The sequence below is a fragment of the Acinetobacter sp. 'aerobic (ED)' genome, assembly GCF_904886855.1.
Taxonomy (GTDB): Bacteria; Pseudomonadota; Gammaproteobacteria; order Pseudomonadales; family Moraxellaceae; genus Acinetobacter; species Acinetobacter courvalinii.
Map to the genome: position 1 here is coordinate 519,045 of NZ_CAJHGI010000001.1, position 114,492 is coordinate 633,536.

A 114,492-nucleotide genomic window follows, 5' to 3' on the forward strand; every position below is an offset into this window, starting at 1 on the left:
ACTCAACAAGTAAAAATGTTTTTATTAATCCAAACTCAGAAGCGATTTATCAAAGAGCGCTTATTCGTTCGGGTTACCTTCCAAGTGATACAAAAATTGATCCAACAGGGATTAGCAGCTTACACCTTAAACTGGCTTCCAATGATGTGAATACCGCTTTATTAAGTGCTTTTAATAGTATTGATCTACCTAATTTAAGTCCTGCCTATTCACTCAGTAGTTTTACAACCCAAGATGTCGCTGATTTCCCCGCACTTTATACAAGTATTTTTTTCAGTTTTGGTTATATTCAACAATGGGCTAACACCTTCCCAAACGACTTCTTTAACGAATTTACCAAAAATTTGGCAGTCGATTTAAGAGATGGGCAACTTGATGCAAAAAAAGTTCGGGGTGATAAAACAACTTTAAGAACACTGATTACCACTGCACCAGAAAATGTCGATCCCGCTCAAAATACGCTGTTAAAAATCGCTGCGAACCAGAAAACAATTCGGGATCAATATGGTGCCTCTCTAAAAGAAGCGACCTTAGAACTGGCAAAGAGCTATCAGCAAGATTCAATCAACCTACCAGGCTATAATTTATTACAACAAAAAGTTTATGCTTTCGATCCTCAAATAGAATCTAACGATTCATTTCGCGTTTCTGGCGCTGGAGATTATCGTCGCGCAGTTGGCTTTGTAGATACCACTGCCACCTGCAATGGCTCTGCTTATCCATGTAAGCAAGGCTTAACTGGCATTAATCTGGTGAATGTGAATTTGCCTTCTATTGAGTATTTAATTGGTCATTATGACGATGGTAATGGCTGTCAACTTAATGTGCGGGCAAATGGTGTACTTGAACTGATTAAAGGTTCTCAAAACTATCGCTCAACTCTTGATGCCGACAGTACTGATAATCTATTACAAGTCGATAAAACCACTCATGAATATCTCCTTAATAGCAGCTCATCTCAGCCGACTAACCCGACCTTCCAATATAATTTTATTCAGATCAGAATCAAAGCCAATCAGGTGATCAGTGCAAGTGCTGGCCTTGATAATCGCAAAGCCCCCGATCAACTACAAAGCACTCAATTACAATGTAGTTTTTAAATCACTTAGCGTATAAAACCAGGCACTGGAATTTTAGTTCTGGTGCCTTTTTTAAATAATATAAAGAAAATCAAAATATAATTTTAACCAAACCTTAACATTTTATTATTACTATCCATTTCAACTAATATTTAGGTTGAAATTAAATGAAACTTAAACCATTACTTTTACCCGCCCTTATTTCATTGCTTGTTGGTTGCGGAAGCGACAATGATTCCGCTAATAATAACCAGCCCACCCCACAACCCAAACCACCAACAACAGAACCTCCTATTTCCTCTCCCAACCCACAGCCCGGAGAATTATTAGAACCGGGTGCAAACGGTGATATTCGTCAGTTCGGTGGTGCAACCCGCTTAAAACAAGAACGTACCCAAGCTTTAAAAAATTCTTTAAGTGACAAGACCGTAAAAAATATTATTCTGTTTATTGGCGATGGCACCAGTGATTCCGAGATTACCTCAGCCAGAAACTATGCCGAAGGCGCTGCGGGTTATTTTAAAGGTTTAGATGTTCTCCCTTTTACCGGAAGTTATACCACCTATGCACTGGATAAGAATGGTGCGATTGATTATGTAACAGACTCGGCAGCTTCAGCGACAGCATGGGCTTCAGGAGTGAAGACCTATAACAATGCACTGGGTGTAGACATCTATCAAAAACAGCATGCAACTATTCTGGAACTCGCCAAGAAAGCTGGTTTTGCAACGGGGAATGTCACCACCACAGAGTTACAAGATGCAACGCCTGCTGCCTTGGTTTCCCATATCAGCTCACGTAAATGTTATGGACCAAATGAAACCAGCAAACGTTGTCCCGAAAGTGCACTTGAGAAAGGTGGATTAGGTTCAATTACCGAACAGCTTTTAACAACTCGAGCAGACGTGACTTTAGGCGGCGGTAAGAAAACATTCTATGAAGTAGCAAAAGCAGGTCCTTTCCAAGGCAAGACATTATTTGAACGCGCGAAATTAGAAAACTACCGTATCGTCGAAGACCTCAACGCGTTAAAAGCAGTTGATCGTGCCAATCAAAACCAACCTTTACTCGGTTTATTTGCAGATGGAAATCTTCCTGTGATCTGGACAGGTCCAGCAACTCAATTGGATGGACATAAAAAGGAAGCGGAAAGTTGTAGAGATAATGCTGAATTTAGTGCTTCTACCCCCCGCTTGGCTCAAATGACTGAAAAAGCCATTGAACTGCTTCAACCAAACCCTAAAGGTTTCTTCTTACAGGTTGAAAGCGGTTCAATTGACAAAAGAAATCACGCAGCAGATCCATGTGGTCAAATTGGTGAAACCGTACAACTGGATCAAGCCATTCAAGTAGCTTTACAGTTTGCAAAACAACATGGCGACACTCTGATTATTGTCACAGGTGACCATGCGCATACCAGCCAGATCATTCCTGTGGATGGTGACAGCCCTGGTCAAACAGCAGCACTCAAAACCAAAGATGGCGTCGCTATGGCAATCAATTATGGGACTGCACCTGAAGGTAAAAGCCAGCATCATACCGGCGCCCAAGTTCGTACAGCTGCTTATGGTCCGCGTGCTGCCAATGTATCAGGCTTACTCGATCAAACTGATTTATTCTTCATTATGAGAGATGCTTTAGGCATTAAATAGTTTTAAGGACAGTAGTCTTTCGAGGCTGCTGTCATTTACATGAAAGCGATCATGTTAAAACTGTTTCATTTACCCAAATGCTATACTCAAAATAATCATGTTATTTCACTTTATTCATGTCTTTAAAATATCAAATTCCGACCTTACTGATTTATTCCAGAATCATACTCGGTTTTCTCATCGTCGCAGTGACGTTATTCCAACCGGAATTTTATCCGATCTATACCGTCATTTTTCTCACAATGGGTCTGCTTAGCGATATCTTCGATGGCATGCTTGCCCGACATCTCGAGGTTTCAACTGAACGCTTACGCCGACTTGATTCCAATGTTGATCAAATCTTTTTTATTTGTGCAATCGTTTCAATTTACCTGCAACAGCCGGCTTTTTTCCAACAACAACTCTATCCAATCATTATTTTAGTTGCATCTGAAATGGCGATTTATGTGGTGAGTTTCATTAAGTTTCGCAAGGAAGTTGCCACCCATAGTCTGGGCGCCAAAGTCTGGACTTTATTTTTATTTGCACTGTTGGTACAAGTGATCCTAACAGGACATTCTCATATTCTGTTCCTGATCGTATTCTGGTTAGGAATTCTGACCCGTGCAGAAATCATTGCCATTATCCTTGTACTAAAACACTGGCAGAATGATGTTCCTAACCTTAAACAGGCCTGGCGTATCCGAAAAGGCTTAGCTGTACAACATAACCGCTTTTTTAACGGTTAGTCCTTTTTATAGTACCAACTCGGTAATTGAATTTGCTTCAACTGCTGACGATGCACAAGATAATTTGGATCATATTTGGCAACTTCATTCCAGAACGCCGCGCTATGGTCAAAATGTCTGGTATGTGCCAATTCGTGTACGCACACCGCCCTGACATTATGTTCAGGCATCAGCGCCAATGCGGCACTGAGCATAATATCATGTTTGGAGCTACAACTACCCCAGCGGGTTTTGGGATTTCGAATAGTACAAGCTTGATAAGCCAAGCCGATTTCCTGACTGATCTGATCCAGATAATCAGGTAAAAATTGCTTGGCATAGGCCATGACAGCCGCCTGTAACGCTTTCTCCGATGCCGTATCTCGTATAAAGATGGTTTGCTGTTCCCAATCAAACTTAAAAATATGTCGTTGTGTTTGTCGAATGATCTGAAACGGTTGAGAATGAAAAAATAATGAAAGTTGCTCTGGAAAATCTAGGTTGTGATTAAATTGTTTTTGTTGTCTGACCCAGGTTTCAACCAGCCATTGCTCAGAATGAGTTAAAAACTGCTGGATCTGTTTTTTACTGCAAAATAGTGGAACCGTTAAACGAATACCTGTAGGTTCCACACGCAAGCGCAGATTTCTCGCCCTTGCATGTCGAACCACTTTAATTTCAGGTAATAAGGTTTCTAAAGAAACTACCTGCATTATTGTGCAGTACGCTCTTCGATACCATTATTGGTTGCAACAATCGCAATACTCGCTGCATTGAGTGCAAAGATACCGTTCGTAACCACGCCTGGAATATCGTTAATGGTTTTTTCCAGCTCAAGTGCATTCAGAATGTTTAAGTTAAATACATCCAGAATCACGTTACCGTTATCCGTAACCACACCTTCGCGATAAACCGGATCACCACCTAAAGCGACGATTTTACGTGCAACAGCAGAACGTGCCATCGGAATCACTTCAACAGGAAGTGGAAAATCACGGCCCAACTGGTCAACCCATTTCGAATCATCAACGATACATACAAATTTCTTTGCGATTGACGCAACGATTTTTTCGCGGGTTAAGGCAGCACCACCACCTTTGATCATATGCATATGACGATCAATTTCATCAGCACCATCTACGTAGGCATCCAGACCACCCACAGAGTTCATATCAACCACTTCGATGCCGAGCTTCTGCAAACGCTCAGCTGTTGCATTCGAACTGGCAACTGCCGCCTCTAATTGCAATTCAGGCAATAAATCAATTAAAAAATTAACGGTACTTCCTGTTCCTACGCCCAAAATGCCGCCTTTAGGCAAATGTTTCAAAGCTGCTTTTGCCGCAGCTTGTTTTTTTTCATCTTGGGTTGCATATAGACTCATGACTTCACTCAACTATTTTGACATTTGCTGCAAGAAAACAGCGCAAATGCACGGGGGTTTGCTACAATGATCGTCTATTTTAAACTGTTATAGGGAAGAAGAACATGCTGTCTCGTGTGGTACGACAAATTTTACAAGCAACGGTTTATGATGTTGCAATTGAAACACCGCTTGAAGCAGCTCCACGAATTAGTCAGAAAATTAATAATAACATTCGATTTAAGCGTGAAGATTTACAACCTGTGTTCTCTTTCAAACTTCGCGGTGCTTATAACCGCATTAGCCAGTTACCTAAAGATCAGCTTGAGCGTGGTGTGATTTGTGCATCCGCAGGTAACCATGCGCAAGGCGTAGCGTTATCTGGGAAAAAATTAGGTATTCATGCCATTATTGTGATGCCAAGCACCACACCGGATATTAAAGTTCAAGCCGTCAAAAGTCTGGGTGGCCAAGTGGTGCTACATGGCGATAGCTTCGACGTTGCCAATAAATATGCAAAACAACGTGCAGAAGATGAAGGACTGGTTTTCATCCCACCTTATGACGATGAGCTGGTGATTGCCGGTCAAGGCACCATTGCCAATGAATTACTGCGTCAATGGCGTGATGTTGAATATGTATTTGTAGCTGTGGGCGGCGGTGGATTGATTGCAGGTGTTGCAGCCTACCTCGGTGAAGTCGCGCCACACGTTAAAGTCATCGGTGTCGAGTATGAAGAATCGGCATGTTTAAAAGCAGCACTGGAAACCGACGAACGTGTGGTGTTACCACATGTGGGCCTCTTTGCCGATGGTACAGCGGTTGCGCAGATTGGCGAGTTGCCCTTTGATATTATCCGACTGCGTAAATCAGATAATTCAGGTCCAATCGTTGATCCAGTTATCGTAACTGTAAATACCGATGAGATCTGTGCCGCGATTAAAGATACTTTTGATGAAAACCGTAGCATTGTTGAGCCATCAGGCGCCATGGCTTTGGCTGGCATCAAGAAATATGTTGCAGAGCATCAATTGACCGGTAAAAACATGGTCTCGATTGTGTGCGGCGCCAACATGAACTTTGACCGTTTACGTTATATTGCAGAACGTACCGAGTTAGGTGAACGCCGTGAAGCCATTTATGCCGTCACCATTCCTGAACAAAAAGGTGCGTTCCTGCATTTCTGTCGTGCGTTGCAAGGTCGTAATATTACTGAATTCAACTATCGTGCCAGCTCAAGCAATCTGGCTCAAGTCTTTGTCGGCATCAGCCTCAAAGGTGGCGAAACCGAACGCCATGAAATTCATGAGATGTTGAAACAGCAATATGAAGTCGATGATCTGTCTGATGATGAAGTGGCAAAACTGCATATCCGTTATCTGATTGGCGGTCATGCCAATATTGAAAATGAGCGTTTGTTCCGTGTTGAGTTCCCGGAACGTCCAGGTGCACTACTCACCTTCCTTGAGCGCTTGGGACCAACCCATAACATTACCCTGTTCCATTACCGGAATCACGGTGCAGCGGAAGGTCGTGTACTGGTCGGTCTGGAAGCCACGGATGCCAAACAGAATCCCGATGGTCTGATTGAAACACTGGAACAGATCACTTATCCATATGCCGAAATCAGTAACAATATTGGTTATCAACGCTTCCTTAAATAAGCAGTTTAATGACTTAAAGCCGGCTTGATGTCGGCTTTATTTTTTCGTCTCTGTTGATGGGTTGCGCGACAACAACACAAAATCATTACAAACGGAAAACCATTCCATTTTAAAATGAACAAAAAGACATTTTTATCATTTAGTTAAGGACAGTTATGGCACAGTTTGCAGTCATTGGTTTAGGCAGTTTTGGGGCAACTGTTGCGTTAGAACTCACCCAATTGAAACATGATGTCATCGGAATTGATACCATCAAGCGCAATGTGGAAAATCTGGCGGATCGTATTACACATGCAGTGATTGCCGATGCTACAGATGAACATGTTCTGGAAGAACTGAATATACAAAATTGCGATGCCGTGGTCGTTGCCATTGGCGAAGATATTGAAGCCAGTATTTTGTGCGTACTCAACCTGAAAAATTTAGGTGTCGAGAAAATTCTGGTTAAGGCTAAAACCAAGGCCCATCATACGATTCTTTCCCATTTAAATGTCAGTAAGATTATTCATCCAGAAGAAGACATGGGGGTTCGTGTTGCTCAGGCATTAAACTATCCAATGGTGAGCCGCTATATGGCACTGGATGACGATCATTATATTGTCAAAGTTCCAGTCAATGAAAAGCTCAATAATGTCAATTTATCAGGGATTTTGAAGCAAGAGCCCAATATCAAACTGTTATTACTTAAACGCGACCAGCAGATTTTTTATGACACTGATCCAAATTTCACCTTAAAAACAGATGATGTACTGATTTTGGAAGGTTCGCTTAGCCATCTCAGAAAACTTTCAGGGTGTTTCGCATAACATGGCATTGAAAATAAACTCTCAAAAAATTTTTAACCTGAGCCCGCCTTCTTTACTGGCCATTGGTTTTTTAAGTTTTATTGTCATCGGCACATTATTACTCAAACTCCCAATTGCCAACAAAGGCAACGTGAGCTGGATGGATGCCTTATTTACTGCGACATCAGCGGTGACCATTACCGGTTTGTCTGTAGTAAATCTAAATGACTCATTCAATCATTTTGGGCAGTTTATTATTCTGTTATTGATCCAATCCGGTGGCTTGGGTTTTATGACCTTTGCCATACTGGCAGCGTTAAGCCTAGCACCCAAGTTAGGTCTTAAACAGCAAATGATGGCACAGGACAGCCTTGGCCAAACCAGCCTGTCTAAAGTCACTTTTGTCGCCAAAGGCGTAGTGTTATATACCCTGCTGTTTGAGTTGATTGGTGTTGTGATCTTAACCGCCTCGTTTGCACCGATGTACGGATTTGCCCGCGGGCTTTATTACGCTATCTTTTACAGCGTGTCTGCCTTTAATAATGCTGGCTTTTCCCTATTCGATAACAGTCTGATTAATTTCCAAAGCCATTACCTGATCTGTTTAACCATTAGCCTGCTGTATACCTTAGGCGGGATTGGTTTTCTGGTCTTAATTGATGTTAAACAGAATAAGCGCTGGAGCAAACTGACACCAAACAGCAAACTGATCCTGAGTACCATCGCGATTTTGAATCTGGTCGCTTTTATCCTGATCTGGTTATTAGAGTCCAATAATCCGCTGACACTCGGCTCGATGAGCTTGGGTGAACAAGCCATGAATGCCTGGTTTCAGGCCACCGTTCCCCGATCTTCTGGGTTTAATACCATCGATACCGGCGCAATGGAACATAGTACAGCCTTACTGACCATGTTATTGATGTTTATTGGTGGTGGCTCTCTGAGTACTGCAGGTGGCATTAAAGTCGGTACGTTTGTGATCCTGTTGCTGTGCGTGCTTTCTTTTTTACGGCGTAACGAAGAAATCCGGATCTTTAATCATTCCGTTTCAGCAGAAACAACCTATAAAGCACTTGCTGTGACGGCAATTACAGGCATGCTGGTGTTTGTAGGTTGCTTTATCATTTTCTTGCTTGAACCAAAACTGGATGTACTGGACCTGATGTTTGAAGTAGTTTCTGCCGCCTGTACTGTCGGTTTATCACGTGGCGCCACAAGCCAGTTACATGACGGCAGTTTGTTTGTACTGAGTCTATTGATGTTTACAGGTCGACTGGGGCCTTTAACCCTTGCCTATTTGATTGCAACACCGAAAAAGAGTCGTTTAAAACACGCCAATGCCAATATTCAGATTGGATAGGCATGAGTAGGCTGCTCAATTACGATCACCTGCTGACAGATGCCATCAGCCTGGCGTTGTTGTTCGAATACGGCTTTAGACATCACATCAAAATGATCACAGAAACTGACTTCCTGTTCATCAATTGAATACAGCAAGGACTGGTTGCCCACTCCTTGCAAGGTGTCGTAAAATACAATCACAAAATGACCATGTTCAAAAGCATGCTGAATTTCAGCATAGGTTAAGGCAGCCTCAACAGGAATACCGAGACGCTGTGCCTCTGCATAATACTGCTTTTCATTTTTATCGATATGGGGATCAGGCGCCGTATAAAATGAAACGCTATAACCTAATTTCTTCATGGCTACAGCCAGCGCAATCGTGAATGTGCCATCTATACGATCATGACCACACAGCTGGATCAGGTCAGCAATATCAATATGAGTTTGATATTGCTTTAAGATCAGCCATAGGGCAAACACCCCACAATTTGCTTCAAGCTCTAATAAGGGTTCCGGAATATGTAAACTCATTTAATACCAGTTCATCAATGAAACACCCAAGCCCGCATAGGTTGCACGATGGTTGTAATCAATCAGACTTTCACCATAACCGTCAAATAGTTGCAAATGACCACGCAACTTCCCTGTGATCGGGAATGCCCAGTCAAACTGCACCGCACCGTGTGAACGATCACCACCTTTTAAGGAGTGACGCAACATCAGAGAAAAGTCGTTATCGCCCTTCCGGTAAAATGCGGTTAAATCGCCACGTCCGATATAATCTTTAATATCTGGGTTGTTGTCATCTTTAGCATCTTCTTCAACGCGGTACCAAGGACGCAACATCAGTGCAAAGTTATCTTTTTCAAAACCAAGATTAAAAATCACACGGTTCCAGCTCCGCGATAACGGATCAGAACGGCCATTGGACTGGTGATTCAAGGTCACCCCAAGCAAGCGCGCATTCAGACCCAAAATTTCATAATTGGTTCTAAACATCAAGCTGGCTTCAGGCTCGTAATTGGTCTCACGGAAAGGTCGCGACTCATCCGAATTATAGACTTGCCAGCGTGAAGACTGGGTATAGCCTAACCAGAGGTCACCGTTATCGCCAAAGATGTTTTCCCAGGCCTTGGTCTTGAATGAGATCTGAAACTTGGCTTCGCTCGAAGTGAGTTCTTGCTTATCTTTGACCGTATTTTCAGGATTTGGGCTACTCGGAAATTCATTTTTGTCGCTGGTCCAGAATACAGGCAACAAATACACAGGTTGATAGGCACGGATATTCCATGTACCCAACTTGCTGTCTTCTGAGAGTTCCCAACGGCGATCCAGCAAAGAGACATTTGGATCAAACTTTGGCGCAGCGCCCAGAATATGCAGATCACTCACCTTCTGAACCACTTTTTCTTTTAACGATTCAGGTTGAGCTCTCACCGTACTGGCTGCAGCTGGTGCGGCCGCCACAGCGACCGCGGGTTCTGGCGCCTGCAGTTGTGACTGGATCACCACCGGTGCCTTAAAAAGTGCATCATAACATGCCAGACGCTCAGCATTTGAAGCCAAGGCCACACACGCATCCGCGGTTGCAGGACTGGCAGGTGCAGTCGCTTCCGCGTGTGCCAGCGATGTAGTCAAGCCAAGTATCGTCAGGACACTCAGCTCCAGATAACTACGCTCAAAAGATTTGAACGCCATAGATTTCTCCAATTTTTCTTTTAATTGACTTGCTTGATGCTAAACCCAAGTTTCTGCAATTCTTCACGTTTCGCAAATGGCGCCACCACAGCTTTCACAGGTTTTTGAGCCAATAAGTACTGTTTGGCAACACGTTGCAAATCTTCCAGAGTCACGTTTAACAAGCGTTCACGCAAAATCTTGCGGAATTTTGGTGTACGTGCATGCAGCAATGCATAACATGCTGTAATCGCTTCACCCGCTGGAGAACCTGGTTTATCCATACTTGCGACTAAGCCTAGAATCGCTTCTTCAAGTTGGTGCGGCTGTTGCTTGGTATTGATTAACCATTGCACACTGGCTTCAAAATCATTAAACGTTTCAGCTAAGCGTGGATCACGGTAGCTATAGAAACGGAACGAACATGCGTTACCATCATAGCTTGCACCACCGCCATAGGCACCGCCTTTTTCACGAATGGCGCTATGCAGGAAACCATTGCGTAAATAGGCAGCCAACACCATCAACGGTGCTGCATCCGGATGCGCCACATCTACCGCCTGATAGGCTGACGCGCAGAATTGAACATTGGCTTGAATCAACCAGGCTTCATCTTCTGAAGTATTGACCTGTTCAACTGCCGTTAAACTTACAGGTGCCTGATCAACAGCCAGTTTGTCCCAGACATTTTGCACTTCTTCCACCAAATGGTCTGATTGATGCTCTTCACAGACCAGTAAGAATTGTTTAGGCGCTTGTAGCAACTTGCGGTGAATGGCCTGTAACTCGCCAATCAATGCCTGATAAGCTGCATCATCCTGATCAATTTTGGTCACCAAGTCACTGAGCCAGTTTAATGCGCCCAAGCCGGTGTTGTGATAGTCACGGCGCGCCAAGGCACTCATTTGACGAGATGCAGCCTGCATCGCATAGCTATGACCAGAACCAGACAAACGTGACTGCCAACGGGTTTTACGTTGTTGCAATAATTCAACAATGCGATCTTTTTCATCGAAACGGAGCTGCTCAAAAGCAAGTTTCAATAATTGAATGGCATCCAGCTTTTGGGTCAGCGATTTTGTGGTTAAAGTCAGCCATGCACTGATCCGGTCTTTGTCGTCGACCTTACTGCGCAAAGAAGCGCCCATGCCTAAACCGCCACTTACGGCTGTCTGAATCTGCTGGAATTCAAGATAATCATATTTACCAGCACCGACCTCACCCATCAGGATAGACAGCAAGTTGAAGTAAGGTGACTGAACAATCTCATCTGGGATCTGAATCAATACCTGTTGATAGTAAATCCCATTGGTGCCCGCATGATATAGGTTTAATGGGGTATCCAGACCATTACAGATAATTTCACGCAACTGGCCTTGAACGATCTGCAACTCGGCTGGGACATCTTCCAGACCGACTTTTGGTAGTAGCTCAAGATTATCTGGGGTGTCCTGACGCTGTTTTAATGCTGCGGTTTTTGCTTCAATCTCGATTTTCTGTGCATCGGTTAAAGTTGCAGCAATTTCAGCCAAACGCGCCTGTTCTGCCTGTTGCTCTTTCAGCGATTTGGTTGCATCCGGAACCAAGGTCATTTGTACACGGTGCGGGTTATCCAGCAAGTGAGTTTGAATCAGGTTTGATAACCACATCGGGTCTTTCAGCTCTTCTTTGACTTGTTCAATCGCAGAATCCACATCCCAGACATGCACCGGATCACTATGGTGAATGGCACTGCCCAATCCATTTAAGATCAGGCTGAGTCCATACGGCGTACCATCACCATTAATTTCACGTTGATGTAATTCAATTTGATGCAAGATGGCATCGACAAAATCAGTATCAACTGGCTTGGAAGCCACCTCTTTCAGAATATCTAGAATGCCATTTTTAAAGGTTTCTGCATGTTCAGCATTTGAACCTTGCACCCCGCAATAGAAGGTCATTTCAAAATTGCTGTCATCAACGCCCATTAAAGGACCTGTTGATTGTGCATAACCACAGGTTTCCAAATAATGACGTAATGGCGAAGCCGAATTCTCTAATAGAATCCCTTCAACCAGACGCATCCCTAGACGTAGTTTGGTATCGCTGGTTTCTGGCAACAACCATGACATCACATGATAGGTTTTATCTTTTAAATCTTCACTATCAACCGCATAGCTTTCAGTCACTTCGACCGGAGCCGTTAAACGCTTCTCAGGTTTTGAGTATAAGGTCGTGCCTTGAGAGAATTTGTGTAATGCTAGCGTCTCAAACTGTTCTTGCAGGTCATAGGCACTTTGGTTACCAAAGGTCATGAATACGGCATTACTTGGGTGATAATGGGTCTTATAGAAATCGACCAGTTGCTCATAGCTTAAATCTGGAATGTCTTTCGGATCACCACCAGAGTTATAGTGATAGGTTGTTTCCGGGAACAAATGGTGCGCAAGTTGATGATAGAGCTGATCGGTTGGAGAGCTCATCGCGCCTTTCATTTCATTAAAGACCACACCTTTGTAAACGGCCTGATCATTTTCAAGCTCAATGCGGATCCCTTCCTGAGCAAAGTCTAAAGGGTTCAAATTGGCAGCAAAAGCGGCATCTAAATAAACAGACAGTAAGTTTTGAAAATCTTTTTTGTTTTGGGTTGCAAAAGGATAAGCGGTCCAGTCTGCCGCAGTAAAAGCATTCATGAAAGTATTCAGCGAACGACGGATCATCAGGAAAAACGGATCGCGTACCGGAAACTTCTCGGAACCACATAATGCGGTATGCTCTAAAATATGTGCCGTTCCTTTTGAATCCATAGGCTGGGTTCTAAATGCCACCAGGAATACATTTTCATCATGATTGGTGGCCAAATGATAGTGAACTGCACCAGTTACTTTATGCTTATATTCTGAAACTTGAATATCGAGTGCTTCTACATGGTGTTGACGTAATAGCTGAAACGCGGGATGAATAGTTTGGGTAATGCTTTCAGTAACATCTACAGTCATGTGATCTCCAATTTATCTCTATTAAATCATTACGATTGATTATAGAGAGTCTACCGAAGAATACGTATCGATATCCATGTAAATTACTCTATTTTTGTAGAAAAATGCAGCGCCTAAGCGAAAACAACATTTCCTCAAATCTTTTAGAAATTACACTGCCCTATTCCAACAGATTGATCACCCTGAATTTACAGGAATCAGCGGCTGGTGCAGTATCTGTGAAAAGATTAAGTCACTCAAAATAAGCCTTTATTTATGATTCACTCTACTCCTAGAAAAATAGATCGGTTCTCTTGAAGCCAGTCTTGCTCATCTGGTCATCTTGATTTGACTGTAATGCCACGATTTGCTGAATTTTCTTCAACAAACTATTGTAATCCTGAGCATTGGTGTAAACTTTGCTTTTTGATTTTTACTGTGATGACAAACATGGCAACTGTTGATCTTTTTGCAATTGGTAATGCACTCATTGACCAGGAATTTAAGGTTTCAAATGAGTTTCTAACGCAACAAGGATTGCCAAAAGGCACAATGCATTTGGCCGATGGCGAAACACAGGCAAATTTATATCAAAAATTACAAGCGACCCAAAGCTATAAAGGCCAAGCCAGTGGTGGTTCAGCAGCGAACACCAGCGTTGCTTTTAGTGCTTTAGGCGGTACTGCATTTTATGGTTGCCGTGTCGGTAACGATGACCTTGGTTCAATCTATTTAAGCGGTTTAAACGAAGCAGGTATCCAAACAGCTACCCAATCTATCAGTGAAGGCGTAACAGGCACCTGTATGGTACTGATTAGCCCGGATTCTGAACGTACCATGCAAACTTATCTCGGTATTACTGCTGAACTGACCGCTGAACAAATTGACTTTGAACCGTTAAAAACAGCGAAATGGTTATATATCGAAGGTTATTTATCGACCAGTGATTCGGCACGTGTCGCAGTAAAGCAGGCACGCGCGCTGGCCAAAGCACACGGTGTTAAAATTGCCCTGTCGCTTTCCGATCCTGCAATGGTGCAATATGCACGATCAGGTCTGGAAGAACTTCTGGATGAGGGTGTGGACCTGCTGTTCTGTAACGAACAGGAAGCACTGATGTTCACCGAGACAGAAAATCTTGAAGCTGCAATCGAAATGCTGAAATTAAAAAACCAGCAGCTTGTGATCACGCAAGGTGCCAAAGGTGCAGTGATTGTAGATGCAGCCCATCAGTTCCATGTCAATGGCCGTGCAGTGGAAGCCGTCGATACTAACGGCGCGGGCGATGCATTCTCAGGTGCGTTCCTGTATGCAATTAATGCAGGTTTAAGCTTGGAAGCTGCCGCTCAACTTGCTATTTTAATCTCTAGCGAAGTTGTAGCACAATTTGGTCCACGTCTAAGTGTCGAAAACTACGCAGAACTTTTAGAACAATTTAAAAAAGCTCAACAGGAATGTGCTTAACATGGAAAAGATTTGCATGACTGAAGAAGTCCCGGAGCGTGAGTCTCGTGCATACGATACGATGAAAGGGACCACCATTTTCATTACTCAAAAAGATGGCAGTTTTTATGCCTATCAGAATGTTTGCCCGCATTTGCAAACAGAACTTGAGTTTTTGGAAAACCAGTTTCTGGATCAGGATCGCGAATATATCCAGTGTTCTACTCACGGTGCATTATTTTCTGTCGAGACAGGTGAATGTATTTCAGGCCCCTGTCTGGGTGAATTTCTTGAAAAAGTAAATCTGGAAGTGCACTCGGATGGTGGTATCTATATTGATTGATGCTTAAATCATGAATTCTGCAATGACTGAGTTTTTTCTCAACTACTACCTGATGCCATTTCATATGAGCGTCGTGGCTTTGATTGTGCTTAGCATTGCAGAAACCATTGGTATCTTTATCGGTTTACGTCCGAGTCATCTGGTGAAGAAACTGACACCGGAATGGTTACTGCACTCACCTTTGCTGGATGTAAAGTTTTCTAAATACCTGATTTTTGTTTTCTTACTGATTAACTTTAGTTTTGCAGGCTATTTTCTGGAACTGTCGTTCTTCGCCTTACAGCATTACTTTATTTCACCCTATTATTTATTTGTTCCTGCGCTGGTCATCGACATCTTCTTTACCGTGTTTATGATTCACTGTCTGGATCAGGTCATTAAACCCAAAGTCATCCATACCCATACCAATCTGGTGGGCCGGCTCGCAACGATCTCAACAGGCAATGCCCGTCCAGGTTTTTCAGCTCAGGCGCGTGTTCGTGATGAATTCGGACAACTGTATTATGTACAGGTTGAACCCGAATACGGCGAACTTGAATTGCAGTCACAAGTGTTGCTGATCAGTCAAAAATCAAATTCGCACTATCTTGCCAAGAAGATTTCGCTTTCCAATAACCTTTTTACCCCAGACTAAAACTCCTCCGATAACGTTTAAAACGAACTTTAAGCGCAAACCAAACACATTGTTACAAAAGTACACAATAAAAAGTTTAGATTTGTACCTTCCTTTTTTAAATGATTCGTGATCTAGAAATCCCAAAAAAACAAAAGTGATGTTGATCACATTTTTGCAAATAAATCCGAGCTAAATACTAGGTTTTATGAAAACGAGATCGTAAAAATATTTTAAATCGATGACTAAAATGATAAGCCTATGTATATATTATATATTTTATATTCATACTGTTTTAGTAGGTTTAATTTTTATTTAATTTATTTTAAATCATAGCTTTTTAATCAGGTTTAATATTATAAATACAACTGTTTTAATCAGATTTAAAAGTTAATTCCAATTATTTTAGTTGGTTAAATCAAATATTTTAATTTTTAATCAAAAATAAATATAAGTTATTGTTTTTAGTATCTTATTTAAAATAAATTATTTTAAAATCCTTAAAGGTTTATTTTTAATACTTTTTATTTAATAATGTTTTACATCTTTTAAAAATGTGTATGAGGCTAAGTTCTATGAACACGAGTTCTCAAGATCCAAATCGGCGGCTCATCCGAGAAATCACGATTATTCTTATTATTAAAGTTGCACTTCTCTTGGTGATTAAACACATCTGGTTTGACGCCCCTACGATTCCAAAAGATTTTAACAATGAAGTTGCCGAGCGTATTGCTGGTGACATGTCTAAAACTCAGGAGACACGTTGATGATTTCTGAAAGCGTGGTCGATCTTTCGCGGTTCCAATTTGCAATGACCGCAATGTATCACTTTCTTTTCGTCCCTCTTACTTTAGGTCTGGCTTTTATCCTTGCCATTATGGAAACCACCTATGTGATTTCTGGCAAGGAAATCTATAAGGACATGACCAAATTCTGGGGGAAACTCTTCGGGATTAACTTTGCCTTAGGTGTAACCACTGGTCTGACCATGGAATTCCAGTTTGGGACCAACTGGGCCTATTATTCTCACTATGTCGGCGATATTTTCGGTGCCCCGCTTGCCATTGAAGGTTTGATGGCCTTCTTCCTTGAATCCACCTTTATCGGTTTGTTCTTCTTTGGCTGGGATCGCCTGTCTAAAGTCCAGCATTTAGGTGTGACTTGGCTGGTTGCAATTGGCTCGAATATGTCTGCCTTGTGGATTCTGATTGCAAACGGTTGGATGCAAAACCCGGTCGGTGCTGCATTTAACTACGAAACCATGCGTATGGAACTGGTGGACTTCGGTGCGTTGATCTTCAACCCAGTTGCTCAGGTGAAGTTTGTGCATACCGTTTCAGCAGGTTATGTCACAGGTGCGATCTTCGTCCTTGCGATCTCTAGCTACTACCTATTAAAGAAACGTGACTTACCGTTTGCACGTCGTTCATTCGCGATTGCTGCCATCTTCGGTTTAGCGTCAACACTTTCTGTGATTTTGCTTGGTGATGAATCAGGCTATGAACTCGGTGATGTTCAAAAAACTAAACTTGCTGCAATCGAAGCTGAATGGCATACCGAACCGGCACCTGCTGCATTTACCTTATTTGGTCTCCCAAATCAGCAGGAAATGCGTACCGATTATGCGATTAAAATTCCTTATGTGATGGGGATTATTGCTACGCGTTCTACAGACAAAGAAGTGACCGGTTTACGTGACTTGATGAAAGAACATGAAGTGCGTATCCGTAACGGTATGGTGGCTTATAGCGAGTTAGAAAAACTTCGTGCGGGTGACCGTTCTCCAGACTTATTGGCTTCATTTGAGAAAAATCAGAAAGACTTAGGTTATGGCCTACTCTTGAAAAAATATTCTCCAAATGTGGTTGATGCAACTGAAGAACATATCCAAGCCGCGACCAAAGATACTATTCCAAATGTCGCTGCTCTGTTCTTCTCATTCCGTGCGATGGTGGCTTCTGGCTTCCTGATGTTATTGCTCTTCCTTTTAGCAACCTGGTCCGTGGCAAAACGTAATGCCGAAGATAAACCTTGGTTACTCAAATTTGCTTTGTTTGCTCTCCCACTCCCATGGATTGCAGCTCAAACAGGTTGGTATGTAGCTGAAGGCGGTCGTCAACCGTGGTCAATTGGTGAAATCTTACCAACACACCTGTCTGCTTCAAGTATCAGTACAGGCGATGTATGGGGTTCAATTATTGCGCTGGCTGCGTTCTATACCGTACTGCTGATTATCGAAATGTACTTAATGATCAAATTTGCGCGTCTAGGTCCAAGCTCGTTACATACAGGTAAATATCACTTCGAAAAACTCGAAGCAAAAGCTGGGGAGGCTCAGTCATGATCGAATATGAACTCCTAAAAATTATCTGGTGGGTACTGGTTGGTGTTCTACTGATCGGCTTTGCTCTCACCGACGGTTTCGATATGGGCTCAATGGCACTCATGCCATTTGTAGGTAAAACCGATTCTGAACGCCGTGCTGCAATCAATACGATTGCACCGCACTGGGATGGTAACCAGGTCTGGTTCATTACCGCTGGTGGTGCATTATTTGCAGCCTGGCCAATGGTTTATGCCGTTGCCTTCTCAGGCATGTACTGGGCCTTGCTTCTGGTTCTATTTGCCCTGTTCCTGCGACCTGTCGGCTTCGACTATCGCTCTAAATTAGAGAATACCCAATGGCGTACTTCTTGGGATTGGGGCTTGTGTATCGGTGGTGCAGTGCCTGCACTGGTGTTTGGTGTGGCATTCGGCAACCTGTTCCTCGGCGTACCCTTCAGTCTGGATGACACCTTACGTTCACAATATACCGGTAGCTTCTTTGCCCTATTAAATCCCTTTGCACTGATTTGCGGTATTGTCAGCTTATCGATGCTATGTGCACACGGTGGCGCCTGGTTGATGCTACGTACCGATGGCGATTTACATAACCGTTCTGCCAAAGCAACGCAAATCATGGCAATTGCTTTCCTGGTATGCTTCTTGGCTGCGGGTGCCTGGTTATTCTTCGGCAATATCTCTGGTTATAGTTATGCGACTGCGGTGAATACCAATGCTGCGCTGAATCCGCTTGCCAAAGAAGTAGTGACCAATGCCAATCATGGTTGGTTCAATAACTATGCCACTTATCCGATTACCATGGCTGCACCTATTGTTGCAATTTTAGGTGCACTATTGGTCATCATTAGTGCAGGCAAACATAAAGCGGCTGCAAGTTTTACAGGCACAAGCTTGATGATTGTCGGTGCAATCCTGACTGCCGGCTTTGCCCTGTTCCCATTCTTGTTACCATCAAGCATTGATCCAACATCAAGCTTGACCATGTGGGATGCTGTTTCCAGTCATAAAACCCTCGGGGTAATGACGGTTGCTGCATGTATCTTCGTACCTCTCATTTTGATCTATACCTCTTGGTCGTATTACAAAATGTGGGGCATCATCACCAACAAGCACATTGAAGAAAATTCACATAGTTTGTACTAATCAGGAGATGTGACATGTGGTATTTTGCATGGATTCTAGGCATTTTGATGGCATGTTTTGCAGGTGTACTCAGTGCACTGTATATCGAACACCATCAAAATTTAGATGAAGAATAATAAAATGGCTGAAGCAATGACAACACCGAAGAATCGTAAAGCGCAAGTGCTTGCAATGACCATTTCGTTTTTGTTGGCATTGCCCCTTGCTACTATTTTATTGGTCCATCCATCGCTGATGCTGGATGCTAACGGACACTATAATCATAGCCTGCTGATGCTGGTGATGATTGGAATCTCCGGTGGCTTCGTGCATGGGGTTGGATTTGTGCCAAGATTCTGGTTATGGAAATGGTTATTTAGCCCTTATATCGCCTGGCCTTTGATGGTTCTCGGATACTTTATCTGGCTAGGCCAGTAAGTTATTTTCCATTACTGTATCTTTTAAAAAAAGGCTGCCAGATCTGGTGGCCTTTTTTAATTTAGACCGTCAATAAAATTCTTATGAAGTAGCCTGATAAATTGCTCTTTGTTAGTACGATCTTAATAAATTTCTATATAAGCTCTAATTCTGCTAAAATTTAAATAATAATTATTATCATTCTTATTTGCAGATTTTACCTATGTCTTTAAAACTACTCGGAATCATTATTTCGCTTCTATCCTGTCTGGGTCTTTATCTCAGCCATCCCAATCAGATTTTCTTAAAAACCCAACTGGGTCGTTATTCTTTTTATATAGCCCTCATCGGTTTATTGCTCGGTTTAAGCATGTTGCTTTATGCGTTGCCTTTACTCGTGGCAATCTTGATCTGGCTTGCAATTGCAACACTGGTCTGGTCGTTCGCACCTCTGCTGATGTTCATAAAAAGGCCAAATTAAAATGAATCTACTCAAACAAAAACTCCAACCGGACTGGTGGACAAAAACGCTTACGGGTTGTTTTCTTGGCTTGAGCTTTGCGATGGCGATCGGTGCAATCATTGTTCTACTCAGTAAATCTCATACAGATTCTTCCCTAGCCCCTCAGTTAGGCATGTGGTCGATCCCGTGGTTCTGGCTATTTAGTTTCTTTATGGCCTATTTCATCCCGAAAGGTTGGCAAAGTATTGTGATTTTCAGCATTGCAAATGTGCTTGCTTATGCCCTGTTGTTCTGGTTGAGAGGTTAAAAATGAAAGTTCGCGCAGATATCATTAAAACAGGTAAAAATCTTCATACATGGGTCGGAGTCAGCGCCGGTATTCTTCTCTTCATCTGCTTTTTTGCTGGTGGACTAACCATGTTCCAGCACCAGCTGAGCCAATGGGCAACGCCTCCTCAACAAAAACTAGCGGCCATTCAACCTAACCAATATAACCAGCTCGTTGCACAGGTACAGGCACAATACCCAGAGACAAAGCAAGCCTTTACCCTAAGTTTTAGCTCACCAGAAGGACATAATGCACCGATTCAATGGCAAGCAGCACATGAGCCAGCAGAAGATCATCATGGAGTTGATATCGCTCAAACCAGCATGTTGGCAACACTCGATGCCAATGGTCAGTTGATTGCACAACAAGAGAATGTATCTAAATTAGGTTGGCTGATTGAACAACTTCATGAAACCGCAGGTATTCCCGGCATGATGGGACATCATACTGCGGGTGTCATGGTGATGGGTGTAGTTGCTATTCTCTACTTTCTTGCAATCATGTCCGGTCTGATCCTGTTATTGCCGACATTGATCAAAGATTATTTTGCGATCCGCCTAGGTAAAAATAAGAAACGTTTTTGGTTAGATACCCATAATGTCATTGGCATCACCAGCTTACCTTTTCATATCATTATCAGTGTTACCGTCGTTGTTTTTGCCTTTCATGATATTTTCTATAGTGCACTTAGCCAGCTGGTCTCAAAAGACAAACCACTTTTTGAAAAACCGCCTGCGGTAAAAATTGTTGATCCAGCTCCACAGCTCGATGTAGAAAAGATTTTGCAGAATATACAGAAAGTTGCCCCTGAGTATCGCATTGATGGTATCCGTTTCAACCAGCTGGATCATCCTGAACGGGCCTCAGCATTCGTTGCACTGTATCATCCAGATCGGATGCTACGGGGTGATACGTTTGATTATATGAATTTTAATCCTTATCAAAATTCACCATATCCAACCAAAACCCTATCAACAGAAGAAAGCACGGCTGCGTCACTGATCCGTTCTATGTTCGCATTGCATTTTGGCAATTATGGTGGCGAACCCATTCGCTGGATTTATTTAATCTTTGGTTTAGGTGGGGCTTATTTATTTTATTCTGGCAATATCCTGTGGATTGAAACCCGCTTAAGGAAACAGAAAAATCCTAATCTGCCCGCTCCACAACAACGTAAGGATGTGATGTTTATTACTAATCTTACGATCGGTGCGTGTCTAGGCTGTATACTGGCAATATGTGTGAGCATGCTGGCTGGACGATGGGCCTACGTCACTCCAATGCAATTACAAAGTCATAACCATGTATTTATGTATAGCTACTATTTTGTATTTATTGCTTGTATTTTATACAGTTTTCTTATTGGCGCAGCCAAAGCATTAGCTCAACTCTTCTTAGCCATTGCGGTAATTTTATTGCTGATTCCATCCACCTCTATTCTCGCTTATCTATTTCCTATTCAAGGGTTATGGTATTCAACAGGATATTTAATCTGGATAGATATTGTTGCGATATGCTTCTCTTTACTGTTTTTACGCTTTTACCAACATGCAAGAGATCGAGCACAAAGTGCACCAAATGGTTCGATCTGGTCTACTCAAAAACCGCATCGTACAGTTCAGACAGAAAATCAGGTTTAACGTACTGCTAGATATTTAAGTAAGAAACACTCTAATTATTTTTTAGAGACATAAAAAAGCCGATGAGATCATCGGCCTTTTTATTGATATGAAATTTAGTTGCTTTGACCAGCTAACCATGCCATGAATTTTTGACGTTCAGCCTTAGATGCCTTTTGCCATAAATCTGCCATTTGCTGATCGGTCGTCTTTGCTGTTCCCGTTGGGGCTGTCGTTGTGACCGCAACTGGCGCAGATGCGGCAACCGCTGCTTGTGAGGTAGCTCCTGAATAAACAGGTGCTGGCTGGTTTACAGCATTGTTTTTATTCTTTTGCGTTAAATCCAGGGTCCGGCTTAGGAAATTATTTCCTGTAAACCAGGGTTGCGCTTCATTGTTCGCACCGGTTTGTTGTACTACAAGTTTTTTGTTTTGGTCATATAAAGCAACTGTGGGTTGATCAGCATATTTTTTGGCAGCATCAAAGTCTTTTGGTGCATTTACAAGCGCCAGACTATAAGACTGATTATCCTGCAAATTAGCTGCCTGAAGCGTGACCACACCGGATTTAACGATGTCATGTTCACCGTTCAAATGCTCGAAATATTCACGATAACGCACATTGACCAGCAAATTGCCAGGATCGACCTGATAATTATTTTTCTTCGAAGGAATTAATCCATTGTTTACTTCCTGACCATTTACAGCAAGAATCACGATTTCTTCAGGTGCAGTGATTGTGACTGCTGAAAAAACTAAACTACTTGATAATAACCCTAAAGCAGCAACACCAACTCTTAAAGACATTAGACTCTTCTCGTTATAAACAATTTATGAAACCGTATGCACTATGCAATGCGATTATGACGATTTTATGACAAAAATTAAAACTGTCTATTGCAACAATTTAGCTTTTTTTCAGATATCTACAGCACAAAATCAACATAAGCCAATAAATTGATTTAAGCTATTATTTATAAAGAGAAATATTACATGATTTTAAAATGCCTACAAAATCTTTCTGCAATTTTTCACATAAGTTACCTAGCCTTTGATTTCGCTAAATTTCAAACAAGTATCACGGCGATTAAAGGTTTATTCCAATAAGCTTTATTCTATTGTTATGAACGTGATCGAAAAAACATTTCAAGCCTTTTACATCATCATATCTCAGCAACAGGATCAACCTTGCAATGTGGACGTCTAAAAACGCCAGACATCACTTTTGCCAGATTAACCCTCATCTCAGTTCGGGCTTACAATATAAAATAAACATATCAGTACTGCGAGGATAATGCTTGCAAGCACCAAATAGAAATCTACCGTATTAAAGCTTTTTAAAAACTTAAAAATATTCATAATTATCAACCTCTTTTTATTAAAATTTTTTATATCAGATAAGATGTAACACTTTACAATAAGTTTGCAATTAGAATGTTTCAATTGTTACCAATAGGTAAATAAAACTGTGTAATTATATCTAAATCAAAAAATATCCAGCATAAAAAACCACCCACAGGTGGCTAAACACAGACTTTGATATTTAATTGGGGTTAATAAAATAAAAATATACAATCAACATCAGCAACACAATACTTGCCACTGTTAGATAAAACCCCATTGTATTAAAGCTTTTTAAAAATTTGATAATATTCATACTTTTCAACCCCTTGAAAAGTAAATTAAAGTAGCACAAAAAGTGAGGTTTTTAACCTATTTTTTTACCAAACAGTAAAAAATAATTGATTCAACCTTCAGCTCACCTGTACTGCTTTTATAAAATAATTTCACCTATGCAAACTTGATTCTCAACGAGATCAGCCACGCATGAGAATTGATCTTTTCATCAGCTTATTTATCAATAGTACATTAATCCGCCTATAAAAATAGCGATATTCTACGACATGAGAGTTCGCTTCTTAGATAGCAAAGATGTGGGTAGTTAAATAAACTGTCTACCCCATCTTTTAAGACACGGGGAACTTTTTAATCTCCGATCGGAATCGTTAATTTAAGCTGGTCGCTTCGATGCGCTATAGGCGAAGGATTGTATTTTACAATTTTCTGTTGATAGTCCCGATTTGAAATTACTCCTCTATTACGGGCTTTTTCTAATGAACTGAGTTGCTGACCATTTCCATGCGCATCTAAAGCCCCATAATGTCTATGCTCCAGATAATACTGGGCTCTATCATGCGGACTCATGTTAGCGGTATTTGCTTGAATTTCGTGTAAATTCTCTAAATCTTGAGTGCGCTGATTGATCTGATCCTGTTCTTGCTGTTTCAATGACTCAAAAAAATCGACCTGCTGATCGTTTTTGAGCTCCAATTGGGTGTCCTCCTTCTGCAACACCAATATAGACTGAGGCTTGGCCAATACATCATCAGCACTAAACACCGAACCAGAAGCAACCGTACTTATAGAAAGAATTAGTATTTTTTTCAAAAAAGCCATCCATTAAAAAAACAAATAAAGACAAGTGTATATTTTACACTTTTCACATAATTATTTCAAATTTAGCATTATAAAACAAAAACTTATAATTAAATCCAAAAATCATAACCAGTTATAAAAATGAGCAGGACTCAACAATTCCAGCTTCCCAATCTCATACTTTTCAAGGGAGTTAATTCACGCGTTGATGTTTGTGCCCAAGCTCAGCTCTCATGGGCTTAATTATCTTTTGACACGTTTTAAGCCATTTTTTTAAAAGATATTGAGATCATTCGATTTAAATATTTTTTAATAATTTCATTAACAGGAAAACAGCATTTCTAGCTGGATAAAACAAATAGCGCACAAACCGAAACCCTTAACACTTTTATTTTCAGTGATATTGGAAAAACAAACTTTAGGAGAATTTCGTCATGAACAACCTGAATAGTGAATATCAAGAATTAAATCAGCTACTTAAAGGTATTAAATTTGCCATGATCACGTTTATTTCTGAAAAAGGTCATTTGCATTCAGCACCAATGACCACACAGGATACTGATTTTGATGGAGTGGTCTGGTTTTTAGGCTCTAAAAGTTCTGAGCTTGTAAAAAGTATTCCTCAAAACAATCAAGTCAATTTAGGCTATAGCAATATATCAAATAATGACTATGTCTCAATTAATGGTGTGGCTGAGTGTGTAAATGACCCTGCAAAGCTGGATGAAATATGGTCTTCGGCTTATGAGGCATTCTTTGAACAGGGTAAAACCGATCCTGACATTCAACTGCTTCGTGTGAACTGTAATGGAGCCCAATACTGGAAAGGTTCAGGTAAGATAGCGACCCTTTTTAAGCTGGCTAAAGCTTCGGTCACAGGTGAATCGGAACAATTGGGCACAACCAAAAGCATTTCCCTGTAAATTGATTGTGTTTATTCAAGACAAGCTTCATTTAGTCATGCATTCAGCAGGTAACGTCCTGTCCTTCATTTTAACTGTTAGACCTCTTACTTCACGTAAAAATGATGTCTAGGCTATCCATTGGGATATACAGGATAAATGCAATCTGCATATTTTATGCAAACAAAAAAAGAGCACTCAAGGTGCTCTTTTTACTGCGCAGTCTTTACCTAGTTAAAAGTTTTGAAACGTGCTGCATCATCCATATATGTTTTTTCACCCGCAGCAGCTTCGATAGAACCGAATACCAACTGAGCGCGTAATTTCCAGTTCGCAGGAATATCAAATGTTTCTGCAACTTCAGCATCAATAATTGGATTGTAATGTTGTAATGACGCACCAACACCAATTTCAGATAAAGCAGTCCAAGTGGCAAACTGTGCAATCGCACTTGAATGTTCTGACCATACCGGGAAGTTATCTGCATATAACGCAAATTGTTCTTGTAAACCTTTCACAACATCTTGGTCTTCATAGAATAACGCTGTACCAAAGCCTGCTGCAAAGCTATCAATTTTCGCACTTGTATTGGCGAAAGCTTCTGCTGGAACCATTTTACGTAATGTTTCACGTACGATTTCCCAGAACTTAGTATGAGATTCACCATATAAATTCACAACACGAGAAGTTTGTGAGTTAAATGATGATGGGCTTTGTTTTACAGCTTCACGGATCGTTTCTTCAATTGTGGCTTGGTCTACAGTCAGGTTTTTACCAATTGCATAAATTGTACGACGTGATTTAATACTATTTAAGAAGTTGCTCATGTTGTTATTCCTACCTTGTGCCCTGGGGCGTTATCTTGGATTGAATGTAGTGTATAACGACATATTTTTTAGGAATAGTCTAAAAAACATGACAGATCGTTTTATTTTTGAAACAATTAAAATCCTCTTGCATTAATCCGCTTCTGCGCTCGCTTCTTCTGCCTCAACCACAGGAATCACCCAGTCTTTTGAAATCATTTTGTATTTCTTCTGTCCTGCTTGATCGAGTTGCTTAAGTAAATAAGACATCCTTAAATAATGCTGTGCATCCAGATCTCCCTGTTCGGCTGCCTTAAAATACCATTGATGGGCTTTATTATTATCCTTCTGCACACCTCGCCCATGCGCATACATCACCCCCAGATTATATTGCGCATTACTATCTCCTTGATAGGCTGCACGTTGATACCACTCAAAAGCCTTTTTATGATCCTGTGCGATCCCTTTGCCATTTTCATACATCCAGGCTAAATTATTCTGAGCGTTTACATTTCCTTGATCTGCAGCCATAAGATACCAATGTACTGCTTTAGCATTATCTTGTTCCACTCCATCGCCATTCGCATACATCATCGCTAAAGAATATTGTGCCTCACTATCACCTTGTTCAGCATATTGGGTGAGTGTGTTTATGGCATCAGTATCGCCTAAGGCCAATACCGGACTTGTGCCTAAGAGACTGGTTAACATAATAAAGGCTAAAGGTTTTAACAAAAAATTCATGTTAAAGGCTCTTTTTTAAATTATTCATATATTTTTTTAAAAGCTTATTTTTAAACAAAATAAAAGCCGAAAACTCGGCTTCTATTACATATAAAAAAACGATTTATTTATCTGTTTCAAATAAAGCAGCAACGAATGATTTTGCTGAGAATGGACGTAAATCGTCAATCTTCTCACCTACACCAATATAGCGAATCGGCACATGAGTACGACTTGCAATATTGAACAAGACGCCACCTTTTGCTGTGCCATCCAGTTTGGTAATGGTGATACCGGTTAAGCCAACAGCCTCGTCAAACAGCTGTACCTGATTAATCGCATTTTGACCGGTGCCCGCATCTACAATCAGCATGATTTCATGCGGTGCAGTTGCATCGATCTTTTGCATGACACGTTTTACTTTTTTCAACTCTTCCATCAGGTTGGCTTTGTTTTGCAGACGTCCAGCGGTATCTGCAATCAAGACATCAATGCCTTTGGCGCGTGCACTTTCAAATGCATCAAAGATCACCGACGCACTGTCAGCCCCATGGCCCTGTGCAACGACTGGAATGTCATTACGCTCACCCCAGATTTGCAATTGTTCTGTTGCGGCTGCACGGAAGGTATCACCCGCAGCCAGCATGACTTTCTTGCCTTCACCTTGTAAACGCTTGGCCAGTTTACCGATGGTTGTGGTTTTGCCTACGCCATTTACACCCACCATCAAAATCACATACGGTGATTTATTCGGATCAATATGTAGCGGTTTAACACGTGGCGCCAATAAAGCAACCAATTCTTCCTGCAGCGCCTTATATAAAGCATGTGAATAGATTAAATCTCCACGCGCAGTACGTTCAGTCAGATTCGCAATAATGGTTTTGGTTGCATCCACACCAATATCTGCCACTAAAAGCTGCTCTTCAACTTCTTCCAAGAGCTCATCATCAATTTCTTTACCGCCAATCAGAATGTTGACCATACCATCCGTAAAACTACGGCGGGTTTTGGTCAACCCATCTTTCATACGACCAAAGAAACCTGTTGATTTGGCTTCTTCTTCAACCACTGGCGCAACAGGTTCTACCACAGCAGTAACAGCTGGCTCTACTGGCTTTCGTACTGCAGGCTCTATAATGGGAACATCGACAGCAGGTAAACTTGGTAAGGTGACATCATCATCGCCGATATCAGCATTTATCAAGAATTTATTTTGCATATTCGATTGCTGTTGCATGTCGATTCCTTGAAAGTAAAGCAGCTTTTAAAATGGGGCCAGTCTAGCATAAATTGCTATCCTTTTCCCGAATAAGGCAATGCATTCATTTATAATGGAAATGAGTCGATTAAAACTCACTCATCTTCTTTTGCCATCGCTGGATATTGTTTAATCCGGTTCGATTCAAATTGATAAGCATTTAATAATTTTAAATAATTAATACGGCGAATGGGAGTCTGCTCTAACACCTCAATGGCCATATGCTGGGTCCGCGGATGGCTGGCCTGATGAGCAAACTGCACCACTTGCTGATATTGCAATGAACCGACTGGACGTAATAATGCGTTATACGCAAGTATAAAAATGGACAAAATAATAATAGCGACCAAAATATTATAAAATTGGTCGAGTTTGAATCCTACTCTGGATTGCATCAATTTATGTTTAGAAAGTATAGACAACATAACCTACCTCGAATTAGAGGTAGTGTATGTCTCTGATTCGCTTAGGACAAGTACCACGTTCAATAAGTCACAATTCCACAACCTATTGAACGTGCAAATAACTTTAGCGGTGATTAACTGACCAGCGAACGTACAAAAGCAAAGTACAGGATAAATGCTATCATCACCAAGACAATGAAAATCGCAAACATGCCCACTCCACTTTCTGCATCAGCGGGATGTAAATCGTCATCGTCAGCAATATTCCTCAGCTCTCCATCATAAATTTTATAAAAACGGTCTTTCTGCTCAGGGCTTAAATGGCTGGCAAAGTCATACACACGTTTACGTTGTGCCAGACAGTAGTCACCTAAATGAATTTCCTGATGAAAGATCGCTTCATCCAGTAATTTACGGTGATGATGTGCTAGCGCAATGATCTGACTTTCTAATGGTGGAACATCAACATTCACACCATCAATGACATTTGACATGTTATTCTCCTTTTCTCTTATTCTCACTTTGATTCTACTTAAAATTATTTGTGGTAAATGTTTAATCGTGTAAGCTTTTATTTACGCAAAATTGCTGAATATATTTGACAATTCCATCAATTTGTCATATTACTTTAATAATTCTAAGTTAAAGTAGCTTAAATTCGAAGTAGTATAACTTTGGATAGAATTTGCGGTAATCATAATTAAAATAAGGAGTTATTATATGATTCAACATGTTACACACCATGAACTAGAGCATCTATATGCAAATGCGGTCAATACAATTCAATCGCAAAAAAACTTCCAAGATGCAGTAAAAGAGCTTGAGGAAGTTGCTAAAGCAGGCCACGGCAAAGCGGCACTATTTTTAGCAGAATTGTATTATCAAGGCTTCCGAGTAGAACGAGATTCCTTAAAAGCCCAGTATTGGCAGAAGATGGCAACCCTTCAAGCTTAAAGAAACGTCCTTGCGCTATATCAAAGCTTTTATCGCTTTGATTTGCTCAGGTGGCGTTTTTTTTAATGCCTGTTAAATTATAATGTGTAAAATGATCTCTACTTATCCATTGGTACTGCATTAAAACATTGAGCTACCCAGATTAAATTTCCTGTTCAATAAAAACACAATAACTCTATTTTATCCAACGCCTTAGCTTACAAATTCAAAGAACTTACCAATCAATTATCTAAGCAACTACAATATTTGCTTACGATTTTAGTCAATTGTTAAACATAAATGACATCTAGATTTCTTATAATGAGCCATAAGTTTAAGAATATTAGTTCAATAACATGTATCGCTTTAACCATTTTCAGCCGGTTTCACGAGAGTTGATGATTAAAATTTCAATTCTAAAAACAATGATGTACTGTGGTGCACTTTGGGGCCTTTACCATCAAGGTTGGGCAATCAAATCAGATCAGGACGGTCATGTCTTCCCTTTCTGGCTCAACGGGGTTCAAGCCCATCGTTATGCCAAGGCCAACTGGAAACACTACACGCCACGGAAAATTACCCCCAAGGACTTTCATGAGTCCTTGCTTCCCACCTTAACCCGTTTACAGGTTGAACCTGCATTATTCAACTCATCACACCGCAAATTTAAGCTGTCAACCCAGCAGATGCAGCATTTCTTTTTTATGCCACGCGAAGCGGTCATACCTGCTTAAAACATACCTGCAGCCCAATGATGACTTTTTGAACATTTATGCGCAAAAGTTATCATTGGAATGAAATTAGCGCTTTGCAATTAAAAAAAATACCGTTAAGTTAAATGAAAACGACAATACAACACAGGTGGATAAACAATGACAATCGTTGCTCAAGTCATCAAGAATAAAGCAGTACAATCCATTTTTACAATTTCACCCAATGCGACTGTACTTGAAGCAATTAAGATCATGGCCGAGAAAGGTGTTGGTGCCTTGGTTGTTGCTGAAGATGAAAAAGTCGTTGGCATTTTTTCCGAACGTGACTACACCCGCAAAATTGCCCTGATGGAACGTTCTTCCAATAATACGCCTGTTGCAGATATTATGACTTCAAAAGTGATCTCGGTCAGCCTGAATCATACCGTAGAAGAATGTTTACAACTCATGACCGATCGACACTTACGTCATCTGCCAGTACTGGATCAGGAAAAGCTGGTGGGCTTTATCTCGATTGGAGATCTGGTAAAAGCAGCGATGGACGACCAACGTATTCTGATTGAACAGTTACAACAATATATTTCCGGTTGATTTTAATCAAACATAAAAAAAGGGCAAATGAATTGCCCTTTTTTTATGAATATTAGCTATTTAAGCGTTGAGAAAATTCTGGATGGCAGGTACCAGACGTTTAAGCAATTCATCTGCTTGTGCTTGGGTCATATTCAAAGGTGGTAGTAAACGCACCACAGAACCCGCAGTCACATTAATAATCAACTGATATTGATCACGTGCAATGGCAACCAGCTCGGCACAGTCTTTTGGCAATTGGATCCCGATCATCATGCCGAAACCACGCACCTGAACATGATGATCCGCCAATTGCGCTCTTAACTGATCAACAATATACGCCCCTACGGTTGCCGCATTTTCAACAGCATTCTCTTTTTCCAGTGTATCCAGCACCGTGTAAACCACACGTGATCCCAATACCGTACCGCCATAGGTTGAACCATGACTGCCTGCACCAAGCAAGCCTACCGCTTTACCTTGGGTCATCACAGCACCTACAGGAAAGCCATTCCCCAAACCTTTTGCCGTGGTCATGACATCAGGAATGATATTGGTATGCTGATAGGCAAAATATTTACCGGTACGGCCATTCCCTGTCTGTATCTCATCTAGCATCATCAACCAGTTGTGTTGATTACATAAAGCACGTACCTCTTCCAGGTAGCTAAAACCTTGTGGTGCAGTATTTACCCCACCTTCGCCTTGAATGGGTTCGATCAGGATTGCCACAATGTCAGGATGATGAATGGCTGCTTCCTGAATTGCTTCAACATCACCAAATGGCACACGAACAAAGCCATCTACCAAGGGAGCAAAACCTTCCTGTACTTTCTTGTTACCTGTTGCAGATAAGGTTGCAAGTGTACGGCCATGGAAAGATTGTTCTGCCACTAAAATTTTAGGATTGGCAATCCCTTGTTGCGATCCGAACTTACGCGCAATTTTAATTGCGCCTTCATTGGATTCCGCCCCACTATTGGAGAAGAAGATTTCCTGCATTCCAGAAACTTCAGCCAGTTTTTGTGCTGCCGCAGTTTGCCAGGGAATTTCAAATAAATTACTGGTGTGAACCAGAGTTGCAGCCTGTTCAGCGATCGCCTCAGCAATTACCGGATGGGCATGCCCTAATCCACATACCGCAATCCCGGTTAATGCATCTAAATACTCGGTTCCATCTGCGGTATATAAATGCGCCCCTCGCCCTCGTACAAAGCTGATCGCCTGACGACCATAGGTCGCCATAAGATGTGTGGGTTGATCAGGTTGCACGGGAGCAAGAGTGATATTAGTCATAACAAACTCAATCTATCAGTAGTTGTAGTGGAAAAAGTTATATAAGCAAAAACTTGCATAGATTGAAAGCTTAAAGTCACTTTTATACAAGAAAAATCTTTTGCAATCCTCCGCCACGCTTTTTTTTAGGTATAATGCAGAAAGATTAGTAGAGGATCCTATCTATGACGGAACAAGCGCGTGATACAGTAGCGTTAATTCGTGATCAAATTGCGAAACACCCTGTTTTACTTTACATGAAAGGCACTCCACAATTCCCGCAATGTGGTTTTTCTGCTCGTGCAGTAGAAGCACTTAGCCAAATTGGTCGTCCATTTGCCTACGTAAATATCTTGGAAAATCAAGATATTCGTGCAACTTTGCCGCAAATTGCAAACTGGCCTACTTTCCCACAACTTTGGGTCAATGGCGAGTTGATTGGCGGTAGCGATATTATGCTTGAAATGTTCCAGAATGGTGAGTTAAAGCCATTGGTTGAACAGTACAGCCCAGCGCCTGAAGCATAAGCTGTAAAGCAAAAAGCCAATCACATGATTGGCTTTTTTATTGGGAGTTGTTTAGTTTTGACTAAAGCCTACATAGCGGAACATACCTTCTACCCCCAAATCGGCTTTAAAAATTTTCATTTCAGGATAATTTGCCTGACTCACCGTGGCGAAAATATTCATATTCGGATCTTCATGAATTTCATCAACCGATTGTGACAAAACCTCGTCGAAACGATCGGCGATAAATTCAAAGCCTAAGTCCATGGCCATAAATAAGGTATGTTCACAGGGTTGGATATACTGTTCCTGTTCCCAATCTAAAACAGCATGCTGACAAAACGGACAGGTAATATTTTGAGTTGCATCGGCAATATGAATAAGTTGATAGGACATAATAATAAAGCATCAAAAATTTGATCCAGTTTAAAAGAATATGATGCCTGAATCTATCGTCTATACTTTGAATGAGAGGATTTCAATCATGGCAACACTTGAACGGGCGATTTCACTTGCAGCAGAACGGCATGCAGGCCAAATGGACAAAGCCGATGCCCCCTACATTCTGCATCCCTTGAGAGTGATGCTCAACATGCCGGATATAGAGCACAAAATCGTTGCGGTTTTGCATGATATTCTAGAGGATACCGCCACCACGACGGATGAGCTATATGCGCTTGGTTTTCCCATGCATCTGATCGAAGCGATTGTTGCCCTGACAAAACAGCAGGGCGAATCCCGTATACAGGCTGCGCAGCGCACGGTACAGAATCCGATTGCACGTATTGTGAAACTGGCTGATCTCACCGACAATATGGACTTATCACGGATTCAGTCTCCGACAATGAAAGATTTTGAACGATTGAAACAATATCAACAGGTTCGAGATATCTTATTATCCCAAAATGTTTAATAATTACATTTATACTGTTTTAACCTGAACACAATAAGCTGGAGTTTATAGCGTAATGCTAACGGATTTAGATGATTTTTATTGCTTTGCGCTGGTGGTTGAACACGGCGGTTTTAGTGCAGCAGAACGTGCAACCGATATTCCTAAATCTAAACTCAGTCGTCGGGTATACAACCTCGAAGAGCAACTTGGCGTACGTCTGATTCAGCGTAGTTCGCGTCATTTCGCCGTGACCGATATCGGCATGGATGTATACCGCCATGCACAAGTCATGATGAATGCGGCGCAAGCAGCGCATGATGTGGTCAATCATTTAAGTAGCCAGCCGCGTGGTGTGATCAAAGTCAGTGTACCGGTCGACATTGCCCAGAACCAGATGGCAAAAATCCTGCCAGCTTTCTTGAAAAAATATCCTGAAGTACGTGTTCAGATGATGGTGAGCAATCGCCGTGTAGACGTGATTAATGAAGGTATTGATCTGGCCTTACGGGTGCGCTCTAAACTGGACGATGATCCGAATCTGGTGCTCAGACAATTTGAAGCGATTGAACAACGGCTTTTTGCCAGCCAGGCCTATTTAAATGAATTTGGCAATCTCACTACACCAGAACAGCTCCCTGAACATCGAATTATCAGCATGGCTGAAGATCATCTTGACCAGCAATTTCTATTAACAGGTCCGGATCAGCAGCAGAAAAAGATTAAGGTCAACCCGGTCATTATGGGCTCGAATCTTTTGATGCTGGCCGAGCTGGCAACACAAAATTGTGGAATTGCCTTATTACCGGACAGTATTGCACAAGACTTTGTTAAAACAGGACAGCTGGTGACCGTACTACCAGAGTGGACCGCTCCACATGGTATTTTCCATGCCGTCTATCCATCCCGTCGTGGCTTGTTACCTGCTGTACGTGTCTTTATTGACTATCTGGTTGAGCAACTCACCCAATGCTCAACAAAGAAAAGGCCCGGTTGATTTCCGAGCCTTTTCGACATCACAATAATAATTAAACGGCAGGATAATGCCCTGTACCTTCCGGCCATGGGGTAAGTAATTCAAAACCATCATCCGTTACCGCAACCATATGTTCCCATTGCGCCGACAGTGACTTATCTTTGGTGACCACTGTCCAGCCATCGTTTAGCTCTTTGACATGAGGTTTGCCTGCATTAACCATCGGTTCAATAGTAAAGACCATGCCCTTTTTCAGGACCATACCTTGGCCCTTTTGTCCGTAATGCAAAATATTGGGCTGTTCATGATATATACGACCGATACCATGCCCACAATATTCACGAACAATGCTATAGCCGGCATTCTGGGCAACGGTCTGGATTGCATGCCCAATATCCCCCAATGTTGCACCCGGTTTGACGGTATGGATGCCTGCCAACATGGCTGCATAAGTGGTTTCGACCAGTTTCTTGGCCTCAGCGCTTGGTTGGCCGACAAAATACATGCGGCTGGTATCACCGAAATAGCCATCTTTAATCACGGCAACATCGATATTCAAGATGTCACCGTCTTGCAAAATCTTTTTGGCAGAAGGAATCGCATGACATACTTCTTCATTCACAGAAATACAGGTCGTCTTGGTAAAACCGTGATAGCCAACGTTGGCCGGAATCACCTGCAAGGTATTCACGATATAATCATTGCAGATATCATCTAAATATTCAGTTGAAACACCCGGTTTAATATACGCACCGATCATTTCTAACACTTGTGCCGCCAAACGACCTGAGATTCTTAATTTCTCAAGATCTTGTTCAGTTTTAATGGTCACAGTAGAAGCTCTCATTCGAGATTTTCCTTATTCATCTATCAGATTAATTTCACATGCAAGCAAAAGATATGAGGGCTGCATAAAGTATTTCAATAGTTGTACGCCCTTGCATAGAAATCTTCAATCTTTTTAAGACTAAAAGCGTACTTTTATTTTACATTTAATTTCGATTGTGCTGATTGAGAAAAGACATCAGCACTTTTTATTTTCTGAGTTTTAAAAACCTTTTCAATGCATTAGCTTTACCACAGCTAATTATATGATTTTCATAATTTCTTTTTAGTCAAAAAACAGACAATTTTCACATAAATTAGTTTCAAAAGAACGCTTTTTTATTCTAAAATTTGCACTTTTATTTTATGCCTCCCTCTTTATGAATCAACTTCGTACAGGAGATATCATTGCTTTAGGGTTTATGACCTTTGCGTTATTTATTGGCGCAGGCAATATTATCTTTCCTCCTATCGTTGCGCAGCAGGCTGGTGAACATGTCTGGCTGGCCGCTTTCGGTTTCTTAATTACTGCAGTTGGTTTACCTGTGATTACGATCATGGCTTTATCTCGCATGAAAGGCTCGATCGAAATCATCAGTTCGCCGCTTGGCCGTTTCTTTAGCTTACTGCTTACCATTGCTTGCTACCTGACTGTAGGACCGCTATTCGCGACACCTCGCACAGCTACCGTTTCTTATGAAATTGGCTTTGCACCTTATTTTGGTACTTCAGGTAGCAGCCTTTTTATCTATAGTATTGTTTATTTTGCTTTTGTGACTGCAGTTTCGCTGTATCCCAACAAACTGCTTGATACTGTAGGCCATGTGCTGGCACCTTTAAAAATCATTGCCCTCGCTATTTTAGGGATTGCCGCTTTTGCTATTCCAACCGGTCTGATTTCACCTGCAGTGAATAACTATGTCAGCAGCCCAGTATCTGAAGGTTTCGTCAGTGGTTATCTCACCATGGATACCTTGGGTGCTTTGGTATTCGGTATTGTGATTATTCAGGCGATTCAATCTCGCGGTGTCACAGATACCAAGCTCATTACCAAATATGCCATTATTGCAAGTTTGATTGCCGGTGTAGGACTGACCTTGGTCTATATCAGCTTATTTAAACTGGGTTTAGGCAGTCACGAAGTTGCGCCTGATGCAGCCAATGGTGCCATCATCCTCCATGCTTATGTACAGCATGCATTTGGTGATTACGGTTCTTACTTCCTCACCTGTCTGATTTTCCTTGCGTGTATGGTGACTGCGATTGGCCTGACCTGTGCTTGTGCAGAATATTTTAATGAATTAACTGGTTTATCTTATAAATTGCTTGTTTTCATTCTGACTGGCTTCTCGTTATTAATTTCCAATCTAGGTTTAACCAAGCTGATTGCTTTCTCTGTACCTGTACTGAGTGCCATTTACCCGCCAGCAATTGTTGTGATCATGCTCAGCTTTTTCTGGAAGCGCTGGAATAATCCTTCTATTGTGGTTGGATCAGTTACCGCTATTGCGTTCCTATTCGGTATTGTTGAAGCAATTAAAGCTGCCGGCTTTACCGCACAACTTCCAGCATTTATTCAGCACTTACCTTTAAATGAACAAAACCTTGCATGGTTACTCCCATCCTTGGCTGTTCTGGTAATTGCGATTGTGATTGACCGAGCGATGGCTCAGAAAAAGTAAAATGATTTGTCGTTAAAATGATGTTTTACCCAAACATGATTTTAGCTATACAAAAAATGTTCTTTTATCCAATGTTCATTTTTTGTTTACGACAAATCTTTCTTTTTTGATCAGGCAAGCATAAAAATTACTTATTTACATTGATGTGATGATAGTAGATATTTTACGATAAAGTGATATCACTCACTTTATATACCCCTTATAAATATTTCATATTGTAAAAATATCGACCAATATTTAACTAAAAAATACTATAAATTAATATAAAAAATACTTTAAACCTTTATAAATCAATACATTCAAAAATTTATTTTCAAAATCCCCCTTTTTGCTCTTGAAATGCTCAGAAAATACCAGTACAACTTAAAAAACAATTCAGACAAAAACGCATGGTTTTGTCGTCACAACAAGGAGGGATGGAGATGTTATCAATACATTTCAACAAGCAAGTCTTCATTAACGCTCTGAAGGCAAATGATACAGTAGTATATGCAACCACAACGCTCGCCTTAATGGTTACGTTGTTATTTCAAGGCACAATTAAAGGTAATTTAAAACCTGAATATTTTGCATATGCATTGATTGTCTCTGTTGCCTTTTGTATGTGGGCGATCGTCGATCGAAAGTTTCGACAGTTAAGCGTAGCACGCCAAAAAAATTCTTTAGGGAGAATGGATGAGTAATCATCCATTTTTTTAATTTAAAAACTTCGCTATTGTTCCCCATAACAACACTGTTGTAGCGCCTAATTCGACAATAATTAAACTTAACATCATCAACGACATGCACCATGCTGGCAAATTCAACCGCCCCACTTTATGCGGTTGCTTAAACTGATTGGTGGTGTCCTTTAATACACCATGTAAGATATAAATCAAAATCGACATCGCAAAAAAGAATAAGTTTGCAACAACACAGAATAAAACAAGCTGATCAGATAAAACCGTGAAATAGCTAAGTGCAGCTAAAATCAGGCTTGCAGATGCATATAGCAGACTACTCCGATGAGCGATATCCACATAATAGTGTGCTCTGGCCAGTTCAGACTGTCTGATCTGATAATATTTCCAAACCCCGGTTACCATCCCCACCCAAAGAAAAATCCCACTGAATACAATAGCCAATTGCGTTGCTGTATTTAATACATACATGTTCTTTGCAGTTTTCCTATACTTTGTTTTATACGGTTATATAACATAAAGTTTGACTTTTAAGTCATTTTTTAAACGGGTTTCTTTTTGGAACTTATGTAAAGTAATCCTATATACATCAGAGTATCGTTTCCATGAATAGCGTTGAATCTTTCTGGATCAGTTGCAAGGACGGTTATCAACTTGCTGCTCAATTCTATCCAGTACTCAATTCCAGTAAGTCCTACCCGATTCTAATCTGCCCAGCGACTGGTATCACCAAAAATTTTTATCATGCATTTGCCCAATGGTTGAATCAACAAGGTTATCCAGTATTGAGTTTTGATTTTCGTGGAATTGGGGAATCCTTACATGGTGCATTAAAAGACTCCACAGCAAGCATTAATGACTGGGGAATTTATGACATTCCTGCTGCAATTGAGGCATTGTTGAATCGCACGCAAGCGGAAAAAGTCATTATTGTTGGCCATAGTGCCGGAGGACAACTGCTTGGCATCGCTTCAAATTATCACAAGGTTGCCAAAGTATTAGCAATTGCGGGCTCAACAGGCCATGTCAAAGGCCTCAAAGGTAAAACCAAGGTACTCGCACCGCTGATGTTCAATGTCATTTTCCCGGTTTCGAGCTTTGTTAAAGGTTATGGCGCAACCCAATTTATCGGGATGGGTGAAAACCTGCCTAAAAATGTCGCAAAACAATGGGCTGAGTTTTGTAGTAAGCCCGGTTATGTCATGAATGCCATAGGAAAAACTATTTTTGAAGATTATCATCAGCAAATTCAATGCCCTATCACCTCGTTCTGGGCAACCGATGATGAAATTGCCACGCACAGCAATGTCAAAGATTTACTTCGCTTATATCCGAATGCACAGACCAAATTAATTGAACTGAATCCGCAACAGCTTGGTTATAAGCGGATTGGACACATGCTGATGTTTAAGAAATCACATCAAAAGATCTGGCCAATATTGGAAAGTGAATTACGGATTTAATCTGGACCGTTAAAAAGGTTTAAGTTCATTGCCTGTTCTGCTTTGCGCATCTCAACCTGTAATCCTGTTGAGGTGCGTTTTTTTGTATGCTGTTTCTAAAAAATACAACACAACCTGATTGCCGTAAGCATCTTTTTATAAATTTACGAGAAAAGTGTGACAAAGAATGTATTTATTCATCTTTTAAAAAAGATTCCACAAGTCATATTTTAACCAATTGTTCAAATCAAACTTATGTATTCGCTATTTATTTAAGCTTTATTTATTTTATAAATATATTGATTTTGTATATTTATGACATTTTAGACAGAAATTTTTATAAAAATGTCACGTCAAAATTCGTATTTTTTTTCTACAATACAAATATTCTATAGTCCAGCACAGCTGTAAAACTGTAGAATCCCGTTAGGGGTTAGACGACTGGATAGTTCATCTTTAATAGCTGATTTATGTGACTTTTATGATGACTTCTCTATTCAGAACAAAGATAATTTACAAATTATCTTCGGACAAAGATGTTAAAAATGGAATGTTAAAAAAATCACGAAAGGGATTTTTGTTAACAGGCAAATTGTAGACATTTCATGGAATCTTAGAGCTAAATTGGATTAGCTCCTTGTGCAAGCATAGGAAATAAGTAATGCCAAAAAAATATGCGCGTTTTTTACCTACAGCCGATTCATTTAATCTGGAAGACTTCCCTTTTTACTGGATTTCTCAAGTAAATGCTCAGTATGTCCAAAACATCGATAATGTACTGAAAAAGTATGGTCTAGACAATTCACGTCGCCGTATTCTGATTGCCTTGCACGTCAAACCTCATGCTAGTGTGTCTGAACTTTCCGAAATGGTCATTTCAAAAATGTCGACCACGACCAAGATCGTGTATCGCCTCAAAGATGAGGGCTATATTGATACTTATTCGTGCAAGGAAGATGGACGTATTACCCGTGTTCATCTGACTGAAAAAGGTCAGGAAATGATTACCAAAATCAATGATCTGACCGCGATAATCCTGGAACAGTCTTTTGATGGTTTGACACCATTACAAATCGAGAAGACCATGGAAATCCTGCGACATATGTTTAAAAATCTCGCACGTTAATACAATGATAAAAAAGGCTTCATCAGGAAGCCTTTTTTTTGATTTGAAAATTAAAAATCAAACATATTTAATTGTGGTGTGACTTTTTCTATTTTTGCCTTTGGCACATGTAAACATTCAAACTCTTCCACCGGAAAACCTTGCATAAACTCATACAGCTGATGAGGTTGTTTTAAGCTTAACCATTCATCTAAGCGCTCATGCGGAATCACCACGACCGATCGTTTAACATCACCCGGTTCATGGAAATCCTTCATCATCGGGTGGTCTATGGCGTCCATGGTCAGCATGGTAGCCGAACGGATCACCTGATCATTCAGTTTGCGGATCTCATATAACGCTGCGATAAAGAAAGCTTTTCCATCTTTGCGACGGACAGCCCAACGTTGCGGCTTATTGTCAATATACTTACTTTCATAAAACTCGGTCACTGGAATGACGCCGAACTTACATTTGGAGGCAGCTTCCAGAAAACTCGGTTTTTGAAACAGTGTTTCATGTCGGGCATTATAGGTATGCTTAGAAATATTGGTATCTTCCGACCATTTTGGTACCAAGCCAAATAATACCTCACGCCATTCATAGCCGTGGTCCGATTTAAATAGCAACGGGGTTTTATAGCTCGGATAGACCTCTTCCACATATTCAAATGGAATCGGAGGCAAGCCCAACTGCAGCGCTTGCTCAATGGTCAAGGGTTTAAAATTGGCACACATGACTGTTATATGGGTGTAATTCGCAAAGTTTAAAGTTAAAAAAAGGAGGTTTATTCACCTCCCTTTTTATGGAAAAATTTATCCAAATAATTTTTTCATCTTTGCACTTAAACCATGAATAAAGCGGTGCTTGGCATTGGCTTTATCGCTGGTTAAAAAATTGATCTGGATTGATTGACGCTGTCCTTCATAAGGAACATAGCCATGCCAGCCATTATCGGTGACTTTAAAGGCAACTAATGTACCTGGACCCGCATCAATCTCAGCCACATAGTCATCCATGTTCTTTTCATCATTCAAGATACGTAGACGGCCTGTAGGCGCATCCCAAGATTCATTTAAATAAATCAGGATAGTCAGCAGTTTGGTTTTTGAATCCGAGTGAATCCGGCCATCTTTTTGACGTGAATAACCACGTAACGTGATCATCATTGGATGTTCCATCACATCCACATCAAATTTTTCAGTTAAAATCTGGCGAAATTCTTTGGTATCTAATGATTTTAAGAAACGATCAAAATTAGGCTTAATTTCAACATCTTCAATGTTATAGCTTCCACCTTGTTCAATCTTTGGAAAATCCTGAATCACAGCTTTCACTTCGCTGTCTACAATTGAATTTTCCACCACAAAGTAAGGATATGGCGTAGTTGAAACCTGCGCCTGTTTTAAAGCATCTAATTTTAGGATTTGTGACATCGCTATGATTCGGCTAAATGATCAAACTGCACTAATTATAACAAATATTTCAGCGCTAATCTGTTTAATCCTGTTTTTAACAATATTTGATCCTCACCCAAACAAAGCAAGCAGATACCTCGTTTTTCTGAATCGCAGCTATAAAAAAAGCCTCCGAAGAGGCTTCTTTATTCAGATGAAATTAATCACCGGTATAACCTTTTAATTTTAAACGCGCTGCGTGGAGTAATGGCTCTGTATAACCCGATGGCTGCTCTGCACCTTTGAAGATCAGGTCAGACGCTGCCTGGAATGCAATACCATCGAAGTTAGGTGCCATTGGTGTATAAAGTGGATCATTGGCATTTTGCTGATCTACAATCACAGCCATGCGCTTAAGCACTTCTTCAACCTGTTCACGCGTTACGATACCGTGACGCAACCAGTTTGCAACGTGTTGAGATGAAATACGTAATGTTGCACGGTCTTCCATCAAGCCAACGTTATTGATGTCGGGCACTTTAGAACAGCCAACACCTAAATCGACCCAGCGAACCACATAACCCAAGATACCTTGACAGTTATTTTCAAGTTCGTTGTTTAACTCTTCTGCAGTCCAGTTGGTTTCTGCTGCAAACGGCGGTGTTAACAAGTCATCTAAAGACAACATGTTTTCAGCAGCCAATTCGTCTTGGCGTGCTTTTACATTGATCTGGTGATAATGCAAGGCATGAAGTACCGCACCTGTTGGAGATGGAACCCATGCACACGATGCACCTGCATTTGGATGCGCAGTTTTAGTCGCCAACATATCTTTCATGCTGTCTGGTTTTGGCCACATGCCTTTACCAATTTGCGCTTTGCCTTGTAAACCGCATGCCAAACCAATGGCAACGTTACGGTTTTCGTAAGCAGCAATCCATTTTTGTGTTTTAACTGCTTCTTTACGAACCACTGGTGCAGCTTCCATAGAGGTATGGATTTCATCACCCGTACGGTCCATAAAGCCCGTGTTGATGAAGATAGTACGGTCTTTTGCAGCAGCAATACAGTTCTTCAGGTTGACAGAGGTACGGCGCTCTTCGTCCATGATCCCGATTTTGAGCGATTTTTCTGGTAAACCAATCGCTTGTTCAGCAAGTTCAAACAATTCAACGGCAAACGCAACTTCTTCTGGACCATGCATTTTAGGCTTAACAATATACATTGAGCCTTTACGAGAGTTTTTATTCTCGTTTTGACCACGAATATCCGCAACGGTAAGTAACGGCGTGATTAGTGCATCCATGATGCCTTCAAACACTTCCTCGCCATCTACAAGGATCGCAGGGTTTGTCATCAAATGTCCAACATTACGGAGCAACATCAATGAACGACCATGTAAAGTGGTTGTACCACCAATCAGGTTTTGAACGGTACGGTCTTTATTTAAGGCACGGGTAATAGTTTTACCATTTTTCTCGATTGACTCTTGCAAGTCACCTTTCATCAAGCCTAACCAGTTACGGTAGCCTTCAACTTTCTCTTCTGCATCGACCGCAGCAACCGAGTCTTCCAAATCCTGAATCGTAGTTACAGCAGCTTCAAGGGTTAAGTCTTTGACACCCGCAGCATCAGTTTTACCTACTGGGCTATTTGCATCAATCTCAATGATTACGTGCAAGCCATTATTTAATAATACGATTTCTGCAGGAGCCGCAGCATCGCCATTAAAGCCAACAAATTGAGATGGATGCGCCAAAGCAGTGGTTGAACCATCTTTTAAAGTCACAGCCAAAGCGTTGTTGACCACCGCATATTGGGTTGCATCTGCATGTGAACCTTGTGCCAATGGGAAAGTCTGGTTTAAGAAGTCCTTAGCAAAAGCGATAACCTTGTCACCACGTACCGGGTTATAGCCCTTACCTTTTTCTGCGCCACCTTCTTCAGAGATGACATCTGTACCGTAAAGCGCATCATATAACGACCCCCAACGCGCATTGGCTGCGTTTAGGCAGTAACGTGCATTACGTACAGGTACAACCAATTGTGGGCCTGCAAGTAAAGCAATTTCTTCATCTACGTTTTCAGTGCTGACTTTGAAGTCTGCAACTTCTGGTACCAGATAACCGATTTCGGTCAAGAATGCTTTATAAGCATTAAGTTCAAATTTATTATTACGATGCCATTCATCAATCTTCGCTTGAAGATCATCACGCTTAGCCAATAATGCCTTGTTCTTTGGGCTAAGGTCGACAACGACTTGCTCGAAGTTTTTCCAGTAAGTTTCACTCTCTAAACCAGTCCCTGGTAAAGCTTCATTTTCGATGAAATCATAAAGTTCTTTAGCAATCGCTAGCTTGCCTTTTTGAATACGTACAGTCATTGTCTTTCCTGATGGTGCTAACTTTTTATAACAAGAATTCTAGTATACTGATTTATACTAGCCTGAATAGTAATATCACATTCCTAAATAGTAAGCATTTTCCCTATTAGACGTATTGACAAACAAGATTTTTTATATTCATCAAAATATCAAATACAGATACTTTTCTTTTTAGTTATGCAACATACTCCCTTTTCAAACTTATCTAGTTATAACAAAATTCAATCAGGAATAAAGCGTTATGCACGTAACTTTATAAAAAAAGGCATTCCGAAGAATGCCTTTGTGATTTATGAGGTCTGTGCGACCTGAATCTGCCGATGCTCCGAATGCAGATAATCATCCGATTGCATTTCCAGTAAACGTGAACGCGTCCGTTCAATTTCAAATGCCAGTTTCTCACCTTCATACAGATCAATGATTGAATCTTCAGAGGTAAGAATCAGTTTTACGCCACGGTCATAGAATTCATCGACCAGATAAATAAAACGACGTGTCCCTTCAGACAGGAAATCAGTCAAATGCGGAACATTACTCACCAATACGGTGTTGTAAATGTTGGCAATTTCAATAAAGTCGGCCGGACTACGCGGTTTAAAACATAGTTCCGAGAATTCACACCACAATACATCTTCAGTATGACCTAAAGTCTCTACTACACGATTATTGATCATGATTGGAGAATTAGATTGTGCCTGCGTCTGGGTCAATGCTTTAAAACGACCTGATAACCATGCTTGGGCATCATCGGTTAATGGATACTTGAACAGTTGCGCTTGTTTCAAGACGCGTAAACGATAATCCACACCGGCATCTACGTTTAAGACTATGCAGTTTTTCTTGACCAGCTCAATGGTTGGCAAGAATCGGTCACGATGAATCCCGTTCTTATACAAGCCATCTGGTGCAATATTTGAAGTTGCAACCAGCGTAATGCCACGTTCAAATAGCTTCTGGAATAAATCGCTCAGGATCATTGCATCAGTAACGTTCGATACGAAAAATTCGTCAAAGCAAATTACAACAGCATCTTTATAAATCTGATCTGCAACCAAATCTAAAGGATTGCGTTGACCTGCAAGCTTATTCAACTCTTTGTGGACATGTTGCATAAAGTGATGGAAGTGCATACGCATTTTACGGCGGAATGGAACAGATTCATAAAACTGATCCATCAGCCACGTTTTGCCACGACCTACACCACCCCACATATAAACGCCTTTCGGATAGGTTTGACGACGGAAACGTCGAAACGCCTTCTTGGAAGCCTTATAACGGGTGAGTAACTCTTTCCATACTCGGTCTAACTCTCGCACAGCCTGAGCTTGTGCTTCATCTGGCATGAATTGTCCTGACTCAAGTGCTTGAGTATAACGCTCAGCAGGTGACGTTGGGATAAATGCAGTGCTATGTGAGTCTGGTTTAGAATTTGACATAAGGTGTTATTGCAATTTTAATTGGTGAAAATTATATCGAACATTCTGTTCAATGACATTAGATTTTAGGCTTAATTATCATGGAGTTTAAACATCATAATGTACCATTTTTAATCATTTAATGATGGCGGTTATATTGTCTTGGACTCAGTCCAAACCATCTTTTAAAGGCATGATTAAACGCTGCCGGTTCAGAATAACCTAACATTTCGGCCACCTGTTCAATCGAATATGAGCTATTTTCGATGAATTTTATCGCCTTCTGTTGAATCAGCTTTTCACGAATTTCCTTATAGCTGGTCTGCATTTGCTGCAATTGATGTCTTAACGTGCGCTCAGGAATATGCAAGGCACAGGCCGTTTCCGCCATCGTCGGAATGACACCGTTTTGCATTTCCAGATAATCCTTCACATACTCCACCACGGTCAATTTCAGACTGGCACTTTTTTCTAGATTTTGAATATCCGCTAGGCATTTTTCTTCATAAATGCGATAGGTCAATACATCAGCAGATGGGATTTTAATGTTAAGTATTTGGGTATTTTCTAATATGAAGGCAGCCTCTCTGCATCCAAATTTGACATCCTGCCCATAATAATCCTGATACGCTGCAAGCAAATTTAAGTCTTTCGGACGGGTAAATGGCAATTCGATCCGGATATTCGGAATCTCCAGCCCCATCATTTTAAAAATATCTTGTAAGAACTTATAGGTCCCTGAAATTTCGCATTGCGCTCGCAACTGCCCTAAATGTGTATTCAGGTCAACCGGCTGATAGAACAAATAAATAAAATCTTCTTTAATTTCGAGATGTAAAGAACCAAACAAATGGGTTAATTGCTGAAACTGCACACCATTCAACAATGCCTTATGGAGAGTTTCACTGGTGACCAACAGCATCAGGAATGGTCCATAACCGGCCAGCGCATAATGCTGCCCGATGAACAGACCTTGTTCAGGTGAAATATCCTGACTAATATGTTGCAGGATATCCCATTCGATCTCATCAGGAATAATCGAAGCTGGATCTAAGGCATCGGCGTGTATACCCATATTGGCTAAACGTGCATCCACATCAATGCCGACATGACGCATGCCCTGAATCAAATACATCAATCCGAGGATAGATCTCTTCATAGTTCCTAATGCAGTTCTCAAAACTTTAATGTTTTACTATAAAAAGCTGAGCAAATGAATTGCCGAAATGGTCAAGTTTTACGTCGGTACAATCATATTTAATCTCGATAAAACCGTTAAACTGGCACAAAATTTAGCTGTACAGGATATACGCTATGGGTAATGTAACCAAAAATGCGATTCAAAAAACAAAAGTGGCAATTATTGGTGCAGGTTTTGGTGGTTTAGCGATGGCCATTCGCCTGTTGCAAAGTCAAATTAATGATTTTGTAATTTTAGAAAAAACCAATGACGTCGGTGGTACATGGCGTGAAAACCAATACCCGGGTGCAGCATGCGATGTGCAGTCACATATGTATTCCCTGTCTTTTGCGCCAAAAACCGACTGGTCAAAACGTTATGCAGAAGCAGATGAGATTTTTACCTATATTCAGGACATCACAGCACAATATCAATTAAAAGACTATTGCAAATTCGGACATGAAGTGACCAAAGCCGAGTTTGATGAAAACCGCAATGTCTGGACCTTGGACTTTAAAGATCAGGCCACCCTCGAAGCGCAATTTGTGATCTTTGCTTCTGGCCCGTTGCATGTTCCACAAATTCCTCATGTCAAAGGCATTGAAAAGTTTAAAGGCAAAGTGTTCCATTCGTCTCAATGGGATCACGATTATGATTTAACGGGTAAATCCGTTGCATCTATTGGCACCGGTGGTAGTGCCATTCAGTACATTCCAGAAATCGCACCCGAAGTTAAGCAGCTCTATGTATTACAACGTACTGCCGCCTGGGTCATTCCGCGTGATGAACGTAAATACTCACAGCTCAGCAAAAGACTTTTTAAAGCGTCGAATATTTATCGTCAGATTCACAGAACCCGCCTGTACTGGACCAATGAATCTCGTGTTGTACCGATTGTGCAGCCACAAATCATGAAATATGGCCAAAAACTGGCAGAAGCTTTTATCCGTTTCCAGGTCAAGGATAAAGAACTGGCGAAAAAACTGACTCCAGATTTTGTCATGGGCTGTAAACGTATTTTGATTTCTAATAAATACTTCCCGACCTTTAACCGTGACAATGTTGAACTGGTGACGGATGCTATTCAGGAAATTACAGCGAACGGCATTATCACTAAAGATGGCAAAGAACGCCAAATTGATTGCCTGATTTATGGTACGGGCTTCATTACCGATCCACGCATTTATTTAAAGCATTTCAACTGTATTGGTCGTAATGGCATTGAACTGAAACAGGCATGGAAAGATGGTGCGGAAAGCTATTATGGTATCAGCACCAAAAACTTCCCGAATTTGTTCCAGTTGCTTGGACCCAATACCATTCTTGGTCATAACTCTGTAATTTTCATGATCGAATCACAGGTGAACTACATTCTGCAATTGATTCAAACTGTCAATCAAACCAAGACTCAAGCTGTCGAAATCAAGCAGGATGTTCAGGATCAATTCAATGAGCGTGTACAAGAGCAACTGAAAGGTACGGTCTGGCAAGCGGGTGGCTGTAGCAGTTGGTATCAAGCTGCTGATGGCAAAAACTTCTCACTATGGCCAACCTATACATGGAGATATTGGTTAGAGACACGCAAAGTAAACGTGGCTGATTATAATTTTATCAGCAGCTCGACTGATGCCAAATCTAATGCTGCATAAATAGTAAAGAGTTAAAAAGCCCTTGATTGTCTCAGGGGCTTTTGTATTTCTGAACCATAAAATGGCTTTTACCTCTCACCTAGCACCTTCTCTAACTTAAAACCGCATTTCTTTCTATAGGCAAAAACGAAAAATTCATGCTAAGATTTTAACTACCTAACGTTAGGTAGTTAAATAATGTCTGCTCATTTTCTTCCTGCCCTAGAGTCTACAAGATATGCAATCTGCTCCGCCAATCTCTAAAATCAGTTGGTCTTTGTTACTACTGCTGTCCTTATTTACCGCCTTAGATGCACTGGCAATTGATATTTATTTACCTGCATTTCCACTACTTGCCGAAAGCTTTGCAACCACACCTGGACATATCCAGCTCACCCTGTCGGTATTTCTAATCGGTCTTGCCATAGGTCAAGGGATGTATGGGCCTTTGCTAGACCGTTTTGGTCGACGTAAACCGTTGCTGATTGGTATTGCAATCTTTATTTTGGGTTCATTACTGGCTGCAATTGCGCCGTCGATTGAATGGTTACTGGCAGCCCGATTCCTACAGGCCATAGGCGCATCGGCAGGATTAGTGGTACCCCGAGCAATTATTTCCGATATATGTGATGCGCAAAGCAGTGCCAAAAACTTTTCGATCCTGATGCAAGTGATGATGATCATTCCCATCATTGCACCTTTATTCGGTAGCTTTATTCTTCGATTCGGATCATGGACGCTTATTTTCTATATATTGGCCGTACTCGGTACACTCTTATGGTTGTGGGGTAATTACGCCATACCCGAAACCTTAAAACCTGAGTATCGCCAGCCACTCCAGCTCGGCACCATCAGAATCAGCTATCAGACATTGAGCTTAAATAAAAGCTTTATGGCGTATACCCTTGCAGGTGGTTCCATTTTGGGTGCTTTCTTTGTTTACCTGAGCCAGTCGCCTTTTATTTTTATTCAGCATTATCATATTCATAATGAAACCTTTAGTACCTTATTCGCGGCCAATGCGATTGGGCTAATCATTCTTGGACAGGTTTCAATCCTGCTATTAAAACGCTGGTCGGCGCAACGCTTGCTGGTCCTCGGTATGTGTATATTCAGTGGGGCCAGCTTGGCGCTCTTATTGGGGGTGTCTTTTTATGATTTAAACTTATGGCAATACATTGTACTTTTGGGACTGAGTATCTGGTCGACCGGGTTTATCTTTGGTAACGTCACCGCACTGACCATGCAACAAAGCCCGCAGCATTTGACAGGCGCAGCATCATCCTTGATGGGCTTACTCCAATATGCGCTTGCGTCACTGATTGGTCTTATGGTGAGTTTGATCGAGGTTAATATCAGCCTGCTTCCCGCGAGTTTATTCATCTGTGGCAGCATCGCACTGGGCTTATCTATTTTTGCCGCGTCAGGACAAGGGGCTAGCTTTCCTGTCGCAGAAGCTGAATAACGATATTCAACGGTATCAGTACCCTTTTAAATTCGGGTACTGATCAATACATTCAATGCCTTTAAGATGGCATCCAGACGAAGTCGAAACTTTTCTCGACCGCCATAGATCAATTCACTTTGCAAGGCATCCACAAAACTCATGCATACCCGGGCAAGGGTCTGAGCGTCAAGTTGATGCTGATTTTTAACCACTTCAGAATTCTGAATCGCTTGCCAAAATAGCTGTTCCAGATCAGCCATGAAGAGATGCATCGGCTCAATCACCTGATCATATAAATGCACGGGTGGACTGATCAAGGCATTCATCCAGAACTGAACCGCATAAGATGCGTTAAAGCGCTGTTCGATACTGATAAAATAATCATGCAATTGCTGCTGGAGCTGTTCTCCACCCTGCAAAACCGTTTGGGCATAGCCCAGCTCTTCATCAATCATGATCGGAATCAGGCTAAGATAAAGTTCATCCTTATTCTTGAAATGGGCATAAATCGAAGGTTTCTTGATACCAACATCGGTTGCAATTTCATGTAATGACGTGGCTGCAAAGCCCTGTTTTGCAAAGCGTTGTAATGCATATTTTTGAATCTTGGCTGCTGTCACAAATCATCTACCTCTTGTACTGATATAAGTATATTTCACCTGATGTGATATGCATAGCTGAATCAGCGCATTCAATCTGCATCTCAGGATAGAATAAAAATCTGGGAGAGGCTCTGTTCAACACTTTCTCATTGTTTCAGCCCTAAACTTTCTTGATCAAATGATATATAAACCTACCCAAGTATAAGATTTCCCTGCATAATAAATCAGCACTGTAAACGCTCTGATTGTATGACCTCTTTCGTTCTGATTTTCCAGATTTTTGTTTGTATTGGCTTAGGCTATTTTGTAGCACCACATTTATCTCCGTCGCTAAAAAAATTCGTCTTTAAAATTCTTCCCTATTTTTCTTATATTTTACTGGTCAGTGTTGCCTTTGAACTGACTCAGGCACTGAATCATATTCAGAATCCAGCAACCATCCTGCCACCTGCGCTACTCATTGCATTCACCACGTCAATTGGTTCTTTTTTCATTTGTTTAATGACCTATAAGCTGATTGATCGACAAAGTGTGCAAGGAAAAATCTCACTGCACCTGTTTCTCAATGCGCTAAAGAATATTGGCAAAGCCTTTCTGGCCTTGGCGGCCGGGATTGGCTTGGGGATGCTCATTCAAAGCTTAGACCTGCATATCGCCTTTAATAGCTGGTATTTATTACTGATCTTTATTTTCTTGATTGGCATTGAGCTGGCCTTTACTCAATTCGATCGTAGCTGGTTAAGCTGGAAAATTTTACTGGTGCCCGTGGCTGCATTCATCGGATCTTGTCTGGCAGCAATTCTGAATTATTTTATTCTATCGAAGCATTACAGCCTGAATGAAGTCATGGCCCTAGCACAAGGTTATGGCTGGTATTCAATGTCTGGGATTTTATTTACCGAACTGCACTCGGCCAAACTGGGAGGTATTGCCCTGTTAACCGATTTATTTAGGGAAATTTTTGCAATTTTATTGATGTATTGTCTAGGTTGGCGCTTTCCACGCTCGGCGATTTCCAGTGCGGGTGCGACTTCAATGGATGTGACGCTTGCGATGGTGAAACAGTCATGTGGCACACATTATGTCCCACATGCCATGATGAGTGGATTGATTCTATCGCTGCTCGCACCACTCTTGATCAGTTTATTTCTTAGTATGAGGTTTTAACCTTCGACTTCATTAAATCGAAGCCAAAATTGATTTCAACATCTCAGTCGGTTTTTCCGCTTTAGTGATTGGACGACCTATCACTAAATGCGTTGAACCATCAAGGATTGCCTGTTTTGGGGTTACAATACGTTTTTGGTCATCCGCATTTGAACCCTCTGGACGAATACCCGGTGTAACCAAAGCAAACTGCTGACCTAACAGATCACGAAGGATTTTCGCTTCTTGGGCTGAACACACCACACCATCCAGTCCACTTTCCTGCGTAAGTTTGGCTAAACGCTTCACCTGTTCAACTGGCTCGATATCCAGACCGATATCGAGTAAATCTTCACGTCCCATTGAGGTTAAAACAGTCACTGCAATCAGTTGAGTCTGATAGTTACCTGCTTTCAATCGCTCAACACAGGTTTCCATCATCTTGCGGCCACCTGAAGCATGCACATTGACCATCCATACCCCTAAGTCGGCAGCAGCACATACCGCTTGAGCTGTGGTATTGGGAATATCATGGAATTTTAAATCAAGAAAAACGTCAAAACCTTTGTCTTGCAAGTTCTTCACAATTGATGGGCCTTCATGAGTAAAAAGCTCTTTGCCAACTTTTACACGGCAAAGTGACGGATCAAGCTGATCAACAATTGTTAAGGCGTCATATTGGCTTTTTGCGTCTAGGGCAACAATAATACTCACGAATCTAGTTCCATCACATAAAAATCAGTTAATTATAAAGTGATTCACCCCATGAACAAAGTAACAATCTACGCATAATGCAAAAAAGACTTTATAGCACAGGGAAATCATCGCTATCTTTGTTCAGAGATCAGGATGGCTCTGGTATCCGCTTGTAAAGCTTCAAAGATATGCGGTTGATCGGCAGGATAACAAATGTAGTCTCCTTCATTAAGCAAGATCGGCTCGGAAATTAAGCCGACTCTGGCCTGACCTTTCATAATCACAATATGCTCAATGCTGCCAATCGGATGCGGCTGACTACAACGCGGTTCACCAGGTTGGGTGGTGAGCATATACACATCTCGTCGGGCACCCGTTGGGCAATTGGCCAATAGAATAGCCTGATAATGGGCAATTTCAGATGAAACGGATGGCCCTTCACCAAAACGTATGACTTGAGTTTGTGCAATATTACTTTCCATTAACTTGGCAAATGGAATATCCAAAGCCACACACAAGGCCCATAAGGTTTCCAGACTTGGATTGCCTTGTGCGGCCTCCAATTGCGATAAGGTTGATTTGGCTATACCTGCACGACGTGCGACCTCAGCCAACGACAATCCTGCTTTTTGTCTCTCTCTTTGCAATCCTTTTGCAACAATTTCAATTGGCAACGCCATAACCCACCATAAAAAACGAATGTTCGTTTTGACGAACGATATAAGATTAATCTATTATAACGTACGGTCGTTTGATATAGAAAACAAAGATGCAAGATAAACAGCGGTATCACTTAATCAAAGCCATTATTCTCATCTCGGTCGCAACAGGAATTGTCGGAATTTCTCTCGGCTCGGTTGCGGCCAGTTTTAACCTGCCCATGTGGATTCCTTTAGCGCTTTCCTTAACGGTACTGGCAGGTGCAGCGGAATTTACTTTTATTGGCATGATTGCGACAGGAGCCAATCCGGTATTTGCAGCATTCACAGGCATACTTATCAATTTGCGTCATTTACCTTTTGGATTATCTGTCGCAACCTTCATTGAGAAGAATGTCTATCACTTTATTGCCTGTCATATCATGAATGATGAAAGTGTCATGTTCGGGCTAAGTCAGCAGGAAGCACATTTAAAGAAATGGGCTTACTGGATGTGTGGTGTAGGTATCAGCATACTTTGGCCGCTCGGCGTGTTTACTGGTTATCTGTTGAGTAAAAATATTCCGGATATTTATGTCTTTGGTATTGATGCAGCATTCCCGGCCATTCTTTTTGCCTTGATTTTGCCCATGCTCAAGAATAAGACCACACGCAATCGGGTATTTCTGGGTACCTCCCTTTCCCTAGCTTCTATTCCCTTACTTCCAACAGGCCTTCCTGTTTTAGTGTCTATGCTTGGTTTAATGTTAGGTCGGAAAACGAAATGAAATACAGTGAGAGTTATATATTTATCGGCGTTGTCGTTCTTGCTTTAGGGACCTATCTGATCCGTTATTCAGGCTTTTATCTGGCAAATCGCATCGAGATTAAAGAACATCATAAGCAGTTACTGGCAGATTCTGCCTGTGTTTTGCTGTTCACCTTAGCGGTATTCAATACCCTTTTTACGGAAGCCCATTTTAGCGGGATCAGCAAAATAATAGGTGTTTCGGTTGCGATCATTTTTGCATGGAAAAAATATTCGCTTATTGTGGTAATTTTAGTGGCGATGCTGCTTACGGCTACGTTGAGATATTTGGGTCTGCCATAAAACAAAAAAAGCTCTTTAAATGATAAAGAGCTTTTAAATGCCTTATACAATCATCAAGATCTTATAAGGCTGCAATATAAAGATTATAACGGATTACGTGGATGGCTTTCCGGGTTAATATCCAGAATGGTTTTCTCATGTCTTACATTTGCAGCAGCTTCTGCGGCAGCTTGCTGTGCAAGTTGAATTTGCTCTTTACGTAGATGATCGATATCTTTACGTAATCGCTTAATTTCCCAACTGGTTTGGAAAACGCGGAAAACCTGGACGCCAAGAAGGAGCCCAACAACAATACCTAAGACCAAAGTCAATAAAAGTAATAACCCCAAACGCATTGCTGGAACTTGAGTAAATAACAAGTCTACTTGTAGCTCAGCTGGGTTTTGAAGCACCAAAGCAAGTGAATAACCAAAAATGGCAACGAGTAATGCAATTAGAACATAACGCATAAAGACCTCAATACTTATTCAGCAGATTCGTTTACTGCGTCACGAAGTGCCTTACCAGGTTTAAAGTGTGGAACTGCTTTTGCTGCAACATCAACCGACTTACCTGTTTTAGGGTTACGCCCTAAACGCGGCTCACGATGATGCAAAGCAAAACTACCAAAACCACGAATCTCAATACGATCACCGCTTGAAAGTGCTTCGATCATTTGATCAATCATAATCTTAACTGCGTCTTCAACTAAAGGTTCAGCCAAGTGTGGGTTTTTAAGCGCAATCCGTTCAATTAAATCAGATTTATTAAGTGCTTCAGTAGTCATTGATGACCTCTTTAATTATTGCTACTTCCAATGTTTTTAATAATAACCTGTTTAAATACAAAACGGTAGCGCAGTACATGATTACTACGCTACCGTTTACAGTATTTTTGTATAAAAAAGTACGTCTCTGTTACAAGAAACGTACTTTTTAACAAATTACTTCATTTGAGCTTTAATTAAGTCACCAATAGTCTTAGGACCATTGCTTTCTGCAGCTTGAGTCGCAGCAGCTTGGCGAGCATTGTTCACAGCTTCTTTCTCTTCAGCTTCGTCTTTCGCTTTGATAGACAAGTTGATAGAGCGAGATTTGCGATCAACGTTGATGATCTTCGCTTCAACTTCTTGACCAACTTCTAGGAATTTAGTCGCATCTTCAACGCGGTCACGGTTGATTTCAGAAGCTTTAAGTGTTGCTTCGATGTCATCAGCTAATTTAACTGTAGCACCTTTAGCATCAACAGCAGTTACAGTACCTTTAACTAAAGCACCGCGCTCATTCGCAGCCAAGAAGTCATTGAATGGATCGCTGTTTAATTGCTTGATACCAAGGCTGATACGGTTACCTTCAGCGTCTACAGACAAGATAACTGCTTCAACTGTGTCGCCTTTCTTGTAACGACGAATCGCTTCTTCGCCTTGTTCGTTCCAAGAAATATCAGACAAGTGAACTAAACCGTCGATACCACCGTTTAAGCCGATGAAGATACCGAAGTCAGTGATTGACTTGATTGTACCAGAAACTTTTTCGCCTTTTTCATGTGCTTTAGCAAACTCTTCCCATGGGTTAGCACGAGTTTGTTTGATACCCAATGAAATACGACGACGTTCTTCGTCAACTTCAAGAACCATAACATCAACTTCGTCACCGATCTGAACAACTTTAGATGGGTGGATGTTTTTGTTCGTGTGGTCCATTTCTGAAACGTGTACTAAGCCTTCAACGCCTTCAGCGATTTCAGCGAAGCAACCGTAGTCAGTTAAGTTAGTTACACGTGCTTTAACGATAGAACCTTTAGGGTAACGGCTCATGATCGCTAACCATGGATCTTCGCCTAATTGCTTAAGGCCTAAAGATACGCGGTTACGCTCGCGGTCAAACTTAAGTACTTTAACTGTAACTTCTTGACCAACTTCAACAACTTCTGAAGGGTGCTTGATACGCTTCCAAGCCATATCTGTGATATGTAGAAGACCGTCAATACCGCCAAGATCAACGAACGCGCCGTAATCAGTAAGGTTTTTGATCGTACCTGTAACTGTTTGACCTTCTTCAAGTTGAGCAAGTAATGCTTCACGGTCAGCTGAAGATTCAGCTTCCATAACTGCACGACGAGATACAACAACGTTGTTACGTTTAGCATCAAGTTTGATTACTTTGAACTCTAACTCTTTACCTTCAAGGTGAGTAGTGTCACGGATAGGACGAGTGTCAACTAAAGAACCCGGTAAGAACGCACGTACAGGACCGATGTCAACAGTGAAACCGCCTTTAACCTTACCAGAGATAACACCAGTAACGATTTCGCCGTCTTCAAAGATTTTCTCAAGTTTAGTCCAAGTTTCAGCACGTTTCGCTTTTTCACGTGATAAAACTGTTTGACCCATACCGTTGTCAAGCGCTTCAACAACTACGTCAACAGTATCGCCAACTTGAACTTCAAGTTCACGTTGTTCATTTAAAAATTCAGCACGGTCAACAACGCCTTCAGATTTAAGGCCAGTGTCAACAGTAACCCAGTCAGAATCGATACTAACAACAGTACCTTGGATGACTGCACCCTTTTCAACGTTGAGGTTTAATTCACTTTCTTCAAAGAGGGCTGCAAAAGATTCGGTCATGATATACCTGATAAAGTCCGCGGTCTTGGATCAGACAAGGCCGGTTTAGTTAAGTTGTTACATTGTCCAAAAAATCTGATCAAGCAATGCTTCAACTGAAAATAAAATGGTCTATCTATTGAATACGGCTATCGATATAGTCCACCATTAACTGAAACACTTCATCGATGCCTATTGTAGAACTATCAATGATATACGCGCCTTCAGCTGGCTTGAGCGGAGCAACAGTTCGCTCCATATCTCTTTTATCTCTAGCCTGTATGTTAGATAAAATGTCGCTTATTTTAGCATCAAGACCCATACCCTGCAACTGTTTTACACGACGCGCTGCACGAGATTCAGCCGATGCGGTTAAATAAATCTTGGCTTGGGCTTCTGGAAAAATCGAAGTCGCCATATCACGGCCATCAGCCACCAGACCAGGTGGCTGAATAAATGCGCGCTGACGTTCGAATAAAGCTTTTCTCAACTCCGGAACAGCCGCAACTCTAGAAGCGTACTCACCAACCTGCTCTGTACGGATGGTATTGGTGACATCCACCCCTTCCAGAAAAATCAGTGTCGCTGCTGGTGTCGATTTAAATTCAATATCGAGCTGGGTCGCATATTTAACACACTGCTCCAGCTGGGTATCCAGCTGATCGAGTAAGCCATGCTGAAACAAAGACAGCCCAAGTAAACGATATAACGCACCAGAGTCTAATAAACTAAAACCATAATGTGCGGCAATTTTTGCAGCCAATGTGCCTTTACCAGAACCACTTGGACCATCAATCGTAATAATATGAACTGTCATTCCCATCTCTTATGAAGCAACTGATTTGGCTAATTTTGAAAAACCTAGTGTAATCGCTGCTTTGAGTTGTGCAAGAATTAATTTACTTACAAAAGGTGCTTTTGCTGTAAATTCAATCTTATAAGTGACCAAAGTTACAAAAGGTGTGATTTCTTTAAAGTCAATTTGCCCTAAATGGTGTTTTACCAAAGGGTTATTGATCAACTTATACTCAATTCGTTTATTCTCTTCCAATAAGGTGATTTCTTCTTGTAGCGGTTTAATCGGTCCAAATCCCATGCGGCGAACTGAACCGATTCCGTCAGGACGTTGTGGATCAGCCGAATCCTTCACACGAACCACCTGTAACGGTGCAAATGCCTTGTTATAGGTGGCGTGTTTTGACAACAAGTCAAAAACCTCAGAGATCGGTGCATTGAATTCTTTTTTTATCGTGATTGCATTACGCATAACTTCGCCTTTTGATTTTACCCAAAAATATTGGAGGCTTAGTGTGCCACAACTCATGAGACATTTTTAATCATTTAAGGACGTTTTTGACGAACGGATTTTCTTCTTTTCACTTCGTCTCTGTTTGAAAAATTCACTCAGCTGCAAGGAACACTGCGCTTGCAGACATCCTTGTTCAAAAACAAATTTATGATTGTAATAACCGCTTTCAAGCAATTGACGGGCACTGACCAGAGAACCTGCTTTGGGCTCTGTAGTAGCAAAAACCACCCGCTTTACCCGTGCATGCACTAAAGCGCCAACACACATGGTGCACGGTTCAAGCGTGACGTAGAGGGTTGTATCTTCCGGTAGGCGGTAGTTATTTAATGCCTGACAAGCGGCACGCAACGCCTGTATTTCTGCATGTGCAGTGGGATCTGACAGTTTAATCGGTGCATTATAGCCCGCACCAATGACCTGCTCATTACTAACCAGAACGGCACCGACAGGAATTTCTCCCTGTGATGCCGCTAATGCAGCCTGCTCATAGGCAAGCTGCATCCAGTATTCATCATTATGATTTTCTACAGTCATAGCAACTTAAGCAATCACGCCATAGTGCTTTAATAACGCATTCCAGCTCTCAATATTGGTTACAGGCGCACAGTCAGCCAAGATGCCTTTAAGCGTTAACTGTTCAGTTGCTTTCCATTCAGGTGACAAATCTTTATCGACCAGACGGGCGCGCACACCTTCAACAAAGTCAGGATGGCGGATTTTCCATTCAGAAATTTGCGCTTCCAGGGCAAATACTTCATCCCAGGCATGCCCTTGTTTACCCCATTGCCATAACAACCAGGTAATCGCCGCCGTGCTTGGTGAACCCTTTTGCAGGTTTTCACTGGCCTGACGTAACCAGTCACTACTTGCATCACTGAGGCCAATAATCGATTGATAGTCATATTCAAAGCTCTGACCACGACAAACGCTATGAATCACATCAATTGAATTTTGCAACGGCCCCGCAGCCACAGGACGATGTAAGCTATTCAAGGTATCATCAATGGCACGGAATGCACCTGCTGGATAATGGTTCCAGTCGACATTTAACACTTTTTGCAGCACATTATCACGTTGCGCTTCACAGATATGCGTTGCCCAACCCACACTGAACGCACCCGCTGCAGTCATGATTGAACCGGTTAAACCGGTAAACAATCCGATTTGGCCACGGTCAGCCAGAAAACGGCTTGCACCAACATCTGGATATAAACCAATATTGATTTCAGGCATTGCCAGACGCGAATATGGCGTCACCAGACGGAAAGGTGCGGCCATAAACAGGCCAAGACCACCACCCATGACATAGCCTTCGCCCCAGACCACAATTGGCTTTGCATAATTGTGTAACAGTAAATCCAGTGCATATTCTTGCTGGAAAAACTGGTTTGCTGTTTCCACTTCCTTATTGATGACGAGCTGACGTAATTTACGCACATCCCCGCCTGCACAGAAAGCCTTTGGTGTGGTCGAATCGAACCAGATTGCCTTGACAGTTTCATCTTCATGGAAATGTTCAAATACTTTCAGTAGCGCACTTACAATTGGTTCATCTAAAGCATGTAACGATTTAGGGCGATTAAGACGAATGATTCGCCAGCCATTTTGTGCATGTTCAATAACCAAATCAGGATGATAGCTATTTAAATCGGGAGAAGTCATTATGCGTCCAATTGCCAGTCTATAGGCTCAATGCCATGTTGTTTCAAATATTGATTGGTTTTAGAAAATACTTTGCAGCCAAAGAAACCACCACGGTTTGCAGCAAGTGGTGATGGGTGAGCTGCACTAAGCACAAGATGCTTGTTACGATCGATACGTTGCCCTTTACGCTGTGCATAAGCACCCCATAAAATAAACACGATATGTTCACGCTGCTCATTCAATACATCAATGACCGCATCGGTAAAGTCTTCCCATCCCTGTTTTTGATGTGAAGTGGGCTGTCCTGCTGCCACTGTCAGTACACTGTTAAGTAATAACACGCCCTGTGCTGCCCATTTACTCAAGTCACCATGACGAGAAACCGGAACACCCAGATCGGTATTTAATTCGTGAAAAATATTACGCAAAGACGGAGGTAATGCAACCCCTCTTTGTACAGAAAAACTTAAACCGTTGGCCTGATTCGGACCATGATAAGGGTCCTGTCCCAAAATCACGACCTTTACTGCATTTAAGGGTGTGGTATTTAATGCATTAAAAATCTGTTTGCTTGGGGGGTAAATGACTCTTTCTGCGAGTTTTTCTTGTTGTAAAAACTCACGTAAATTATCCATTTTAGGACTCAGAAGAAACTCTGACAATGAGATTTTCCAAGACTCGTCCAACTGAACTTTATTAAGTTTGTCCTGTTGCTGTTCAGTAAATTGCATCAACATTCCTTGAAATAGATTCTTTTATTTAAGTGAAAATTACTTAAATATTAACTTGTAATTCTACATTCGGATTCTGGAATTTTGTTCCTTTTTTCAGGTTTTCATACATCTGAACATCACTCCATTCAGCCTGTACCTGCTCTGAAAAGACAATCTGTTCCAGACTCAATTCACCCATTTGTATATTTTCAATATCTTCCTGAAAACTCTGTGCATAGCCCGTATCAGTTTCATGAACAATGACGGAGTAAACCTCAACATCACCTTCACCATTCTGGGTTACGGTTGAATTTAACACTTGCTGGGCGAGAAAGAAAAAGATACGCGAAAACTGTTCTGCCGAAGGCGAAACCGGTAAGGAAATCCAGCGTGCACTAAATGTTTTACATGCATCAATATAAGCAGGATCATCTTTCTGCCAGAAACAAATGGCATGGTCGAAGCTATCATATAGCTCTTTAATCACGCCTTTAAGCAAGCCAAAATCATAAACCATTTGTCCATGATCCAGCTTTGACGCTTTTAATAATAATTCAACTTTATAACTGTGCCCATGAATCGAACGCTTACAGCGGTCCGATGTACAGTTACGTACAATATGAGCATTCTCAAACTTAAACAATTTACGAATTAACATGCACCAAGCTAATCTTTATCTGCAAACGGATTTTATTATAAAGCAAAAAAACATGGATTGGGATTGATTTTAAACCTTGTCACCATTTGACAAATCAATCTACACATTTACTGGAAAGGTGAAAGACTTCTTGAATAAACAGTCACTTGCTTATCTTTACGTGCTAAAGCACTGGTAAACTGACGCTTCCGTTCGCTTAAAACCACTTCAATCTGTGCGGTAAAATAATTGGATTTACTGTCCAGCAAAGCTGTTGCATCGGCTTTGTTTGCTTCATCTATTCCAGAAAAAACACTTAATTGCCATAAATCATCCACATTATTGAAATAGGTCAGGTTGGCCTGTTTGGTCTTTAATGCTTGTTCAAGTGCTTTGACATCAATCTTTGGATCAATACTGGCCAATAACAGGGCTGGTGCTGTATTCATATTGACCTTGGTGTACTCTGGTAATGCCGTGACATAAGCCTTAATCAAATCATAATTTTTGCCTTCAAAACCTCTGACCAGTTTCAATTCTTCCACACTATGAAACTTGGTATTTGGTGTCAGATAAGCGGGATCCAAGCCCTGATAATAATTACTTTCCGCACCCATCGCACCTGTAGTTTCATCATCAACATCTTGCCAGTCAATCACGGCCTGACTGAGCTCTGCAGGCAGACCGACCCGTTGCAGCAGCTTTTCAAACCAGCGTCGCGAAGCCTCATCTACTTGGGTTCCATCTGCCTTGACCAGATTATTCAGGTTAAATTTGCCCGACTCATCGACTAAACGCCCCGCAACATAGCCATCATCCACAGGAAATGGCGGCATTGGTTTGGCCCAGTTTTCCTGTAAATGATCAATACTTTCACCATTATCACTGTCTTGAATCAGCAATTCCGAAAAAAATGCTTCTGCACTTTTGGCATACAGTAAGGACTGGTTCTGACGCATCAAATAGCCGGTATTCTCGGCAGTATTGGTCTGTCGTTTGGCAATAGTTGCCGCCAGAATTGTGGCCAACGCCACCATCACCAGAATGGTTAACAATGCGATGCCATGTTGAGATGAGTGATTTTTCATGGCATTACTGACCGCCCATATCTGGATTGTTTAACAGACTATACACCCACTCATAATCAGTCCCCGCAACCGTCAACTGAATTTTGATACCACGGGGTAATTTCTTCAATTCAGCGATATTACTTGGGTCACTGTTTTCAGGCCATTGCGTCAATTCTTGCGGGTTCAATACCGTCAGCTTAAATTGGTCGACATTTTCCAGCAAAGTACTTGAAACAGGTTGTACACGATTGGGAATATTCAAATTCGAATATTTCAGGCGATAGACTTTCTTTTGGGCAGCATCATAGCGGTATTCAATACGCTCGTAAGGAGACAAACCCTGTTTCAATGGATCAGAAACACCTGCCTTGCTAAATGCAAAGTGCTGATCATTCAACACCAGCGCTGCCTGCAACTGTCGGCCATCATTGGCAGTTAAAGGAATCATCTGCAGACTGTCTCTTAGCACCTGCTGATAGGCGTCCTGCAAGGCAAATAAATGCATTTCATGTTCGGCATTGCGATCTTTGACTTTTAATAGATAGTCAAAAACTTTCCAGCCCAACATCGAAAGTACTGCAAAGATTGCAATGGCAACCAATAATTCGACCAAGGTAAATGCACGTGTGTATTTCATTGTGTTCTGGCCTTTGCAGGATAGTTAAAGAACACAAGATTGGTAATGCCCGCTTCGACCTTGCCTTGTTCATTATTAAATAAGCTGACTTGCAACTCGATGCGCTGGATCTTCGGACTAACCGTCGATTGTGCTTTTTTATCAATTTGCCACGTTTCACCTTGAGATGTGACTTGCTTGGATTGCGTACCGTCCAGCCACTCTTGGTTCATTTCCATCATCGCCACTTCATTCATCGCTACAAATTGTGCTTTGGTTCTTAAAATGGCATTCGATGTTGACTGGGTGTATTGCATTGCCACCTTCGTTAACGCAATTGCTGCAACTGCGAAGATCGCCAGCGCCACCATCACTTCAAGTAAGGTAAATCCTGAAGCAGGTCTCCGCCGAGCAACGCTCGGCCCTGCTGCAAGACCGAAAGCTATGCTTGAGGTGTGAGATTTGTGTTCTGTTGAAAGCCGAGAAGCTATACTTGAGGTGCAAGCTTTCTCTGCTTTCACAAGACAACAAGCATTTTCTGGAAGACCTGTTAAAGACTTAATTTTCATTGACCTTACCCAAATGATCCAGCTCTAACTCATGCCCAATCGGCTGTTGCTCATAATAAAACTGGATTCGAACAGGTTTGGCTTCACCGTTTCCGAACCAGATGAGTTGAGGAGCCTTACCCCCCAGCAAATCTTCATTTTTGGCTTTGTTATAACTCGCCGTATCTAAACTCTGAATCGTTAAAGAAACATTATTGGGCAATTGACGGGTCTTAAATTCTTTATAGAGTTGCCAGGTGCGATCAGCCTGCTGAATCTGTTCACGACTCTGGTCGTGATATTCAAATAAGTTGTAACTAAAAGGTGCGACATCTGTTGCATTTTGAGTATTTAAGGCAAAGACTTTGGCCTGATCAGTCGCTTCTTTATTGATTTTCTTCAGATCAAGAATAAACATCTCTCGGGCTTGCATGGCCCTACGCTGGTCAACGCCACCGATATTCAAAACCACGAGAGATGCCATAATCGTCATAATCACGATCACCACCATCACCTCAATCAGGGTAAAGGCTTTTTGCGAATGCTGTGGTGATCTCATGCGTTTTTCAACTATGCAAGAACAGGTTCGACCAGCTTCGGCAATGCCAAAGCCTGCTCAATATAAGCAACACGTAAAGTGTCTCGAGAACCTAAATAGCGTTGATAAAAACTCGAATTCAGAATCACCGCTGCACCATAGGTCAAAGACCAGATTGAAGCCAGATAATCACGTGTCGTCATGGTACTGTTTATATCCAGTAAATAACTTTCCGTCATACGGATAATGATACGCAGACGCTGCCTACGCACTTTATATAATTCACTGAATAATAATTGAATGCCTTGTCCCGTGGTGGAAAGCCGCTCTTCGATCTGATGAAAGAGCGCGGTACGCTCCGGATGATGTAGATGGTGCAACATAAAGAAAGCCAGATGTTCAGGAAATGCTTTTTCGGTATCCTGAATCATTTCCAGCAACATGCGCTCATTACGAATAATCAGCAACATATAGAGTTCATCTTTACTTTGAAAGTGCTTATATAACGTGCCCTTTGCAAGATCCAGCTCGGCAGCCAACGCATCCAGCGTCATGCCTGCCTCACCATTTTCTAATAGGAGTTGCTCCGCGATTTGAAAAATTAATACTTCTCGTGCTCTAAACTGAGCTTGACGATCCATTTTCACGTAATAACTCTCTTTCCTAGTACAACAAAAACCGTTTATTTCAAATTTAAGAGATTTTCAAAATTTTGTGTTGTAATCATGCCAATCTCTTCAACCGATTTATCATATACATCACTTAATGCTTTTGCTACAAAAGGAACATATTTCGGTTCATTGCTTTTACCGCGATAAGGCACTGGCGCTAAGTAAGGACTATCCGTTTCGATGAGCAAGCGATCAAGCGGTACCTGTTTAGCCACATCACGCAAGTCTTGCGCATTTTTAAAAGAAACAATCCCGGAGAAAGAAATATAATAACCACAATCCAGAACAGCTTTTGCTGTTTCCCAATCCTCGGTAAAACAATGCAAAATACCATGGGTAGACTGCTCTGCACGAATAATATCAATGGTATCGTGCTTGGCTGCACGGGTATGCACAACCACAGGCTTTTTCACGATTTTTGAAGCTTCAATGTGTCGCGCAAAGCAACGTTTCTGTTCTTCAACAAAATCCGTACTGTGATAATAGTCCAGACCGGTTTCACCCAAAGCCCACACTTTATCGGACTGAGCCAGATTGACCAGATAGTCTGTTGTTGCACGCGCCATGACCTGCTCATCCTCACAGGGATGAACGCCCACCGAATAGCCAACGTCTTTATGGCGGGCAGCAATTTCTGCCAGCTTGACATGATCTTCAAGATCAACCGAAATTCCCATGAATTTCGACACACCGGCAAGACGGGCTTGTTCCAGTGCCTGATCCAAGTCGCCTTGATAAGGACTTAAATCCAGCATAGTTAAATGGCAATGCGTATCAACAAACACTCTTCTATCCTATTTACTTCATTACTACATGGTATAACTTGGACGATCCAGACCTTTAGATCCCGCCAGCAATTTCTCAGCTTCATTTTTATAATACACGCCTTTTTCACCTGCGAGCTGTATGGCAAAACCTTGTGGCTTAAAATGCGTCTGTTTATGCGAAATCCAGATCACTTTTCCAGTTAATGGAATCTTTTGCGCTTGTTCCGGCAATGTGGCCAGTACAAAAACCTCCTGTCCCATTTTTACTGCCTGCTTGGTTGGCACAAATAAACCACCGCCTTGGACAAAAGGCATATAGCTGGATTGTAAGGTCGCTTTATCTGGAATATTGACCTGTATAATTCCGCCCATCATTTGTGGTTGCATAACTTTCCCCTGTTCAATACTAAATCATTAAAATACAGAACGTGTACTTGCGATTTATCTATAAAACTTCAAACGATATTTATCGGATTTATAGCATCATCTTTCATCTTCGTTCATTTAATATGTATACGTCTTTTATGACTGAATTATAGAAAACAATCCAGCAAACAACAAATGATGTTTAGGAAAATTGTGTTTTAAATACAGAAAATGAAATTTATTTACCGCTTTCCGTATCATGCACGCGCTTGGTTTAGAATAGATGACAATTGAAAAGAAATGACAAGAAATTTAAGGACTTGATTAAAAAACCGCTGTAATCAGCGGTTTTCAATTCAATCCTGCAAAATAAAGTGGTTTATTTTTCAGTACACTTATAATCAAAGTCTAATTTACTGATCATTTGATCAGTATTTCTGGCAATGACCGAAATATTATTGGCTCCAGCTTCAATATAGAATTTGCCACTAAACTGACTGACGCCTGAACCTCGGACATGATTAAAAGAATAACTGTACACACATTCGTAAGCCTGTGACCCTGTATTGGAGGCATTAATCTGAAAAGACGACCCATTAATATTTGAAACGAACTTGGGTTCAGCCACTGCCATAGCTGGTAAAAGCATACAAGACAATGCAATCGCGATAGATTTGTTTTTCATCTCGATATTCCTTATTTTTTAATATTATTGTGAAGTGCTTCACATTTTATATTCTTTTTTGATCAAGGATTAAAGAGTAATGTACATTTTAGATACAATTTTTATATAAATCTTGCCAAGCAGGATAAGGTATTTATTTTAATACGTTTCCTTTACCCTGCTATTTTACTCAGATCAGAAATCAGCAGAATGATTTAGATAAACTCAAGCCACATTCATGAGCTGAATAAACAGCTCATCCATGACCAGTTGTGTTTGAACATTCTGCTCAACCATGCGCTTTTTCTGTTGCAAGTCAGAATAGATGGTAAACAGCTGCTCAAGGTTATAACACTCAACCAGCTGACTAAAATCCAGATCATCATTCTTAAGTGTCTGGTTGAGTTTCAAACTCACCAAATCCCCCAGCAGATATTCAAACATGGTCAAGAATTCAGAAAAACTGAGCTCTTTAGACCACTTATTTGAGTAATGCAAAGGCATGTTTTTTTCCGCAACCAACTTCAGCCAGTCGGCAAGAAAGAGTCTACGTTTCTGCAGCCAGTCACTTTTTTCAATTTCAATCGCGGTCAGCGGCATATCATTAGCAAGATTTAATAATAATGACACTTGTTGCGATGAAATTTCTGGAATTTGCTGTTTGACAAAAGTCTGCGCATCCTCAAGCGTTAAACGATCTAACGCAAAATGCTGTAATCTACTGCGAATGGTAGCGGGTAATTTCAAATAATGATCAGCAAGTAAAATTAATACGACGCGCTCGCCGGGTTCTTCCAGTGTTTTCAATAAAGCATTTGCCGAAGCCGTGTTTAAGGCTTCTGCAGGCTCGATGACCACAACACGCCAGCCTTCCCCGGTTTGTTGCACAAATGGCAGTAGGTCGCGTATTTTCTCAATCTTGATTTTTGCGTTTTGTTTTTTATTTTCCTCGTCTGTGGTGATATGTACATAATTCGGATGCGTATCCGATTTCAGCCACTGACAGCTAGTACATTCACCACAAGCCGCTTGCGCCTGTTTATTTAAACAAAGCACCCAAGCGACAAAACGTTCTGCAAACTCTTTTTTGGCGCAGCCTTGTTTGCCATAAAACAGTAGCCCATGTCCAAGATGAGGAAATCGTGTACTGAGCAGTTGCCAGGTCTGTGCATGCCAAGGGTAAAGGGTTTGTTTGTGTGTATCGACCATCATCTTATTCAAATGCACTCACAGGTAGAGTATTGAGACGATCTAAATCTGCCTGTGTATCTACGCCCGGAGGTAAATTCGCTTCTGCAACATCAATGGCAATACGATGGCCATTTTCCAAAACCCGTAATTGCTCAAGGCTTTCCAGCTTTTCCAGCTTGCCCTGTTCCCACGTCACATATTCTTGTAACAATTTCACACGGTAAGCATATAAACCTAAATGGCGGAATGCCTGGGTATGTAATGCGGCGACAGCTTGCTTGGCACCATCACGATCATAAGGAATGGTCGCGCGACTGAAATAAAGCGCCTCATTACACTTATTCATCACCACTTTGACAATGCTGTCACGTTGAAACTCATCTAACTGATGAATCGGTTCACACAAGGTCGACATTGAGCATTGCGGATGATCAAGCAAAAGCTGTGTGACCTGCTGTACCAGTTGAGCTGGCAATAAAGGTTCATCCCCTTGTACATTGACAATCACATCATCTGCTGCCCACCCCTTAATGCGCGCAACCTCACTTAAACGATCGGTACCAGAGGGATGTTCAGGATGGGTTAGAACCACATCTACGCCTTCTGCCTGACAGACTGCTGCAATACGCGGATCGTCTGTTGCAACACATAAATCATCAAAACCGGCAACTTTTTTCGCCTGATCCACCACACGCAAAATCATTGGTCGGCCATGAATCAGGAGTAAGGGTTTTCCTGGCAAACGAGAGCTCGCAAAACGAGCAGGAATAACAATATGCTTCATGATAGATCTCTAAGAAAGTTGAATGCCAACCTGTTTTAATTGTTGCTTTAATAGCACATAACAGTCAGGCGACAATACGGCTTCGACGGGGATCACCCAGATCGGAATATTAAATTCAGGATGTTGCTTTAATAATGCCTTAAATTTTACCGCATCTTTTTCAGTGGTAATGATTGCATCAGGATTATCAAAGCTTAGATCAGCGATTTCATAATCATGATGATCGGGAAATTCATGTGCCTGATACTGATCAACCCCGAGCTTATTCAATGTCTGGTAAAACCGTTGAGGAAAACCAATACCGACCACCGCATTAAAATATTGCTTTGGATCGAACCAAGGCGTATCCAGATGAGGATTGAGCAGATAAGGCTGACCCACTTCCAGATGCATATTCTGCCGAGGTTGTGCCGCTTTGGTATGTTCAATCACCGTACTGTGGTTTAAGCGAGATTTAGGCTCTCTTAAATAACCTTCTGGCAATAGTTTCTCATTGCCCAGACCACGATGCTGATCCAGCACAATCCATTCTATATCGCGAGCTAGAGCCCAATGCTGTAAACCATCATCACTAATAATCAGATCAAGCTGCTCATTTTGCAGTAAGAGTTCAATTGCAGCCTGTCGATTGGGACCAACAGCCATAGGCACCTGAGTCGACTGGACGATCAGACAAGGTTCATCGCCAGCAATATCAGGTTCGGATGTTTGGCTAACCAAAAGCGGAAACGGCCCTTCAGCTCCATAACCCCGACTAATCACACCGACCCGAACACCCTGCTGTTGCAAGTATTTGACCAACTGGATCAGCAAAGGAGTTTTGCCACTACCGCCGACCGTGATATTGCCAATCACCATGACCGGAACAGGTGCTTTATAGACTTTTTTTAATCCACTTTTATAAAGTGCCTGATTGGTACAGAAGCCCAATCGATACAACCATGACAGTGGGCGCAACACCACCAACCATGAAGCCTGTTCATTCCAAGCATCCTGTATACGTTGCGCCATCGACATGCTTAGTCTTCCTCAAAATTGCGTTGATGTAATTGATAATACATACCATGCTTGGCCAACAGCTCAGCGTGGGTACCTTGCTCAATAATCTGGCCTTTATCCATTACCACAATCAGATCGGCATTCTCAACGGTGGATAAACGATGGGCAATCACGATGGTAGTACGACCTTGCATCGCTTCATCAAAGGCTTGCTGGATAAAGTATTCAGACTCATTATCCAGTGCACTGGTTGCTTCATCAAGAATCAAGATTGGCGAATCTTTAAGAATCGCACGGGCAATCGCAATACGTTGACGCTGACCACCAGAAAGGTTTAGGCCCTGCGCCCCCAGAATGGTGTCATAGCCTTGTGGCAGATTCATGATGAAATCATGGGCATAGGCTGCTTTTGCTGCCGCAATCACCTGTTCATCACTTGAATCCTGTAATTGACCATAGGCAATATTGTCACGTACTGAACGGTTAAACAGTACAACCTGCTGATTCACTGTGGCAATTTGAGAACGTAAATAAGCCAGCTCAATTTCTTTGACCGCAATGCCATCATAATAAATCTGACCTTCGCTCAACTCTTGAAAACGTGGCAACATGTTAACCAATGAGGTTTTACCCGCACCAGAACGCCCCACCAGTGCGACCGTTTGCCCCGCCTTGATGGTTAAAGATAAATCTTTAATGGCATGAGTACCATCTTCATAACGCAAGTTGGCATGATCAAATTGAATATTGCCTTTTAAAACCGGTTTCAACTGGCCATTATTTACTTCTTCAGGTAAATCCAATAACTCAAATACCGAGTGTGCTGCAGCCAGACCGCGTTGCAGTTTTTCATTGATATCGGTCAAATTCTTGACCGGTTTAGAGATCAGACCCGCAGCAGTGATGAATGAAATGAACTCACCCGCAGAGGTATCACCAAACACCTGTGGACGGAGTGCCAGCCAGAGGATAATCGCCATCGCCATCGACAACAACAGCTGAATGATTGGGCTGTTAATGTTTTGTACCACAACCATTTTCAGGCCGCGACGTAAGTTTTCTTCAGATGACTTATAAAAGCGCTTCTGCTCAAATTCTTCGCCAGTAAAGCTCTTCACCACCGAGTTTGCAGTAATGGTTTCTTGTACCACATGGTTTACATCACCCATGGTATTTTGTACCTGAATCGAGAGCTTACGCATCTTTTTCGATGCGATTCTGACCAGAATACCAATAAACGGCATGAAAACCACGATACATAGGGTTAAACGCCAGTTGGTATAGAGTAGATAACTCAACAGACCAATCACAATCAGACCGTCTTTAATCAAAGTCTGCAAAGACTCAGAAGATGCTGCGGTAAGCTGCTCAACGTTATACATCAGCTTTGCGCTGATATGACCGGCACTGTTATCGAGATAATACTGAGCTGGCAGTCTTAAAAGCTTTGCATAAACTTCCTGACGAATGCTGAATACCAGACTACGGGAAATCACCGCCGAGAAATATCCACCGAGGAACAAACCCACGCCGCGGAAGAACATGAGCAAGACAATCAGCGCAGGAAACCAGTCCAGATTCTCTCGACTACCATTTTGAATTGCATCGATAATGTATTTCAGCAACTTTGCCACAGAGACTTCTGTGGCAGCATTGATACCAAAACCAAGCAAGACAAATAAGGCAACGCCCCAATAAGATTTTAAATATGATATTAAGCGGACATAAACCTTAAAATCTTGATTCACTCAGTAAAACCTCTAGTTGAAACTTTAGTGCTGATATTGACGTTGACGAAGCCGAGCTGGCCAGCCACATCCATCACCCGAATCACGTCTTGGTGAGTGGCTTTTGCATCAGCAGCAATAATAAACATCAAATCGCGACGATCTTGTGCCACCTGCTTGATGGCCGTACTTAAATCGGCAATATCTTTACTGGATAAAGCCTGACCATTCACAGAATAATGCCCTGTGGAGTCTACCATGATTTCAATTTTATGATCGAACTGTTTAGGCGGAACACCTTGTGCATCAGGCAGTGTCAGATTTATACGACTTTGCTGACTAAAAGTCGTGGATAATAATAAAAACACCAAAATAAATAACAAACAGTCAATCATTGGTGTCAAATTAATATGAATATCTTCAACTTGAGAACGTTTAAATTTCATGATGCCACCCCGGCTCAGCTTGCGCGACGGTGTTCTTGTAAAGGAGACGCTTTTTTATAAAAAAGCGCAGCATGAAACAAAGTCGATTGCTGTTCCAGCTCTGCAATATATTCATGCACGACACGTTGAAAATAACGATAGGCAATCATGGCAGGAATCGCAATCAGCATCCCCACTGCTGTGGTAATCAATGCTTTTGAAATACCGGGCATCATCATGCTGGCATTGCCCGCAGAGCCCACATCAATTACCAGGAAAGATTCGATAATTCCCAGCACCGTACCCAGTAAACCCAGCAAAGGTGCAATTGCACTTAATGTTCCAAGAAAATTAATATTTTTTTCGAGTGCGCCGATCTCTTGTGAAGCCGTTGCTTCCATTTGCGCACGTGCAAATTGTTCACCTTGTGCCTGATGATCATAACCTGCTTTTAAAATACGTCCGAGTGGACTTTTTAAAGCTTCATCTTGCTCAAGCTGTGCAATTACCGTGTCAGCATCTGTTGCATTGACCAGTAAGGCCTGAGGTAAAACTTGTGATCGCTTTAAACGAATATAGCGTTCAATCGTAATCGCAACCGTAAAAATTGATGACAGAATAAGGGGCAGCATTAACCAGCCACCCGCTTTCACAAGTTCCCACATATTATTCCCCAATAATATTTAAAATATAAAAGGACGTATCCTAAATATTAGTTAGGTAAACAAATATTGAGGATTCCATCCAACTCATCCAATGAGTGATAGTGAATGACCATTTTTCCTTTACCTTTCTGGTTATGGTCAATTTTGACATTTGCTCCGAAACGCTCTGAGAGTTTCTGGGTCAATTGTTCAATGTCAGGAGAAAGCTGCGCCTTTTCCTTTTCAGGTTTTGGTTCACTCCACTCACGTACTAACTGTTCAGTTTGACGTACCGATAAGCCTTTTTCAATCACGATTTGCGCCACTGAAATCTGGTCTTTGGTTTTTAAGGCAAGAATGGCACGTGCATGTCCCATATCGATTTGACCCTGTTGCATCAGGTCTTTAATCGGATCTGCAAGGCTTAAAAGGCGCAGTAAATTACTGACCGTGGTACGCGCCTTGCCAACAGTATCGGCAATTTCCTGATGACTTAAACCAAACTCGTCATGGAAACGCTGTAGAGCCATTGCCTGATCAATTGGATTTAAATCCTGACGCTGAATGTTTTCAATTAACGCCAAGGCAATCGCCACCTGATCGTTTAGATCACGAACAATTGCCGGAATTTCAGTCAGACCAGCCAATTGCGCCGCGCGCCAACGACGCTCACCGGCAATAATTTCGTATGGATGCTGCTCATCCTCAACAGGACGAATCACAATCGGTTGCATGACACCATGTTTTTCAATCGATGCTGCAAGCTCTTGTAGATCTTGTTCCTGAATAAAGCGACGTGGCTGATATTCACCACGCTTTAATAAATTGACATCAATCTGCTTGAGTTGACCATGGTCCAAGGCCTGTGCTTCAAGTTGCAATTTCTCTTTCTGAATTGAACCTAATAGCGCATCTAAACCACGACCTTTAGCCAATCCGCGTTTTTTGATGCTCATACAGCACTTCCTTTTTTCACTTTACTTTTCTTCAATATTTCTGCAGCGAGATTCAAATATGAAACTGCGCCTTTAGAGCTTTTCTCAAAATAGATCACAGGTAAACCATGAGCTGGCGCTTCCGCCAAACGGATATTCCGCGGAATCACGGTCTCGTATAGCTTTTTACCAAAATATTGCTCTAACTCGGCAGAGACATCACGTGTCAATGCGTTACGAGCGTCATACATGGTACGTAATACCCCTACAATTTCCAAGTTTGGATTCAGGGCTTTTTGTATGCGATCAATGGTTTGTGTCAGATCAGCCAAGCCTTCTAGTGCATAGTACTCGCATTGCATTGGAATAATCACGCCATTCACGGCAGCCAAAGCATTGACCGTAATCAGACTTAAGCTTGGTGCGCAATCAATAATAATATAGTCAAAAGCAGAAGCGACTTCTTGCAGTGCATTTTTCAGAATGAATTCACGTCCTTCCTGCTCTGCAATTGCCAGTTCTACCCCAGCAAGTTCACGGTTCGCACCTAAAACCTTATAACCGACTTCTGCTTTTTGAATCGCAGTTTCAATCGGCACTTCACCCAGCAACACATCTGTCACCGAATACAGTAAATCATTCTTTTGAATGCCAGACCCCATGGTGGCATTCCCTTGTGAGTCCATATCAACCAACAAGACACGTTTTTTCAAGATCGCCAAAGAAGCAGCAAGATTGACTGCTGTCGTGGTTTTCCCTACACCACCTTTTTGGTTTGCAATCGCAATAATTTGAGCCATGATTACCCTTAATATTTTTATTGAATACGTTGAAGTAAAAGTAAATGACGTTGTTCATCTAATCTCGGGACACGAAGTTCAATGATCTTACATGAATACTCATCTTTCATTTGCTCAATTTCATCAGCTGGAATCAAGCCTTTCATTGCAGCAATAATACTCTGCTCATGCATATATGGTTGTGCTGCATCGACAAAGTCTGTCAAAGACGCAAATGCGCGACTTGTAATGACATCGAACTGACCAAGCTCACCAATACTATCTTCATTTTCAACACGTGTCTGAACGGCAATGACATTTTGCAGTTTCAAATCAGCAATAAACTGCTTCAGGAATCGGATCTTTTTCCCGTTCGAATCCAGCAGCACGCAAGCACGTTCTGGCTGACATAATGCAATGATCATGCCCGGCATTCCACCGCCAGTCCCTACATCTAATAAACGACCTTGTGGTAAATCATTCAAGATACTTAAGCTATCTAATAAATGTTTAACCAGCATTTCTTTCGGCTCACGAATCGCCGTTAAATTATAGGCCTTATTCCACAGCACCAGCGCATCTTGATATTTCAATAAGAGTGTTAGGGTGTCCTCACTCAGGTTCAGACCCAGAGCTTGACTACCTTGCTTTAATTCTTGAAAAAAAGGATGCATAACAGTGCAACATCTCGATAAATTTGCTGTGCAGTATACCGATTTCTGATACAAGGCACAGTAGGACTTGTTGAACGATTATGCAGTTAATCATTTACAGGCATGATAAACTGCACAATCCATTAAGTTTTTGTCTTTTCTTAGGCAAATCCAAGATAGACAAAGCAATTTTTGTTATGCAAACGCACCTTGCTTGATCTGCTGATCAAGCTGCTCTAGACGCTCAGGTGTCCCGACATCGACCCAGATCGCCTGCATCTTTTCTGCTGAAACGTGCTGCTGTTGCATCGCCTGTTTCAACAAAGGTGCCAAAGGTCGCTTACCATTTTCTAGCCCAGTAAACATGTGTGGCGCTATAACAGCCACACCACTATAGGTTAAGGCTTCCCCTAGCGGTTCTTGCTCAAAAGTATAAGCCAAATCATTTGCCAGGATGAAGTCTCCCTTTAAATGTTGAGGCGGATTTTCGACCAAGACCAAATGCGCTAGCTTATCTTCTAACTGAACATTCAGTAATGATGAAAAGTCCATGGTGGTCCAGACATCACCATTCACCAGAATGAAAGGCTCATCACCCAGTAATGGCAAGGCATTGATGATACCGCCTGCCGTTTCCAGACCTTCACCTTCGTGCGACCACAAGATCGTCACACCAAACTGAGAACCATCACCCAACGCAGCAACCAACTTATCACCTAACCACGCGGTATTGATCACAATTTCGGTGACACCAATTTTCTGCAGTTTTTCAATGTGCCAGACAATCAGCGGTTTCCCACCGACTTCTAGTAGCGGCTTTGGTGTATGCAACGTCAGTGGACGCATGCGATTACCTAAGCCAGCGGCAAGAATCATCGCTTTCATTATGCTGCAACCTCGTAATCACCGTATTTGGCAATAAACTTAGGCATCACCACATCATTGATAAATTGCATAAACTCATTCAATTCATCATAGCCTTGGCTTTCTTCAAGTAAGTACCACATTACACGTGGTAAATCTTTTAAGTAACCTGATTTGCCATCACGTTCGAATAAACGGACAAAAATACCTAAAATCTTGATATGGCGCTGAATCGCCATCAGGTCGGCATCACGTTTAAACTGCTCAAAACTACGATTTTCTTTGGCAGAAGCTGGTAATAAGTTATAGAACACTTCAAACCATTGATACACACGTTCAGCATTCCACTGCACATAGGCATCACGGGTAATCGAAATCAGATCATAGGTATCCGCACCAATCACTGCATCCTGAAAATCAATCACCCCCAGTTCCTGCTCACCTTCAATTTTCATCAGATTACGACTGTGAAAATCACGATGTACAATCACTTGCGGCTGTTGAGTCGCTTCAATTGCCAGAAAGTCAAACGCTTGCTCAATGGTTTCTAACTGCTGCTCTGTCGGCTGAATATTTAATGAAGGCAACATCCATTCGGTCAGCAAACGCATTTCAGTCATGAGCTTTTCATAAGAATAAGCCGGTAAATGAGCCTGCCCATCCACCTGTTGCAGTTCAATCAACTGTTTAAAGCTTTGCGCATAGTACTCATCTACTGTCTTATCATTCAGTAATGTTGATAGCACCACATCACCAAAATCTTCCAGAAGCAATAAACCCAATGTCAGGTCTTTAGCAACGATATGCGGAACACGCACACCATTTTTGTCAAAGAACTCATCGATATTTACAAATGGTGCACAATCTTCTTTTTCAGGCGGCGCGTCCATGAGCATATATGTTTTGTTTTGTAACTTAATTCGCGCATAACGACGAAAGCTTGCATCTCCTGCTAAAAAGTTGATCTCGAACAGATCGGATTGGAGAGTGGCTTGAAGCCAAGTTTGTATCAATTGTTCACGTTGTGTATTCATTTGCAATAAAATCTAAAACTAGCTGAGATTTTGAAAGCTTAAGTGTAGCCACTTATCAACTTTTTCTCTATGATGCGACAATAATTAATTGTGAATTAGCGTACTGGTTAATGAGACAATGAAACATCAGTTTAAATTTAATCCTTTAGCAACAGCTATTTTGACACTCTTGTGCGGCGGCTCGATTCAATCCAGTTTCGCGGCACCAGCTGATGCTGTCTCTACGCTTGACAACAAACAGCTCAAAGCAGCCATTCGAAATCAAGGACAGCAAGACCAGGAAAGTTATCCTGGAGAAAGTTTTTTCCAGCAATATTACGTAGACAAATCTGCACCAGAAGCACAATTGCGCGACAACCGCTATTTAAGCTCCTCTTTTTGCCAAGGTACCTGGGTTACGCCGATTAATCCCGAAACCAAGGCAGGCGATGCAAGTACAACTACCTCGGTAATTACAGCGGATTATGGACACTACAATCCAGCGGGTGACTCTGTGCTTCAGGGCAACGTGGTTATCGATCAGGAAGGTCGTACTATTCGTGCCGATCAGGTGACTATTGATTCGACTCAAACGCATGCCAATGCCGAAGGCCGAGTGCAACTAGCGCAATCTGGCCTGCTCACCCAAAGTGATGCGATTAACTATAATTTAAAGACCCAGACCGGGGATTTAAATAACAGTTTCTATATCTCAGAACAACAACATGCACATGGTCATGCCAGTCAGATCAAACGTGCCAATGAGAATCTGGTGATCTTTAAAGATGCGAGTTATACCGCATGTCCACCAGAACAAAAACCGGCATGGAAGATTCAGGCCAAAGAAATTGAGTTAAATCAGGATACAGGTCGTGGTGTGACCCGTGGTACAAAATTTTACGTAAAAGATGTACCCGTCCTCGCCGTTCCTTATTTCAATTTCCCAATCGATGACCGCCGCACCACAGGTTTACTCAGCCCAAACTTTGGCTACAGTAATGATGGTGGCGCTCAACTTGCTGCGCCGGTTTATCTCAACCTTGCACCGAATTACGACCTTACGCTTACACCAAGCTTTATGAGCAAACGCGGTGCTAAATTAGATGCCGAATTCCGCTATATGACTGAAAACTTCGGTTCAGGTCGTATTTGGGGTGGTTATATTGCTCAAGATAATCAATATGATGACCAGGACCGTGAAGACCTTCACTTTCTTCATAACTGGAATATTAATGACCAGTGGTCGACCAATCTTGAATATAACTACGCATCAGATAAAGATTATTTTGCTGACTTTAATAACAACCCCAACACCCGTACTGATCTGAATTTACGTCGTGCCTGGGAACTCAACTATGCAAATGGAATTCCTGGTCTTAGAGCGCAGTTAAAAGTCGAAGACTTCCAGACGCTAGATAAAACCATTAAAGATGCAGACAAGCCTTATGCCCGACTGCCACAATTCTTATTAAATTATGTCACGGGTGACCCACAAGGTCTGCAATATGAATTTAATAACGATACCGCATACTTCAAGAAATCAATTGAAGATGGTTCTGCGCTGGAATCAAGCGGTACCCGTATCTACAACCAGTTTGCAGTCCGATACAACTACCTGACGCCATCATGGTTCTATGTTGTGCCAGAAGTTTCTGTGCGTAGCATCAATACCTTCTTCGATCAGGATTCCAAAGAAGGACGTGGATTATCAGCTTCTGATGATTTAGAAAAATCAGTGGTAGTACCACAGTTCACCCTAGCAACAGGGATGACCTTTGAAAAAGATGGTAAGTATCTACAAAGTATTTCACCTCGTGCTTTTTATGCTTATTCCCCGTATAGAAAACAGGATGATCATCCAAACTTTGATTCGACCTCTGCGTCAATCAATTATGATCAACTATTTAACTCCTACCGTTTCTATGGTCATGACCGCTTAGACGACAATAACTTCTTGTCACTGGGTGTAACTTATAGCCTTTTAGATACTGAAGGTTTAGAACGGATTAAAGCCAGTGTCGGACAAAGTTATTATTTTAGTGATCGTCGTGTCAGCCTAAATGAAAAACTGGATGAATTTGACACCCAACGCCGTACCGGCCCTATCGTCAGCCTGTCTAGTCAGCTTAACCAGAACGTCACCATTAGCTCGAATGCAGCCTGGATGTCCAATGGTGAGAATGCGCAACGTGATTTCCAAGCCTACTATACCGGCGACAAAGGCAATCTATATAACTTAGGCTATTTCTACCGCAAAGATATTCCTGATCGTCAAAACGCTTATGACCAAGTGGTTGCATCCTTTATACAACCTGTAAAAGACAATTGGCGTATTATGGGTCATGCTCAATACGACATCGACAACAACGTGATGCGCGAATACTTACTTGGCGTAAATTATGAATCTTGTTGTTGGGCTGTGTCAGTCTATGGCCGCTCTTACTATAACGATCTGGATGATCCAAATATGCCAGACGTTCGTAAAAAGAATGCAGTTATGGCTGAATTCACGCTAAAAGGTCTTGGTGCTTTAAACAATAAGCTCGCTTCACTTCTGGAGAATAGAGTTTTAGGTTTCAACAAAATTAATCAATCTTGGACACAACGTTAATGAAGATAAAACCTTTTCAACATATCTTTAGAGCCACTGTTCTCGCTGCCCTAATTTCTTCATCAATGCAAAGCTTTGCTCAACCGACGGATGAGGTTGTGGCAATTGTGGACAATAGTGTCATTCTTAAAAGTGATTTAGAACAAGGTGTTGCTGAGACAGAACATCAATTAAAAGCACAAAACAAAACAGTTCCACCGCAACAATACTTGCAAATGCAGGTTTTAGACCAACTGATTGTCCGCCAAGCCCAGCTTGAACAGGTCAAGCGTTACGGCATTAAAGCAGATGAAAAAACCTTAAATGCTGCAGTGCTAAAAGTTGCCAATCAATCGGGTGCCAACTCGCTAGAAGCGTTTCAGCAAAAACTAGACACTATTGCACCTGGTACTTATGAAAACTTGCGTAACCGTGTTGCGGAAGACCTTGCTATTGGCCGTTTACGTCAACAGCAAGTGATGTCACGCATCAAGATCAGTGATCATGACGTTGAAAACTTCCTGAAATCTCCGGAAGGTCAGGCCGCACTCGGTACACAGGTTCACGTGATTCATATGCGTATTTCTGGTGACAATGCCGATGCCGCTCAGCAAGTTGCTCAACAGGTTAAACAATCACTGTCAACCAGTGATGATCCTAAAGCCATCAGCAGCAAACTTTCCACTGCCGCTGTAAAAGTCGATGGTCTTGATATGGGCTTCCGTTCACTGTCAGAAATTCCAACCGAACTGGCAGCGCGCATCACCCCACTTCAAGTGGGACAAACAACTGAACTGATCAATGTTCGTGATGGCATACATGTCTTAAAGTTACTGGAACGCAAACAGAATGACCAAAAAGCACTGGTTCCACAATACCAGACCCGTCATATCCTGATTCAGCCTTCTGAAGTGGTGAGTCTGGATCGTGCCAAGCAAATGATTGATAGTCTCTACAAACGTGCTAAAGCGGGTGATGATTTCGCGACCTTGGCCGCAACTTATTCAAATGATACAGGCTCGGCACGTGATGGCGGTAGCTTAGGCTGGGTTAGTCCTGGTGTGATGGTGCCTGAATTTGAAAAAGTTATGAAAGAGACCCCTGTTGGTCAAGTCAGCCAACCGTTCCAGAGTCAATTCGGCTGGCATATTCTGCAAGTAACCGATACTCGCCAGCAGGACATGACCAAAGAAGTGCAAGAACGTATGGCACGTCAAATTCTGGGTGAACGCCTGTTTGATACTGAAGTCGATAGCTGGATGCGTGAACTTCGCGCCAATGCTTATGTTGAAATCAAAGATGCCAACCTGGACTCTAAAGCTCAGCAAAAAAAGTAAGTTAAGCTCAAGTAGAATGCCAGCCATGTGCTGGCATTTTATTTTTCCAAAAATGACATAAAAAAATAGCGGCACTAGCCGCTATTTTTTGTGCATTACAAATAAATTATTTGTAACGATCAACCATTTTCTCTAAAGAAATTGGACGAATCTTGTCTGCATGCCCTGCGGTACCAAATGCTTCGTAACGCGCAACACAGATTTCTTTCATTGCTTCAACAGTTTCGCCAAAGAATTTACGTGGATCAAATTCACTTGGTTTTTCTGCCATCATACGACGCATTGCACCCGTAGAAGCCAAACGTAAATCGGTGTCAATATTAATCTTACGCACACCATGTTTGATCGCTTCAACCAGCTGATCTACAGGCACACCATAAGTTTCTTTAATATCACCACCGTACTGGTTAATCACTGCTAACCATTCTTGCGGCACAGAGCTTGAACCATGCATTACAAGATGCGTGTTTGGCAATGCAGCATGAATTTCTTTGATACGGTCAATTGCAAGAATATCGCCTGTAGGTGGACGAGTAAACTTATATGCACCGTGTGAAGTACCAACAGCAATTGCCAAAGCATCTACATTGGTATCCGCCACGAACTGGGTCGCTTCTTCAACAGAAGTCAGTAATTGAGAATGATCGAGTACGCCTTCAGCGCCTACACCATCTTCTTCACCCGCCATACCAGTTTCAAGGCTACCCAGGCAACCAATCTCACCTTCAACAGAAACACCGCAAGCATGCGCCATTGCAACCACGCGACGGGTTACATCAACGTTATAATCATAGGTTGTTGGTGTCTTACCATCCGCACCCAATGAACCATCCATCATCACTGAGCTGAAGCCCAACTGGATCGAACGTTGGCAAACATCTGGACTTGTACCATGATCTTGATGCATTACCACTGGAATATGTGGCCACTCTTCAATCGCAGCTAAAATAAGGTGACGTAAGAAAGGTGCACCTGCGTATTTGCGCGCACCAGCCGAAGCTTGCACGATGACAGGTGAATTTGTTGCATCCGCAGCGAGCATGATTGCACGCATTTGTTCTAAGTTGTTTACGTTAAACGCTGGTACGCCGTAGTTATATTCTGCAGCGTGATCCAAGAGCTGGCGCATTGAGATTAGAGCCATAATATCCTCCCAGGTAATGCGCCATATTCTACATGTTGATTTATTTCAATTCAGCAACTAATCACAGGAATTATAAAAAAATCTTTAGTGTTTTGTGTAATTTGGGTAGCAAATCTTACTAAATAATCAAAAAGACCAAATCACGGAATGATTTGGCCTTTTTTTCAGAAGCAATCGTTTAGTCTTAATCAAACATATTAAGAGTTAGCAATAACCCTCTAAACGCGTTAAAGGCAATTTCTTACCAATTGCTTTTTCAATTTCAGGCAAATAGAAAGCATCATCTTCCGACAAAAAACTAATACTCACGCCTTGTGCACCTGCACGACCTGTACGGCCAATACGGTGAACATAATCATCCGACTGTTCAGGTAAGGTAAAGTTAATCACATGCGAAACACCATCAACATGGATACCACGCCCCGCAACATCGGTCGCGATCATGATATTGTTCTTACCCTGCTTGAATTGATCCAGCATCTTCAGACGCTTATCTTGTGCAATTTCACCTGATAACATCCCCACACGATAACCATCACGTTTCAAATGATCATACAAACGACGCACCTGATCACGACGGTTGGCAAAGATCATGACTTTATCAATCGGTTCTTCACGCAGGATTTCTTGCAACAGTTTGTACTTATCTTCTTTCGCAACCACATAAACCCGCTGTTCAACATCGTTATTGGTTTTCTGCTCAGGCTCGATTTCAACTGTAACCGGCTCAAACAACCATTGACGGGCAAGATTGAGCACATCATAGCTAAATGTTGCAGAAAACATCAGGGTTTGGCGTTGCTCTTTAAACGGTGAAAAACGAACAATTCTCTTCACTGACGGGATAAAGCCCATATCAAGCAAGCGGTCTGCTTCGTCAATCACCAAGAATTCAATTTTGTCTAACCAGACTTCTTTTTGCTCGACAAAATCAATTAAACGGCCCGGTGTAGCCACAATAATATCGACAAAATTACGGTCCAGCATTTTTTTTTGCTTTTCAAAATCCACACCACCCAACAAAGTGACCAGATGCAAATTTGAAAATTTGGTTAATGCTTGCGCATCACTTTCGATCTGTAACGCTAACTCACGAGTTGGCGCTAAAATTAACGCACGTGGCTCACCACGAAAACGCTGTTCTTGAACTGGATTATTCAACAGATCATTGATCACGCTAATCAAGAAGGCAGCCGTTTTACCAGTACCCGTTTGTGCCCGACCAATGGCATCATGCCCTGCTAATGTATATTTTAAAACCTTTTGCTGAATTGGGGTCATTTTTGTAAAACCCAAAGCATCAATCGCTTTCTTCAACTGCGGATGTAAATTTAAGGTTTCAAAACCAGTCGTCATATATGCTCTCGAACCATCAATGACCAAAAGAAAGTGGCTATTATAAACAAAAACGCCCCAAATTACATTGGAGCGTTTTTATATTGCGTTAAGGCAACAAATTAGTCTAAAGGCTGAACGTTTTCAGCTTGGAAACCTTTTTGTCCTTGAACAACACTGAATTCTACGCGTTGGCCGTCACGTAAAGAACGGTGGCCATCGCCCATAATTGCGCGGAAATGAACGAATACGTCATCACCACCATTACGCTGAATAAAACCAAAGCCTTTAGTGTCGTTAAACCACTTTACTACGCCTTGTTCACGAGCTGTCATAAGTCAATCCTCAGATATTGAAAGATAAGGATCTTCCGGTGTTGCAAACAGCAGAGCCAACAAGGTTTTAAAATATTTATAATTTTAAAGCTTGTAATCATTCTGTAAAACTATCAACAATTTCCGGTTACATCCATTTGTTATAGGGTTTATTACATTAATTGTGTATTAAACTCTTCCTAAAACGCATCGAGCTTATCACGGGTTTATGACAATTAATAGAACTATTTTTAGTTATTTCCATCTGTTCTATCTGTTTTTTTCAATAATTTAGCTGTTTTTTTAATGGAATTTTTATCATAAAAATTACGCAGAAATTTGTTAAGATAATTTTGAATGAAGTGATTTAATTGAATATGACCGACACAATCAACACCCCGGAAATCATTGATGCATTAGGACAGCCCTGTCCTATGCCCTTGCTGATGTTAAAACGTGCTTTAAAAAAAGCGGATCATTCCAAACAGTTTTTGTTGAAATCATCTGATCCACATAGTGAAATTGATGTAACACGATATTGCCAAATTCAGCAACTTCAATGCCAGACACAAAAAATTTCAGAGCATGAATTTCACTATTTAATTGAATCTATGTGATTCTTTGCTAAACTCTTGGTAAAGATAAAATAGTTTACTTTACATTTCTATACTCAAATTTCCTTAGTGATGAAGAGCATTCGCATTAAGATGAAATTGTTGACTTAAATACCATCCTATAAGGAGAATCCATGACTACTGACAGCAGCAATCAATTGATGCCCCTGTCATTGTCTGCGCCAGGTGTAAACCTTGGTGCATATATCAGTACTGTCAATCAAATTCCAATTTTAACGGCCGAGCAGGAAAAAGAACTTGCTGAACGTTACTATTATGACCAAGACCTTGATGCTGCCAAACTTTTGGTAATGTCACACCTCCGCTTTGTCGTACATATCGCACGTAGTTACGCAGGTTACGGATTGCCACAAGGTGATCTCATCCAAGAAGGTAACCTCGGACTGATGAAAGCAGTGAAACGTTTCGACCCTAATATGGGAGTTCGTTTAGTTTCTTTTGCTGTGCACTGGATCAAAGCTGAAATTCACGAATATGTGATCCGTAACTGGCGTATTGTCAAGATTGCGACCACCAAGGCACAACGTAAACTGTTCTTTAACTTGCGTAGCCTCAAGAAATCGAGCAAGCGATTGACTTTGGAAGAAGCCAAATCGATTGCCAATGATTTGAATGTTACACCTGAACAGGTGTTAGAAATGGAAGGTCGTTTAACTGCCTATGATGCTGCTTTTGAAGCTCAAGGCGATGATGATGATGATACCCCGCATACTGCACCAGCATTGTATCTCGAAGATAATCGTTACGACCCTGCACGTCTGATTGAGGAAGAAGATTACGAAGAGCAAAGCACTTCTGCCTTGCATGAAGCGATGGACCAGCTTGATGATCGCTCACGTAATATTTTACAGCGCCGCTGGTTAGATGATGACAAATCCACTTTGCACGAACTGGCTGCTGAATATAACGTTTCTGCTGAACGTATTCGCCAGCTAGAAAAAAATGCCATGGAAAAAATCAAAACCGCCATGTCTGCGAGTTAAGATTAATTCAAACACAAGGGCTTTCATGCCCTTTTGTTTTATCTGGCTTTGTTTAAACTCCCGAATATGTTAACTTTGTTCATCAAGTTTCTAGTTCCATTCTCATTATGTGGATAGCAATCTCGGCGCTTAATCTTGCGCTTGCAGTGATGTTAGGCGCTTTCGGTGCTCATGGCCTCAAATCTTTTGCCACACCAGAACAACTGGCTTGGTGGAATACAGCAACCCAGTACTTTTTCTATCATGCGATTGGGTTACTGATTTTAGGTGTCCTACATAAAACCACTGCAACATTCCCTATAAAAATTCCTTATATTTTGATTCAAATTGGCATCATCTTTTTCTGTGGTTCGTTGTACATTATGGCGCTTGGTCTACCTAGAATCTTAGGTGCCATCACCCCGATTGGCGGTGCATTTATGATCGCGGGCTGGATCATGCTCGCATGGCAAGCGATCAAGCATGCGAAATAAGGATTTATCATGCATATCTATTTAAACGGCGAGTCAACAGACACGTCTTGTGAAAATCTGCAGCAACTCATTCAAAGCCTGGCGCTTGAAGGCAAACGTTTTGCTGTAGAAAAAAACCAACAGATTATTCCGAAAAGTAGACTTGAGCAGACATTGATTGCTCCAGAAGATCATATTGAAATTATTCAAGCTGTTGGTGGCGGCTAATTGGCTAAAAATGGAGTAAGCCCATGCAAGATTCCCCTTTAATTATCGGTTCTCGTACTTTTCAATCACGTTTATTGGTTGGAACTGGTAAATATAAAGATTTAAATGAAACCGACTTAGCCATTCAAGCAAGTGGTGCAGAAATTGTCACCGTTGCGATTCGTCGTGTGAATATCGGACAACATGCAGATCAGCCGAATCTGCTTTCAGTGATTCCACCAGAGAAATACACCATTCTGCCGAATACTGCTGGCTGTTTTGATGCAGATAGTGCAATTCGTACCTGTATGCTGGCTCGTGAGCTACTTGATGGACATAATCTGGTAAAGCTGGAAGTACTCGGTGATGAAAAAACCTTGTACCCGAATGTGACAGCAACGCTTAAAGCAGCGCAAACCTTGATTGATGATGGTTTTGAAATCATGGTTTACACCTCGGATGACCCGATTGTTGCCCAAGAACTTGAAAGCATGGGTTGTGTCGCGATCATGCCTTTGGGCAGTTTGATTGGTTCAGGTCTCGGTATTTTGAATCCACATACCATTTCCATCATCAAAGAAAATGCCAAAGTTCCTGTATTGGTGGATGCTGGTGTGGGTACTGCCAGTGATGCAGCCATTGCAATGGAACTCGGCTGTGACGGCGTACTGATGAACACGGCGATTGCTGCGGCTCAAAATCCAATCTTGATGGCTTCTGCCATGAAAAAAGCCGTTGAAGCAGGCCGTGAAGCATTCTTGGCGGGTCGTATGCCGCGTAAGCGTATGGCCAATGCCAGCTCGCCTGAGACTGGATATTTCTTTAAGTAAGAAAAGAAAAAGCAAAGGGAGCTATTTGCTCCCTTTTTTTAATCGCCAAAACACTCATTTCTTTCTAGCATTTTAATGCTATCTGTAATGAACTTTTTATATCATTCACAATATATTTTGGTGCAAGGATAAACAAAAGCATTTCAGCCCAATACGGCTCACTCTTAGCATATACTTCCATCGATAATTTTTTCATTAATTGGCAATAATCATGATAAGCAATGCGGTGAGTTTTATAGTTCACAGGACCATCAAACAAATTAAAAATCGTATTAAGTTCATATTGAGTTATATCAGCATTCCTTCCAATCGGCTGAGGATAAAACTCCTTGAATGTTGAATATTTAAACAACAACCAGTTTAAAGAATAAATGACTCTGGAATCATAAACTGCATAAGCCTGATGATCCATAAATGATGCGACTTTTGATAAAGAAGAGATCACTGAAAAAGTAGTTCTTGTTAAAGCACCTTTTGTAAGTTCACTTTCAAATTTAAGCAATAACAGGTCATTTTTAGGATTTTGCTTAAAAGAACGTATGCCTCCCCACTCTTGAATCAACCAGTACCGACCAGCTAAATCGTCTGAATTCAATAAAGAATTGAAATTATGTTTTAAATAAATATTTTGCTCAAATATTGAGGCAAGATGCACAGGGATTGGTAATGGATTACTTTCTGGCAACTCCCATATAAAATATTTTTCTAACGGATGCTGTTTCGCTAGCTCTTTCAATGTTTGAATTAGCTGGTCCATGATTCTCTCAATTCTAAATGTTTAATATTCGATTTAAATTTTGCTTCGCTCTTTGCCCAAAATTCTGTTGAAAATATTCGGTTTGATACAACGGTTCTGCTTGATAAAAATGTGCGAGAACTTCTTTTCTTTTAATCGCATAAACATCTAGATCTACCCAAGCATATTCTTGTTGAATCTGTTGCTCATACTCCTCGAAACGTTCTGGTGAAGCCGCTAGAATCGCCAAATCGATATCTAATAAAAACTGCAAATCCAACTCATTCGTCGATTCGTGCTTTTGCGTGGCAACAATCCATTGCTTTATCTTCTGAACGATATCAATTGATAAATCTTGAGCCAAATACTGTTCAAATAGCTCTGCACTTTTCAGCTCATTATCTTTTGCTTGCGGATCATAGATCGCATCATGAAACCAGAGTGCTAACTCAACTGAATAAGCATCTTTTAAATCAGGTCGAATTGAATCAAGTAAAACCAGACATTCATACAAGTGCTGAAGCGTATGATAAGCCCGCTGTTTTTCACTATAGGCAGCAATCAACTTGTTAAAAATTTTCTGCGGTTCAGAGAAATGATAATGCCGATGCAGCTCAAACCATGATTTTTCTAATAAGCTTAAATATTGCTGCATTGCTCATCCTCATTGAATTGCTTTATTCAGCCACTTTGCCAAGGATTCAGCATCTTTACGCTCAAGAAAGAGCTGATACAAGGTACAGGAACCAAACTCATGTTTTAGCTCATGTTGACGGACAGGATGATTACCAAACCGGAACCGTCGAGTGCCATCCGTATCTAAAGGCAATGCATACACCCCATAACTCCGAGGTTCGGTCAGATGCCCTTTGATTCGGACTTGATCAGACGATATCGCGTGTTTTAATAAATGCTGTTTGGTTAACATCCCACCCTGCCCAAGGCAAATCTAAGCTGCGTGCTGTTCATCTCGTTTAAAGACCAATTCTTTATCCGATGAACTTTCAGCATCAAAGTAATACCCTTCACTATCAAATGCTTTTAATTGTTCTACTTGGCTTGATTTATTTTCAATCAAGTATCTCGCCATCAGCCCACGCGCTTTTTTCGCATAGAAACTAATGACTTTGTATTTTCCGTTTTTCTGATCCAAGAATACAGGCTTGATGATTTCTGCCTGAATTTTCTTTTCATTCACAGATTTATAATATTCGTCAGAGGCCAAATTTACCAATACTTTTGCATCAATTTCAGCTAAATCCTGGTTAATTTGATCGGTGATCATACTGCCCCAGAATTCATATAGATTATGTCCACGGCTATTTTTTAGTTTAGTTCCCATTTCCAAACGGTACGGCATCATCAAATCCAATGGACGTAATAAACCATAAAGACCAGACAACATACGCAAATGCTGCTGTGCAAAATCAATATCCTGATCGTTTAAGTGATAAGCATCTAAACCGGTATACACATCGCCTTTAAATGCAAACAAGGCTTGACGTGCATTGGAAAAATCAAAATCTGCATTCCAGTCACGGAAACGTTCTACATTCAAGGTGGCGATTTTCTCGCTCACGGTCATCAACGATGCGATTTCACTCGCAGAAAGCTTGCGACATACATCAATCAACTGCTGTGATTGTTCTAATAAACGTGGCTGAGTAAATGTATCCGTAGGTAAAGCCGTTGTGTAATCAAGTGTTTTCGCTGGAGAAATTAAAGCAAGCATAATCAATCAAAAAATAAATTTAACTTGATGAAACTATAACAGTTGATAATTTTTAATGCCAATTCGTGTTTTCATTCTTCATTATCGGTAAAATAGTGGATTCTTCCATTATCCATTGCGTATCTTATGTCTGAGCAATTATTCATCCAGGGTCCTGTTGGTCAAATTGAAATGTTTGTCGATCAACCTCAAGGTGAAGTCACAGGTTTTGCTGTGGTCTGCCATCCACATCCCTTGCAAGGTGGAACACCAAATCATAAAGTCCCTGTACTGCTGGCTCAGATTTTTAATGAAATGGGCTGTGTCGTATATCGTCCTAGCTTCCGTGGTTTAGCTGGCAGTGAAGGCACCCATGATCAGGGACACGGCGAAACGGATGACATTATGGCAGTGATTGAATATGCACGTGCAAAACATGCAGGTTTAACCTTCTATGCAGGTGGTTTCAGCTTCGGCTCTCACGTATTGGCAAAATGCCAAGCCCAACTCAGCGAAGAATTACGCCCCAAACAACTGGTGTTATGTGGCTTACCTACGGGTTCGGTCGTCGATTTACGTCATTACAAGACCCCAGCTATCGACGGCGATATCCTGTTTGTTCATGGCGAGCAAGATGATATTACCCTGCTCTCAGATATGATCGCGTGGGCAAAACCACAAAAACATCCGATCACGATTTTGCCAGGCGCCAATCATTTCTTTACAGGTTATCTAAAACAATTGCGTCAGGTCATTGCCCGTTTTTTAAAACTGTAGACTTAACAACAAATTACTAAGAAAAATATACGTGTTTTGAATCCAATGTCTGTTATATCAGTAGAGATGTACAGACATTGGGTTCTTTAATAATGAAATTCAATAAAAAACAGGGACTTTTTTTAAAACAAACCATTGAACAATGGCAGCAACAAGGCACGATTACGCCCGATGTGGCCAACAAGTTAAAGCATAGTTTTTCGATTCGTCCATTTGACTGGGAACGAATGGCAAAATACTCATTCTGGATTGCAATGATTTGTGCCGTGATTGCCATCGCTGCAATAACTGCCGATCAGTTCTTGATGGAGCTGATTGAAAAAATCTTTATCGATTCCAAGATTATCCCATGTCTGATTTTTGCTGTGGTGGCGGCCGGCTTTTATGGCTTTGCCTATCGTCGACGTAGAACCAAACCCCAGCATCAATTTAGCAATGAAGCGATTATTTTCGCAGGCGTGCTATCTACCGCAGCGTCCGTCGCCTATTTCGGACAAGCGATTGATACAGGCAGTGGTCATTTTTCTTTGTTATTTCTGCTCTCCACTCTTATTTATGCAGCACTTGCGTTCTGGTTCCCCTCAAAACTGATCTGGGTATTCTCGCTGCTTGCGCTCGGTTCTTGGTTTGGGACGGAAACTGGCTATATGTCAGGTTGGGGTGCCTATTACCTAGGCATGAACTTCCCGTTACGCTTTGTCTTTTTTGGCGGTGCCTTGATTGGCTTAAGCCTGCTATTTAAACGCTATACATATTTTAGAGATTTCGCCCATCCAACTTATGTCATGGGACTGCTTTATCTGTTTATTGCTTTATGGATTCTCTCGATTTTTGGCAATTATGGTGACTTGAGTAGCTGGTATAACGTTAAACAATACGAGTTACTACATTGGGGCGTTTTATTTGCCTTTATTGCCATCATTGCGATTGTTTATGGTTTAAAACATGATGATGCCACCTCACGCGGTTTTGGTATCACTTTCCTATTTATTAACCTCTACACCAAGTATTTTGAGTTCTTCTGGAATGGCATACACAAAGCTATTTTCTTTATCTTGCTCGCTGCATCTTTCTGGTGGATTGGCCGACATGCCGAAAAACTTTGGAACTTGGAGTTTCTACCCAACCAATCCAGAATCAAGAAAGAATATCCAGCTGAATGATTACTGAAAGTTACGCCAACTCAAGCCAAACCGGGCCAAATACTTTTTGACCCGGTCGCTGTCATTGGTGGTGTTACGTTGCTGGCGTGAAGCAGCAAACAGTTGGCGGCCAGCATCTGCCATCGATTTGGCATGTTCACAGACTTGTAGCACGCCACGCAGCTGAATCTGATCAAATTCATCAATCTCGCGCAACTGGGTTTGATCTAAATATTTGAGGAGAATATCGATATCTTTAGATTGGTTTTGTGTGGTTTGAATCGACCACAGTTGCTTTAAACGCTGAATCTCTTTTTCCACCGTTTCTAAACGGATCAACTCACCACTGGATAATGTCGCTAATCGGGTCACACTGGCGGTTAAATCCCGGAAATTCCCCTGCCACGATGCTTCTTTAGACTTGGCAAATTTCAAATACACATCGAGGGCATCACGTTGAAAACGTAATTGTCGTTGATGATTTGCCGCAAAGCGTTGCAATTCAAACTCAACATTCGGGGCAATATCTTCAATTCGATCTTTAAGATTCGGTAAAAAGAAAGTCCAGGTATTCAGTCGCGCCCATAAATCCTCTCGGAAATGACCTGCTTGCACTTCGGCTCTCAGGTCTTTATTTGTGCCTGCAATCAGTTGAAAATCGGCCTGAACCTCTTTATCACTTCCAACAGGAAAGAAGGATTTGTCCTCAAGTGCCTTCAGCAACATTGCTTGCTCATCTAGCCCAAGCTCACCAATTTCATCCAGAAATAAAATACCCTGATCAGCACTTTTTAATAAACCTGTTCGTGAAGCCGCTGCACCTGTAAAAGCCCCTTTGATATGCCCAAACAAACTCGACATGGCACTATCGCCACGTAACGTTGCACAGTTCACATCAATAAAACGCCCACTCAAATGAAATTTGTCTTTCTTTAATTGAAAGATTTGTTTGGCTAAATGCGATTTACCTACACCTGTGGCACCCATAATCAAAATCGGTGCGCTGGAACGTGTCGCCACCAACTCAACCTCGGTGATCAATTGATTAAATTCGTGGTTATAGGTTGAAATATTGGCTTTTAACTGTTGCCAGTTTTGTTGCTGTTCATCTTCAAAACGTTGCTTGAGCACATCATAACGTGACAAGTCCAGATCGATGACGCGGTATTCACCTTCGGGCGTTTTTTGTTGGTTGGGTGCACTTTGAATCAGCTTGGCAGGTAGATAATTGGCATCGACCAATAGATACCAACAAATTTGCGCAACATGAGTACCTGTGGTGATATGCAAAAGATAGTTATTGTTTTCCGTATCAAAAGGATAAATTTTCACAAAGTCATACAGCGCACCATAGACCTCGGCAAAATCCCAAGGATCACGAATACTGACACGCTGGCCTGAGACAGTGCTCGATGGCGATAAGTGCTGGGCATCTTCAGCAATAAATTTAACTAGATTATGATGTTGCCGATCATGCAACAGTACCAGTTCATCCACCATCAGATCTTCATGCATCAGAAGGCTCAAGGTTGGACGCCAGCGTTGCCATCGGTCAGGACGCTTGCCCTGATCTAAAGTAGAGCCGACAAAGCCAATCACGACAGTTTTCTTTGCATTCAGCATAATTTCTATAATATTTTATATATGACTATCCTATACAATACGCATTTCAATGCAAAATTCCAACAATATGCTTCATTTTACTTTTTTAGGCACCTCTTCTGGTGTACCCACACTCACACGCAACGTCTCTGGCCTAGCCATCCGTAACAGCAAGAATAAAGACTGGATCTTGGTCGATGCTGGCGAAGCTACACAGCATCGTATTCAACAGGCCAAACTTTCATTGCAAAGCCTAGTTGCCATCTGTATTACCCATGTTCACGGCGATCATTGTTATGGATTGGTTGGCTTATTGGCCAGTGCAGGTATGAATGCCCGTACTGCGCCTTTAACTATTATCGCACCTAAAGAAATTCAACAATGGATTGAGGTTACCGCACAATTAACGGATTTACATTTGCCCTATCCACTCAACTTTATCGATGTGAATGAAGCAACTCAGATTCTATCGTTAACCGATGAACTCTCGATTCAAGCTCATCCACTGAGTCACCGCGTACCCAGTTTTGCATTTAGTATTATTGTGCATTACACCCAAAAGAAACTAGATACACAGGCTTTAGTTCAACTCGGCGTACCCAAAGGTAAAGCTTGGGGAGACTTACAACACGGTCAAGATATTCAGTTTAATCAACAAACGTTGAAAGCAACTGATTTCACTCAAATCCAGACGCAACGTATACATGCCATCGTGGGTGGAGATAATGATCGTCCTGAGTTATTAGCGCAAGCATGCCAAGATGCCCAACTCCTCATTCATGAAAGCACCTACACCCAAGCTGTTTTAGAAAAAGTGGGTTCAGGCCCCATGCATAGTTCTGCAAAGAGAGTGGCTGAATTTGCTCAACAGCAAGGGCTAAGTAATCTGATCTTGACGCACTTTAGTCCACGCCATCAGGACTATGCCGGGCAACAAGCAATTGCTGAAGAAGTTAGAAAATTCTATCAAGGCAACTTCTACTTGGCTCATGATTTTGATCAATTTAGCTTAGAGGAGACAGGACAACTTACAAAAATTAAAAAAACTTAATAAGTTTGCAGTATGTGAGGAGCTAGATAAAACTCATAATAACATATATATCTTTTAGGATATTTTTATATCTTAATGAATATAAAAAATTTACTAAAACCATGCCTTGATTACAACTTAAAATATATTCAAAAATTTTATTTTAATTATTTATCAATGCTTTACTAATTATAAAAATTAAATTTAAAAAAGTTGGCACAGTCAGTGCAACAGTATAGACACACAACATCATTGGGATCTTGTGAATATCACCTGCCTGCAAACGCTTGGCAGGCAGGCTTTGAAAGGAAAATGAAAATGTCTGTCGTTGAACAAATCAACCAACAAGCTCAATTTGAACAAGAACAGCAACAACGTGCTTATCAAGTTTTAAAAAATGAAACGAGTATGCCAGTAAAAATGTGGACCAATGGTGTGCTTGTTGACGACAACTCCAAACAACAATTACTACAAACCGCACAAATGCCGTTTATTTATAAATGGATGGCCGTGATGCCCGACGTTCATTTTGGTTTAGGCGCCACCATCGGAAGCGTGATTCCAACCAAAGGAGCAATTATCCCAGCTGCCGTCGGTGTTGATATTGGCTGTGGGATGATGGCGACGCGTACCAGCTTAACCGCCTCTGATTTACCAGATAACCTATATGCTTTACGTACTGAACTGGAACGTTTGATTCCGCACGGAATGACCAAACGTGGACGAGATAAAGGTTCTTGGGAAACTCCACCTGAAATGGTAGATCAGGCCTGGGCTGATTTAGTGGCAGACTTTGAATTGATCTGTGCCAAGCACCCTCGCCTAAAAAATACCAACAACCGCAAACAATTGGGAACATTAGGAACCGGAAATCACTTTGTCGAAGTCTGTCTGGATGAACACGACCATGTTTGGATTATGTTGCACTCAGGTTCTCGCGGTGTCGGTAATGCCATCGGTAATCATTTTATCGAGCTAGCGCGTAAAGATATGCAAAAGCATTTTATTAATTTACCCAACAAAGATTTGGCATATTTAGTCGAAGGTACTGAGCATTTTGATGATTACTGGTTTGCTGTCGGTTGGGCACAGCGCTTCGCCATGAAAAACCGTGAAATCATGATGCAGTCTGCCATTAAAGCCTTAGCAACGATTATCCCAAAACCGTTCCAAGCACGCTTGGAAGCCGTGAATTGCCACCATAATTACGTGGAAAAGGAACAGCATTACGGTGAAGAAGTGATGGTAACGCGTAAAGGTGCTGTACGCGCACGTTTGGGAGAATATGGAATTATCCCTGGTTCAATGGGAGCCAAGTCTTTTATTGTTCGTGGGCTTGGAAATCAGGAATCGTTCTGTTCATGTTCGCATGGTGCAGGTCGTGTCATGAGCCGTGCTGAAGCAAAACGTCGCTTTACCGTAGAAGATCAGATTGCGCAGACTGACGGTGTGGAATGCCGCAAAGATGCAGCCGTGATTGATGAAATTCCGTCGGCTTATAAACCGATTGAAGATGTAATGAATGCACAAAAAGATTTGGTTGAAGTGGTTTATACACTAAGACAAGTAGTGTGTGTTAAAGGATAGAAATAGTATGATCTAAATGTTCATTTTAGATTACAACTTTAAAAAAGATTAAATTTAGGAGAAACTAAATGGCTTTTTCGTGGACATGCCCTTACTGCAATCAAAACGCGACTATTACAGATTCAAATATTTATCGTAATCGCTTTAAATTTAATAAAGGAAACATTGAAGGAAACCTTGCTTTTACATTTACAGCTATTACTTGCCCAAATAATGATTGTAAACAATTTATATTAAATAGCAGCCTACACCATACATATGATCTTGACATCAGTAGTAGTTCATATGGTGATCCATTATTTACGTGGCAGTTAAAACCCAGTTCACTTGCAAAACAGTTTCCAGATTATATTCCTAAAGCTGTTTTAGATGATTACAACGAAGCTTGTTTGATTCGCGATCTTAGTCCTAAAGCATCAGCAACTTTATCACGAAGATGTTTACAGGGCATGATTCGTGATTTCTGGAGCGAAACAAAATCTCGTTTAATTGATGAAATCAATGCCATTAAAGATAGAGTTGACCCTATTACTTGGCAGGCAATAGATGCGGTAAGAAAAATTGGCAATATCGGCGCACACATGGAAAAAGACATTAATTTAATTGTTGATGTTGATCCGCAAGAAGCTCAAATGTTAATTAGTTTGATCGAAATGCTGATGAAAGAATGGTACATCGCAAGATATGAACGACAAAAACAACTTGAAGCTTTAATTGGGCTAGATGCGAAAAAAGCTGAACAAAAAAATACTCCAAAATTGGTAAACGAATAATGAAATTAGCAGAAGCACTTTTACTGCGAAGCGATCAACAAAAAAAGCTCGCTTCATTAAAACAGCGGATCAACGCCAATGTACTGGTACAAGACGGTGATGAACCGAGCGAAGATCCAAATGAACTGATCAAACAAGTATTTGCTTTAACCCAAGAAAGCAATCAGTTGATTTGTCGTATTCATTTGACCAATGCACAAGCCAAGTTGGAAGATGGAAAAATATTGCTATCCCTACTAAGCTTACGCGATAGTTATGCTGAACAACATAAGATCCTCGTTGATGCGATTGCCAATACCCATCGTGAACCGGATCGTTATAGCTCACGTGAGATCAAATGGAAGAAGGTTATCCCTGTTTCTAGCTTGCAAAAACAAGCCGATGATATCAGCGCGAAATTACGCGATTTAAATATCAAGATTCAGGCTGCCAATTGGCAAATTGATTTAGTCGAATAGACAACAAATTTTGTGAATTTAGTTCACAAGCACAGTTTGGGCATACTGGGCGAGTACAAGATCCTGCATTACTCCGATCTGAGGGATTGAAAATAATTCAGGCGGCTATGGCAGCATGTGAGCCGTGCATCAATCTTCACTGATTAGGCTCAGCACCATGTACCTAGCAAAGCTTTGCCAAAAGCAAAGTCACACGTTACTTCGCATTACCATGTACTGACAGTATGTTCATTAAATTACAAAATAAGGAAAATAGAAGTGAATAAAGCTTTGGCAAATATGCCAGCAACCATCCAGATTGATGGTTCACAAGGTGAAGGTGGAGGACAGATTTTAAGAACTGCCCTTGCCCTTTCGATGATTACAGGTCAGGCATTTGAATTAATCAACATTCGTGCTGGGCGAAAAAAACCAGGCTTAATGCGTCAGCATCTGGTCTGTGTACAGGCATCCCAACACATCAGCCAGGCCTATGTGGAAGGTGCTGAACTACATAGCCAGCGTTTGTACTTCGCACCACAGCATGTACAAAGTGGAAAATACCAATTCCAGATTGGTTCGGCAGGAAGTACGACACTGGTTTTACAAACCCTCTTACCGGCTTTGTTATTACAAAATGAAGCGAGTGAATTGACTATTTTTGGTGGCACTCACAACCCGCTTGCGCCAACGGCAGATTTTATCGAGCAGTGCTTTTTGCCTGCATTAGAAAAACTTGGAATAGCGGTCGAGTTTAAGTTAAATAAAGCAGGCTTCTTCCCGATTGGTGCTGGTGAAATTCAAATCAAGATTCAACCTTGGCAACATCGAAACAAGTTAAATTTATTAGATCGTGGTACTTTGCAAACGACAAAGGCTTTTGCGGCAGTACTCAACCTTTCCGAAGAAGCACAAATCGCACAACGGGAACTGGCAACCTTAAATAAAAGACTAAAACTGGATACACAACAGCAGTTTCATTTAAACGGCATTAGCCAAGGTAATACGGTGTATGTCAAAGTTGAACATCAGCATCACATCCAGCTATTTACTGCTTTAGGTGAAATGCGCAAAAGTGCAGAACAAATTGCCAATCATTTGGCGGAACAGGTGAAGCAATATATTAATTCTCAAGCTGTAGTAGATGAGTATTTGACAGATCAGTTGTTATTACCTTTGGCATTGGGTCACGGTGGTGAATTTACGGCACAATGTATTAGTGAACATACCCGTACACAGGCTGCAATGATTGAAAAATTTATTGATTGTGAAATTGAGTTTATCGAACTCGACCAAAACCTGTTTCAGGTCAAAGTAAACGTAGAATAGTGAATATTAAATATGAAAGAACATACTCAAATAAGCAAATTTTTAAGCCTGATATTACGACATAAGCCTGAACAAATTGGGCTTCAACTTGATCAAGAAGGCTGGGCAAAAATTGCTGAGCTTATTGAAGCTGCACAACAACACAATGTTCCTCTAGATGAAGCATTACTCCAAGTCATCGTAGAACAAAATGATAAAAAACGCTTCCAAATCTCAGAAGATGGTTTGATGATCAGGGCTGTGCAAGGCCACTCAACAAATACGGTACAACGGCAAATGATTGCGCTTGAGCCACCACAATATTTATATCATGGCACAGCGAGTCGATTTATAGATTCAATTCAGACGCAAGGCCTAATCGCTGGACAGCGCCATTATGTGCATCTAAGTGAAAATAAAGAAACGGCTTTGAATGTAGGCCAACGCTATGGTAAGCCTGTGCTATTTTTGATTAACACACTACAAATGTATAAAGATGGTTTTGAGTTTCATCAGGCAGAAAATGGTGTTTGGCTAACAATACATGTACCAACACAATATTTATCATTGATTGATCAGACCAAGACAGGATCATTGGTCTGATCTGATTACAACATTAAATTAAGCTACACTCTCCAAAGCCGTTACCAGTAACTTCCAGCATTTATCTACCGTATCTACTTTAACTCGTTCACCAGGCGCATGCGCCCCTTGAATATCCGGGCCAAACGATACCATCTGCAAATCAGGATAATGCTCCGCAATAATGCCGCATTCCAAGCCCGCATGAATCACTTTCAAGTTTGGCTCAATCTTAAATGCAGATTGATAAGCTTGTTGTAGACATTTCAATGCAGCCGATTCTGGATTCGGTGTCCAACCTGAGACTAAGGGCGTTAACTCTGACTGAATTTCAAAGCTGGCAAAATGCTGTTGAATATTATGTGCGAATGTCACTGCTTCTTGGTTCACCATCGAACGAACCATAATCAAAGTTTTGACCTCATCTTTGGTCAGTTTGACCACACCAATATTATTCGAGGTTTCAACTACATCGGGTAAAGCACTACTCCACTGTGCAATACCATATGGACATGTTGCCAATGCCTGCAACCAAGCTTGTTGCTGCTGCAATGAAATAACTTCGTTTATCTGGTTGGCATTTTGCTGTGCGGTGATTTGCAACTGCTCATCAATGCCTTGCAGTTTCTGCTGCCATTCAGCTTGTATTGCTGCAACTGCTTGTTCTAAGTCAGCCAGTTGTTCAGTTTCAATTGCAATCGTCGCCACTGCTTCACGCGGGATAGCATTACGCGCTGTTCCACCGACAAATTCAACCAATCGACCATTGGATTGTGCCAAATACTCATTGAGGAAATGGGCTAAAATCACATTGGCATTACCACGCCCCAGATGAATATCAACACCAGAGTGTCCACCTTTTAGTCCTGACACTAGCACATCTACATAAATTAAATTAGCGGGTGCTGTTTCATATGCAAGTGGCTGTCCTACTTCTAGGTCAATACTCCCAGCACAGCCAAGATAGAGTTCGCCCCATTCCTCTGTATCGATATTAAATAACCATTGTCCAGTTAAAACGCCTGTCTCAAGTAAACGGGCACCGCTCATTCCCGCCTCTTCATCAATAGTAAGTAGAACTTCAATCGGACCATGCGCAATATCATTTGATTCTAATACTGCTAACGCCAGTGCAACTCCAATGCCATTATCGGCACCCAGTGTAGTATTTTCAGCAATCAGCCAGCCATCTTTTAATACGGGTTGAATGGGGTCTTTGAAGAAATCATGCTGGGTGCCGCGATTTGCCTGAGTCACCATATCTAAATGGCCTTGCAAAATCACACCTGCAACGTGTTCTTTACCTGCTGTAGCAGCTTTGCGAATAATTAGATTACCAATGTCATCCACATAGGTTTGCAAGTTGCGCTGTTCCGCCCAATCTTTTAGATGTTGTCTGAGTTGTTGTTCATATTTGGAAGGTCGAGGAATCGTACATAAGGTCTCGAAATGTTGCCAGACCACTTGCGGAGATAATTTAGAAAAATCGACCTGTATCATGCACCTATACTCTCAAATAAAGCGTTTAAATCAATATACACCATACACCTAAACAGTCTTGATGTTAAATCACTTCATTTAAGATTGTATTCGTAAAACTGTCTTAGCTTTTCCAGACAAACTGGGAAAAGCTATGTTCTGCTTTTAAGCTATTTTCCACGGCTTGGGCCAATTGACGAATAATACTTTGTGTCTCAATACGCTCAAACCAAGCTTGTTCTTGCTGTGGATTGGCTGAGATTTCACAAAGAATATGTCCTTCGGTATCCTGTTGCGAACATAAAATCGAAAGCGGCAATTGGTGATTGTCGATACATACTTCAATTTTTTCATGTTCATGACGAATATGCTGTGCATCGAAGCCATATTGTTCTAATTGTTTATACAACAATGCCGCCACGTATTCTTGCGTGATATAGCATTCATTCGGTGGATGATCGACCACTCCATGTTTTGGGCAATCTGCGATAAATTGCAAGGTTTTCATGCTATTCCCTCTATTTTTATATTTTAGGGCTGGAGCACAACCCAAATCCAACGTATATACTCTGAATTATTATATATACAATTGTCTATAAACGATTAGCTGATTGTCTTAGTTGTATTGTTAAATTGATAAATTTCGACCCGATTAGATATGTACATCAGCAAAGTCATCATTTTGAGTATTTAAACGCTGAGTGAAGGCATTTAACAAATTATTTTTAACGATAAATACATAAAAAAAGCAGCATTCAACCATCTTGAGCTGAATGCTGCCTTACACAAATCAGATTACTGATTGACTACACTTAAATCCAATCCGGCCGAATTTGCAAGTTCGGTAAAGGTTGGAAAACTTGTCGCTACGGTTTCGGTTCCATGAATGGTGATTTCACCTGAAGTACGTAGACCCGCCATGCTAAAACTCATGGCAATACGATGATCATGATGTGATTCAATTTCACCACCTGTAAAGATCGGTGACCAATCCCCAGACTTACCTTTACCTTCGATGATAATGCCATCTTCGGTTGGGGTACAATCGATCCCCATGATTTTCAAGCCATCTGCCATCACTTGGATACGATCAGATTCTTTGACACGAAGCTCAGCAGCACCCGTCAACACGGTTTGACCTTCTGCACATGCAGCAGCAATAAACAATGCCGGGAATTCATCAATGGCCAAAGGCACTTGATCTTCTGGCATGTGAATGCCTTTCAGGGTTCTTGAACCTTTGATATGAATATCTGCAATCGGCTCACCACCTGCGATACGTTCATTCTCAACCGTCAGGTCAGCACCCATTTGCTTGAGGATTTCGATCACCCCTGTACGCGTCGGGTTAATCCCAACCGCTTCCAGCACCACATCGGCACCTTCGGTAATCGCAGCACCGACCATAAAGAAAGCAGCTGACGAAATATCTGAAGGCACCCGAATATCAGTACCGACTAATTTGCCACCACCGACAAGCGAGATTTTATTGCCTTCAGTTTTTACATCATAACCAAAGGCACGTAACATACGTTCAGTATGATCACGGGTTGGTTCTGGTTCAGTCACCGACGTTTCACCTTCAGCCCATAAACCCGCCAATAAAATACCTGATTTCACCTGAGCAGACGCCATCGGTAAATCGTATTGAATTCCTTTAAGTGCCTGACTGCCGGTAATACTCACAGGTGGCGTACCTTTCTCGCCTGTAGTCTGGATGAGTGCACCCATTTCACGAAGTGGTTTGGCAATACGCTCCATTGGACGTTTAGACAATGAGGCATCACCCGTCATGACTGAATCAAATTTTTGCGCAGACAGCATGCCAGACAGCAAACGCATACTGGTGCCTGAGTTACCCATATACAAAGCGCTTGCTGGCGCTTTTAAACCGTGCATGCCCACACCATGAATAGTGACTTCACCATTCTTCGGTCCTTCGATGCTCACCCCCATGTCACGGAATGCCTGCAAAGTTGCGAGTGCATCTTCACCTTCCAGAAAGCCGGTCACATGGGTGGTACCTTCTGCAATCGCACCAAACATAATTGAGCGATGTGACACAGATTTGTCACCCGGTACGGTGAATTTACCTGTAAATGTTTTCTTTCCCGGTAAAATACTAAATTGCTGTGTCACCTTGTTTTTCTCCATCAAAGGTTTTTTGGCTAACATATGATTAAAATGTTGGCGTGCTGCCTGCGCGTGGCCCAATAGCCCCATCAACGCTTGCGAATCTTCCTGTTCAATCAGTTTCTTTAAAACGGATAATTGCTGTTCAAAGCCATTAACCGCATTCAAAATTGCGGTTTTATTGGCAAAGAAAATGTCATGCCACATCTGCGGATCACTGGCTGCAATGCGAGAGAAGTCCCGAAAACCACCGGCTGCATAACGGAAAATATCTAGATTATCTTCACGATTTGCCAGTTGTTCCACCAGATTGAATGCCATTAAATGCGGTAAATGACTGGTATGTGCCAACACTTCATCGTGTTTAGCAACATCCATGCAAATCACTTCGGCTTTGGCTGCCGACCAGAGTTGAACCAGTTTTTCAACCGCCCACTCCGTGCTGGTCGGCAGTGGCGTTAGAATCACTTTGTGATTGACGAATAAATCAACTTTACCCGCATGCACACCAGTATGTTCTGCACCTGCAATCGGATGACCCGGTACAAAACCGGCTGGTAGCTTTTCTCCAAACACTGCTTTTGCAGCTTCAACCACATTGCCTTTGGTACTGCCTACATCGGTAATAATGGCATTGTCTGCAAGATAAGGCTTGATCTGTTCCAGCACTTTTTGTGTTGCACGCACAGGCAAGGCTAAAACAATTAAGTCTGCATCCTGAACTGCTTCTTCAGGCGCCGTATAACCGTGTTGAATCAGGCCGAGTGCCTTGGCATCTTCTAATGTTTTTTTTGAGCGTGTTGAAGCCACAATTTGAGATGCAAGTTGTTCTGCCACAATCACACGGGCAAGACTCGATCCAATCAGTCCAAGCCCAATAAATGCAACTTTTTTAAATAATGGTTGAGACATAAAACATATTTGCCTAATGAGACGACTTTGATATGGATAGATACCGAAGTCATCTATCCATTCGATAAAACGGGATTATAAAACAGCGATTGGATATGAACCGAGTACACGTAACTCTTTCACCATTGGACGGATTTCTTCCAATGCCGCCGCAACATTTTCCTGTCCGATATGTCCTTCTAAATCGATAAAGAACACATAGGCCCATTTTTCAGGTAATGCCGGACGTGTTTCAATGCTGGTCAAGCTGATTTGATGCTTGGCAAATGGCGCAAGAATTTCCAGCAAAGCACCCGCACGATCATGCGCAGAGATCAATAACGAGGTCTTGTCATTACCGCTTTGAGGAATCTTCTCACGACCAATCACAAGGAAACGGGTGGTATTTTCAGGATTATCTTCAATATTGCTATGTAAAATCTCAAGATTGTACATACTTGCCGCAATATCAGAGGCAATTGCAGCAGAATGCCATTCGTTACGAATACGGCGTGCCGCTTCTGCATTTGAGTTCAGTGCAACACGCTCAACGCCCGGATAATGTGCATCTAACCATTTACGACATTGAGCCAAGGTTTGCTGATGCGCATAAATCTGTTTAATACTGTCTTTACGGGTATTTTCAGATACCAGGAATTGGTGATGAATACGAAGTTCAACCTCACCAATCACATTCACTGTCGATGCTTTAAAGCAATCCAGGGTATGGTTGACAATCCCTTCAGATGAGTTTTCTACAGGAACAACCCCATAGTGCGCGCTGCCCGCTTCAACTTCACGGAACACTTCATCAATGGTCGGTAATGGACGCACAACCGCATCTTTACCAAAATGCTTTAACACCGCAGAATGGGTATATGTCCCTTCTGGCCCTAAGAATGCAATGCTTTGTGGTGCTTCAAGCGCCAGACATGCTGACATGATTTCACGGAATAAACGTGCCATGGTTGCATCAGACAAAGGGCCCTGATTACGCTCCATGACTTTACGCAGCACTTGCGCTTCACGTTCCGGACGATAAAACAGTGGATTTTCTTCGGATGCAAATTTCGCTTTAGCTACCGCTTCTGCCAGTGTCGCACGGCGGTTGAGTAACTCTTGGATTTGTTGATCAACACTATCAATATCGTTACGAATTTGTTCTAAATTAAGTGAATTCGATGTGTTTTGTCCATCGTTTACCATTGAATGCAGCCTCAGCAAAATCATCTATAAGAATGGATTACAATCTATCTATGAATCGATTATCCGAGCTAGAGTATAACAATACTTTTAGCCATTAAACACGCTGAGTTTTAACTCTTTTTCTGATTAAACTTTATTGATAATGATTTTCATTATATATTACTTGTCAAAATTTTGATGGGTGTAAATAAAGCGATGTTTAAACATCTTGGGATTTTGACTTTTTCTCTGCTCATGGCAACACCACTGGCTTTTGCTCAACCCAGCACCTCGAGTTCAAATAAAGCGCCTCTCAAAGCACAGACCAATATTCAGCAAAGCTTTGTATTGGCATCTAAATATACCCAGCATGATTATCTGATCCAGATCTCGGTTCCTGCTGGTGAAGCTCCACAGCAAGGTTTTCCTGTGCTGTATGTACTGGATGGTAATGCCGCATTTGATAGTGCCGCCAATATCGCTAAATCTGTGGGTGGTGGAGCCAATCGTTTAGGTTTGAGTCCGGTCGCCATTGTTGCGATTGGTTATCCTAAACAAAGCACATTTGATGTAGAAAAGCGTGCTTTAGACTATACACCCCAGACATCGGCTGAGTTTCAAAAGCAAGCCAAGTACACTTATGGTGGTGCAGACCAATTTATTCAATTTATAGAAAAAGAGCTAAAGCCTGCAATTCAAACCAAAATTAAAGTCAATTCACAGCAACAGAGTTTATTTGGGCACTCCTTTGGTGGACTGTTTGTTTTACACACTTTCTTTAGCCAACCACACATGTTCCAGCGTTATATTGCCGCCAGCCCTTCACTCTGGTTTGATAATTATGCACTACTCAACAAACAAAAGGACTGGTTAAACAATAAAGCAAATCGTGCTCAAGAGATCATGCTGATGACCACAGTGGGTACGCATGAACATGGACGAAGCCCAACACCAGATGCTGAATCCTTGCAAAAGCAGAACAACTTCTATCAAAACTTTAATCAGCAACGTTCAAAGCATTTCTTGTTCTGGAATTATCGACATCCTGCTGAACAGCATTTGACTAATATGTATGCCAGCTTACCGAAAGCGATTATGTTGGCAGGTTGTCAGCCACAAAGTTGTTCAAATCTATTTGATGAACCAACACCATAATGTCCTGAATAAACATAGCTAAATTTAAGCGGGCTATTTGTTCCGCTCAAATTTGAACTTTTCTATAGAATAGATTGGTTATACTGCAAGAAGATGTCATAACAACAGTAAATACAATGAATAAGATTTTCGGCTTAGGTTTATTGAGCTTGATCAGTATCGGTTTAAGCGCATGTAGCGGTTGCCCCATGATTGCAGGTTGCAATGGCACCGATCGATCACCTTACTTTATCACCCCGATAAGTAATCAGGTGCGTGGAATACCTGTCCCGTCTCAAACCAAACTGACTTATCAATCACAACACTTTAGACAAAAGCATCAGCAAACTCATTCCTTAAAAGAACAGAACTTAACAGGCATCACCTTGCCAGAAAATACCGCAATTGTCTGGGGAGGTATGCCGGTTGATAAGTTTTTTCAATTTTCAAATCCCGAAATGAAAGGTTTTCGCGTCTACCCTGCAATGGGATTTAAATCAGAACAATCGAATGTGTTCTTAAATTTATGGAAAAGTTGTGAAAGTGATTTAAGTATTTACTTAAAAAATCCAAATGACTGGTCATTTAATCCATCTAATATGGAAATAAGAGGCTGTGGCCGCTTTCAACAACGCACTGAATATACAGAAGATATTTTTCGGCAAGATGAAGCCGATGAGTTTCTACACAAGATCAATCAAGCCTTACAGCAATTGCCTAAACAGCAAAATTATCCAGTTCTTCATCAATCGAACAAAGAGTGAAAATAAAACAGCCCGCTTTCAAGCAGGCTGTTTGACGAGATAAATGCAGATTAAGCTTTACCGATAATGCCACGCGCCACGATTTCTTTCATGATTTCGTTGGTTCCGCCATAAATACGCTGGATACGCGCATCAACGAAGAAACGTGAAATCGGGTATTCAGTCATATAACCATAACCACCAAATAACTGAAGCAAATTATCTGCAACTTTCATTTGCATGTCAGTACTGAAGCTCTTCAATGCCGCAGCAGTTTCTACATCCAGTTTACCTTCGTTATATAGCTCAACATTTTGGTTATAGAAAGCAGCAGTTGCCAACTCATCAATCTTCGCTTGTGCCAAGACAAAACGCGTATTCTGGAATTGTGAAATTGCCTGACCAAAGGCCTGACGCTCTTTAACATACGCCGTTGCCAAGTCAATTGCACCACGAATTGCGCCTAAAGCGGTGGCCGCAATCGCAGTACGTTCACGTGGAAGTTCCTGCATCAAGTAAGCAAACCCTTGCCCTGCCTGACCCAGTAATTGATCTTTCGGTACTTTGACATTATCAAAGAACAACTCTGAAGTATCTTGTGAATGTAAACCGATTTTGTCGAGGTTAGTGCCCTTTTTAAAACCTTCCAGATGAGTATCCACCAGCATCAAAGACACGCCTTTAGCACGTGCTTGGGGATCAGTTTTCACTGCAAGCACCACCAGATCGGCATGCTGGCCATTTGAAATAAAGGTTTTCGAGCCATTTAGCACATAGTGGTCATCTTGCAAAATGGCACTGGTACGCATCGCCTGTAAGTCTGAGCCAGCACCGGGTTCAGTCATGCCAATGGCACCAACCACTTCACCTGACACCATTTTTGGCAGCCAGTACTGTTTTTGTTCTTCTGTTGCAATGTGCTGGATATAAGGTGCAGCGATTTCAGAGTGGCATGAAATTGCAGTTGATAATGCACAGTAGCCCGCACGCGCCGACTCTTCGACCAACATGAGTGAATAATGGGTTGGCACACCATAACCACCGTATTCTTCCGGAACATCGACACACAAAAATCCATTTTCGCCCAATGCCGTCCATACTGAACGTGGCATGATGCCTTCGCGTTCCCATTGATCATAATGCGGTGCGATCTGCTCGCTCATAAAGCGCTTAAAGTTATCACGGAAGAGTTCCAAATCTGCATCGTAAGCTAACATCATTATTTCCTTTCGCTTTCTTTGTTCTTAAAAATTCGTTCGCAGTCATGCTAATAACTTTTAGATAGGATGTCATGTCCCGTTTACATCAAATCACTAGACTGATTCGGTCAATAATTTTGTTTGCATCTTGGTTCTTTAAACCACAGTTGCTTATTGATTAAACAGCTTGCTGGTTTTTTTATGCTACCGGACCCGATTTTATGTCATATTGATCTCATTCTCAGTGACAACCTTCAATACGGCCATGAACACAAAACGAAATATCTATAAAACTGCAGAACATCCATTTGCTCAATATGTTCGTATTTTGGGTAAAGGTAAAACCGGTTCACGTTCACTGAGTTATGAAGAGGCCTATCAGGCTTTTAGCATGATCTTGCAAGATGAAGTACTGGATGTTCAGCTTGGCGCCTTCTTGATGCTGTTACGTGTTAAAGAGGAATCCGTTGATGAACTGGCAGGTTTTGTTCAAGCCACGCGTGATCAACTCAACTTTCAGCCACTTGAGGTCGATCTGGACTGGTCGTCTTATGCAGGCAAACGTAAACACTATCCTTGGTTCTTATTGGCAGCACTCACTTTAGCGCATCATGGTTATAAAATTGTGATGCATGGCGCATCGGGTCATACCATTAACCGTGTTTATACTGAGCAGGTTTTGCAATACTTAGGCTATTCTATTTGCCAGAATCAACAGGATGTCCGAGAGCAACTAGAACAGCACAACTTTGCCTACCTGCCACTAGAAGCGATTTCACCAATTTTATGTGACCTGATTTCACTGCGAAATGTGATGGGACTTCGCTCTCCAATTCACACACTGGCCCGCCTGATTAATCCATTTAATGCCAAAGCCACTTTACAAGCTATTTTCCACCCTGCTTATCGTAGTTCACATCAGCAGACTGCTTTCCGTCTAGGTTATCAAAACAGTGCCGTGATTAAAGGTGAAGGTGGTGAGTTTGAACGTAATCCTGATGCCAAGACCTTGATTTGCGGGATTAAAAATGGTGAGTTGTACGAATACGAACTTCCAAAATTGACACCAGACCGTAGTCCGATTGAAGAAGAACTAGATCTGGCTGTGTTTAAAGCAGTCTGGCTGGGTGAGCAGACGCATGAATATGGTGAATTGGCAGTCGTTGAAACCATGGGAATTGCGTTGTATACCATGGGTGTAGTCAGTACTTATGATGAAGCAATGAACAAAGCGAAAGAGCTTTGGGAAAGTCGTTTTAAGTAGATATAGTCACTTAAATACTAAGTCTTAACTTATCTAAGGCATATTTATAGAAAAACTACTAGTTAGACAGGACAGATAGTACACAAGTTAAAAACACTGGAGAATGGGGAGATATAAAATATGTCGCATTCTGAAGATATAAATCAATTGAAATTAATCTTGCAAGGTGAAAAACCAAGTGTTGTATTAAATCGTATACTAACGGCTAATCTAGAATTAGATAAACATGATTTGGCTTCTATTTTCCTCGAAGAATTTTGTCTTTTAGATGGCAAATCTCTATCTTTAATTTGGCACTGGAAAAGTATTAAGTCAGTTAGAGGAATATCTGATAAGCAATTTGACGACTCAATTATTATGCAAATGAGAGAGGCAGGATATTCTGTTTAATCTACTCATCTCACTACTGTGTAGTGAGATGCCAAATTAACTAAATGATAATTCATAAAAATTTATCAAGTTAATATATCGAAATCATACAACTATTGAATCAAATATAAACCTGAAAACAAAAAAGCGATGACTTTATTAAAATCATCGCTTTAAATACTACTTATATTAACTAAACAAAACGAATCGGCTTAAATTCAGGTTCATTTTTGTGATGGTCGTCATCACACTCTTCACCATCTTTTTTGGTGCCTCGGTCGATATAACCACTGCGCTGTTCTTTTGGCAAATTTTCCATTTCCCACGCATACACAGCCTGCATACAAGTTTCACGCTGTTCTTTGGTGAGTGCAACGCCATTTGGCCATTTACCAATTTCAACAGCAGTACGAAGACGCTCAACAATTTCAGGATTTAAAATAGCGAGCATTTGTTCAATATTCATGAGTCATCCTGTTGAAAAGATTCAAAATCTTGATTCCACCCTAATTTGGTACGGCATGCCATATAAAAGTCATAACCTGGTGGATGTAATAAGCTTAGTTTAAACGGATGTTTGCGGATATGCACCGTGTCACCTACATTTAATGCAACACTATGTTGACCATCGGCACTCACCATCGGCAGAACACGATTTTCACGGATGGTAATCTTGATTTCACTTTGTCCACCCACCACGATAGGACGTGATGACAAGGTGTGCGGATGCATCGGCACCAGTGCGATCGCATCCATACTTGGATGCAGAATCGGTCCTCCGCCTGAAAGTGCATATGCCGTCGAACCCGTTGGGGTTGAAACAATCAGACCATCACTGTGCTGACGATAGACATATTGCCCATCAATATTCAGCTCGAAATCGATCATATGCACCGATTTACCTGAGTGCAACACCACATCATTCAATGCAATCGCATCATAAATGGTTTCACCATTGGTACGCACTTCCATTTCCAGTAAGAAACGGCGGTCCAGCTGGAACTGGCCTTGTAACACCTGATCCAGTTTAAAGATGGCTTCGGCGGGCTTAATATCGGTTAAAAAGCCGAGTCTCCCCCGGTTAATGCCGAGCACAGGCGTACTATAGCGTACCAAAGCACGTGCAGCATGGAGCAATGAACCATCACCACCCACCACAATCACTAAATCAACGACTTCACCCAGCAAGTTACGGCTCACGGTCTGGCCATGACTATAGGGGACAAGTTTTGCTGTTTCCTGATCAAAAACGGGGTTTAAGCCTAAATTGATCAAATGATCATGAATTAAACATAACGTTTCTACTACAGAATACTTGTCTGGTCGTCCAATGAGACCAATATTTCGAAAGGATTTATGTGAAATTTGCACGAATAATTCAGCTCCGTCGCGGTTATCGACTATCATATCATTAACAACCTATGTTGCGTTGATGATTGATTAAAAAGTATAAAAATGTCTATCCGTTGCTTTTTTATACCTTTAATGTCAACACATGCTTAAACTTTTTATTGCATGTTGCTATTTATTCACAGTTTTATGATTGCAAAATGACAATAAGCTATCGCATCATTACCGTCATTGTTTTGGTTTTAACGCAAATCTATGAAGTTTGAACGTGGTATTGGTTTTCTAGCACTCATTTTCTCAATGTTAGTGATAGGTGTCTTTGTTGCCTTTAGTATCTATCTGATCCGATTGGATAATATTATTCGTGACAAGTTTGAAGGTCAGCGTTGGGATATCCCTGCCAAGGTGTTTGCTCGCCCATTGGAAATCTATGCCAATGCACCGATTACTCAGGATAATTTTACCCAAGAGTTAAAATTACTGGGATATAAGAATACGGCGAACTACGACAAGTCTGGTAGCTATGTAGTTCAGGGTAACCAGATGTATGTGCATACCCGTGGTTTTGATTATGGCGACAGTACCGAACCTGAACAGGTGCTGGAACTGGCCTTTGCCAATGGCGAAGTCAGTGAAGTGCGCTCTACCAAACCCTCAAATACAGGGATTGCTCGCTTAGAACCTTTACTGATCGGTGGTATCTATCCGCAACATAATGAAGACCGCGTTCTCATTAAACTGAATAAAGTACCTAAAACCCTGATCGAAGCCTTGATCTCGACGGAAGATCGTAACTTCTATCACCATCATGGTCTTTCGATCCGTGGTACTGCACGTGCTGTCGTCAGTAATGTAACAGGTGGACGTCGCCAAGGGGGTTCAACCTTAACCCAGCAGTTGGTCAAAAATTTCTATCTTTCACCGGAAAAGACACTGAAACGTAAGGTCAATGAAGCCCTCATGGCGCTATTGATTGAATTACATTACAGCAAAGACGAGATTCTGGAAGCTTACTTAAATGAAGTGAACTTAGGTCAAAATGGTAGCTATTCGATTAATGGTTACGGCTTGGCATCACAATTTTACTTCGGTCTACCATTGCGTGAACTGAATATTTCCCAACAGGCCTTCCTGGTGGGTCTGGTTCAAGGTCCTTCTTTGTATAATCCATGGCGTAATCCAGAATCAGCGAAAAAACGTCGTGATGTTGTCTTAAACAACATGAAGGTGATGGGTTATTTGACTGATGCAGAATATGAAGATGAAATTGCCCGTCCATTAAATGTGGTCAGCAAGCCAACCTTAGGTCCTGCAAAATTCCCTGATTTCCTGGATATTGTCCGTCGTCAACTTCGTACCGAATATCAGGAGAGTGATATTACCAATCAAGGCCTGAGAATTTTCACAACCCTTGATCCCATCGCACAGACTCAGGTGCAGAACGCATTTAAGAGTACCGTTAGCCGTTTAGCCAATGCCAACCCGGGCCGTTTAAGAAACCTGCAAGGTGCGGTACTGGTTGCCCATCCTGAAAATGGTGAACTGGTTGCAGCCGTAGGTTCAACTCAGGACTTTACCGGTTTTAACCGGGCGCTTGATGCCAAACGTCAAGTCGGTTCTTTGCTTAAACCGATCATTTACCTGAATGCAATCGAATCAGGCCGATACACATGGGCCAGCCCGATTGAAGACAGTGCCGTCAATATTCCAATTGATGGTGATAAGAGCTGGACTCCGAAAAACTATAGCGGTGGTGAGCATGGTGTTGTACCAATGCAACAAGCTTTGGCAAACTCATACAACTTATCCACTGTCCGTTTAGGCAATGAATTTGGTTTATCTGCATTTAGCAATAAATTAAGACAGTTTGGTGTGACTTCAGATATTCCGGCCTACCCTTCGATTTATCTGGGCGCAGTGAATATGTCACCGATGGAAGTCTTGAGCATCTATAGCAACTTTGCGACAGGTGGCTTTAAATATCCGCCTCGCTCGATCCGTACGGTGGTGGATGCCAAAGGTCATTTGCTTGAGCGTTATGGCTTAAATGTACAACAGACCATTGACCCTGCTGCTGCCTATATCCTGAACTTTGGCTTACAACAGGTGATGCGTTCTGGTACCGGCCGTTCTGCCTATAACAGCTTACCTGAATCTTTAAATCTGGCGGGTAAATCCGGGACCACCAATGACACCAGAGATTCATGGTTTGCAGGTTATTCAGGCAATCATGTGGCAGTGGTGTGGTTAGGTCTGGATGATAACAAAGTCACTGGCTTAACCGGTTCATCTGGTGCATTACCAGTCTGGACCAATGTGATGAAACAGCTTCGTCAAGAGCCTGTTAATCTGCGTCAAACCGATAATGTGCAATGGCAATGGATTGATAGCGCCAGCGGTGATTTATCTGCGCAAGGCTGTGATGGCGCAATGTATATTCCTTTAATGCGCCAAACTGTGCCACGTCGTGCCACGCTGTGTGGCCAGTCTCATTATGAAGTGGAACCGACCTATATTCCACAAACAGATGAAACACAGGGTGATCAGCAGGACGATAGCATTGGTAACTATATTCGTGAAAGTGAAAACCAGATGGATACAGACTTATCCAATCGTAGCCCGGCACGTGTGATTTCCAGCGGTAGTTATAACGGTAACGGTGAGAACTAAGCCTCAAAAGGATAATTGAACATGATCAAGAAAACAGCAGTTATTATTGGAATGCTTATACTGGCGGGTTGTACCACGGCACCTGAAAAGGCGCCAACCAAGACCACGCCAACTCACCCACCGAAAAAGGAAAGCCAATCCTCTTCCGGAGTGAAAATCACGCCTTATGATCAAAAAGAGATTAAGCGTCAAAGCGTTCCTGTGGTTGTGCCGCAACAAAAGGTGCAGCAAAAGTTTAATGATGGTAGCCAACTGCCGGCATTTAAAACCTTGATGCAAAAAACCCAGGTCGCTTATAAACAGCAACAACTGGCAGAAGCTGAACGTTATGCCCTTCAGGCACAACGTATCGCGCCACAGGCCACGGAAACCTATTTGTATCTGGCTATGATTGCCGATCAACGTAAAGAATATGCCAATGCAGAAGCATTGGCCCGCCGTGGCTTAAGTTATGCGCAGAGCAATGCCATGAAAAAGCAATTGTGGTTAATTATTCTGAAAGCCAGTGAAGCCCGCAATCATTCGGTGAAGGCCCAAGAAGCGCGTAGAGCCCTTCAGGCACTCTAATCCTAGTCAATTGCACTAAACTGACGAATCCCGGCAAGCCCATAAGCATGATGCTTTTGGGCTTGTTTCAATTCAGCAGGTGCAACCCCCCCTAAGGCAAACACAGGAATATCACTGGTTCGGGCGAGCTCATCAAAACCCTCCCAACCCAATTCTTTCGCATCAGGATGAGTTTCAGTGGCCTGTACCGGACTTAACAACACCGCATCACAACCAATATGATGGGCATGTTGCAAAGAGACCGCATCATGACAAGCTGCGATAAAGCGCTTCCCTACGACCAAGCCAGCTTTACTGAAACTCATCAATTGTGATTGCTTTAAATGAATGGTTGAGATTTTATCGCGTAATGCAGCATCCAGTTGCTGCCAGAGATCGACATTGATCATCAATTTCTGTAATTGCGCATCGCTCAAGCTTAAAAGCTGCGACTGGATCTGATCAATATCAGCAGAATCAGTACGCCAATACAAGAGCGCCTGTTGTTGCGGCAAGGCATCAATTTGATCACTGATCTTGATGAGATGAGGCCAGATCAAACGTTGTAAAATGGCATCATTGGCCTTCGGAAAATTTAACTCGGCCAGTTGCTCACGTTTGTACCAGCCCCACGGTTGATGAATCAGATCAAGCAATTCATCGGGCACATAGGCATGAAACAAATGCAGATTCACAATAATGTCGTCATATTCATGACGGATCACATCAAAAACATGCCAGTCCTTTAAACCGATGCCCACTTCCTCATAAATCTCACGGCGGCAAGCCTGCCCTGGTGTTTCACCGGCTTCAACTTTTCCACCAGGAAACTCATGTTTATTGCCCTGATGCTGGCTGGCCTGTCGCCAGCCGACCAATACTTTGGTTTTGTGTAATAAAATTGCGATTGCAACATCAACTGTAGCTTTGGTCATAACAGACTAAAATCTCTCATCTTTTATCCAGATTTTAAGGTGTTTAAACACGAATTCACATGACTAAGAACAAAATTAATCACTGATTTTGTAAATTGTTAAAATTTCCGTTGACAGGTCTATTCGATAATGATTATCATTTAAAACGTTAAAGAACACACCACGGAGCATAACAAATGAACGCACCATTCAACCTATTTACTCGTAGTACAGATGCAGCCCAATCATTGCCAATGTTGCATTCAAACAATCTTTTTGCCTTGGGACGTGAAATCCGCATTATGCATGCGGGTGAGGAATACCGTTTACGTCTAACCCGTAATAATCGCCTGATTTTAACGAAGTAATATAATAACAACCGCATAATAATAAACGTGGGAATAAGCAGTATGTCAGCGCATGCTGCTTTTTTTTATGTTGCTTATGAAAAAATTTATACAGGCAGCTGGAGACTCACTTTCAGTCCGCCATAGCAGGATTGGGAAAACTTGATTTTACCCTGATGCAATTCTACAATTTTTTTACAAATCGACAGACCTAATCCCGAACCTTGGGTTTTAGTTCCTAAGGCACGATAAAAACGCTCACCTAAACGTTCCAGAATTTCAACATCCACGCCTTGCCCTTCATTTTCGATCACAAGTTCTATTGCATCTCGTTGTTGCTTCAAACTGATATAAATCTGTCCGTGCTCAAGGCTATAGCGGATCGCATTATCAATTATGTTGCGGATACAGGTAAATATCAGTTGTTGATTAGCATGCAGCATCTTGGGCTGCGTTGAGACATCCAGCTGTATTTGAATCTGCTTTTCCTGCACGAATAATGCCAAGGCTTGCATTACCTCTTGTATCACCCTATTTAGATCAAACTGAGTTTTCGGCAGATTATTGGCATGCTCAGGATCGAGACGCGCCAACAGCAGTAAATTTTCCAGCGTTTGAATGCCGCGATTGACATCTTGCTGCATCTGAACAAAATCACCCGCCCGTTCAGGATACTTACGTTGTAACAACTGCAATCGAAGCTGAATTGCCGATAAAGGCGAACGCAATTCATGAGAAGCATCCGCAGTAAAACGCTGTTCTGCTTGCAAGGATTGTTCGAGTCGCTGTAACAGTCGATTGAGCTGACCCAACATGGGCTGTAACTCTTTCAGCTCTACCTCTCCAGTTGATATCGGGCTTAAATCATCTGCATTCTTTGCTGAGATTTCTGAAGATAACTGATGCATTACCTTAAATTG

At 41.6% G+C, this 114,492-nt stretch carries 124 protein-coding genes (2 of these 124 running past the window's edge); 55 read left to right on the plus strand and 69 right to left on the minus strand.

What is annotated here, in order from left to right; translation table 11 throughout:
- The 3 genes from JO943_RS02460 to JO943_RS02470 all read left to right on the plus strand — a co-directional run.
- Window positions 1-1,100, plus strand: the 3' portion of a protein-coding gene (locus JO943_RS02460) for a hypothetical protein (protein ID WP_005286100.1). It extends 412 nt beyond the left edge of the window; 1,100 of the gene's 1,512 nt are visible here — the last part of the coding sequence; its start codon lies beyond the left edge, outside the window; the stop codon is at window positions 1,098-1,100.
- Window positions 1,101-1,246: 146 nt separating this feature from the next.
- Window positions 1,247-2,731 carry an alkaline phosphatase gene (phoA, locus tag JO943_RS02465; RefSeq protein WP_202739895.1) on the plus strand — a complete coding sequence of 495 codons (1,485 nt, stop codon included), beginning with the start codon at window positions 1,247-1,249 and terminating at the stop codon, window positions 2,729-2,731.
- A gap of 116 nt (window positions 2,732-2,847) precedes the next feature.
- Window positions 2,848-3,459: a CDP-alcohol phosphatidyltransferase family protein gene (locus tag JO943_RS02470; protein WP_202739896.1), complete on the plus strand. Its 612-nt coding sequence runs from the start codon at window positions 2,848-2,850 to the stop codon at window positions 3,457-3,459.
- Here the strand turns inward: JO943_RS02470 and JO943_RS02475 are convergent.
- Together JO943_RS02475 and rpiA are read right to left on the minus strand one after the other, a co-directional pair.
- Window positions 3,456-4,151, minus strand: coding sequence for a M48 family metallopeptidase (locus tag JO943_RS02475; RefSeq protein WP_202739897.1), 696 nt, complete (start codon window positions 4,149-4,151; stop codon window positions 3,456-3,458). The two genes, JO943_RS02470 and JO943_RS02475, sit on opposite strands and share 4 nt — an antisense overlap.
- The gene (rpiA, locus tag JO943_RS02480; protein WP_009512766.1) at window positions 4,151-4,822 is read right to left on the minus strand and encodes a ribose-5-phosphate isomerase RpiA; all 672 of its coding nucleotides are present in this window, start codon (window positions 4,820-4,822) and stop codon (window positions 4,151-4,153) included. The genes JO943_RS02475 and rpiA overlap by 1 nt, the downstream gene beginning before the upstream one ends.
- A gap of 104 nt (window positions 4,823-4,926) precedes the next feature.
- On the opposite strand from rpiA, the gene ilvA reads away from it, so the two are divergent.
- The 3 genes from ilvA to JO943_RS02495 all read left to right on the plus strand — a co-directional run bounded on the left by ilvA (window position 4,927) and on the right by JO943_RS02495 (window position 8,610).
- The gene (gene ilvA / locus JO943_RS02485; RefSeq protein WP_032872894.1) at window positions 4,927-6,465 is read left to right on the plus strand and encodes a threonine ammonia-lyase, biosynthetic; all 1,539 of its coding nucleotides are present in this window, start codon (window positions 4,927-4,929) and stop codon (window positions 6,463-6,465) included.
- 155 nt (window positions 6,466-6,620) lie between these two features.
- Window positions 6,621-7,271, plus strand: a complete 651-nt coding sequence (locus JO943_RS02490) for a potassium channel family protein (RefSeq protein ID WP_005286116.1) — start codon at window positions 6,621-6,623, stop codon at window positions 7,269-7,271.
- A 1-nt stretch (window position 7,272) separates the two neighbouring features.
- Window positions 7,273-8,610 (plus strand): TrkH family potassium uptake protein, encoded by a 1,338-nt coding sequence (locus JO943_RS02495; protein WP_202739898.1) that lies wholly within the window; start codon window positions 7,273-7,275, stop codon window positions 8,608-8,610.
- Here the strand turns inward: JO943_RS02495 and JO943_RS02500 are convergent.
- From JO943_RS02500 to JO943_RS02510, 3 genes are read right to left on the minus strand one after another with little or no spacing between them, the layout of a single operon-like run.
- On the minus strand, window positions 8,598-9,125 hold the full coding sequence (locus JO943_RS02500; protein ID WP_202739899.1) for a cysteine peptidase family C39 domain-containing protein: 528 nt from the start codon (window positions 9,123-9,125) through the stop codon (window positions 8,598-8,600). The genes JO943_RS02495 and JO943_RS02500 overlap by 13 nt on opposite strands.
- A complete protein-coding gene (locus tag JO943_RS02505; protein WP_005286121.1) occupies window positions 9,126-10,292 on the minus strand; it encodes a phospholipase A in 1,167 nt (388 codons plus the stop codon).
- A 20-nt stretch (window positions 10,293-10,312) separates the two neighbouring features.
- Window positions 10,313-13,252: an insulinase family protein gene (locus JO943_RS02510; protein ID WP_202739900.1), complete on the minus strand. Its 2,940-nt coding sequence runs from the start codon at window positions 13,250-13,252 to the stop codon at window positions 10,313-10,315.
- A 429-nt stretch (window positions 13,253-13,681) separates the two neighbouring features.
- On the opposite strand from JO943_RS02510, the gene JO943_RS02515 reads away from it, so the two are divergent.
- The 11 genes from JO943_RS02515 to JO943_RS02565 all read left to right on the plus strand — a co-directional run bounded on the left by JO943_RS02515 (window position 13,682) and on the right by JO943_RS02565 (window position 21,943).
- The gene (locus JO943_RS02515) at window positions 13,682-14,695 is read left to right on the plus strand and encodes an adenosine kinase (protein ID WP_032873212.1); all 1,014 of its coding nucleotides are present in this window, start codon (window positions 13,682-13,684) and stop codon (window positions 14,693-14,695) included.
- A gap of 16 nt (window positions 14,696-14,711) precedes the next feature.
- Window positions 14,712-15,017, plus strand: coding sequence for a Rieske (2Fe-2S) protein (locus tag JO943_RS02520; RefSeq protein ID WP_104021878.1), 306 nt, complete (start codon window positions 14,712-14,714; stop codon window positions 15,015-15,017).
- Window positions 15,018-15,039: 22 nt separating this feature from the next.
- Window positions 15,040-15,651 carry an OB-fold-containig protein gene (locus JO943_RS02525; protein ID WP_005230735.1) on the plus strand — a complete coding sequence of 204 codons (612 nt, stop codon included), beginning with the start codon at window positions 15,040-15,042 and terminating at the stop codon, window positions 15,649-15,651.
- A gap of 554 nt (window positions 15,652-16,205) precedes the next feature.
- On the plus strand, window positions 16,206-16,397 hold the full coding sequence (gene cydP / locus JO943_RS02530) for a cytochrome oxidase putative small subunit CydP (protein ID WP_004653758.1): 192 nt from the start codon (window positions 16,206-16,208) through the stop codon (window positions 16,395-16,397).
- The gene (locus JO943_RS02535) at window positions 16,397-17,974 is read left to right on the plus strand and encodes a cytochrome ubiquinol oxidase subunit I (RefSeq protein WP_005230736.1); all 1,578 of its coding nucleotides are present in this window, start codon (window positions 16,397-16,399) and stop codon (window positions 17,972-17,974) included. Before cydP ends, JO943_RS02535 begins: the two co-directional genes overlap by 1 nt.
- The gene (gene cydB, locus JO943_RS02540; protein ID WP_032872905.1) at window positions 17,971-19,116 is read left to right on the plus strand and encodes a cytochrome d ubiquinol oxidase subunit II; all 1,146 of its coding nucleotides are present in this window, start codon (window positions 17,971-17,973) and stop codon (window positions 19,114-19,116) included. The genes JO943_RS02535 and cydB overlap by 4 nt, the downstream gene beginning before the upstream one ends.
- A gap of 14 nt (window positions 19,117-19,130) precedes the next feature.
- Entirely contained in the window at window positions 19,131-19,232 is a 102-nt protein-coding gene (gene cydX, locus JO943_RS02545; protein WP_000270276.1) for a cytochrome bd-I oxidase subunit CydX, read from the plus strand.
- Between the two features lie 4 nt (window positions 19,233-19,236).
- Complete coding sequence (locus JO943_RS02550) at window positions 19,237-19,533, plus strand: cyd operon YbgE family protein (protein WP_202739901.1); 297 nt, start codon at window positions 19,237-19,239, stop codon at window positions 19,531-19,533.
- A gap of 202 nt (window positions 19,534-19,735) precedes the next feature.
- A complete protein-coding gene (locus JO943_RS02555; RefSeq protein WP_032869463.1) occupies window positions 19,736-19,993 on the plus strand; it encodes a hypothetical protein in 258 nt (85 codons plus the stop codon).
- A gap of 1 nt (window position 19,994) precedes the next feature.
- Window positions 19,995-20,282, plus strand: a complete 288-nt coding sequence (locus tag JO943_RS02560; protein ID WP_005286141.1) for a hypothetical protein — start codon at window positions 19,995-19,997, stop codon at window positions 20,280-20,282.
- A 2-nt stretch (window positions 20,283-20,284) separates the two neighbouring features.
- A complete protein-coding gene (locus tag JO943_RS02565; protein ID WP_202739902.1) occupies window positions 20,285-21,943 on the plus strand; it encodes a PepSY-associated TM helix domain-containing protein in 1,659 nt (552 codons plus the stop codon).
- 95 nt (window positions 21,944-22,038) lie between these two features.
- Here JO943_RS02565 and JO943_RS02570 read toward each other — a convergent pair whose 3' ends face one another.
- Window positions 22,039-22,728: a DUF2057 family protein gene (locus JO943_RS02570; RefSeq protein ID WP_202739903.1), complete on the minus strand. Its 690-nt coding sequence runs from the start codon at window positions 22,726-22,728 to the stop codon at window positions 22,039-22,041.
- Window positions 22,729-23,907: 1,179 nt separating this feature from the next.
- On the minus strand, window positions 23,908-24,369 hold the full coding sequence (locus tag JO943_RS02575) for a hypothetical protein (protein WP_202739904.1): 462 nt from the start codon (window positions 24,367-24,369) through the stop codon (window positions 23,908-23,910).
- Window positions 24,370-24,791: 422 nt separating this feature from the next.
- Here JO943_RS02575 and JO943_RS02580 point away from each other — a divergent pair, with 422 nt between their 5' ends.
- Window positions 24,792-25,280 carry a pyridoxamine 5'-phosphate oxidase family protein gene (locus JO943_RS02580; RefSeq protein WP_005230754.1) on the plus strand — a complete coding sequence of 163 codons (489 nt, stop codon included), beginning with the start codon at window positions 24,792-24,794 and terminating at the stop codon, window positions 25,278-25,280.
- 209 nt (window positions 25,281-25,489) lie between these two features.
- Here the strand turns inward: JO943_RS02580 and JO943_RS02585 are convergent, their stop codons facing one another.
- The 5 genes from JO943_RS02585 to JO943_RS02605 all read right to left on the minus strand — a co-directional run bounded on the left by JO943_RS02585 (window position 25,490) and on the right by JO943_RS02605 (window position 28,947).
- On the minus strand, window positions 25,490-26,086 hold the full coding sequence (locus JO943_RS02585) for a nitroreductase family protein (protein WP_202739905.1): 597 nt from the start codon (window positions 26,084-26,086) through the stop codon (window positions 25,490-25,492).
- Window positions 26,087-26,218: 132 nt separating this feature from the next.
- On the minus strand, window positions 26,219-26,809 hold the full coding sequence (locus JO943_RS02590; protein ID WP_202739906.1) for a tetratricopeptide repeat protein: 591 nt from the start codon (window positions 26,807-26,809) through the stop codon (window positions 26,219-26,221).
- Between the two features lie 103 nt (window positions 26,810-26,912).
- On the minus strand, window positions 26,913-28,028 hold the full coding sequence (gene ftsY, locus JO943_RS02595; RefSeq protein ID WP_202739907.1) for a signal recognition particle-docking protein FtsY: 1,116 nt from the start codon (window positions 28,026-28,028) through the stop codon (window positions 26,913-26,915).
- Window positions 28,029-28,144: 116 nt separating this feature from the next.
- A complete protein-coding gene (locus tag JO943_RS02600) occupies window positions 28,145-28,474 on the minus strand; it encodes a hypothetical protein (protein WP_202739908.1) in 330 nt (109 codons plus the stop codon).
- A 113-nt stretch (window positions 28,475-28,587) separates the two neighbouring features.
- Window positions 28,588-28,947, minus strand: a complete 360-nt coding sequence (locus JO943_RS02605) for a hypothetical protein (protein WP_005286172.1) — start codon at window positions 28,945-28,947, stop codon at window positions 28,588-28,590.
- Window positions 28,948-29,173: 226 nt separating this feature from the next.
- Between JO943_RS02605 and JO943_RS02610 the strand changes: the two genes are divergently transcribed.
- From JO943_RS02610 to JO943_RS02620, 3 genes are all read left to right on the plus strand, one after another.
- Window positions 29,174-29,407, plus strand: a complete 234-nt coding sequence (locus tag JO943_RS02610) for a hypothetical protein (RefSeq protein WP_005230766.1) — start codon at window positions 29,174-29,176, stop codon at window positions 29,405-29,407.
- A 335-nt stretch (window positions 29,408-29,742) separates the two neighbouring features.
- Window positions 29,743-30,120, plus strand: coding sequence for a DUF2750 domain-containing protein (locus tag JO943_RS02615; protein ID WP_009512710.1), 378 nt, complete (start codon window positions 29,743-29,745; stop codon window positions 30,118-30,120).
- A gap of 138 nt (window positions 30,121-30,258) precedes the next feature.
- On the plus strand, window positions 30,259-30,690 hold the full coding sequence (locus JO943_RS02620) for a CBS domain-containing protein (RefSeq protein ID WP_005230768.1): 432 nt from the start codon (window positions 30,259-30,261) through the stop codon (window positions 30,688-30,690).
- Window positions 30,691-30,750: 60 nt separating this feature from the next.
- Here the strand turns inward: JO943_RS02620 and JO943_RS02625 are convergent, their stop codons facing one another.
- Window positions 30,751-31,965, minus strand: a complete 1,215-nt coding sequence (locus JO943_RS02625) for an aspartate aminotransferase family protein (RefSeq protein WP_202739909.1) — start codon at window positions 31,963-31,965, stop codon at window positions 30,751-30,753.
- A gap of 164 nt (window positions 31,966-32,129) precedes the next feature.
- Between JO943_RS02625 and grxD the strand changes: the two genes are divergently transcribed.
- Entirely contained in the window at window positions 32,130-32,471 is a 342-nt protein-coding gene (gene grxD, locus JO943_RS02630) for a Grx4 family monothiol glutaredoxin (protein ID WP_004772459.1), read from the plus strand.
- Between the two features lie 51 nt (window positions 32,472-32,522).
- Here grxD and JO943_RS02635 read toward each other — a convergent pair whose 3' ends face one another.
- Window positions 32,523-32,846 (minus strand): hypothetical protein, encoded by a 324-nt coding sequence (locus JO943_RS02635; protein WP_032869449.1) that lies wholly within the window; start codon window positions 32,844-32,846, stop codon window positions 32,523-32,525.
- A gap of 88 nt (window positions 32,847-32,934) precedes the next feature.
- On the opposite strand from JO943_RS02635, the gene JO943_RS02640 reads away from it, so the two are divergent.
- Window positions 32,935-33,363, plus strand: coding sequence for a hypothetical protein (locus JO943_RS02640; protein ID WP_005230771.1), 429 nt, complete (start codon window positions 32,935-32,937; stop codon window positions 33,361-33,363).
- Between the two features lie 55 nt (window positions 33,364-33,418).
- The gene (locus tag JO943_RS02645; RefSeq protein ID WP_005230772.1) at window positions 33,419-34,339 is read left to right on the plus strand and encodes a LysR family transcriptional regulator; all 921 of its coding nucleotides are present in this window, start codon (window positions 33,419-33,421) and stop codon (window positions 34,337-34,339) included.
- 31 nt (window positions 34,340-34,370) lie between these two features.
- Here JO943_RS02645 and map read toward each other — a convergent pair whose 3' ends face one another.
- Window positions 34,371-35,165: a type I methionyl aminopeptidase gene (gene map, locus JO943_RS02650; protein WP_005286186.1), complete on the minus strand. Its 795-nt coding sequence runs from the start codon at window positions 35,163-35,165 to the stop codon at window positions 34,371-34,373.
- 358 nt (window positions 35,166-35,523) lie between these two features.
- Between map and brnQ the strand changes: the two genes are divergently transcribed.
- Both brnQ and JO943_RS02660 read left to right on the plus strand, forming a co-directional pair.
- Window positions 35,524-36,825, plus strand: a complete 1,302-nt coding sequence (gene brnQ, locus JO943_RS02655; RefSeq protein WP_005286189.1) for a branched-chain amino acid transport system II carrier protein — start codon at window positions 35,524-35,526, stop codon at window positions 36,823-36,825.
- Between the two features lie 422 nt (window positions 36,826-37,247).
- On the plus strand, window positions 37,248-37,508 hold the full coding sequence (locus JO943_RS02660; RefSeq protein ID WP_005230776.1) for a hypothetical protein: 261 nt from the start codon (window positions 37,248-37,250) through the stop codon (window positions 37,506-37,508).
- Window positions 37,509-37,520: 12 nt separating this feature from the next.
- Here the strand turns inward: JO943_RS02660 and JO943_RS02665 are convergent, their stop codons facing one another.
- Window positions 37,521-37,976, minus strand: a complete 456-nt coding sequence (locus tag JO943_RS02665) for a hypothetical protein (RefSeq protein WP_202739910.1) — start codon at window positions 37,974-37,976, stop codon at window positions 37,521-37,523.
- A 134-nt stretch (window positions 37,977-38,110) separates the two neighbouring features.
- Between JO943_RS02665 and JO943_RS02670 the strand changes: the two genes are divergently transcribed.
- Together JO943_RS02670 and JO943_RS02675 are read left to right on the plus strand one after the other, a co-directional pair.
- On the plus strand, window positions 38,111-38,968 hold the full coding sequence (locus JO943_RS02670; RefSeq protein WP_202739911.1) for an alpha/beta fold hydrolase: 858 nt from the start codon (window positions 38,111-38,113) through the stop codon (window positions 38,966-38,968).
- Between the two features lie 640 nt (window positions 38,969-39,608).
- Complete coding sequence (locus tag JO943_RS02675; RefSeq protein ID WP_005230779.1) at window positions 39,609-40,073, plus strand: MarR family winged helix-turn-helix transcriptional regulator; 465 nt, start codon at window positions 39,609-39,611, stop codon at window positions 40,071-40,073.
- A gap of 50 nt (window positions 40,074-40,123) precedes the next feature.
- On the opposite strand, the gene JO943_RS02680 is transcribed toward JO943_RS02675, so the two are convergent.
- From JO943_RS02680 to JO943_RS02700, 5 genes are all read right to left on the minus strand, one after another.
- On the minus strand, window positions 40,124-40,789 hold the full coding sequence (locus JO943_RS02680; protein ID WP_005230780.1) for an SOS response-associated peptidase: 666 nt from the start codon (window positions 40,787-40,789) through the stop codon (window positions 40,124-40,126).
- A 78-nt stretch (window positions 40,790-40,867) separates the two neighbouring features.
- The gene (locus tag JO943_RS02685) at window positions 40,868-41,488 is read right to left on the minus strand and encodes a 2OG-Fe(II) oxygenase (protein WP_005230781.1); all 621 of its coding nucleotides are present in this window, start codon (window positions 41,486-41,488) and stop codon (window positions 40,868-40,870) included.
- A 181-nt stretch (window positions 41,489-41,669) separates the two neighbouring features.
- The gene (locus JO943_RS02690; RefSeq protein ID WP_202739912.1) at window positions 41,670-43,832 is read right to left on the minus strand and encodes a malate synthase G; all 2,163 of its coding nucleotides are present in this window, start codon (window positions 43,830-43,832) and stop codon (window positions 41,670-41,672) included.
- A gap of 290 nt (window positions 43,833-44,122) precedes the next feature.
- Entirely contained in the window at window positions 44,123-45,268 is a 1,146-nt protein-coding gene (gene zapE, locus JO943_RS02695; protein ID WP_199948356.1) for a cell division protein ZapE, read from the minus strand.
- Between the two features lie 118 nt (window positions 45,269-45,386).
- Window positions 45,387-46,406, minus strand: coding sequence for an AraC family transcriptional regulator (locus JO943_RS02700; RefSeq protein WP_032872930.1), 1,020 nt, complete (start codon window positions 46,404-46,406; stop codon window positions 45,387-45,389).
- Window positions 46,407-46,561: 155 nt separating this feature from the next.
- Between JO943_RS02700 and JO943_RS02705 the strand changes: the two genes are divergently transcribed.
- Both JO943_RS02705 and JO943_RS02710 read left to right on the plus strand, forming a co-directional pair.
- On the plus strand, window positions 46,562-48,076 hold the full coding sequence (locus JO943_RS02705; RefSeq protein WP_202739913.1) for a flavin-containing monooxygenase: 1,515 nt from the start codon (window positions 46,562-46,564) through the stop codon (window positions 48,074-48,076).
- A 217-nt stretch (window positions 48,077-48,293) separates the two neighbouring features.
- A complete protein-coding gene (locus JO943_RS02710) occupies window positions 48,294-49,520 on the plus strand; it encodes a multidrug effflux MFS transporter (RefSeq protein ID WP_202739914.1) in 1,227 nt (408 codons plus the stop codon).
- 26 nt (window positions 49,521-49,546) lie between these two features.
- Here JO943_RS02710 and JO943_RS02715 read toward each other — a convergent pair whose 3' ends face one another.
- The gene (locus tag JO943_RS02715; protein ID WP_202739915.1) at window positions 49,547-50,122 is read right to left on the minus strand and encodes a TetR/AcrR family transcriptional regulator; all 576 of its coding nucleotides are present in this window, start codon (window positions 50,120-50,122) and stop codon (window positions 49,547-49,549) included.
- A 231-nt stretch (window positions 50,123-50,353) separates the two neighbouring features.
- Between JO943_RS02715 and JO943_RS02720 the strand changes: the two genes are divergently transcribed.
- Window positions 50,354-51,271 carry a lysine exporter LysO family protein gene (locus JO943_RS02720; protein WP_032872934.1) on the plus strand — a complete coding sequence of 306 codons (918 nt, stop codon included), beginning with the start codon at window positions 50,354-50,356 and terminating at the stop codon, window positions 51,269-51,271.
- A gap of 12 nt (window positions 51,272-51,283) precedes the next feature.
- Here JO943_RS02720 and pyrF read toward each other — a convergent pair whose 3' ends face one another.
- Together pyrF and JO943_RS02730 are read right to left on the minus strand one after the other, a co-directional pair.
- A complete protein-coding gene (pyrF, locus tag JO943_RS02725) occupies window positions 51,284-51,964 on the minus strand; it encodes an orotidine-5'-phosphate decarboxylase (protein WP_005286221.1) in 681 nt (226 codons plus the stop codon).
- Window positions 51,965-52,077: 113 nt separating this feature from the next.
- A complete protein-coding gene (locus JO943_RS02730; protein WP_005230792.1) occupies window positions 52,078-52,626 on the minus strand; it encodes a helix-turn-helix domain-containing protein in 549 nt (182 codons plus the stop codon).
- Window positions 52,627-52,715: 89 nt separating this feature from the next.
- Here JO943_RS02730 and JO943_RS02735 point away from each other — a divergent pair, with 89 nt between their 5' ends.
- Both JO943_RS02735 and JO943_RS02740 read left to right on the plus strand, forming a co-directional pair.
- The gene (locus tag JO943_RS02735; RefSeq protein ID WP_005286227.1) at window positions 52,716-53,372 is read left to right on the plus strand and encodes an AzlC family ABC transporter permease; all 657 of its coding nucleotides are present in this window, start codon (window positions 52,716-52,718) and stop codon (window positions 53,370-53,372) included.
- On the plus strand, window positions 53,369-53,695 hold the full coding sequence (locus JO943_RS02740) for an AzlD domain-containing protein (RefSeq protein ID WP_005286229.1): 327 nt from the start codon (window positions 53,369-53,371) through the stop codon (window positions 53,693-53,695). Before JO943_RS02735 ends, JO943_RS02740 begins: the two co-directional genes overlap by 4 nt.
- Before the next feature lie 83 nt (window positions 53,696-53,778).
- Here JO943_RS02740 and JO943_RS02745 read toward each other — a convergent pair whose 3' ends face one another.
- From JO943_RS02745 to JO943_RS02880, 28 genes are all read right to left on the minus strand, one after another.
- Entirely contained in the window at window positions 53,779-54,144 is a 366-nt protein-coding gene (locus JO943_RS02745; RefSeq protein WP_005230795.1) for a lipopolysaccharide assembly protein LapA domain-containing protein, read from the minus strand.
- Window positions 54,145-54,158: 14 nt separating this feature from the next.
- Window positions 54,159-54,461, minus strand: a complete 303-nt coding sequence (locus tag JO943_RS02750; RefSeq protein ID WP_004653854.1) for an integration host factor subunit beta — start codon at window positions 54,459-54,461, stop codon at window positions 54,159-54,161.
- A gap of 156 nt (window positions 54,462-54,617) precedes the next feature.
- The gene (gene rpsA, locus JO943_RS02755) at window positions 54,618-56,300 is read right to left on the minus strand and encodes a 30S ribosomal protein S1 (protein ID WP_004639293.1); all 1,683 of its coding nucleotides are present in this window, start codon (window positions 56,298-56,300) and stop codon (window positions 54,618-54,620) included.
- A gap of 115 nt (window positions 56,301-56,415) precedes the next feature.
- A complete protein-coding gene (gene cmk / locus JO943_RS02760; protein WP_032869420.1) occupies window positions 56,416-57,096 on the minus strand; it encodes a (d)CMP kinase in 681 nt (226 codons plus the stop codon).
- A gap of 9 nt (window positions 57,097-57,105) precedes the next feature.
- Window positions 57,106-57,546 carry an SRPBCC family protein gene (locus JO943_RS02765; protein ID WP_038343878.1) on the minus strand — a complete coding sequence of 147 codons (441 nt, stop codon included), beginning with the start codon at window positions 57,544-57,546 and terminating at the stop codon, window positions 57,106-57,108.
- Window positions 57,547-57,612: 66 nt separating this feature from the next.
- Entirely contained in the window at window positions 57,613-58,122 is a 510-nt protein-coding gene (tadA, locus tag JO943_RS02770) for a tRNA adenosine(34) deaminase TadA (RefSeq protein WP_199973036.1), read from the minus strand.
- A 6-nt stretch (window positions 58,123-58,128) separates the two neighbouring features.
- Window positions 58,129-59,253: an enoyl-CoA hydratase/isomerase family protein gene (locus tag JO943_RS02775; protein ID WP_171067740.1), complete on the minus strand. Its 1,125-nt coding sequence runs from the start codon at window positions 59,251-59,253 to the stop codon at window positions 58,129-58,131.
- Window positions 59,250-59,963 carry a uracil-DNA glycosylase gene (gene ung / locus JO943_RS02780; RefSeq protein ID WP_005230812.1) on the minus strand — a complete coding sequence of 238 codons (714 nt, stop codon included), beginning with the start codon at window positions 59,961-59,963 and terminating at the stop codon, window positions 59,250-59,252. Before ung ends, JO943_RS02775 begins: the two co-directional genes overlap by 4 nt.
- Window positions 59,964-60,006: 43 nt before the next feature.
- Window positions 60,007-60,603 (minus strand): 6-pyruvoyl trahydropterin synthase family protein, encoded by a 597-nt coding sequence (locus JO943_RS02785; RefSeq protein WP_005286237.1) that lies wholly within the window; start codon window positions 60,601-60,603, stop codon window positions 60,007-60,009.
- A 107-nt stretch (window positions 60,604-60,710) separates the two neighbouring features.
- A complete protein-coding gene (gspK, locus tag JO943_RS02790) occupies window positions 60,711-61,670 on the minus strand; it encodes a type II secretion system minor pseudopilin GspK (RefSeq protein ID WP_202739916.1) in 960 nt (319 codons plus the stop codon).
- 4 nt (window positions 61,671-61,674) lie between these two features.
- Window positions 61,675-62,289, minus strand: a complete 615-nt coding sequence (gene gspJ / locus JO943_RS02795) for a type II secretion system minor pseudopilin GspJ (protein ID WP_199948370.1) — start codon at window positions 62,287-62,289, stop codon at window positions 61,675-61,677.
- Window positions 62,286-62,639, minus strand: a complete 354-nt coding sequence (locus JO943_RS02800; RefSeq protein WP_227556463.1) for a type II secretion system protein — start codon at window positions 62,637-62,639, stop codon at window positions 62,286-62,288. Before JO943_RS02800 ends, gspJ begins: the two co-directional genes overlap by 4 nt.
- Window positions 62,640-62,826: 187 nt before the next feature.
- Window positions 62,827-63,375, minus strand: coding sequence for a Tfp pilus assembly protein FimT/FimU (locus JO943_RS02805; protein WP_005286249.1), 549 nt, complete (start codon window positions 63,373-63,375; stop codon window positions 62,827-62,829).
- Between the two features lie 11 nt (window positions 63,376-63,386).
- The gene (locus JO943_RS02810) at window positions 63,387-63,995 is read right to left on the minus strand and encodes a TetR/AcrR family transcriptional regulator (protein WP_005230824.1); all 609 of its coding nucleotides are present in this window, start codon (window positions 63,993-63,995) and stop codon (window positions 63,387-63,389) included.
- Window positions 63,996-64,036: 41 nt separating this feature from the next.
- Window positions 64,037-64,810, minus strand: a complete 774-nt coding sequence (locus tag JO943_RS02815; RefSeq protein ID WP_032869412.1) for a TatD family hydrolase — start codon at window positions 64,808-64,810, stop codon at window positions 64,037-64,039.
- A 24-nt stretch (window positions 64,811-64,834) separates the two neighbouring features.
- Window positions 64,835-65,179: a PilZ domain-containing protein gene (locus JO943_RS02820; protein ID WP_005230829.1), complete on the minus strand. Its 345-nt coding sequence runs from the start codon at window positions 65,177-65,179 to the stop codon at window positions 64,835-64,837.
- A gap of 358 nt (window positions 65,180-65,537) precedes the next feature.
- Entirely contained in the window at window positions 65,538-65,843 is a 306-nt protein-coding gene (locus JO943_RS02825) for a hypothetical protein (RefSeq protein WP_005286255.1), read from the minus strand.
- Window positions 65,844-66,047: 204 nt separating this feature from the next.
- Window positions 66,048-67,031 carry a DNA polymerase III subunit delta' gene (locus tag JO943_RS02830; RefSeq protein ID WP_150953139.1) on the minus strand — a complete coding sequence of 328 codons (984 nt, stop codon included), beginning with the start codon at window positions 67,029-67,031 and terminating at the stop codon, window positions 66,048-66,050.
- Between the two features lie 4 nt (window positions 67,032-67,035).
- Complete coding sequence (gene kdsB, locus JO943_RS02835) at window positions 67,036-67,797, minus strand: 3-deoxy-manno-octulosonate cytidylyltransferase (protein WP_150952747.1); 762 nt, start codon at window positions 67,795-67,797, stop codon at window positions 67,036-67,038.
- 9 nt (window positions 67,798-67,806) lie between these two features.
- Window positions 67,807-68,814, minus strand: coding sequence for a tetraacyldisaccharide 4'-kinase (gene lpxK / locus JO943_RS02840; RefSeq protein ID WP_202739918.1), 1,008 nt, complete (start codon window positions 68,812-68,814; stop codon window positions 67,807-67,809).
- Window positions 68,815-68,816: 2 nt separating this feature from the next.
- Window positions 68,817-70,544 carry a lipid A export permease/ATP-binding protein MsbA gene (msbA, locus tag JO943_RS02845; protein WP_202739919.1) on the minus strand — a complete coding sequence of 576 codons (1,728 nt, stop codon included), beginning with the start codon at window positions 70,542-70,544 and terminating at the stop codon, window positions 68,817-68,819.
- Complete coding sequence (locus JO943_RS02850; RefSeq protein WP_202739920.1) at window positions 70,541-70,969, minus strand: ExbD/TolR family protein; 429 nt, start codon at window positions 70,967-70,969, stop codon at window positions 70,541-70,543. Before JO943_RS02850 ends, msbA begins: the two co-directional genes overlap by 4 nt.
- A gap of 14 nt (window positions 70,970-70,983) precedes the next feature.
- Window positions 70,984-71,613, minus strand: a complete 630-nt coding sequence (locus JO943_RS02855) for a MotA/TolQ/ExbB proton channel family protein (protein WP_202739921.1) — start codon at window positions 71,611-71,613, stop codon at window positions 70,984-70,986.
- A 47-nt stretch (window positions 71,614-71,660) separates the two neighbouring features.
- Window positions 71,661-72,548 (minus strand): ParB/RepB/Spo0J family partition protein, encoded by an 888-nt coding sequence (locus tag JO943_RS02860; RefSeq protein WP_005230838.1) that lies wholly within the window; start codon window positions 72,546-72,548, stop codon window positions 71,661-71,663.
- On the minus strand, window positions 72,545-73,327 hold the full coding sequence (locus JO943_RS02865; RefSeq protein WP_202739922.1) for a ParA family protein: 783 nt from the start codon (window positions 73,325-73,327) through the stop codon (window positions 72,545-72,547). The genes JO943_RS02860 and JO943_RS02865 overlap by 4 nt, the downstream gene beginning before the upstream one ends.
- Before the next feature lie 17 nt (window positions 73,328-73,344).
- Entirely contained in the window at window positions 73,345-73,980 is a 636-nt protein-coding gene (rsmG, locus tag JO943_RS02870; RefSeq protein ID WP_202739923.1) for a 16S rRNA (guanine(527)-N(7))-methyltransferase RsmG, read from the minus strand.
- Window positions 73,981-74,154: 174 nt separating this feature from the next.
- Window positions 74,155-74,844, minus strand: coding sequence for an N-acetylmuramate alpha-1-phosphate uridylyltransferase MurU (gene murU, locus JO943_RS02875; protein WP_202739924.1), 690 nt, complete (start codon window positions 74,842-74,844; stop codon window positions 74,155-74,157).
- Window positions 74,844-75,857 (minus strand): aminoglycoside phosphotransferase family protein, encoded by a 1,014-nt coding sequence (locus tag JO943_RS02880; RefSeq protein WP_202739925.1) that lies wholly within the window; start codon window positions 75,855-75,857, stop codon window positions 74,844-74,846. Before JO943_RS02880 ends, murU begins: the two co-directional genes overlap by 1 nt.
- Window positions 75,858-75,975: 118 nt before the next feature.
- Between JO943_RS02880 and JO943_RS02885 the strand changes: the two genes are divergently transcribed.
- Together JO943_RS02885 and JO943_RS02890 are read left to right on the plus strand one after the other, a co-directional pair.
- Window positions 75,976-78,447 carry an LPS-assembly protein LptD gene (locus tag JO943_RS02885; protein WP_202739926.1) on the plus strand — a complete coding sequence of 824 codons (2,472 nt, stop codon included), beginning with the start codon at window positions 75,976-75,978 and terminating at the stop codon, window positions 78,445-78,447.
- Window positions 78,447-79,763, plus strand: a complete 1,317-nt coding sequence (locus JO943_RS02890) for a peptidylprolyl isomerase (protein WP_202739927.1) — start codon at window positions 78,447-78,449, stop codon at window positions 79,761-79,763. Before JO943_RS02885 ends, JO943_RS02890 begins: the two co-directional genes overlap by 1 nt.
- Window positions 79,764-79,869: 106 nt before the next feature.
- On the opposite strand, the gene fba is transcribed toward JO943_RS02890, so the two are convergent.
- From fba to JO943_RS02905, 3 genes are all read right to left on the minus strand, one after another.
- Complete coding sequence (gene fba, locus JO943_RS02895; RefSeq protein ID WP_005230849.1) at window positions 79,870-80,907, minus strand: class II fructose-bisphosphate aldolase; 1,038 nt, start codon at window positions 80,905-80,907, stop codon at window positions 79,870-79,872.
- 204 nt (window positions 80,908-81,111) lie between these two features.
- Window positions 81,112-82,263, minus strand: a complete 1,152-nt coding sequence (gene rhlB, locus JO943_RS02900) for an ATP-dependent RNA helicase RhlB (RefSeq protein ID WP_005230851.1) — start codon at window positions 82,261-82,263, stop codon at window positions 81,112-81,114.
- A 101-nt stretch (window positions 82,264-82,364) separates the two neighbouring features.
- Window positions 82,365-82,577: a cold-shock protein gene (locus tag JO943_RS02905; RefSeq protein WP_004653893.1), complete on the minus strand. Its 213-nt coding sequence runs from the start codon at window positions 82,575-82,577 to the stop codon at window positions 82,365-82,367.
- 356 nt (window positions 82,578-82,933) lie between these two features.
- On the opposite strand from JO943_RS02905, the gene JO943_RS02910 reads away from it, so the two are divergent.
- From JO943_RS02910 to JO943_RS02930, 5 genes are all read left to right on the plus strand, one after another.
- Entirely contained in the window at window positions 82,934-83,173 is a 240-nt protein-coding gene (locus JO943_RS02910; RefSeq protein WP_005230859.1) for a sulfurtransferase TusA family protein, read from the plus strand.
- 131 nt (window positions 83,174-83,304) lie between these two features.
- Window positions 83,305-84,174 carry an RNA polymerase sigma factor RpoH gene (gene rpoH, locus JO943_RS02915; RefSeq protein WP_005230860.1) on the plus strand — a complete coding sequence of 290 codons (870 nt, stop codon included), beginning with the start codon at window positions 83,305-83,307 and terminating at the stop codon, window positions 84,172-84,174.
- Between the two features lie 107 nt (window positions 84,175-84,281).
- On the plus strand, window positions 84,282-84,647 hold the full coding sequence (locus JO943_RS02920) for a DUF423 domain-containing protein (protein WP_202739928.1): 366 nt from the start codon (window positions 84,282-84,284) through the stop codon (window positions 84,645-84,647).
- 9 nt (window positions 84,648-84,656) lie between these two features.
- Window positions 84,657-84,854: a sulfur carrier protein ThiS gene (gene thiS, locus JO943_RS02925; RefSeq protein ID WP_202739929.1), complete on the plus strand. Its 198-nt coding sequence runs from the start codon at window positions 84,657-84,659 to the stop codon at window positions 84,852-84,854.
- Window positions 84,855-84,877: 23 nt separating this feature from the next.
- Complete coding sequence (locus JO943_RS02930) at window positions 84,878-85,663, plus strand: thiazole synthase (protein WP_004639328.1); 786 nt, start codon at window positions 84,878-84,880, stop codon at window positions 85,661-85,663.
- A 64-nt stretch (window positions 85,664-85,727) separates the two neighbouring features.
- On the opposite strand, the gene JO943_RS02935 is transcribed toward JO943_RS02930, so the two are convergent.
- Genes JO943_RS02935 through yaaA form a run of 4 tightly spaced genes read right to left on the minus strand, consistent with a single transcriptional unit; the run spans window position 85,728 to window position 88,131 of the window.
- The gene (locus JO943_RS02935; protein WP_202739930.1) at window positions 85,728-86,420 is read right to left on the minus strand and encodes a hypothetical protein; all 693 of its coding nucleotides are present in this window, start codon (window positions 86,418-86,420) and stop codon (window positions 85,728-85,730) included.
- 13 nt (window positions 86,421-86,433) lie between these two features.
- Window positions 86,434-87,054, minus strand: a complete 621-nt coding sequence (locus JO943_RS02940) for a metal-dependent hydrolase (protein WP_202739931.1) — start codon at window positions 87,052-87,054, stop codon at window positions 86,434-86,436.
- Between the two features lie 9 nt (window positions 87,055-87,063).
- On the minus strand, window positions 87,064-87,327 hold the full coding sequence (locus tag JO943_RS02945) for a hypothetical protein (RefSeq protein ID WP_202739932.1): 264 nt from the start codon (window positions 87,325-87,327) through the stop codon (window positions 87,064-87,066).
- 21 nt (window positions 87,328-87,348) lie between these two features.
- A complete protein-coding gene (gene yaaA / locus JO943_RS02950; RefSeq protein ID WP_202739933.1) occupies window positions 87,349-88,131 on the minus strand; it encodes a peroxide stress protein YaaA in 783 nt (260 codons plus the stop codon).
- 126 nt (window positions 88,132-88,257) lie between these two features.
- Between yaaA and JO943_RS02955 the strand changes: the two genes are divergently transcribed.
- Both JO943_RS02955 and JO943_RS02960 read left to right on the plus strand, forming a co-directional pair.
- Window positions 88,258-88,887 (plus strand): alpha/beta hydrolase, encoded by a 630-nt coding sequence (locus JO943_RS02955; RefSeq protein WP_005230875.1) that lies wholly within the window; start codon window positions 88,258-88,260, stop codon window positions 88,885-88,887.
- 92 nt (window positions 88,888-88,979) lie between these two features.
- Complete coding sequence (locus JO943_RS02960) at window positions 88,980-90,050, plus strand: DUF2157 domain-containing protein (RefSeq protein WP_202739934.1); 1,071 nt, start codon at window positions 88,980-88,982, stop codon at window positions 90,048-90,050.
- On the opposite strand, the gene rtcR is transcribed toward JO943_RS02960, so the two are convergent.
- Window positions 90,051-91,652 (minus strand): RNA repair transcriptional activator RtcR, encoded by a 1,602-nt coding sequence (rtcR, locus tag JO943_RS02965; RefSeq protein WP_202739935.1) that lies wholly within the window; start codon window positions 91,650-91,652, stop codon window positions 90,051-90,053.
- Window positions 91,653-91,719: 67 nt separating this feature from the next.
- Here rtcR and JO943_RS02970 point away from each other — a divergent pair, with 67 nt between their 5' ends.
- From JO943_RS02970 to JO943_RS02995, 6 genes are all read left to right on the plus strand, one after another.
- Window positions 91,720-92,682, plus strand: coding sequence for a ribonuclease Z (locus JO943_RS02970; protein WP_202739996.1), 963 nt, complete (start codon window positions 91,720-91,722; stop codon window positions 92,680-92,682).
- A 297-nt stretch (window positions 92,683-92,979) separates the two neighbouring features.
- Window positions 92,980-94,248: an RtcB family protein gene (locus JO943_RS02975; protein ID WP_199973054.1), complete on the plus strand. Its 1,269-nt coding sequence runs from the start codon at window positions 92,980-92,982 to the stop codon at window positions 94,246-94,248.
- A 68-nt stretch (window positions 94,249-94,316) separates the two neighbouring features.
- Window positions 94,317-95,021, plus strand: a complete 705-nt coding sequence (locus JO943_RS02980; RefSeq protein ID WP_202739936.1) for a DUF4145 domain-containing protein — start codon at window positions 94,317-94,319, stop codon at window positions 95,019-95,021.
- Window positions 95,021-95,479: a DIP1984 family protein gene (locus tag JO943_RS02985; protein WP_004806564.1), complete on the plus strand. Its 459-nt coding sequence runs from the start codon at window positions 95,021-95,023 to the stop codon at window positions 95,477-95,479. Before JO943_RS02980 ends, JO943_RS02985 begins: the two co-directional genes overlap by 1 nt.
- Before the next feature lie 258 nt (window positions 95,480-95,737).
- Entirely contained in the window at window positions 95,738-96,787 is a 1,050-nt protein-coding gene (rtcA, locus tag JO943_RS02990) for an RNA 3'-terminal phosphate cyclase (protein ID WP_202739937.1), read from the plus strand.
- Between the two features lie 12 nt (window positions 96,788-96,799).
- On the plus strand, window positions 96,800-97,369 hold the full coding sequence (locus JO943_RS02995) for an RNA 2'-phosphotransferase (RefSeq protein ID WP_005230896.1): 570 nt from the start codon (window positions 96,800-96,802) through the stop codon (window positions 97,367-97,369).
- A gap of 18 nt (window positions 97,370-97,387) precedes the next feature.
- On the opposite strand, the gene JO943_RS03000 is transcribed toward JO943_RS02995, so the two are convergent.
- The 4 genes from JO943_RS03000 to pheA form a co-directional block, all read right to left on the minus strand.
- Complete coding sequence (locus tag JO943_RS03000) at window positions 97,388-98,848, minus strand: aminoacyl-histidine dipeptidase (RefSeq protein ID WP_005230897.1); 1,461 nt, start codon at window positions 98,846-98,848, stop codon at window positions 97,388-97,390.
- Window positions 98,849-98,951: 103 nt separating this feature from the next.
- Window positions 98,952-99,335, minus strand: coding sequence for a hypothetical protein (locus JO943_RS03005; RefSeq protein WP_005286345.1), 384 nt, complete (start codon window positions 99,333-99,335; stop codon window positions 98,952-98,954).
- Window positions 99,336-99,622: 287 nt separating this feature from the next.
- The gene (locus tag JO943_RS03010; protein WP_202739938.1) at window positions 99,623-101,872 is read right to left on the minus strand and encodes a bifunctional prephenate dehydrogenase/3-phosphoshikimate 1-carboxyvinyltransferase; all 2,250 of its coding nucleotides are present in this window, start codon (window positions 101,870-101,872) and stop codon (window positions 99,623-99,625) included.
- A gap of 75 nt (window positions 101,873-101,947) precedes the next feature.
- Window positions 101,948-103,057, minus strand: coding sequence for a prephenate dehydratase (gene pheA / locus JO943_RS03015; RefSeq protein WP_004772565.1), 1,110 nt, complete (start codon window positions 103,055-103,057; stop codon window positions 101,948-101,950).
- Window positions 103,058-103,252: 195 nt separating this feature from the next.
- On the opposite strand from pheA, the gene JO943_RS03020 reads away from it, so the two are divergent.
- Both JO943_RS03020 and JO943_RS03025 read left to right on the plus strand, forming a co-directional pair.
- Window positions 103,253-104,191, plus strand: a complete 939-nt coding sequence (locus JO943_RS03020) for an alpha/beta hydrolase (protein WP_202739939.1) — start codon at window positions 103,253-103,255, stop codon at window positions 104,189-104,191.
- A gap of 116 nt (window positions 104,192-104,307) precedes the next feature.
- Window positions 104,308-104,934: a hypothetical protein gene (locus JO943_RS03025; RefSeq protein WP_202739940.1), complete on the plus strand. Its 627-nt coding sequence runs from the start codon at window positions 104,308-104,310 to the stop codon at window positions 104,932-104,934.
- Between the two features lie 50 nt (window positions 104,935-104,984).
- Here JO943_RS03025 and JO943_RS03030 read toward each other — a convergent pair whose 3' ends face one another.
- Window positions 104,985-106,130: an acyl-CoA dehydrogenase family protein gene (locus tag JO943_RS03030; protein ID WP_005286359.1), complete on the minus strand. Its 1,146-nt coding sequence runs from the start codon at window positions 106,128-106,130 to the stop codon at window positions 104,985-104,987.
- A 247-nt stretch (window positions 106,131-106,377) separates the two neighbouring features.
- Between JO943_RS03030 and JO943_RS03035 the strand changes: the two genes are divergently transcribed.
- Together JO943_RS03035 and JO943_RS03040 are read left to right on the plus strand one after the other, a co-directional pair.
- On the plus strand, window positions 106,378-107,376 hold the full coding sequence (locus JO943_RS03035) for a glycosyl transferase family protein (protein ID WP_202739941.1): 999 nt from the start codon (window positions 106,378-106,380) through the stop codon (window positions 107,374-107,376).
- 120 nt (window positions 107,377-107,496) lie between these two features.
- Complete coding sequence (locus tag JO943_RS03040) at window positions 107,497-107,766, plus strand: hypothetical protein (protein WP_202739942.1); 270 nt, start codon at window positions 107,497-107,499, stop codon at window positions 107,764-107,766.
- 172 nt (window positions 107,767-107,938) lie between these two features.
- On the opposite strand, the gene JO943_RS03045 is transcribed toward JO943_RS03040, so the two are convergent.
- Together JO943_RS03045 and JO943_RS03050 are read right to left on the minus strand one after the other, a co-directional pair.
- Entirely contained in the window at window positions 107,939-108,211 is a 273-nt protein-coding gene (locus JO943_RS03045; protein WP_005230905.1) for a YeaC family protein, read from the minus strand.
- Window positions 108,208-109,116, minus strand: a complete 909-nt coding sequence (locus JO943_RS03050) for an NAD(+) kinase (protein ID WP_032869750.1) — start codon at window positions 109,114-109,116, stop codon at window positions 108,208-108,210. Before JO943_RS03050 ends, JO943_RS03045 begins: the two co-directional genes overlap by 4 nt.
- Window positions 109,117-109,350: 234 nt before the next feature.
- Between JO943_RS03050 and mrcB the strand changes: the two genes are divergently transcribed.
- Both mrcB and JO943_RS03060 read left to right on the plus strand, forming a co-directional pair.
- Window positions 109,351-111,765: a penicillin-binding protein 1B gene (mrcB, locus tag JO943_RS03055; RefSeq protein ID WP_005230907.1), complete on the plus strand. Its 2,415-nt coding sequence runs from the start codon at window positions 109,351-109,353 to the stop codon at window positions 111,763-111,765.
- 21 nt (window positions 111,766-111,786) lie between these two features.
- Window positions 111,787-112,332 (plus strand): hypothetical protein, encoded by a 546-nt coding sequence (locus JO943_RS03060; RefSeq protein WP_005230908.1) that lies wholly within the window; start codon window positions 111,787-111,789, stop codon window positions 112,330-112,332.
- 2 nt (window positions 112,333-112,334) lie between these two features.
- On the opposite strand, the gene JO943_RS03065 is transcribed toward JO943_RS03060, so the two are convergent.
- Window positions 112,335-113,246: a thiamine phosphate synthase gene (locus JO943_RS03065; protein ID WP_202739943.1), complete on the minus strand. Its 912-nt coding sequence runs from the start codon at window positions 113,244-113,246 to the stop codon at window positions 112,335-112,337.
- Window positions 113,247-113,422: 176 nt separating this feature from the next.
- Between JO943_RS03065 and hemP the strand changes: the two genes are divergently transcribed.
- Window positions 113,423-113,593, plus strand: a complete 171-nt coding sequence (hemP, locus tag JO943_RS03070; protein WP_004661888.1) for a hemin uptake protein HemP — start codon at window positions 113,423-113,425, stop codon at window positions 113,591-113,593.
- Between the two features lie 86 nt (window positions 113,594-113,679).
- Here hemP and JO943_RS03075 read toward each other — a convergent pair whose 3' ends face one another.
- A protein-coding gene (locus JO943_RS03075; protein WP_005230911.1) for a sensor histidine kinase crosses the window boundary here: on the minus strand, window positions 113,680-114,492 show its 3' portion. 519 nt of this gene lie beyond the right edge of the window; only the last 813 of its 1,332 coding nucleotides appear in the window; its start codon lies beyond the right edge, outside the window; its stop codon occupies window positions 113,680-113,682.

What these genes read in the sequence shown, in the direction of transcription:
- phoA (WP_202739895.1), top strand. Translation starts at nt 1,247, where the DNA reads ATGAAACTTAAACCATTACTTTTACCCGCCCTTATTTCATTGCTTGTT.
- JO943_RS02470 (WP_202739896.1), top strand. Translation starts at nt 2,848, where the DNA reads ATGTCTTTAAAATATCAAATTCCGACCTTACTGATTTATTCCAGAATC.
- JO943_RS02475 (WP_202739897.1), bottom strand. Translation starts at nt 4,151, where the DNA reads ATGCAGGTAGTTTCTTTAGAAACCTTATTACCTGAAATTAAAGTGGTT.
- rpiA (WP_009512766.1), bottom strand. Translation starts at nt 4,822, where the DNA reads ATGAGTCTATATGCAACCCAAGATGAAAAAAAACAAGCTGCGGCAAAA.
- ilvA (WP_032872894.1), top strand. Translation starts at nt 4,927, where the DNA reads ATGCTGTCTCGTGTGGTACGACAAATTTTACAAGCAACGGTTTATGAT.
- JO943_RS02490 (WP_005286116.1), top strand. Translation starts at nt 6,621, where the DNA reads ATGGCACAGTTTGCAGTCATTGGTTTAGGCAGTTTTGGGGCAACTGTT.
- JO943_RS02495 (WP_202739898.1), top strand. Translation starts at nt 7,273, where the DNA reads ATGGCATTGAAAATAAACTCTCAAAAAATTTTTAACCTGAGCCCGCCT.
- JO943_RS02500 (WP_202739899.1), bottom strand. Translation starts at nt 9,125, where the DNA reads ATGAGTTTACATATTCCGGAACCCTTATTAGAGCTTGAAGCAAATTGT.
- JO943_RS02505 (WP_005286121.1), bottom strand. Translation starts at nt 10,292, where the DNA reads ATGGCGTTCAAATCTTTTGAGCGTAGTTATCTGGAGCTGAGTGTCCTG.
- JO943_RS02510 (WP_202739900.1), bottom strand. Translation starts at nt 13,252, where the DNA reads ATGACTGTAGATGTTACTGAAAGCATTACCCAAACTATTCATCCCGCG.
- JO943_RS02515 (WP_032873212.1), top strand. Translation starts at nt 13,682, where the DNA reads ATGGCAACTGTTGATCTTTTTGCAATTGGTAATGCACTCATTGACCAG.
- JO943_RS02520 (WP_104021878.1), top strand. Translation starts at nt 14,712, where the DNA reads ATGACTGAAGAAGTCCCGGAGCGTGAGTCTCGTGCATACGATACGATG.
- JO943_RS02525 (WP_005230735.1), top strand. Translation starts at nt 15,040, where the DNA reads ATGACTGAGTTTTTTCTCAACTACTACCTGATGCCATTTCATATGAGC.
- cydP (WP_004653758.1), top strand. Translation starts at nt 16,206, where the DNA reads ATGAACACGAGTTCTCAAGATCCAAATCGGCGGCTCATCCGAGAAATC.
- JO943_RS02535 (WP_005230736.1), top strand. Translation starts at nt 16,397, where the DNA reads ATGATTTCTGAAAGCGTGGTCGATCTTTCGCGGTTCCAATTTGCAATG.
- cydB (WP_032872905.1), top strand. Translation starts at nt 17,971, where the DNA reads ATGATCGAATATGAACTCCTAAAAATTATCTGGTGGGTACTGGTTGGT.
- cydX (WP_000270276.1), top strand. Translation starts at nt 19,131, where the DNA reads ATGTGGTATTTTGCATGGATTCTAGGCATTTTGATGGCATGTTTTGCA.
- JO943_RS02550 (WP_202739901.1), top strand. Translation starts at nt 19,237, where the DNA reads ATGGCTGAAGCAATGACAACACCGAAGAATCGTAAAGCGCAAGTGCTT.
- JO943_RS02555 (WP_032869463.1), top strand. Translation starts at nt 19,736, where the DNA reads ATGTCTTTAAAACTACTCGGAATCATTATTTCGCTTCTATCCTGTCTG.
- JO943_RS02560 (WP_005286141.1), top strand. Translation starts at nt 19,995, where the DNA reads ATGAATCTACTCAAACAAAAACTCCAACCGGACTGGTGGACAAAAACG.
- JO943_RS02565 (WP_202739902.1), top strand. Translation starts at nt 20,285, where the DNA reads ATGAAAGTTCGCGCAGATATCATTAAAACAGGTAAAAATCTTCATACA.
- JO943_RS02570 (WP_202739903.1), bottom strand. Translation starts at nt 22,728, where the DNA reads ATGTCTTTAAGAGTTGGTGTTGCTGCTTTAGGGTTATTATCAAGTAGT.
- JO943_RS02580 (WP_005230754.1), top strand. Translation starts at nt 24,792, where the DNA reads ATGAACAACCTGAATAGTGAATATCAAGAATTAAATCAGCTACTTAAA.
- JO943_RS02585 (WP_202739905.1), bottom strand. Translation starts at nt 26,086, where the DNA reads ATGAGCAACTTCTTAAATAGTATTAAATCACGTCGTACAATTTATGCA.
- JO943_RS02590 (WP_202739906.1), bottom strand. Translation starts at nt 26,809, where the DNA reads ATGAATTTTTTGTTAAAACCTTTAGCCTTTATTATGTTAACCAGTCTC.
- ftsY (WP_202739907.1), bottom strand. Translation starts at nt 28,028, where the DNA reads ATGCAACAGCAATCGAATATGCAAAATAAATTCTTGATAAATGCTGAT.
- JO943_RS02600 (WP_202739908.1), bottom strand. Translation starts at nt 28,474, where the DNA reads ATGTTGTCTATACTTTCTAAACATAAATTGATGCAATCCAGAGTAGGA.
- JO943_RS02605 (WP_005286172.1), bottom strand. Translation starts at nt 28,947, where the DNA reads ATGTCAAATGTCATTGATGGTGTGAATGTTGATGTTCCACCATTAGAA.
- JO943_RS02610 (WP_005230766.1), top strand. Translation starts at nt 29,174, where the DNA reads ATGATTCAACATGTTACACACCATGAACTAGAGCATCTATATGCAAAT.
- JO943_RS02615 (WP_009512710.1), top strand. Translation starts at nt 29,743, where the DNA reads ATGTATCGCTTTAACCATTTTCAGCCGGTTTCACGAGAGTTGATGATT.
- JO943_RS02620 (WP_005230768.1), top strand. Translation starts at nt 30,259, where the DNA reads ATGACAATCGTTGCTCAAGTCATCAAGAATAAAGCAGTACAATCCATT.
- JO943_RS02625 (WP_202739909.1), bottom strand. Translation starts at nt 31,965, where the DNA reads ATGACTAATATCACTCTTGCTCCCGTGCAACCTGATCAACCCACACAT.
- grxD (WP_004772459.1), top strand. Translation starts at nt 32,130, where the DNA reads ATGACGGAACAAGCGCGTGATACAGTAGCGTTAATTCGTGATCAAATT.
- JO943_RS02635 (WP_032869449.1), bottom strand. Translation starts at nt 32,846, where the DNA reads ATGTCCTATCAACTTATTCATATTGCCGATGCAACTCAAAATATTACC.
- JO943_RS02640 (WP_005230771.1), top strand. Translation starts at nt 32,935, where the DNA reads ATGGCAACACTTGAACGGGCGATTTCACTTGCAGCAGAACGGCATGCA.
- JO943_RS02645 (WP_005230772.1), top strand. Translation starts at nt 33,419, where the DNA reads ATGCTAACGGATTTAGATGATTTTTATTGCTTTGCGCTGGTGGTTGAA.
- map (WP_005286186.1), bottom strand. Translation starts at nt 35,165, where the DNA reads ATGAGAGCTTCTACTGTGACCATTAAAACTGAACAAGATCTTGAGAAA.
- brnQ (WP_005286189.1), top strand. Translation starts at nt 35,524, where the DNA reads ATGAATCAACTTCGTACAGGAGATATCATTGCTTTAGGGTTTATGACC.
- JO943_RS02660 (WP_005230776.1), top strand. Translation starts at nt 37,248, where the DNA reads ATGTTATCAATACATTTCAACAAGCAAGTCTTCATTAACGCTCTGAAG.
- JO943_RS02665 (WP_202739910.1), bottom strand. Translation starts at nt 37,976, where the DNA reads ATGTATGTATTAAATACAGCAACGCAATTGGCTATTGTATTCAGTGGG.
- JO943_RS02670 (WP_202739911.1), top strand. Translation starts at nt 38,111, where the DNA reads ATGAATAGCGTTGAATCTTTCTGGATCAGTTGCAAGGACGGTTATCAA.
- JO943_RS02675 (WP_005230779.1), top strand. Translation starts at nt 39,609, where the DNA reads ATGCCAAAAAAATATGCGCGTTTTTTACCTACAGCCGATTCATTTAAT.
- JO943_RS02680 (WP_005230780.1), bottom strand. Translation starts at nt 40,789, where the DNA reads ATGTGTGCCAATTTTAAACCCTTGACCATTGAGCAAGCGCTGCAGTTG.
- JO943_RS02685 (WP_005230781.1), bottom strand. Translation starts at nt 41,488, where the DNA reads ATGTCACAAATCCTAAAATTAGATGCTTTAAAACAGGCGCAGGTTTCA.
- JO943_RS02690 (WP_202739912.1), bottom strand. Translation starts at nt 43,832, where the DNA reads ATGACTGTACGTATTCAAAAAGGCAAGCTAGCGATTGCTAAAGAACTT.
- zapE (WP_199948356.1), bottom strand. Translation starts at nt 45,268, where the DNA reads ATGTCAAATTCTAAACCAGACTCACATAGCACTGCATTTATCCCAACG.
- JO943_RS02700 (WP_032872930.1), bottom strand. Translation starts at nt 46,406, where the DNA reads ATGAAGAGATCTATCCTCGGATTGATGTATTTGATTCAGGGCATGCGT.
- JO943_RS02705 (WP_202739913.1), top strand. Translation starts at nt 46,562, where the DNA reads ATGGGTAATGTAACCAAAAATGCGATTCAAAAAACAAAAGTGGCAATT.
- JO943_RS02710 (WP_202739914.1), top strand. Translation starts at nt 48,294, where the DNA reads ATGCAATCTGCTCCGCCAATCTCTAAAATCAGTTGGTCTTTGTTACTA.
- JO943_RS02720 (WP_032872934.1), top strand. Translation starts at nt 50,354, where the DNA reads ATGACCTCTTTCGTTCTGATTTTCCAGATTTTTGTTTGTATTGGCTTA.
- JO943_RS02730 (WP_005230792.1), bottom strand. Translation starts at nt 52,626, where the DNA reads ATGGCGTTGCCAATTGAAATTGTTGCAAAAGGATTGCAAAGAGAGAGA.
- JO943_RS02735 (WP_005286227.1), top strand. Translation starts at nt 52,716, where the DNA reads ATGCAAGATAAACAGCGGTATCACTTAATCAAAGCCATTATTCTCATC.
- JO943_RS02740 (WP_005286229.1), top strand. Translation starts at nt 53,369, where the DNA reads ATGAAATACAGTGAGAGTTATATATTTATCGGCGTTGTCGTTCTTGCT.
- JO943_RS02745 (WP_005230795.1), bottom strand. Translation starts at nt 54,144, where the DNA reads ATGCGTTATGTTCTAATTGCATTACTCGTTGCCATTTTTGGTTATTCA.
- JO943_RS02750 (WP_004653854.1), bottom strand. Translation starts at nt 54,461, where the DNA reads ATGACTACTGAAGCACTTAATAAATCTGATTTAATTGAACGGATTGCG.
- rpsA (WP_004639293.1), bottom strand. Translation starts at nt 56,300, where the DNA reads ATGACCGAATCTTTTGCAGCCCTCTTTGAAGAAAGTGAATTAAACCTC.
- cmk (WP_032869420.1), bottom strand. Translation starts at nt 57,096, where the DNA reads ATGACAGTTCATATTATTACGATTGATGGTCCAAGTGGTTCTGGTAAA.
- JO943_RS02765 (WP_038343878.1), bottom strand. Translation starts at nt 57,546, where the DNA reads ATGCGTAATGCAATCACGATAAAAAAAGAATTCAATGCACCGATCTCT.
- tadA (WP_199973036.1), bottom strand. Translation starts at nt 58,122, where the DNA reads ATGACTGTAGAAAATCATAATGATGAATACTGGATGCAGCTTGCCTAT.
- ung (WP_005230812.1), bottom strand. Translation starts at nt 59,963, where the DNA reads ATGCAATTTACTGAACAGCAACAGGACAAACTTAATAAAGTTCAGTTG.
- JO943_RS02785 (WP_005286237.1), bottom strand. Translation starts at nt 60,603, where the DNA reads ATGTTAATTCGTAAATTGTTTAAGTTTGAGAATGCTCATATTGTACGT.
- gspK (WP_202739916.1), bottom strand. Translation starts at nt 61,670, where the DNA reads ATGAAAAATCACTCATCTCAACATGGCATCGCATTGTTAACCATTCTG.
- gspJ (WP_199948370.1), bottom strand. Translation starts at nt 62,289, where the DNA reads ATGAAATACACACGTGCATTTACCTTGGTCGAATTATTGGTTGCCATT.
- JO943_RS02800 (WP_227556463.1), bottom strand. Translation starts at nt 62,639, where the DNA reads ATGGTGGCGCTGGCGATCTTCGCAGTTGCAGCAATTGCGTTAACGAAG.
- JO943_RS02805 (WP_005286249.1), bottom strand. Translation starts at nt 63,375, where the DNA reads ATGAGATCACCACAGCATTCGCAAAAAGCCTTTACCCTGATTGAGGTG.
- JO943_RS02810 (WP_005230824.1), bottom strand. Translation starts at nt 63,995, where the DNA reads ATGGATCGTCAAGCTCAGTTTAGAGCACGAGAAGTATTAATTTTTCAA.
- JO943_RS02820 (WP_005230829.1), bottom strand. Translation starts at nt 65,179, where the DNA reads ATGCAACCACAAATGATGGGCGGAATTATACAGGTCAATATTCCAGAT.
- JO943_RS02825 (WP_005286255.1), bottom strand. Translation starts at nt 65,843, where the DNA reads ATGAAAAACAAATCTATCGCGATTGCATTGTCTTGTATGCTTTTACCA.
- JO943_RS02830 (WP_150953139.1), bottom strand. Translation starts at nt 67,031, where the DNA reads ATGGTCGATACACACAAACAAACCCTTTACCCTTGGCATGCACAGACC.
- kdsB (WP_150952747.1), bottom strand. Translation starts at nt 67,797, where the DNA reads ATGAAGCATATTGTTATTCCTGCTCGTTTTGCGAGCTCTCGTTTGCCA.
- lpxK (WP_202739918.1), bottom strand. Translation starts at nt 68,814, where the DNA reads ATGTCGATGGCGCAACGTATACAGGATGCTTGGAATGAACAGGCTTCA.
- JO943_RS02850 (WP_202739920.1), bottom strand. Translation starts at nt 70,969, where the DNA reads ATGAAATTTAAACGTTCTCAAGTTGAAGATATTCATATTAATTTGACA.
- JO943_RS02855 (WP_202739921.1), bottom strand. Translation starts at nt 71,613, where the DNA reads ATGTGGGAACTTGTGAAAGCGGGTGGCTGGTTAATGCTGCCCCTTATT.
- JO943_RS02860 (WP_005230838.1), bottom strand. Translation starts at nt 72,548, where the DNA reads ATGAGCATCAAAAAACGCGGATTGGCTAAAGGTCGTGGTTTAGATGCG.
- JO943_RS02865 (WP_202739922.1), bottom strand. Translation starts at nt 73,327, where the DNA reads ATGGCTCAAATTATTGCGATTGCAAACCAAAAAGGTGGTGTAGGGAAA.
- rsmG (WP_202739923.1), bottom strand. Translation starts at nt 73,980, where the DNA reads ATGCATCCTTTTTTTCAAGAATTAAAGCAAGGTAGTCAAGCTCTGGGT.
- murU (WP_202739924.1), bottom strand. Translation starts at nt 74,844, where the DNA reads ATGAAAGCGATGATTCTTGCCGCTGGCTTAGGTAATCGCATGCGTCCA.
- JO943_RS02880 (WP_202739925.1), bottom strand. Translation starts at nt 75,857, where the DNA reads ATGAATACACAACGTGAACAATTGATACAAACTTGGCTTCAAGCCACT.
- JO943_RS02885 (WP_202739926.1), top strand. Translation starts at nt 75,976, where the DNA reads ATGAAACATCAGTTTAAATTTAATCCTTTAGCAACAGCTATTTTGACA.
- JO943_RS02890 (WP_202739927.1), top strand. Translation starts at nt 78,447, where the DNA reads ATGAAGATAAAACCTTTTCAACATATCTTTAGAGCCACTGTTCTCGCT.
- fba (WP_005230849.1), bottom strand. Translation starts at nt 80,907, where the DNA reads ATGGCTCTAATCTCAATGCGCCAGCTCTTGGATCACGCTGCAGAATAT.
- rhlB (WP_005230851.1), bottom strand. Translation starts at nt 82,263, where the DNA reads ATGACGACTGGTTTTGAAACCTTAAATTTACATCCGCAGTTGAAGAAA.
- JO943_RS02905 (WP_004653893.1), bottom strand. Translation starts at nt 82,577, where the DNA reads ATGACAGCTCGTGAACAAGGCGTAGTAAAGTGGTTTAACGACACTAAA.
- JO943_RS02910 (WP_005230859.1), top strand. Translation starts at nt 82,934, where the DNA reads ATGACCGACACAATCAACACCCCGGAAATCATTGATGCATTAGGACAG.
- rpoH (WP_005230860.1), top strand. Translation starts at nt 83,305, where the DNA reads ATGACTACTGACAGCAGCAATCAATTGATGCCCCTGTCATTGTCTGCG.
- JO943_RS02920 (WP_202739928.1), top strand. Translation starts at nt 84,282, where the DNA reads ATGTGGATAGCAATCTCGGCGCTTAATCTTGCGCTTGCAGTGATGTTA.
- thiS (WP_202739929.1), top strand. Translation starts at nt 84,657, where the DNA reads ATGCATATCTATTTAAACGGCGAGTCAACAGACACGTCTTGTGAAAAT.
- JO943_RS02930 (WP_004639328.1), top strand. Translation starts at nt 84,878, where the DNA reads ATGCAAGATTCCCCTTTAATTATCGGTTCTCGTACTTTTCAATCACGT.
- JO943_RS02935 (WP_202739930.1), bottom strand. Translation starts at nt 86,420, where the DNA reads ATGGACCAGCTAATTCAAACATTGAAAGAGCTAGCGAAACAGCATCCG.
- JO943_RS02940 (WP_202739931.1), bottom strand. Translation starts at nt 87,054, where the DNA reads ATGCAGCAATATTTAAGCTTATTAGAAAAATCATGGTTTGAGCTGCAT.
- JO943_RS02945 (WP_202739932.1), bottom strand. Translation starts at nt 87,327, where the DNA reads ATGTTAACCAAACAGCATTTATTAAAACACGCGATATCGTCTGATCAA.
- yaaA (WP_202739933.1), bottom strand. Translation starts at nt 88,131, where the DNA reads ATGCTTGCTTTAATTTCTCCAGCGAAAACACTTGATTACACAACGGCT.
- JO943_RS02955 (WP_005230875.1), top strand. Translation starts at nt 88,258, where the DNA reads ATGTCTGAGCAATTATTCATCCAGGGTCCTGTTGGTCAAATTGAAATG.
- JO943_RS02960 (WP_202739934.1), top strand. Translation starts at nt 88,980, where the DNA reads ATGAAATTCAATAAAAAACAGGGACTTTTTTTAAAACAAACCATTGAA.
- rtcR (WP_202739935.1), bottom strand. Translation starts at nt 91,652, where the DNA reads ATGCTGAATGCAAAGAAAACTGTCGTGATTGGCTTTGTCGGCTCTACT.
- JO943_RS02970 (WP_202739996.1), top strand. Translation starts at nt 91,720, where the DNA reads ATGCTTCATTTTACTTTTTTAGGCACCTCTTCTGGTGTACCCACACTC.
- JO943_RS02975 (WP_199973054.1), top strand. Translation starts at nt 92,980, where the DNA reads ATGTCTGTCGTTGAACAAATCAACCAACAAGCTCAATTTGAACAAGAA.
- JO943_RS02980 (WP_202739936.1), top strand. Translation starts at nt 94,317, where the DNA reads ATGGCTTTTTCGTGGACATGCCCTTACTGCAATCAAAACGCGACTATT.
- JO943_RS02985 (WP_004806564.1), top strand. Translation starts at nt 95,021, where the DNA reads ATGAAATTAGCAGAAGCACTTTTACTGCGAAGCGATCAACAAAAAAAG.
- JO943_RS02995 (WP_005230896.1), top strand. Translation starts at nt 96,800, where the DNA reads ATGAAAGAACATACTCAAATAAGCAAATTTTTAAGCCTGATATTACGA.
- JO943_RS03000 (WP_005230897.1), bottom strand. Translation starts at nt 98,848, where the DNA reads ATGATACAGGTCGATTTTTCTAAATTATCTCCGCAAGTGGTCTGGCAA.
- JO943_RS03005 (WP_005286345.1), bottom strand. Translation starts at nt 99,335, where the DNA reads ATGAAAACCTTGCAATTTATCGCAGATTGCCCAAAACATGGAGTGGTC.
- JO943_RS03010 (WP_202739938.1), bottom strand. Translation starts at nt 101,872, where the DNA reads ATGTCTCAACCATTATTTAAAAAAGTTGCATTTATTGGGCTTGGACTG.
- pheA (WP_004772565.1), bottom strand. Translation starts at nt 103,057, where the DNA reads ATGGTAAACGATGGACAAAACACATCGAATTCACTTAATTTAGAACAA.
- JO943_RS03020 (WP_202739939.1), top strand. Translation starts at nt 103,253, where the DNA reads ATGTTTAAACATCTTGGGATTTTGACTTTTTCTCTGCTCATGGCAACA.
- JO943_RS03025 (WP_202739940.1), top strand. Translation starts at nt 104,308, where the DNA reads ATGAATAAGATTTTCGGCTTAGGTTTATTGAGCTTGATCAGTATCGGT.
- JO943_RS03030 (WP_005286359.1), bottom strand. Translation starts at nt 106,130, where the DNA reads ATGTTAGCTTACGATGCAGATTTGGAACTCTTCCGTGATAACTTTAAG.
- JO943_RS03035 (WP_202739941.1), top strand. Translation starts at nt 106,378, where the DNA reads ATGAACACAAAACGAAATATCTATAAAACTGCAGAACATCCATTTGCT.
- JO943_RS03040 (WP_202739942.1), top strand. Translation starts at nt 107,497, where the DNA reads ATGTCGCATTCTGAAGATATAAATCAATTGAAATTAATCTTGCAAGGT.
- JO943_RS03045 (WP_005230905.1), bottom strand. Translation starts at nt 108,211, where the DNA reads ATGAATATTGAACAAATGCTCGCTATTTTAAATCCTGAAATTGTTGAG.
- mrcB (WP_005230907.1), top strand. Translation starts at nt 109,351, where the DNA reads ATGAAGTTTGAACGTGGTATTGGTTTTCTAGCACTCATTTTCTCAATG.
- JO943_RS03060 (WP_005230908.1), top strand. Translation starts at nt 111,787, where the DNA reads ATGATCAAGAAAACAGCAGTTATTATTGGAATGCTTATACTGGCGGGT.
- JO943_RS03065 (WP_202739943.1), bottom strand. Translation starts at nt 113,246, where the DNA reads ATGACCAAAGCTACAGTTGATGTTGCAATCGCAATTTTATTACACAAA.
- hemP (WP_004661888.1), top strand. Translation starts at nt 113,423, where the DNA reads ATGAACGCACCATTCAACCTATTTACTCGTAGTACAGATGCAGCCCAA.